General features: G+C 71.8%; 88 protein-coding genes and 1 pseudogene. 36 read left to right on the top strand and 53 right to left on the bottom strand.

Annotated elements, in window-relative coordinates:
- The first annotated feature begins 187 nt into the window (after positions 1 to 187).
- Positions 188 to 1,297, top strand: a complete 1,110-nt coding sequence (locus tag ACFVFQ_RS30265; protein WP_383422106.1) for a DUF5937 family protein — start codon at positions 188 to 190, stop codon at positions 1,295 to 1,297.
- 81 nt (positions 1,298 to 1,378) lie between these two features.
- On the opposite strand, the gene ACFVFQ_RS30260 is transcribed toward ACFVFQ_RS30265, so the two are convergent.
- From ACFVFQ_RS30260 to ACFVFQ_RS30250, 3 genes are all read right to left on the bottom strand, one after another.
- Positions 1,379 to 2,089 (bottom strand): glycoside hydrolase family 75 protein, encoded by a 711-nt coding sequence (locus ACFVFQ_RS30260; RefSeq protein ID WP_383422104.1) that lies wholly within the window; start codon positions 2,087 to 2,089, stop codon positions 1,379 to 1,381.
- Between the two features lie 93 nt (positions 2,090 to 2,182).
- Positions 2,183 to 2,866 carry a response regulator gene (locus tag ACFVFQ_RS30255; RefSeq protein WP_383422100.1) on the bottom strand — a complete coding sequence of 228 codons (684 nt, stop codon included), beginning with the start codon at positions 2,864 to 2,866 and terminating at the stop codon, positions 2,183 to 2,185.
- 316 nt (positions 2,867 to 3,182) lie between these two features.
- Positions 3,183 to 4,388 (bottom strand): sensor histidine kinase, encoded by a 1,206-nt coding sequence (locus ACFVFQ_RS30250; RefSeq protein WP_383422098.1) that lies wholly within the window; start codon positions 4,386 to 4,388, stop codon positions 3,183 to 3,185.
- Positions 4,389 to 4,832: 444 nt separating this feature from the next.
- Here ACFVFQ_RS30250 and ACFVFQ_RS30245 point away from each other — a divergent pair, with 444 nt between their 5' ends.
- Both ACFVFQ_RS30245 and ACFVFQ_RS30240 read left to right on the top strand, forming a co-directional pair.
- On the top strand, positions 4,833 to 5,903 hold the full coding sequence (locus tag ACFVFQ_RS30245) for an SAM-dependent methyltransferase (protein ID WP_383422122.1): 1,071 nt from the start codon (positions 4,833 to 4,835) through the stop codon (positions 5,901 to 5,903).
- A 125-nt stretch (positions 5,904 to 6,028) separates the two neighbouring features.
- Positions 6,029 to 7,171, top strand: a complete 1,143-nt coding sequence (locus ACFVFQ_RS30240; protein WP_383422096.1) for an NADH-quinone oxidoreductase subunit D — start codon at positions 6,029 to 6,031, stop codon at positions 7,169 to 7,171.
- Positions 7,172 to 7,331: 160 nt separating this feature from the next.
- Here the strand turns inward: ACFVFQ_RS30240 and ACFVFQ_RS30235 are convergent, their stop codons facing one another.
- The 4 genes from ACFVFQ_RS30235 to ACFVFQ_RS30220 all read right to left on the bottom strand — a co-directional run bounded on the left by ACFVFQ_RS30235 (position 7,332) and on the right by ACFVFQ_RS30220 (position 11,123).
- The gene (locus ACFVFQ_RS30235; protein ID WP_383422120.1) at positions 7,332 to 8,477 is read right to left on the bottom strand and encodes a hypothetical protein; all 1,146 of its coding nucleotides are present in this window, start codon (positions 8,475 to 8,477) and stop codon (positions 7,332 to 7,334) included.
- A gap of 190 nt (positions 8,478 to 8,667) precedes the next feature.
- A complete protein-coding gene (locus tag ACFVFQ_RS30230) occupies positions 8,668 to 9,636 on the bottom strand; it encodes an ABC transporter substrate-binding protein (protein ID WP_383422094.1) in 969 nt (322 codons plus the stop codon).
- 24 nt (positions 9,637 to 9,660) lie between these two features.
- Positions 9,661 to 10,392 carry an ABC transporter permease gene (locus ACFVFQ_RS30225; RefSeq protein WP_383422118.1) on the bottom strand — a complete coding sequence of 244 codons (732 nt, stop codon included), beginning with the start codon at positions 10,390 to 10,392 and terminating at the stop codon, positions 9,661 to 9,663.
- Positions 10,393 to 10,394: 2 nt separating this feature from the next.
- Positions 10,395 to 11,123, bottom strand: a complete 729-nt coding sequence (locus ACFVFQ_RS30220; RefSeq protein ID WP_383422115.1) for an ABC transporter permease — start codon at positions 11,121 to 11,123, stop codon at positions 10,395 to 10,397.
- A gap of 222 nt (positions 11,124 to 11,345) precedes the next feature.
- Between ACFVFQ_RS30220 and ACFVFQ_RS30215 the strand changes: the two genes are divergently transcribed.
- Entirely contained in the window at positions 11,346 to 12,515 is a 1,170-nt protein-coding gene (locus tag ACFVFQ_RS30215) for an ABC transporter ATP-binding protein (RefSeq protein WP_383422092.1), read from the top strand.
- Between the two features lie 46 nt (positions 12,516 to 12,561).
- Here the strand turns inward: ACFVFQ_RS30215 and ACFVFQ_RS30210 are convergent, their stop codons facing one another.
- The 6 genes from ACFVFQ_RS30210 to ACFVFQ_RS30185 form a co-directional block, all read right to left on the bottom strand.
- Positions 12,562 to 13,050 (bottom strand): DUF3180 domain-containing protein, encoded by a 489-nt coding sequence (locus tag ACFVFQ_RS30210; RefSeq protein WP_383422090.1) that lies wholly within the window; start codon positions 13,048 to 13,050, stop codon positions 12,562 to 12,564.
- Between the two features lie 216 nt (positions 13,051 to 13,266).
- On the bottom strand, positions 13,267 to 13,908 hold the full coding sequence (gene folK, locus ACFVFQ_RS30205; RefSeq protein WP_383422088.1) for a 2-amino-4-hydroxy-6-hydroxymethyldihydropteridine diphosphokinase: 642 nt from the start codon (positions 13,906 to 13,908) through the stop codon (positions 13,267 to 13,269).
- Complete coding sequence (folB, locus tag ACFVFQ_RS30200; protein ID WP_016574864.1) at positions 13,905 to 14,264, bottom strand: dihydroneopterin aldolase; 360 nt, start codon at positions 14,262 to 14,264, stop codon at positions 13,905 to 13,907. Before folB ends, folK begins: the two co-directional genes overlap by 4 nt.
- 416 nt (positions 14,265 to 14,680) lie before the next feature.
- On the bottom strand, positions 14,681 to 15,157 hold the full coding sequence (locus ACFVFQ_RS30195) for a nuclear transport factor 2 family protein (protein WP_383422113.1): 477 nt from the start codon (positions 15,155 to 15,157) through the stop codon (positions 14,681 to 14,683).
- Between the two features lie 5 nt (positions 15,158 to 15,162).
- Positions 15,163 to 16,059: a dihydropteroate synthase gene (gene folP / locus ACFVFQ_RS30190; protein WP_383422083.1), complete on the bottom strand. Its 897-nt coding sequence runs from the start codon at positions 16,057 to 16,059 to the stop codon at positions 15,163 to 15,165.
- A gap of 121 nt (positions 16,060 to 16,180) precedes the next feature.
- Positions 16,181 to 18,022 (bottom strand): phosphatidylglycerol lysyltransferase domain-containing protein, encoded by a 1,842-nt coding sequence (locus ACFVFQ_RS30185; protein WP_383422080.1) that lies wholly within the window; start codon positions 18,020 to 18,022, stop codon positions 16,181 to 16,183.
- A gap of 141 nt (positions 18,023 to 18,163) precedes the next feature.
- Between ACFVFQ_RS30185 and ACFVFQ_RS30180 the strand changes: the two genes are divergently transcribed.
- On the top strand, positions 18,164 to 19,279 hold the full coding sequence (locus ACFVFQ_RS30180) for an alpha/beta hydrolase (RefSeq protein WP_383422078.1): 1,116 nt from the start codon (positions 18,164 to 18,166) through the stop codon (positions 19,277 to 19,279).
- A 130-nt stretch (positions 19,280 to 19,409) separates the two neighbouring features.
- Here ACFVFQ_RS30180 and folE read toward each other — a convergent pair whose 3' ends face one another.
- From folE to dacB, 6 genes are all read right to left on the bottom strand, one after another.
- Complete coding sequence (folE, locus tag ACFVFQ_RS30175; protein WP_383422076.1) at positions 19,410 to 20,015, bottom strand: GTP cyclohydrolase I FolE; 606 nt, start codon at positions 20,013 to 20,015, stop codon at positions 19,410 to 19,412.
- A gap of 106 nt (positions 20,016 to 20,121) precedes the next feature.
- Entirely contained in the window at positions 20,122 to 22,140 is a 2,019-nt protein-coding gene (ftsH, locus tag ACFVFQ_RS30170; protein ID WP_383422074.1) for an ATP-dependent zinc metalloprotease FtsH, read from the bottom strand.
- A 283-nt stretch (positions 22,141 to 22,423) separates the two neighbouring features.
- Complete coding sequence (gene hpt / locus ACFVFQ_RS30165; RefSeq protein WP_037812418.1) at positions 22,424 to 22,963, bottom strand: hypoxanthine phosphoribosyltransferase; 540 nt, start codon at positions 22,961 to 22,963, stop codon at positions 22,424 to 22,426.
- Between the two features lie 116 nt (positions 22,964 to 23,079).
- On the bottom strand, positions 23,080 to 24,087 hold the full coding sequence (gene tilS / locus ACFVFQ_RS30160; RefSeq protein ID WP_383422072.1) for a tRNA lysidine(34) synthetase TilS: 1,008 nt from the start codon (positions 24,085 to 24,087) through the stop codon (positions 23,080 to 23,082).
- Positions 24,088 to 24,284: 197 nt separating this feature from the next.
- Positions 24,285 to 25,457, bottom strand: a complete 1,173-nt coding sequence (locus ACFVFQ_RS30155) for a zinc-dependent metalloprotease (RefSeq protein ID WP_383422069.1) — start codon at positions 25,455 to 25,457, stop codon at positions 24,285 to 24,287.
- A 180-nt stretch (positions 25,458 to 25,637) separates the two neighbouring features.
- Entirely contained in the window at positions 25,638 to 27,236 is a 1,599-nt protein-coding gene (gene dacB, locus ACFVFQ_RS30150; RefSeq protein ID WP_383422110.1) for a D-alanyl-D-alanine carboxypeptidase/D-alanyl-D-alanine-endopeptidase, read from the bottom strand.
- Between the two features lie 101 nt (positions 27,237 to 27,337).
- On the opposite strand from dacB, the gene ACFVFQ_RS30145 reads away from it, so the two are divergent.
- Positions 27,338 to 27,829, top strand: coding sequence for an inorganic diphosphatase (locus ACFVFQ_RS30145; protein ID WP_016570635.1), 492 nt, complete (start codon positions 27,338 to 27,340; stop codon positions 27,827 to 27,829).
- Between the two features lie 110 nt (positions 27,830 to 27,939).
- Here the strand turns inward: ACFVFQ_RS30145 and ACFVFQ_RS30140 are convergent, their stop codons facing one another.
- Together ACFVFQ_RS30140 and ACFVFQ_RS30135 are read right to left on the bottom strand one after the other, a co-directional pair.
- Positions 27,940 to 29,625: a threonine/serine exporter ThrE family protein gene (locus ACFVFQ_RS30140; RefSeq protein ID WP_383422067.1), complete on the bottom strand. Its 1,686-nt coding sequence runs from the start codon at positions 29,623 to 29,625 to the stop codon at positions 27,940 to 27,942.
- A gap of 617 nt (positions 29,626 to 30,242) precedes the next feature.
- The gene (locus ACFVFQ_RS30135; protein ID WP_383422065.1) at positions 30,243 to 30,944 is read right to left on the bottom strand and encodes a DedA family protein; all 702 of its coding nucleotides are present in this window, start codon (positions 30,942 to 30,944) and stop codon (positions 30,243 to 30,245) included.
- A 283-nt stretch (positions 30,945 to 31,227) separates the two neighbouring features.
- Between ACFVFQ_RS30135 and ACFVFQ_RS30130 the strand changes: the two genes are divergently transcribed.
- Positions 31,228 to 31,596 (top strand): YbjQ family protein, encoded by a 369-nt coding sequence (locus ACFVFQ_RS30130; RefSeq protein WP_274914223.1) that lies wholly within the window; start codon positions 31,228 to 31,230, stop codon positions 31,594 to 31,596.
- A 74-nt stretch (positions 31,597 to 31,670) separates the two neighbouring features.
- On the opposite strand, the gene ACFVFQ_RS30125 is transcribed toward ACFVFQ_RS30130, so the two are convergent.
- A complete protein-coding gene (locus tag ACFVFQ_RS30125; protein WP_383422063.1) occupies positions 31,671 to 32,429 on the bottom strand; it encodes a MerR family transcriptional regulator in 759 nt (252 codons plus the stop codon).
- Positions 32,430 to 32,550: 121 nt separating this feature from the next.
- On the opposite strand from ACFVFQ_RS30125, the gene leuE reads away from it, so the two are divergent.
- The 3 genes from leuE to ACFVFQ_RS30110 all read left to right on the top strand — a co-directional run bounded on the left by leuE (position 32,551) and on the right by ACFVFQ_RS30110 (position 35,419).
- Positions 32,551 to 33,237 carry a leucine efflux protein LeuE gene (gene leuE, locus ACFVFQ_RS30120; protein WP_383422061.1) on the top strand — a complete coding sequence of 229 codons (687 nt, stop codon included), beginning with the start codon at positions 32,551 to 32,553 and terminating at the stop codon, positions 33,235 to 33,237.
- A gap of 129 nt (positions 33,238 to 33,366) precedes the next feature.
- A complete protein-coding gene (gene wrbA, locus ACFVFQ_RS30115) occupies positions 33,367 to 33,990 on the top strand; it encodes an NAD(P)H:quinone oxidoreductase (protein WP_383422059.1) in 624 nt (207 codons plus the stop codon).
- Between the two features lie 16 nt (positions 33,991 to 34,006).
- Complete coding sequence (locus ACFVFQ_RS30110) at positions 34,007 to 35,419, top strand: glutamate decarboxylase (protein ID WP_383422057.1); 1,413 nt, start codon at positions 34,007 to 34,009, stop codon at positions 35,417 to 35,419.
- A gap of 24 nt (positions 35,420 to 35,443) precedes the next feature.
- Here ACFVFQ_RS30110 and ACFVFQ_RS30105 read toward each other — a convergent pair whose 3' ends face one another.
- The 4 genes from ACFVFQ_RS30105 to ACFVFQ_RS30090 form a co-directional block, all read right to left on the bottom strand.
- A complete protein-coding gene (locus tag ACFVFQ_RS30105; RefSeq protein WP_383422055.1) occupies positions 35,444 to 36,076 on the bottom strand; it encodes a PadR family transcriptional regulator in 633 nt (210 codons plus the stop codon).
- A 75-nt stretch (positions 36,077 to 36,151) separates the two neighbouring features.
- Positions 36,152 to 36,700 (bottom strand): DinB family protein, encoded by a 549-nt coding sequence (locus ACFVFQ_RS30100; protein WP_383422053.1) that lies wholly within the window; start codon positions 36,698 to 36,700, stop codon positions 36,152 to 36,154.
- 149 nt (positions 36,701 to 36,849) lie between these two features.
- On the bottom strand, positions 36,850 to 38,307 hold the full coding sequence (locus ACFVFQ_RS30095; protein ID WP_383422050.1) for an aldehyde dehydrogenase family protein: 1,458 nt from the start codon (positions 38,305 to 38,307) through the stop codon (positions 36,850 to 36,852).
- Between the two features lie 67 nt (positions 38,308 to 38,374).
- Positions 38,375 to 39,238 (bottom strand): helix-turn-helix domain-containing protein, encoded by an 864-nt coding sequence (locus ACFVFQ_RS30090; RefSeq protein WP_383422048.1) that lies wholly within the window; start codon positions 39,236 to 39,238, stop codon positions 38,375 to 38,377.
- A 316-nt stretch (positions 39,239 to 39,554) separates the two neighbouring features.
- On the opposite strand from ACFVFQ_RS30090, the gene ACFVFQ_RS30085 reads away from it, so the two are divergent.
- Positions 39,555 to 40,064, top strand: coding sequence for an ATP-binding protein (locus ACFVFQ_RS30085; RefSeq protein ID WP_383422046.1), 510 nt, complete (start codon positions 39,555 to 39,557; stop codon positions 40,062 to 40,064).
- Positions 40,065 to 40,140: 76 nt separating this feature from the next.
- On the opposite strand, the gene ACFVFQ_RS30080 is transcribed toward ACFVFQ_RS30085, so the two are convergent.
- The 7 genes from ACFVFQ_RS30080 to rpmG form a co-directional block, all read right to left on the bottom strand.
- A complete protein-coding gene (locus ACFVFQ_RS30080) occupies positions 40,141 to 40,380 on the bottom strand; it encodes a DUF397 domain-containing protein (protein WP_366332451.1) in 240 nt (79 codons plus the stop codon).
- Positions 40,381 to 40,496: 116 nt separating this feature from the next.
- Positions 40,497 to 40,979 (bottom strand): SRPBCC domain-containing protein, encoded by a 483-nt coding sequence (locus ACFVFQ_RS30075; protein ID WP_383422044.1) that lies wholly within the window; start codon positions 40,977 to 40,979, stop codon positions 40,497 to 40,499.
- Positions 40,976 to 41,347: a metalloregulator ArsR/SmtB family transcription factor gene (locus ACFVFQ_RS30070; protein ID WP_383422041.1), complete on the bottom strand. Its 372-nt coding sequence runs from the start codon at positions 41,345 to 41,347 to the stop codon at positions 40,976 to 40,978. The genes ACFVFQ_RS30075 and ACFVFQ_RS30070 overlap by 4 nt, the downstream gene beginning before the upstream one ends.
- Positions 41,348 to 41,455: 108 nt before the next feature.
- The gene (gene rpsR / locus ACFVFQ_RS30065) at positions 41,456 to 41,692 is read right to left on the bottom strand and encodes a 30S ribosomal protein S18 (protein WP_383422039.1); all 237 of its coding nucleotides are present in this window, start codon (positions 41,690 to 41,692) and stop codon (positions 41,456 to 41,458) included.
- A 129-nt stretch (positions 41,693 to 41,821) separates the two neighbouring features.
- Entirely contained in the window at positions 41,822 to 42,970 is a 1,149-nt protein-coding gene (locus tag ACFVFQ_RS30060) for a CobW family GTP-binding protein (protein WP_383422037.1), read from the bottom strand.
- Complete coding sequence (locus ACFVFQ_RS30055) at positions 42,970 to 43,224, bottom strand: type B 50S ribosomal protein L31 (RefSeq protein WP_274914241.1); 255 nt, start codon at positions 43,222 to 43,224, stop codon at positions 42,970 to 42,972. Before ACFVFQ_RS30055 ends, ACFVFQ_RS30060 begins: the two co-directional genes overlap by 1 nt.
- Positions 43,225 to 43,230: 6 nt before the next feature.
- On the bottom strand, positions 43,231 to 43,395 hold the full coding sequence (gene rpmG, locus ACFVFQ_RS30050) for a 50S ribosomal protein L33 (protein ID WP_383422034.1): 165 nt from the start codon (positions 43,393 to 43,395) through the stop codon (positions 43,231 to 43,233).
- A 74-nt stretch (positions 43,396 to 43,469) separates the two neighbouring features.
- Between rpmG and rpmB the strand changes: the two genes are divergently transcribed.
- The 3 genes from rpmB (at position 43,470) to tatA (ending at position 44,343) form a co-directional block, all read left to right on the top strand.
- Positions 43,470 to 43,706: a 50S ribosomal protein L28 gene (gene rpmB, locus ACFVFQ_RS30045; protein WP_383422032.1), complete on the top strand. Its 237-nt coding sequence runs from the start codon at positions 43,470 to 43,472 to the stop codon at positions 43,704 to 43,706.
- A complete protein-coding gene (gene rpsN / locus ACFVFQ_RS30040; protein WP_383422030.1) occupies positions 43,706 to 44,011 on the top strand; it encodes a 30S ribosomal protein S14 in 306 nt (101 codons plus the stop codon). The genes rpmB and rpsN overlap by 1 nt, the downstream gene beginning before the upstream one ends.
- A 110-nt stretch (positions 44,012 to 44,121) precedes the next feature.
- Positions 44,122 to 44,343, top strand: coding sequence for a Sec-independent protein translocase subunit TatA (tatA, locus tag ACFVFQ_RS30035; protein ID WP_383422028.1), 222 nt, complete (start codon positions 44,122 to 44,124; stop codon positions 44,341 to 44,343).
- A gap of 19 nt (positions 44,344 to 44,362) precedes the next feature.
- Here tatA and ACFVFQ_RS30030 read toward each other — a convergent pair whose 3' ends face one another.
- From ACFVFQ_RS30030 to ACFVFQ_RS29995, 8 genes are all read right to left on the bottom strand, one after another.
- Positions 44,363 to 45,208, bottom strand: a complete 846-nt coding sequence (locus tag ACFVFQ_RS30030) for a nitrilase-related carbon-nitrogen hydrolase (protein ID WP_383422026.1) — start codon at positions 45,206 to 45,208, stop codon at positions 44,363 to 44,365.
- Positions 45,209 to 45,542: 334 nt separating this feature from the next.
- Positions 45,543 to 46,106, bottom strand: a complete 564-nt coding sequence (locus tag ACFVFQ_RS30025) for a chaplin (protein ID WP_383422024.1) — start codon at positions 46,104 to 46,106, stop codon at positions 45,543 to 45,545.
- A gap of 140 nt (positions 46,107 to 46,246) precedes the next feature.
- Positions 46,247 to 46,654, bottom strand: a complete 408-nt coding sequence (locus tag ACFVFQ_RS30020) for a rodlin (RefSeq protein WP_383422022.1) — start codon at positions 46,652 to 46,654, stop codon at positions 46,247 to 46,249.
- Positions 46,655 to 47,042: 388 nt separating this feature from the next.
- Positions 47,043 to 47,453: a rodlin gene (locus ACFVFQ_RS30015; RefSeq protein ID WP_383422020.1), complete on the bottom strand. Its 411-nt coding sequence runs from the start codon at positions 47,451 to 47,453 to the stop codon at positions 47,043 to 47,045.
- A gap of 291 nt (positions 47,454 to 47,744) precedes the next feature.
- Entirely contained in the window at positions 47,745 to 48,044 is a 300-nt protein-coding gene (locus ACFVFQ_RS30010) for a hypothetical protein (protein WP_383422018.1), read from the bottom strand.
- Between the two features lie 271 nt (positions 48,045 to 48,315).
- Positions 48,316 to 48,549, bottom strand: a complete 234-nt coding sequence (locus tag ACFVFQ_RS30005) for a chaplin (RefSeq protein ID WP_383422016.1) — start codon at positions 48,547 to 48,549, stop codon at positions 48,316 to 48,318.
- Between the two features lie 361 nt (positions 48,550 to 48,910).
- Positions 48,911 to 49,321, bottom strand: coding sequence for a rodlin (locus ACFVFQ_RS30000; protein WP_383422014.1), 411 nt, complete (start codon positions 49,319 to 49,321; stop codon positions 48,911 to 48,913).
- A 250-nt stretch (positions 49,322 to 49,571) separates the two neighbouring features.
- Positions 49,572 to 49,823 carry a chaplin gene (locus ACFVFQ_RS29995; RefSeq protein WP_383422012.1) on the bottom strand — a complete coding sequence of 84 codons (252 nt, stop codon included), beginning with the start codon at positions 49,821 to 49,823 and terminating at the stop codon, positions 49,572 to 49,574.
- A 337-nt stretch (positions 49,824 to 50,160) separates the two neighbouring features.
- On the opposite strand from ACFVFQ_RS29995, the gene ACFVFQ_RS29990 reads away from it, so the two are divergent.
- From ACFVFQ_RS29990 to ACFVFQ_RS29975, 4 genes are all read left to right on the top strand, one after another.
- The gene (locus tag ACFVFQ_RS29990; protein ID WP_383422010.1) at positions 50,161 to 51,840 is read left to right on the top strand and encodes a bifunctional 3'-5' exonuclease/DNA polymerase; all 1,680 of its coding nucleotides are present in this window, start codon (positions 50,161 to 50,163) and stop codon (positions 51,838 to 51,840) included.
- 7 nt (positions 51,841 to 51,847) lie between these two features.
- Complete coding sequence (locus ACFVFQ_RS29985) at positions 51,848 to 52,276, top strand: alpha/beta hydrolase (protein ID WP_383422008.1); 429 nt, start codon at positions 51,848 to 51,850, stop codon at positions 52,274 to 52,276.
- Positions 52,277 to 52,347: 71 nt separating this feature from the next.
- A complete protein-coding gene (locus tag ACFVFQ_RS29980) occupies positions 52,348 to 53,184 on the top strand; it encodes a DeoR/GlpR family DNA-binding transcription regulator (RefSeq protein WP_383422006.1) in 837 nt (278 codons plus the stop codon).
- The gene (locus ACFVFQ_RS29975; RefSeq protein ID WP_383422004.1) at positions 53,181 to 53,636 is read left to right on the top strand and encodes a RidA family protein; all 456 of its coding nucleotides are present in this window, start codon (positions 53,181 to 53,183) and stop codon (positions 53,634 to 53,636) included. The genes ACFVFQ_RS29980 and ACFVFQ_RS29975 overlap by 4 nt, the downstream gene beginning before the upstream one ends.
- A 32-nt stretch (positions 53,637 to 53,668) precedes the next feature.
- On the opposite strand, the gene ACFVFQ_RS29970 is transcribed toward ACFVFQ_RS29975, so the two are convergent.
- The 5 genes from ACFVFQ_RS29970 to ACFVFQ_RS29950 form a co-directional block, all read right to left on the bottom strand.
- On the bottom strand, positions 53,669 to 54,496 hold the full coding sequence (locus ACFVFQ_RS29970; protein ID WP_383422002.1) for an arylamine N-acetyltransferase: 828 nt from the start codon (positions 54,494 to 54,496) through the stop codon (positions 53,669 to 53,671).
- Between the two features lie 172 nt (positions 54,497 to 54,668).
- The gene (locus tag ACFVFQ_RS29965; protein WP_383422000.1) at positions 54,669 to 55,916 is read right to left on the bottom strand and encodes an acyltransferase family protein; all 1,248 of its coding nucleotides are present in this window, start codon (positions 55,914 to 55,916) and stop codon (positions 54,669 to 54,671) included.
- A gap of 340 nt (positions 55,917 to 56,256) precedes the next feature.
- Positions 56,257 to 57,165: a glycerophosphodiester phosphodiesterase gene (locus ACFVFQ_RS29960; protein ID WP_383421998.1), complete on the bottom strand. Its 909-nt coding sequence runs from the start codon at positions 57,163 to 57,165 to the stop codon at positions 56,257 to 56,259.
- A gap of 219 nt (positions 57,166 to 57,384) precedes the next feature.
- A complete protein-coding gene (locus tag ACFVFQ_RS29955; RefSeq protein ID WP_383421996.1) occupies positions 57,385 to 58,026 on the bottom strand; it encodes an LmbU family transcriptional regulator in 642 nt (213 codons plus the stop codon).
- 171 nt (positions 58,027 to 58,197) lie between these two features.
- Complete coding sequence (locus ACFVFQ_RS29950) at positions 58,198 to 58,899, bottom strand: response regulator (protein ID WP_383421994.1); 702 nt, start codon at positions 58,897 to 58,899, stop codon at positions 58,198 to 58,200.
- Between the two features lie 163 nt (positions 58,900 to 59,062).
- Here ACFVFQ_RS29950 and ACFVFQ_RS29945 point away from each other — a divergent pair, with 163 nt between their 5' ends.
- On the top strand, positions 59,063 to 59,299 hold the full coding sequence (locus ACFVFQ_RS29945) for a hypothetical protein (protein WP_383421993.1): 237 nt from the start codon (positions 59,063 to 59,065) through the stop codon (positions 59,297 to 59,299).
- Here ACFVFQ_RS29945 and ACFVFQ_RS29940 read toward each other — a convergent pair.
- A complete protein-coding gene (locus ACFVFQ_RS29940; RefSeq protein ID WP_383421992.1) occupies positions 59,212 to 61,119 on the bottom strand; it encodes a BTAD domain-containing putative transcriptional regulator in 1,908 nt (635 codons plus the stop codon). The two genes, ACFVFQ_RS29945 and ACFVFQ_RS29940, sit on opposite strands and share 88 nt — an antisense overlap.
- A 409-nt stretch (positions 61,120 to 61,528) precedes the next feature.
- On the opposite strand from ACFVFQ_RS29940, the gene ACFVFQ_RS29935 reads away from it, so the two are divergent.
- The 13 genes from ACFVFQ_RS29935 (at position 61,529) to ACFVFQ_RS29875 (ending at position 76,327) form a co-directional block, all read left to right on the top strand.
- Entirely contained in the window at positions 61,529 to 62,071 is a 543-nt protein-coding gene (locus tag ACFVFQ_RS29935; protein WP_383422108.1) for an LmbU family transcriptional regulator, read from the top strand.
- A gap of 61 nt (positions 62,072 to 62,132) precedes the next feature.
- On the top strand, positions 62,133 to 62,666 hold the full coding sequence (locus tag ACFVFQ_RS29930) for a PH domain-containing protein (RefSeq protein WP_383421990.1): 534 nt from the start codon (positions 62,133 to 62,135) through the stop codon (positions 62,664 to 62,666).
- Positions 62,663 to 64,237: a PH domain-containing protein gene (locus tag ACFVFQ_RS29925; protein ID WP_383421988.1), complete on the top strand. Its 1,575-nt coding sequence runs from the start codon at positions 62,663 to 62,665 to the stop codon at positions 64,235 to 64,237. The genes ACFVFQ_RS29930 and ACFVFQ_RS29925 overlap by 4 nt, the downstream gene beginning before the upstream one ends.
- 212 nt (positions 64,238 to 64,449) lie before the next feature.
- Positions 64,450 to 65,466 (top strand): aldo/keto reductase, encoded by a 1,017-nt coding sequence (locus tag ACFVFQ_RS29920; RefSeq protein ID WP_383421986.1) that lies wholly within the window; start codon positions 64,450 to 64,452, stop codon positions 65,464 to 65,466.
- Between the two features lie 30 nt (positions 65,467 to 65,496).
- Entirely contained in the window at positions 65,497 to 66,075 is a 579-nt protein-coding gene (locus ACFVFQ_RS29915) for a GNAT family N-acetyltransferase (protein WP_383421984.1), read from the top strand.
- A gap of 74 nt (positions 66,076 to 66,149) precedes the next feature.
- On the top strand, positions 66,150 to 67,157 hold the full coding sequence (locus ACFVFQ_RS29910) for an NAD-dependent epimerase/dehydratase family protein (protein WP_383421981.1): 1,008 nt from the start codon (positions 66,150 to 66,152) through the stop codon (positions 67,155 to 67,157).
- A gap of 21 nt (positions 67,158 to 67,178) precedes the next feature.
- Complete coding sequence (locus ACFVFQ_RS29905) at positions 67,179 to 68,468, top strand: activator-dependent family glycosyltransferase (RefSeq protein ID WP_383421979.1); 1,290 nt, start codon at positions 67,179 to 67,181, stop codon at positions 68,466 to 68,468.
- Between the two features lie 10 nt (positions 68,469 to 68,478).
- A complete protein-coding gene (locus ACFVFQ_RS29900; RefSeq protein WP_383421977.1) occupies positions 68,479 to 69,756 on the top strand; it encodes an activator-dependent family glycosyltransferase in 1,278 nt (425 codons plus the stop codon).
- Between the two features lie 50 nt (positions 69,757 to 69,806).
- Entirely contained in the window at positions 69,807 to 71,111 is a 1,305-nt protein-coding gene (locus ACFVFQ_RS29895; protein ID WP_383421975.1) for an activator-dependent family glycosyltransferase, read from the top strand.
- 4 nt (positions 71,112 to 71,115) lie between these two features.
- Positions 71,116 to 72,411 carry an activator-dependent family glycosyltransferase gene (locus ACFVFQ_RS29890; RefSeq protein WP_383421973.1) on the top strand — a complete coding sequence of 432 codons (1,296 nt, stop codon included), beginning with the start codon at positions 71,116 to 71,118 and terminating at the stop codon, positions 72,409 to 72,411.
- 10 nt (positions 72,412 to 72,421) lie between these two features.
- Positions 72,422 to 73,702 carry an activator-dependent family glycosyltransferase gene (locus ACFVFQ_RS29885; protein ID WP_383421971.1) on the top strand — a complete coding sequence of 427 codons (1,281 nt, stop codon included), beginning with the start codon at positions 72,422 to 72,424 and terminating at the stop codon, positions 73,700 to 73,702.
- A 22-nt stretch (positions 73,703 to 73,724) separates the two neighbouring features.
- Positions 73,725 to 75,014: an activator-dependent family glycosyltransferase gene (locus ACFVFQ_RS29880; RefSeq protein WP_383421967.1), complete on the top strand. Its 1,290-nt coding sequence runs from the start codon at positions 73,725 to 73,727 to the stop codon at positions 75,012 to 75,014.
- 41 nt (positions 75,015 to 75,055) lie between these two features.
- Entirely contained in the window at positions 75,056 to 76,327 is a 1,272-nt protein-coding gene (locus ACFVFQ_RS29875; RefSeq protein ID WP_383421964.1) for an activator-dependent family glycosyltransferase, read from the top strand.
- A gap of 37 nt (positions 76,328 to 76,364) precedes the next feature.
- Here the strand turns inward: ACFVFQ_RS29875 and ACFVFQ_RS29870 are convergent, their stop codons facing one another.
- Entirely contained in the window at positions 76,365 to 77,069 is a 705-nt protein-coding gene (locus ACFVFQ_RS29870; protein ID WP_383421962.1) for a hypothetical protein, read from the bottom strand.
- A 144-nt stretch (positions 77,070 to 77,213) separates the two neighbouring features.
- The gene (locus tag ACFVFQ_RS29865; protein WP_383421960.1) at positions 77,214 to 78,365 is read right to left on the bottom strand and encodes a sensor histidine kinase; all 1,152 of its coding nucleotides are present in this window, start codon (positions 78,363 to 78,365) and stop codon (positions 77,214 to 77,216) included.
- A gap of 419 nt (positions 78,366 to 78,784) precedes the next feature.
- On the opposite strand from ACFVFQ_RS29865, the gene ACFVFQ_RS29860 reads away from it, so the two are divergent.
- Genes ACFVFQ_RS29860 through sbnB form a run of 3 tightly spaced genes read left to right on the top strand, consistent with a single transcriptional unit; the run spans position 78,785 to position 82,312 of the window.
- Positions 78,785 to 80,296, top strand: a complete 1,512-nt coding sequence (locus tag ACFVFQ_RS29860) for a 4-hydroxyphenylacetate 3-hydroxylase N-terminal domain-containing protein (RefSeq protein WP_383421958.1) — start codon at positions 78,785 to 78,787, stop codon at positions 80,294 to 80,296.
- 4 nt (positions 80,297 to 80,300) lie between these two features.
- Complete coding sequence (gene sbnA / locus ACFVFQ_RS29855; RefSeq protein WP_383421956.1) at positions 80,301 to 81,329, top strand: 2,3-diaminopropionate biosynthesis protein SbnA; 1,029 nt, start codon at positions 80,301 to 80,303, stop codon at positions 81,327 to 81,329.
- Complete coding sequence (sbnB, locus tag ACFVFQ_RS29850) at positions 81,323 to 82,312, top strand: 2,3-diaminopropionate biosynthesis protein SbnB (RefSeq protein WP_383421954.1); 990 nt, start codon at positions 81,323 to 81,325, stop codon at positions 82,310 to 82,312. The genes sbnA and sbnB overlap by 7 nt, the downstream gene beginning before the upstream one ends.
- A gap of 104 nt (positions 82,313 to 82,416) precedes the next feature.
- Here the strand turns inward: sbnB and ACFVFQ_RS29845 are convergent, their stop codons facing one another.
- The 4 genes from ACFVFQ_RS29845 to ACFVFQ_RS29830 form a co-directional block, all read right to left on the bottom strand.
- Complete coding sequence (locus tag ACFVFQ_RS29845) at positions 82,417 to 83,409, bottom strand: Gfo/Idh/MocA family protein (RefSeq protein WP_383421952.1); 993 nt, start codon at positions 83,407 to 83,409, stop codon at positions 82,417 to 82,419.
- 57 nt (positions 83,410 to 83,466) lie between these two features.
- Positions 83,467 to 84,054 (bottom strand): dTDP-4-dehydrorhamnose 3,5-epimerase family protein, encoded by a 588-nt coding sequence (locus ACFVFQ_RS29840; RefSeq protein ID WP_383421950.1) that lies wholly within the window; start codon positions 84,052 to 84,054, stop codon positions 83,467 to 83,469.
- Positions 84,055 to 84,145: 91 nt separating this feature from the next.
- The gene (locus ACFVFQ_RS29835; protein WP_383421948.1) at positions 84,146 to 85,519 is read right to left on the bottom strand and encodes an NDP-hexose 2,3-dehydratase family protein; all 1,374 of its coding nucleotides are present in this window, start codon (positions 85,517 to 85,519) and stop codon (positions 84,146 to 84,148) included.
- Between the two features lie 5 nt (positions 85,520 to 85,524).
- Positions 85,525 to 86,634: a DegT/DnrJ/EryC1/StrS family aminotransferase gene (locus ACFVFQ_RS29830; protein WP_383421946.1), complete on the bottom strand. Its 1,110-nt coding sequence runs from the start codon at positions 86,632 to 86,634 to the stop codon at positions 85,525 to 85,527.
- Between the two features lie 182 nt (positions 86,635 to 86,816).
- Between ACFVFQ_RS29830 and ACFVFQ_RS29825 the strand changes: the two are divergent.
- Positions 86,817 to 87,082 (top strand): annotated as a pseudogene (locus ACFVFQ_RS29825) (RNA-guided endonuclease TnpB family protein); the annotation flags it as partial.

Raw genomic sequence — 87,082 nt, 5'->3', positions numbered from 1 at the left:
TTGGGACGTGAGACATCCCGCTCAACAGTCCGAGAGCCTCGCCTGTTACGGGCCACCAACCATCCCCCGATCAGTGGCCGAGTTGAAGAAGTTCACTGTGAGACGGCCGGGCCGACCCTGGCGCGCCGATTGACAGGAGCCGTCAATCGATGACACCGCAGGTCACGAGGGAGCGCATGATGGCACCATGTCCAACGTCATCGACATCACCGGACTGCCGCCGGAGCGCGTGGTATTCGCGCCCTCTCCGCTGGCGGAGCTGAGCGCGGCGCTGCACGTGCTGTCCGAGCCGGGGCACCACCCCGGGTTGCACGGCTGGGTCACCGCGACCAACGCCGCCCTGAAGACCGACCTGGCCGACCGGCTGTGCGAGGCGGACTTCCTGTGGCGGTCCGCCCGCTCGGACATCCTGCTGCCCGCCCACCCCGGCGCGACGCTCGCCGAGGAACTGGACGAGCTGGACAAGATCGACGACGAGCGGTTCGTGGCCGCCGCCTTCGAGATCAGTTGCTCACCGCGGTACACCCGCCGGACGCCGTCGCCCCTGGTCGACGCGGACGAGCGGGCCCGCGTGCGGGAGATGGCGGCGGCCCGCGGCCCGCGACAGGCGGCGTTCACCGACCGGATGCTGACCGACCCCGACGGCCTGCGGGTGTGGCTGCGCCGCCTGTTCGAGGACTGCGAGGACGCGTTCTTCGGCGACATCTGGCGACGGGTGGGCATCCAACTGGCCGCCGACGCCCGGCACAAGACCGAGCTGCTGCGCCACAAGGGCCTGGCCGAGACGTTGACCGCGACCTCGCGGGCGCTGACCTTGGAGGAGGCCCAGGACGGCAGCGGCAGCGCCCGGATCCTGGTCGACAAGCTGGCCAGTGGCCGCACCACGGCGTTCTCCGACCCCGCCGACCCCGGCATCACCTTCCTCCCGACGTCGTTCGGCTGGCCGCATCTGCTGTTCAGCCATGCGCCCGGCTGGCGCCCGGTGCTGCAATACCCGGTCGCCAGCCCCGAGTTGCCGGCCCCGGCCACGCTGGAACTCGTCCAGCAACGACTGGAGGCGCTCGGCCACCCCATGCGCATGCAGCTGTGTCGCACCCTGTCGCGCGGGCCGCACACCACGGGCGAGCTGGCGACCACGTTCGGCATCACGGCACCGGAAGTGTCGCGGCACATCGCGGTGTTGAAGAAGGCGGGGCTGCTCCAGACCCGGCGCCGCGGGCGGTATGTGCTGCACCAGTTGGACCTCCAGGTGGTGGCCCGGCTAGGGAGCGACTTCCTTGAGGGCGTGCTGCGCTGAGTGGAGGTGAGGGGAGCGGAGGGGAGAGGCCACCGGCTGCGTCCCCTCGCCCCCTCTTCCCCTCTTCCCGCCCGCCGACGGTCAGTTCGCCTGAAGGAACTTCTTCGCCAGGGCGTCGCCCCGGCTCACCGCGTCGGCGTGGCTCTCGATCGGCGACGCCTGGGAGTTCTTGAACAGCACGTAGGTGACGCCGGAATCCGCGCCGCCGGTCTCCGGGTTGGGGTCGATGCCCAGCGCCTTGGCGGCCGCGTAGGACGCCTCACCAATGATCTTGTCGGGCCCGGTGTCCCCGACGACGGCGTACTCGACCTGGTTGTTGTAGATGACGGCCACCACTCCGCCGCCCTTGATCCCGGCGGACTCGTAGTTCCAGATGGTGCTGGCGCTCGGCACCACGACGTACGGCAACTTCGCGGCGCTCAGCGGCTTGTCGTCGGACTGGTGGAACCTGGTGTCGTCCTGGAACCAGGGGTCGGTGTCGGCATTGCACTGCGAGGTGATCTGCCCGTCGCAGTCGATGTCCATGTCGGCCTTCCAAAAGACGGCACCGTTCTTGCCACAGACCGGGACGGTGGCCGGGGTCCCCTCGTCGGTGCTGTATTTGCCGTTGGATATCTGCTTGCAGTCCTTGAGTTTGGCGAGCAGTTGGGACGCGGAGACCGAGCCCTCCTGAAGGGCGGCGTGCGGCGCGGCGGCCCGGTGGGCGGCCGGCTGGGCGGTGGCGGGAAGGGCCGCGGCGGCGAGGACGGCGGCGCCGGAGGCGGAGGCGAGGGCAAGCGTTCTTCTGCGCACGGGGAACCCTTCTGTTAGGAAAGTTTCCTTACGGCGCGTCAATCTGCTCTTGTTTACGTGTCCCCGTCAAGACGCGTATCGGCCAGCGCTCCGCTACGCCCCCGCGCCCCCGGCCCGCACCAGACCCGTCTCGTAGGCGAGCACCACCGCCTGGACCCGGTCCCGCAGGCTCAACTTCGTCAGGATCCGGCCCACATGCGTCTTCACGGTGGCCTCGGACAGCACCAGCCGCGCCGCGATCTCGCCGTTCGACAACCCCTGCGCGACGAGCAGCAGCACCTCCCGCTCGCGGTCGGTCAGCCGCTCCAACTCGGGCCGCGCGGGCTCGCCGGAAGTGGCGGGCAGCATGGGCGTGAATCGGTCCAGGAGACGGCGCGTGGTGGACGGCGCGACCACCGCGTCACCGCTGTGCACCGCGCGGATCGCGGCGAGGAGTTCACTCGGCGGCACGTCCTTGAGCATGAAGCCGCTGGCCCCGGCCTTCAGCGCGGAGAAGGCGTACTCGTCCAGGTCGAAGGTGGTCAGGATGAGGACCTTCGGGGCCCCCTCCGGCTGCCCGCCGCCGCAGATCCGGCGGGTGGCCTCGACCCCGTCGAGGGTGGGCATCCGGACGTCCATCAAGATCACGTCGACCTGGGTGGAGCGCAGCACTTCGAGGGCCTGTGCCCCGTCACCCGCCTCGGCGACGACCTCCATGTCGGGCTGCGCGGCGAGCACCATCCGGAAGCCGGTGCGCAACAACACCTGGTCGTCTACGAGCATCACTTTGATGGTCACGGCTGGGAGATCCCTTCACGGGTCAGGAGAGGCGGGCGGGACGGACGAGGCGGGCAGGGTGGCAGCGGGAACGGGCACAGGGGTGCCGCGGCGGACCCCGCCGCACGGAATCTAGCCGCACCGCCGCCCGACGGGGAAAGGCGCCCTGGGCGCACCCCGGACGACGGGCGGCCGCGGGCCCGGCCCCGCCAGCTGCTCGTGACCAGGGGGGACCGTCGCTGTGGAAGCCGGACCCGGCCCCCGGGTGGCCCGGCCCGATCGCCGAGCGACCGGGTCGAGTTCCCGCCCCCGGACCGCGCCCAAGAGCCCCCGCCGCTCACCGCTCGGCCTTGAGCGGGAGGACCGCGTTCACCCTGAAGCCTCCGCCCGGGCGCGGGCCGGCGTCGAGGATGCCGCCGACCATGCCGACCCGCTCGCGCATGCCGATCAGCCCGTGGCCGAGCCCGTCCGCACCGCCCTCGTCATAGAGCTCGCGCTGCGCGCCCCGGCCGTCGTCCTCGACGAGCAGATCGAGATCGTCGCCCCCGTAGGTGAGGCGGACGGTGGCGCTGGCGTCGGGGCCGCCGTGCTTGCGGGTGTTGGTCAGCGCCTCCTGGACGATGCGGTAGGCGGTCAGCTCGATGCTGCTCGGCAGCGGGCGCGACTCGCCGACCACCCGGAAGTCGACCGGCAGCCCGGCGCCCCGGACCTGGTCAATGAGGTCGGCGAGCTGCTCGACGCCGGGCTGGGGCACGTACTCCCCGCCCTCGGCCTGCTCGCCGGTGCGCAGCACGCCCAGCAGCCGACGCATCTCGGCGAGCGCCTGCCGGCCCGTGTCGGAGATCGTCTCCAGCGCCTGCCGGGCCTGATCGGGCGTGGCATCGAGGACGTAGGCGGCGCCGTCGGCCTGGACGACCATCACCGAGACGTTGTGCGCGACGACGTCGTGCAGCTCCCGGGCGATCCGGGCGCGCTCGGCCGCGACCGCGATCCGCGCCTGGGCCTCGCGCTCCTTCTCCAGCCGGGTGGCCTTCTCCTCCAGCTGCGCCCAGTAGGCCCGGCGGGTGCGCACCGAGTCGCCGAGCACCCAGGCCAACACGAACGGGACGGTGAGCAGCGCCATGAAGAACAGCACCGCCCACACCGGTATGTGGGCGGGGCTCTCCCGGAAGCGGAGTTGGGACAGGGCGGGGCCGATCAGGGCGGCGCCCAGTGCGAAGCGTGAGGCCCAACGGCGCGCGTTGGTCTCGGAGGCGACGGTGTAGATGATCACCAACATCGCGAAGTCGGCGACGTTGGGCGAGACGTTCAAGATCAGCTGGCCGACGCCCAGGGCGGTGGTCAGCAGCAGCATCTTGACTGGGTACTTCCGGCGCAGGGCGATGACCAGGCACAGGCCGATGCTGAAGAACAGGGCGATGGCCTTGCCCTGGACGCCGGGCCGGGACATGACCCACAACCCGCTGAACCCGAAGAGGAGGAAAGCCCAGAAGCTGTCCACTCCCGTCGGGTGCCTGCGGAAGAAGTCATAGAGGCGCTGCACGTAACCCAGCGTAGGCAGCCCCAACCGCCCCCGGAGTCAACCGGAGGAGCGATCCTCTTCCCCGAGGTCTACTCCCCTAGGTGGAGGCCGGATGCGCCAATTGTGTCGCCGCGGAGGTCGATCAATGAGCGCGCGATGGGCGCCGGCCCCTGCCATCCCCCGTGAATCGGCCACGACCAGCGGCTTCGCGCCGGCTCGGCCTCATACCGAGGGTCCACCGTCCCACCACGGGTCGACGCCCGACGCCGCGAAGCCGCCCTCGTGCGGCGCCCCCGTACGGTGGTCCGCGTGACGAGAGACGGACGCGCGGACGCGGCGCACGGGCAACGGGACGCCGAGCGGAATGCCGAGCGGGACGCCAAGCGGAATGCGAAGCGGAACGCCGAGCACAGCGACGCGCAGGGCGACCGACGGAGCGCCGGGCGCCCCACCGAGCCGACCACCGTGCCGGCCGCCGGGCCGAACGCCACCCCCACCTGGCGCCCCTGGCAAGCCGCCGCCGAGCAGGCGCTCTACGGCCCCGGCGGCTTCTACACCCGCCCCGAAGGCCGCGGCCCCGCCGGCCACTTCCGCACCTCCGTCCACGTCTCCCCGCAGTACGCCGGCGCCGTCGCCACCCTCCTCCGCCGCGTCGACGCCGCGCTCGGGCACCCGGACGAGCTGGCCCTGATCGATGTCGGCGCGGGCCGCGGCGAGTTGCTGTGCGGCGTGCTGGCCGCGCTGCCCGAAGAGGTGGTCGCGCGACTCCGCCCGTACGCCGTCGAGCGCGCCGCGCGCCCCCAGGGCCTGGACCCCCGCATCACCTGGTGCGCCGAGCTGCCCGCCCCGGGCTCGCTCACCGGGCTGCTCTTCGCCAACGAGTGGCTGGACAACGTCCCGTTGGACGTCGTCGAGACGGACGCCGACGGGGTCCCGCGCCGGGTTCTGGTGCGGGCCGACGGCACGGAACGGCTGGGCGCACCGGTCGACGGGCCGGACGCCCAGTGGCTCGCCCGTTGGTGGCCCCGGTCCGCACCGGGCGCCCCCGAGCCCGTCCCCGGGCTGCGCGCCGAGATCGGCCGCCCCCGGGACGCCGCCTGGGCGCGCGCCGTCCGCACCCTCGGCGCCGGGCTCGCGATCGCCGTCGACTACGCCCACCAGCGCGCCGATCGGCCGCCGTTCGGCACCCTCACCGGCTTCCGCGAGGGCCGCGAGGTGCCCCCCGTCCCGGACGGCAGCTGCGACCTCACCGCGCACGTCGCGCTGGACGCCTGCGCCGGCCCCGACGCCGAGCAACTGACCCAGCGCGCCGCGCTGCACGCGCTCGGCGTGACCGGCCGTCGCCCCCCGCTGTCCCTGGCCACCACCGACCCGGCCGGCTACGTACGGGCGCTCGGCGCGGCCGGGGACGCCGCGGAACTGACCGATCCCGCCGGCCTGGGCGGCTTCGGCTGGCTGCTGCAACCGGTCGGCGGCACCGCCTGCGCCGGCCTGCTCGCCACCGACGCCACGGACGCACCACCCGACCCGGCCTGACCGAACACCCCAGCCGGGGACGGCCCGCCCGCACGACCCGACGCCGCCGCCCGCCCCTTGGGCCGCCCCGGTCCACACCACGGACCGGCCCGTTCCGCCCCCCGCCGCCCTGCGACACTGTCCCCATGACGGAGACGACGGTCGGCATCGGCGGCGCGGCGGAGAGCACCGACATGGTGCTGAACATCGGCCCGCAGCACCCCTCCACGCACGGCGTGCTGCGGCTGCGCCTCGTTCTGGACGGCGAGCGCATCCGGCACGCCGAGCCGGTGATCGGGTACATGCACCGCGGCGCCGAGAAGCTCTTCGAGGCCCGCGACTACCGCCAGATCATCATGCTCGCCAACCGCCACGACTGGCTGTCGGCCTTCTCCAACGAGTTGGGCGTGGTGCTCGGCGTCGAGCGGATGCTCGGCATGGAGGTCCCCGAGCGCGCGGTGTGGACCCGCACGCTGCTCGCCGAGCTGAACCGCGTCCTGAACCACCTGATGTTCCTCGGCTCGTACCCGCTGGAGTTGGGCGGCATCACCCCCGTCTTCTACGCCTTCCGGGAGCGCGAGGAGCTCCAGACCGTCATGGAGGAGATCTCCGGCGGGCGGATGCACTACATGTTCAACCGGGTCGGCGGCCTCAAGGAGGACCTGCCGGCCGGCTGGCTCGGCCGGGCCCGGCAGGCGGTCGCCGACGTCCGCTCCCGTATGGGCGTCTTCGACGACCTGGTCCTGGGGAACGAGATCTTCCGCGGTCGCACCCGTGGGGTCGGCGTGCTGGCCCCCGAGGCGGTGCACGCCTACGGCGTCTCCGGGCCGATCGCCCGCGCGTCCGGCGTCGACTTCGACCTGCGGCGCGACGAGCCGTATCTCGCGTACGGCGACCTACAGGACACGCTCAAGGTCGTCACGCGGCAGGAGGGCGACTGCCTGGCCCGCTTCGAGTGCCTGCTGGAGCAGACCCACAACGCGCTCGCCCTCGCCGACGCCTGCCTGGACCGCATCGCGGAGCTGCCGCCCGGCCCGATCAACCAGCGGCTGCCCAAGGTCCTCAAGGCCCCCGAGGGCACGACCTACGCCTGGACCGAGAACCCGCTCGGCATCAACGGCTACTACCTGGTCTCCAAGGGCGAGAAGACGCCCTACCGCCTCAAGCTGCGCTCCGCGTCGTACAACAACATCCAGGCGCTGACCGAGCTGTTGCCGGGGACGCTGGTGGCCGACATGGTCGCCATCCTGGGGTCGATGTTCTTCGTGGTCGGGGACATCGACAAGTAGGCGGGGCCAAGTAGGCGGGGACGTCGACGCGTTGGGGAAGCAGCCCGACGGACGGGCGTCCGCACCCAGCACAACGGCGGGGCCTGGTGTCCACAGGTTGTGGACACCAGGCCCCGCCGTCTTGTGCCGCTCTCCGCCGGTTCGCCCGTCAACCCGCCCTCTAGGAAAGGGCGGTGCGGAGTTCGGCGAGGTCGAGCTGCTCGGTCTCGTCGTGCGCGGTCAGGTCGATGACCGCGCCGGCGCCGTGCGTGGTCTCCCCGTTGGCGGCCGGGCCGTCGGACGCCGCACCGTCGCCGCCGTCCGCACCGTCGCCCTCCGCGCCGGCCTCCGCCTCACCGGCGTCGGTACGCTCCGCCTCGCCGGCGTGCTTGCCCGCGCGCTCGCCCGCCACCGCGTCGGCCACCCGCGAAAGCGCCGTACGCCCCTCCGCAGGGGCCTCCCTGAGCGCCTCCACGCGGGCCTCCGCGCGCGCCGACTGTTCGGCGACCGCCTCGTCGCCGACGACGTCCGCGAGGTCCTCCTCCAACGGGGCGGCCAGTTCGCGGCGGGGGACGGTGGCGTTGCCGAAGAAGTCGAATCCGCCCAGGGTGCGGGGCACTGAGGGCCGGGTCGGGGCGATCGCGGCGGCGGCCGGCACCGGGCGGAGCGCGGGCCCGCCCATCCCCTCTGCAACGGCCGCCTCGGACTTCCCCTGGTCGTCGGCCTCAGGCTTCTCCTGAGGGGCGGCGCCCGCATGTTCCTGGGCGCCGCTGCCGTTCTTGCCGGCGTTCTGGTCCGCGCTGCCGTTCTCGGCGGCCGCGCGCTGCCGGGCGGCGTTACGGGCCAGCTCGCACAGCGCCCGGTCCGCCTGCGCGAACGTGGCGCCCGAACGGGCCGGCGCCGCACCGCTCTTGCCCTGGCCGCCCGCCGCGGAGCGGTCGCCGTCGGGCGCCGACTCGCGCTGGACCGGGACGAGTTCGCCGCCGCTCGACGGCCCTCCGGCCTCGATGGCGAGCAGCCGGCGGCCCTCCAGGGCGCTGGCCCGCTCGGTCTCGGCGGTGGCGTAGCGGCGCAGCAGAGCGGCGTGCTCGCTGCGCAGCCGGGCGAGTTCGGCGCGCTTGGCGCGGAGCTTGGTGTCCAGGGCGGCGCGGATCTCCCGCGCCTCCTCGACGTCCGTCTCCAGCTCCGCGATCCGCTCCTCGGTGCGCCACTCGTCGCGCGCCCGGGCCCGGGTCAGCTCGGCGACCCGCTTGCCGGCCTTGCGGTCCCAGACGCGCAGCAGAACGGCGCCGGTGACCGCGGCGGCCGCGGCACCGGTGGCGAGCACCCGTTGCACGAGGTCGTCGCCGACGAACCAGGCGCCCGCGGCACAGGCAATTGACGCACCGGCGACCGTCGAAGGAGGAAGCAGCCGGTGGAGGGGTGGGGAATGGCGGTGGCGTCCTCGTGGCATGGCCAGAAACTTACCGTGCGTGCGAGATCTATGGGGCCCCGCATACGCATCCGTTTCAGGCTGGTTACTTCTTGACCAGCCCCTTGGACTCCAAATACGCCTGCGCCACATCGGCGGGCTTCAACCGTTCGGCATCGACCTTGCGGTTCAAGTTGATCAAGTCCTCGGTGGTGAGCGCCTTCGTGATCTTGTTGAGGGCGGTCTCGATCTCCTTGTCACCGGCCTTCTTGGCATTCAGCACCGGCAGCACATTGTCGGCGTTCTGGAGCTTCTTGTCGTCACCGAGAAGCACCAGACCGAAGTTGTCGAGAGTGGCGTCCGTGGTCGTGGTGAGCACCAGTTGGTCGGTGCCGTCCTTGACCGCCTGCTTGGCCTGGGGGGTGCCCACGCCCTTGGGGTCGATGCTGGCGACGGAGATGCCGTAGGTCTGCTCCAGACCGGGCTTGCAGAACACCCTCGTCTCGCACTCCTCGCCCGCCGCAATTTTGATCTTCTGCTGCGAACGCCCCAGGTCCGAGAGGGTCTTCAGCTTGTGCTGGGCGGCGAATTCCTTGGTGACCGCGAAGGCGTTCTGGTCGGTGGCCGCGCCCGCCGGCAACACCTTCAGCCCGCGCGGCTCGGCCAGCTTCTTCAGCGCCGTCACCGTCTTGTCGATGTCGCTGGACGCCACCGGCTTCGCCTTGGCGCCGTTCTTCTTCCCGTTGAGGAATTCCGCGAGCGTGGAGGCATATTCCGGAACGACATCGATCTGGCCCTTCTCCAGGGCCGGTTCATACAGCTCGCGATTGGTCAGTGTCTGCACCCGCGGGTGGTAACCGGCATCGGCGAGCACCCGCGCATACATCTCGGCCAGCACCTTCGACTCGGTGAAGCCCGCCGAGCCGATGACGACCTCGCCCTTCCCGCCGCCCTTGCCGCCCTTCTCCTCCAGGGACTGCCCCCCGCACGCGGCCAGCCCGGCCGCCAGCGCCACCACCGTCCCGGCGGCGAAGGCGGTGCGTATCGTGCGCGCGGTGCGTGCTCTGCTGCTCATGGAAATCCACTCCGTCCGTTGGGATCAGGTCGGTTGAGACGTCTCGGGGCGGGGCCGGACCAGTGCCGGGCGCTTCTTGCGCGGCCCGCGCCGCCGCCCCCGCATCGGATCGAAGGCCCGGTCCAGCAGCACCAGTACCCCCTCGACCGCCAAGGCCAACAGCGCGACCACCACCGCCCCGGCGACCACCTGCGCGGTGTCGTAGTTGCCGAAGCCGGCGGTGATGATCCGCCCCAGGCCCCCGCCACCGGCCAGCGCGGCCAGCGTCGTGGTGGACACCACCTGGACCGCGGCCGAGCGCAGGCCCGTCATGATCAACGGGTAGGCGAGGGGTATCTCCACCCGCCGCAGCAACTGCGGCCCGGACATCCCCATCCCCCGGGCGGCCTCGACCACATCGCGGTCCGCCTCCCGTATGCCCAGATAGACGTTGGTCAACAGCGGCGGCACCGCGAACAGCACCAGCGCGATGATCGTCGGCCAGTCGCCGTACTTCCCCAACGGACTGAGCGTCAGCAGCACCAGGACCGCGAACGTCGGTACCGCGCGCCCCACGTTGGAGACATTGATCGCCAACGTCCCGCCCTTGCCGAGGTGACCCAGCCACAGCGCCACCGGCAGCGCTATCAGGCAGGACAGCAGCAGACAGAGCCCGCTCAGCCAGAGGTGCTCACCGAGACGGTGCCACACCCCCTTCTCCCCGGCCCAGTTGGCCGCCGTGGCCAGCCACTGCCAGGCCCCCGTGATCGCGTCCACGCTCACCCCACCGCCTTCGCCACGGCCGCCGTGCGCCGCATCCGGCGGCCCTTGGACCGCGCCCGCGTCCACGGCGTCAACAGCCGCTGCAGCCCCAGCAGGAGCAGATCCGCCACCAGCGCCAGCAGCACGCACAGCACCGACGCGGTCAGCACCTCCGCCTTGAAGAAGCCCTCCATGCCGCTGGCTATCAGATTGCCCAGCCCGCCGTACCCGACCACCGAGCCGATCGTCGTCATCGCCACCGTCGAGACCGTGGCGATCCGCACGCCGGCCACCAACGCCGGTATGGCGAGCGGGAGTTCCACCTCGAACAGCAGCCGGGCCGGCCCGTACCCCATCCCGCGGGCGGCCTCCCGCACCTCGGCGGGCACCGCGTCCAGACCGGCGAGGATGTTCCGCACCAGGATCGTCAGCGAATACAGCACCAGGCCCGTGACGACCACCGAGGGCGAGACCCCGAAGACCGGCGTCAGCAGGGCGAACATCGCCAGCGAGGGCACCGTGTAGAGCACCGTCGTCAGCCCCAGGACGGGGCCGGCCACGCTCCGCCGGCGCCGGGCCAACAGCGCCAGCGGAAAGGCGATCAGCACCCCCAGGAGCACCGACACCACCGTGATACCGATGTGCTGGAGCGTGGCGTCGACCAACTCCTGGCTCCGGGTGTGGAGATACTCCCCGCAGATCCAGTCGTTGCGCTCCAGGCAGCCGGAGCCGCCCCCCTGCGCCATGGTCTGGACGCCGGTCAACTGCGCGCTCGTCAGCAGCTCCGCCGCGCGCACCGGTGCCTCCACCGCCGTCACCTCCCCCGCTCGCCGATACCGTGGTGACTGTCTGCGACCCTAACCCCCACCACTGACAATCGTTCGACCCGGCATCCACTCGCAACACCGCGTTCACGGCACCCGTGCAGGACGCGTACACAATGGGGGCCGTCCACACAGGGGGATTCCATGATCCGCTTCGAGCACGTCACCAAGCGCTACGCCGACGGCACCACGGCCGTCGACGACCTCTCCTTCGAGGTCGCCAAGGGCGAACTCATCACCCTCGTCGGCCCGTCGGGCTGCGGCAAGACGACGACGATGAAGATGGTGAACCGGCTCATCGAGCCCACCAGCGGCCGCATCCTCCTCGACGGCGAGGACATCGCCGACGCCGACCCGGTCGAACTCCGCCGCCACATCGGCTACGTCATCCAACAGGTCGGCCTCTTCCCCCACAAGACCGTCCTGGACAACACCGCCACCGTCCCGCACCTGCTCGGCCGCCCGCGCAAGCAGGCCAGGGCCCGCGCCGCCGAACTCCTCGACCTGGTCGGCCTGGACCCGTCCGTCTACGGCGACCGCTACCCCGACCAGCTCTCCGGCGGCCAGCGCCAACGCGTCGGCGTGGCCCGCGCGCTCGCCGCCGACCCGCCGGTGCTGCTGATGGACGAGCCCTTCGGCGCGGTCGACCCGGTCGTCCGCGAGCACCTCCAAAACGAGTTCCTGCGGCTCCAGTCCACGCTCCACAAGACGGTGCTCTTCGTCACCCACGACATCGAGGAGGCGGTCCGACTCGGCGACCGCATCGCCGTCTACGGCCACGGCCGGATCGAGCAACTCGACGCCCCCGCAACGGTCTTGGGCGCCCCGGCCACCCCGTACACCGCGGAGTTCGTGGGCGCCGACCGCGGCCTGAAGCGGCTCGCGGTCACCCCCGTCGACTCCGCCGACCTCGAAGAGCCGCCCGTGGTCCGGCTGGACGACCCGGCCACCCGGGCCACCGAGGCGCTCGCCGACGCCCCCTGGGCCGTCGTCCTGGACGCCGACGGGGCGCCGTACGGCTGGGTGGCGGCCGACGCGCTCGGCGACCCCGACGGCCCCACCGCCGACGCCCCCACCGTCCGCGACCTGGCCCGCCCGATGCCCGCCACCGTGTCGCTCGGCGACCCGCTCCGGCAGGCACTCAGCACGCTGCTCCAGCACGACGCCGGCTGGCTCGCGGTCCTCGACGGCGACCGCTACCGGGGCGTCCTCACGCCCGCCGCACTGCACGGCGCGCTGCGCCGCGCGACCACCGCCGACGCGGCCAACCTGCCCCGCGACGAGGTCGCCCTGGACACCGTCCCGAGCGCCTGACGGGACCCCACAGGCCCGGCCGGACCGCTCCGGCCGGGCGGCGGCGTCACGCCCGCGTCGCCCCGGGCCCGTCTTCCCCGTCGTCGCCCTCGGGCAGCTTGCAGACCCGCTCCATGAAGATCGCCGCGGCGACCACTCCCGCACCGGCCAGCACCGAGAGCCCGGCGTACACCGCCTGCGCGCGGCGCGCCCCGTCCACCCCCGACGTCAGCAGGAACACCCCGACGCCGCCGTAGAGCCCGGCGACCAGCGCCGCCACCAGGGCGCTCGCCTGCCCGAAGACCACCGCGCGGGCGGCCACCAGCGGGTCGACGCCCTTGGCCTCGGCGAGCCGCTCGCGCTGTGCCTTCAACCGGGACCGCAGGGAGAGGGCGGTGGCAGCCAGCACCACGGCGATCAACGCCAGCACGATCGGCGCCGCCACCGGCACGCTGGGCAGGGTGCCGAACGAGTCCCACAACCGGGCGCCCGCCCAGGCCAGGATCCCGGCCACCACGAACAGCCCGCCCAGGACCTTGACCCGTAGCTGCTTCACCGAGCGATCGCCCCTCGCACCGTCTCGGTCACCCCTGCCGCGATGACCGCATCTGCTCTTGTGGCCGCACCGAGTGGCGCGGCCGCCGTGTGTCCGTCCGGGTCCGCCCGCGCACCCGTGGCTGCGCGGCCGACGACGTCCACGCGCCAGTACATCAGCGCGCGCGGCGTCCGCCGCGCATCGTCGCCGTGCACGACCGGCCCGCAACCCTAACGACTACTCGGGCAGCCGCAGTTCCAGATCCGTCCGAAGATTCACACCGTCGGTGCCGACCTCGGTCAGCAGGGAGGCCACGTCGCCCCGCCCCGGAACCTCTGCCTCCGGGTCCACGTCGTGCCACGGCACCAGGACGAACGCCCGCTCATGGGCGCGCGGGTGCGGCAGCGTCAGCCGCGGGTCGTCGGAGACCACATTCTGGTACGTGAGGATGTCGACGTCGATGGTGCGCGGGCCCCAGCGCTCGTCCCGCACCCGCTCGAACGCCTCCTCAATGGCGTGCCCGCGCTCCAGCAGGGACTCCGGCGGCAGCGTCGTCTTGATCAGCACCACGGCGTTGAAGTACGAGGGCTGGGAGCCCGCCTCGACGCCCCACGGCTCGGTCTCGTACACCGGGGAGACCGCCTTCACGCGGACGCCCGGGGTGTCCTCCAGCGCGTCCACGGCGCCCTGGAGCGTCTCCAGACGGTTGCCGAGATTGCTGCCCAGCGAGATCACCGCGCGCTTGGGGTTGGAGAGCGTGACGTCCGCCGCGTCCACCTGCTCCACCACGGAGACGGGCACCGGCTGGACGGTCGGGTCGTTGACGGGGTTGGCGTGGGAGGTGCGGGGGGCGGGGGCCGGCTGCTGGGTGGTTTTCATACTCGGCTCCGAGTGATGGTGATGGTCACGTCATCGAAGGGGACGGTGATCGGTGCGTCCGGCTTGTGGACCACCACTTCCACCTCCTGCACCCCCTCGTGCTTCAGGCACTGGTCGGCAATGCGCTCCGCCAGGGTCTCGATGAGGTCGACGGGCTCGCCTTCGACGACGGCCACCACCTCCTCGGCCACGATGCCGTAGTGGACGGTCTTCGCCAGATCGTCGGAGGCCGCCGCCGGGCGGGTGTCCAGGCCGAGGACCAGGTCCACGATGAAGGTCTGGCCTTCCTCGCGTTCCCGTGGGAACACCCCGTGGTGTCCTCGGGCCTTCAGCCCACGCAGCGCGACACGATCCACGCGAATCACTCCCACTGGTCCGGCGGCGCCTTAAGGGCGCCACTGTTCGTCGGATTCGGGCAGGCGCCTGAAGTCGGCCGGCGACACTGCCCCACTCGAATCTACCTGCGAGCACCGACAGCGCTCGCCCATGGGGGCTATGGACAAGGCCCCGTTCTGCTGCTAGGCAGCGTCGCGCGGGCAGCCTACAGAGCGCAGGAGATCGTCCGCGCGGCCTCTTACCCCCACGCGCCCCACCCACCCCTACCCAGGCCGCACTTGGCTCGAACGGGTGCGCCCCGCTCGGAAGGCTGACGCCGGGCGCACCGGCCCGCGCCCCTGCCTCCATGGGCGGCTTGTGAAGCCACTCACATGTCCGCGGACTGGGATGCGGGCGGAACGCGCACCGGGACACCGGCCGGGCCGCACACCGCGGTTCACACCCGGCCGGCCGGCCCGCCCTCCTCGTCCTCGTCGGCGTCGCCCTCGTCGTCCTCGCGGTCCGCGAGCACCGGCGAGCCGTGGTGCGACCAGACCCGCCAGCCGTCCTCGGTCCGCCTGAAGACATTGGTCGCCACGACCAACTGCCCGATCAACGGCCCCACGGAGCCGTCGTCCTCGGCCGGTCCCCCGCTGAGGATGTTCTCCGTGCACGTCACCAGCGCGGTGTCGCCGATGACGTCGATCTCCACGTCGGTCAGGAAGAACTGGATGTACTCGGTATTGGCCATGATCAACGCGTACGAGCGGAGCACCTCCCCGCGCCCGCGCAACACCGGCCACCCCGGGTGCACCACGCTCACCTGACCGTCCAACCACAGCTCGGACAGCGCCTCGTGGTCCCCGCGCTCGATGGTCTCGTACAGCGCCGTGTTCGCCTGCTCGACCAGCTCGATGTCCGTCCGCGGGCCCAAGCCGCTCACGTCGTCCCCGTCGTCGTCGCCGTCGCACCACTCGCCCGCGCCGCGCCCTCAACGGCACGGGCCACCCGCACCGCGTCCGCGCTCGCCCTGACCTCATGCACCCGCACCGCCCAGGCCCCCTCTCGCGCCACGATCGCCGATACCGCCGCCGTCGCGGCGTCCCGCTCCCGGGCCGGCGGTGGGGCAGCGCCCTCGCCCCCTGCCAGCACCCTGCCCAGGAACCGTTTCCTCGAAGCCGCCACGAGCAGCGGCCGGCCAAGCGCCCGCAACCGGGACAGGTGGGCGACCAGCTCCAGATCGTGCGTGGCGTCCTTGGCGAAGCCCAGCCCCGGGTCGATCACGATCCGCTCCGGATCCACCCCGCCGGCCACCGCCCGCTCCATGCTCAGCCGCAGCTCGTCGACCACCTCGCCGACGACGTCCGCGTAGACCGCCCGGTTGTTCATGTCGATGGACTGGCCGCGCCAGTGCATCACCACGAACGGGACGTGGTACTCGGCGACCACCGACACCATCGCCGGGTCGGCCAGGCCCCCGCTCACGTCGTTGACCAGCCGCGCCCCGGCCTCCACGGCCCGCTCGGCCACCGCGGCGCGCATGGTGTCGACGGACACCGCGACCCCCGCCGAGGCCAACTCCCGGACCACCGGGACGACCCGGCGCAACTCCTCGGCCTCGTCGACCCGGGCCGCGCCGGGGCGGGTGGACTCGCCGCCGACGTCCACCATGTCGGCGCCCTGGGCCACCAGGTCCAGACCGTGTTTGACGGCGAGTTCGGGGTCGAACCACTCGCCGCCGTCGGAGAACGAATCGGGCGTCACGTTCACGACGCCCATCACCGCGCAGCGGTCCCAGTCCGGCAGTCCGGCCACCCGGCCGCGCAAGGTACTCATGGCACCAGCGTAGGCCGTGCACCGACCGGTCGGATCGCCCCGCCGGCCACGCACGACGCCCGCCAACGGGCCGTCCACGCCCACCCCGAAAGGCACCCGGACCTGACCCATCGGACAGGCCCTAGGCCACCTTCTCCAGCGCCCCGGCCGCCAACACCGACTCCTCCAGGTGCTCGCACGGCCGCGGCTGCTCCGCCCGCCGGCGCCGCAGCACCCGCGGCAGCTCCAGGTACCCCTCGGCCTGCAACGTCGCCAACCCGATCCGCGGAATGTCCCGGCTGTTGCGGAAGACCACGAACCGCGGCTCCCAGCGTGGCCGGAACTTGTCGTTGAACTTGTAGAGCGACTCGATCTGGTACCAGCGCGACAGGAAGATCAACGTCGCCCGCCAGCCCCGCAACACCGGCCCCGCGCCCAGCTTCTCGCCGCGCTCCAGGGACGAGCGGAACACCGCGAAGTTCAGCGACACCTGCTTGATCGCCAGCTCCGGCGCCGCCTGCAGCGCCGCGACGATCAGCAGCTCGTTCATCCCCGGGTCGGCGCCCCGGTCCCGCCGCATCAGCTCCAACGAGATCCCGTCGCGCCCCCACGGGACGAAGTGCTGCATCGCCTTCAGGTCCCCGAACGGCCCGGGCTCCTCGCCCTCGGCCGGCGCCTGGTGCGCGGTGGCGATCACCGCGTCGCCGTCGGCCACCGCGTCGATCCGGCCCAGCGCCATGGAGAAGCCGCGCTCGGTGTCGGTGTCCCGCCAGGCGTCCGCCGCCTTCTGGATCCGCGCCAGCTCCTCCGGCTCCAGGTCGCGCACCCGCCGGACCCGGGTCGTGTAGCCGTTGCGCTCGATCCGCTTGACCATCTGCCGCACGTTGCGCATCGACCGCCCCGTCAGCGTGAAGTCGGCGACGTCCACGATCGCCTCGTCGCCCAGCTCCAGCGCGTCCATCCCGGTCTCCCGGGTCCAGACCTGGCCACCGGTCTCGCTGCACCCGGTCACCGCCGGGGTCCACGAGTGCGCCCGCGCCTCCTCCATGAAGCGCTCGATGGCGCCCGGCCACGCCTCGACGTCCCCTATCGGGTCGCCACTGGCCAGCATCACCCCGGAGATCACCCGGTAGCAGACCGCGGCCTTGCCGGACGGCGAGAACACCGCGCCCTTGTCCCGGCGCAGCGCGAAATAGCCCAGCGAGTCCCGGCTGCCGTGCTTGTCCAACAGCTCCCGCAGCCGCTGCTCGTCCTCGTCCGTCAGCCGGGCCGCGGGGTGCTCGGGGCGGAAGGCGAGGTACGCGGTGGTGGACACGGTCAGCAGGCCCAGCGCCCCGAGCGAGTAGCCCACGGTGTAGTCCACGCCGTGCGTGTAGGCCACCGGCCCCTCGAAGCCGAAGAGCCCCCACAGCACGTGCTCCGCGCGCTCCCCGAACGACGGCGAGCCGACGATCTTGTGCGGATGGGAGCTGACGATCACCATCCCGATCCCGAAGCTGACCCCGCCCAGAACGACGAGGTTGGCCACCGCCTTCCAGCGGCTCCGCGGATCGGGCAGCGCCGCGAACTCCCGCCGGTACCGGATCAGGCACCCCAGCAGTGCCAACGACAGCACGGCCCCGAAGATCGAGTGCCGGTAGACGAGTTGGGCGGCGATCCCCACCGGCAGCAGCGCCACCGCCGCGATCCAGGCCCGCCGCTTGCGCCGCTTGAGGCCGTGGGCCAGGAGCAGCAGCAGGATGCCGACGACGAGCGAGGCGGACGCCGCGAGCGGGCTGACCGCCCCCGGTAGCACCTCGGTCACCGCGTGCACCCGGCTGTGCCGGAAGCGCGGAAAGATCCCGGACATCAGGTTCAGCAGGCCGACGACGACTCCCGCCGTCCCCACCAGCCCCGGGACCGCCGTCGGCCGCGGGCCGCGGAGCCAGCGTGGCGCAGACCACGCAACCTTCCCCGACTTTTCCCCATCTAGCCTGTCAGACATCACTTTCCCGTCGCCCCGGTCGAGAGAACGTGCGAGCCTTAGTCGCAGCATCTGGACTTTTGCGCCCTGTATGACGGCGTCTCAGGGCTCGGGGTTCCACTTGCGGTCCGGATGGCCCGGCCGCCCGGAAGAAAGCACCACATGGGTCTCACCAGCAAGAAAGTGCTGCTTCTTACCGTGCTCGTCGCGGTGGCACTGTTCGTCCTCACCGTCTGGCTCTGGCCGCGCCTGTCGAAGGGCAACTGGCGCGCGGTCCTCGGCCGGATCGGACTGCTCTTCGCCACCCAGGTATCGCTCTTCGCAGCCATCGGTCTGTTCGCCAACAACACCTTCGGCTTCTACGCCTCCTGGGCCGACCTCTTCGGTCAGGAGCAGCAGCCGGGCGTGGTCACGACGTACAAGACCGGCCCGCACGGCACCAACCTGAAGATGCTGGGCACCGAGCGCCTGAGCATCCAGGGCGCCTCGGTCCCGGCGACGGCCGGCCGGCTGGACAAGGTCCTGATCCGCGGCGCGAAGTCCGACATCGCCAGCCCGGCGTACGTCTACCTGCCGCCGCAGTACTTCCAGAAGAAGTACGCGCACAAGAAGTTCCCCGCGGCCGTGGTGCTCACCGGCTACCCGGGCACCGCCGAGGCGCTCTTCAAGAAGCTGCACTACCCGCAGACGCAGTACAGCCTGCTGGAGCAGGGCCGCATCCAGCCGACCGTCCTGGTCATGATGCGCCCCACGGTCGCGCCGCCCCGCGACACCGAGTGCGTGGACATACCCCGCGGCCCGCAGACCGAGACGTTCTTCGCCCATGACCTGCGCCACGACATCAGCGGCCAGTACCGCGTGGGCCGGGACGCCAAGAGCTGGGGGATCATGGGCGACTCCACCGGCGGCTACTGCGCCCTGAAGCTGACCATGCGCAACCCGGAGTCGTACTCCACCGCGGTCTCGCTCTCCGGCGACTACAAGGCGCCGATCGACGCCACCACCGGCGACCTCTTCGGCGGCAGCGCCCAGCTCAAGCGCGAGAACGACCTGCTGTGGCGGCAGCGGAACCTGCCCGCCCCCAAGGTGAACCTGCTGGTCACCAGCAGCCGGCACGGCGAGGACAACTACAAGAACACCCTGAAGTTCATCGAGGGGACCAAGACGCCGTCCACCATCGCGTCGATCATCCTCGACAGCGGCGGCCACAACTTCAACACCTGGAGCCGGGAGATCCCGGCCGCGATGGAGTGGATGGGCGGCCACCTCCGGGCCTGACCCGCCCCACGCATCTCGGGCAAGCGGCCCGGGGCCCGGCACCATCTGCCAGGGCCCCGGGCCGCTTTCGACGTTCAAGAGCCCGGGCGCACCGCGGTGCCCGAGCCGGCGCGCGCCTTGCCTTGGTCAGCTAGCGCGCCAGTATCAGGCTCATCGCCTCGGCCCGCGTCGCGGGGTCACGCAGCTGCCCGCGCACCGCGGAGGTCGTCGTCTTCGCCCCCGGCTTGCGCACCCCACGCATCGTCATGCACATGTGCTCGCACTCGACGACCACGATGACGCCGCGCGGCTCCAGGATCTTCATCAGCGAGTCCGCGATCTGGGTGGTCATCCGCTCCTGGACCTGCGGGCGCCGGGCGAACACGTCGACCAGCCGGGCCAGCTTGGACAGCCCGGTGATCTTCCCGTCGGTGGACGGGATGTAGCCGACGTGGGCCACGCCGACGAACGGCACCAGGTGATGCTCGCAGTTCGAGACCACCTCGATGTCCTTGACCAGCACCATCTCGTCGTGACCGAGGTCGAAGGTGGTGGTCAGCACGTCCTCGGGCTTCTGCCACAGGCCGGCGAAGAGCTCCCGGTACGCCCGTGCCACCCGCGCCGGCGTCTCCAGCAGCCCCTCGCGGTCGGGGTCCTCGCCCACCGCGATGAGCAGCTCGCGCACGGCGTTCTCGGCACGCTTCTCGTCAAACGTGCCGATCACGCCCTCGACGTCCAGCGTCACAGGGTCCGTCATTGGTGCCTCGTTCCTTCCGGGCCCGCTCGGAAACGCGGAAAAGCCGCGCCCCCCAGGCTAGAACCTGGGGGGCGCGGCGGGTATTCCGGGGCCGAAGTGGCGCCCGTCAGCCCTCGGTGCGCGGATCCTCGGAGACGTCCGGCTTCTTCTCCGTGGAGACGGTGCCGGGCGCCGCCGTCACGGAGCCGTTGGCCGGGGCCAGCTCGCGCGGCGAGAGCACCGGCGGGCGGGTCGAGGGCGTACGACGCGAGGAGCCGGTCCACGCCGGGCGGGCCGGGCGCTTGACCACGTGCTTGAAGAGCTCGGCGATCTCCTCCTTGTTGAGCGTCTCCTTCTCCAGGAGCGTCAGCACGAGGTTGTCGAGCACATCGCGGTTCTCGACCAGGATCTCCCACGCCTCGTTGTGCGCGGTCTCGATCAGCTTCTTGACTTCCTCGTCGACCAGCGCGGCGACCTCTTCCGAGTAGTCGCGCTGGTGACCCATCTCACGGCCCAGGAACGGCTCGGAGTTGTCCGTGCCGAACTTGATCGCGCCGAGCCGCTCGGTCATGCCGTACTGCGTGACCATCGCGCGGGCCGTCGCGGTCGCCTTCTCGATGTCGTTCGCGGCGCCCGTGGTCGGGTCGTGGAAGACCAGCTCCTCCGCGGCGCGGCCGCCCAGCATGTACGCGAGCTGGTCGAGCATCTCGTTGCGGGTGGTGGAGTACTTGTCCTCGTCGGGCAGGACCATGGTGTAGCCCAGGGCCCGACCGCGGGACAGGATCGTGATCTTGTGCACCGGGTCGGAGTTCGGCGAAGCCGCCGCGACCAGGGCGTGTCCGCCCTCGTGGTACGCGGTGATCTTCTTCTCCTTCTCGGACATGATCCGGGTCCGCTTCTGCGGTCCGGCCACGACGCGGTCGATCGCCTCGTCCAGGAAGTGGTTGTTGATCAGCTTCTCGTCGCTCCGGGCCGTGAGCAGCGCGGCCTCGTTGAGGACGTTGGACAGATCGGCACCGGTGAAGCCGGGGGTGCGCTTGGCGACGGCCGAGAGGTCGACGTCCGGCGCGACCGGCTTGCCCTTCTGGTGGACCTTGAGGATCTCCAGCCGGCCCTGCAGGTCCGGACGGTCGACGGCGATCTGCCGGTCGAAACGGCCGGGGCGCAGCAGCGCCGGGTCGAGGATGTCCGGGCGGTTCGTGGCGGCGATCAGGATCACGCCGCCCTTCACGTCGAAGCCGTCCATCTCGACGAGCAGCTGGTTCAGCGTCTGCTCACGCTCGTCGTGACCACCGCCGAGGCCCGCACCACGGTGCCGGCCGACGGCGTCGATCTCGTCGACGAAGACGATCGCGGGTGCGTTCGCCTTGGCCTGCTCGAAGAGGTCACGGACCCGGGAGGCACCGACACCGACGAACATCTCGACGAAGTCGGAGCCGGAGATCGAGTAGAACGGCACGCCCGCCTCACCCGCAACGGCCCGCGCGAGCAGCGTCTTACCGGTACCGGGCGGGCCGTAGAGCAGCACACCCTTGGGAATCTTGGCGCCGACGGCCTGGAACTTCGCCGGCTCCTGGAGGAACTCCTTGATCTCGTGGAGCTCCTCGACGGCCTCATCGGCACCCGCGACGTCCACGAAGGTCGTCTTCGGGGTGTCCTTGGTGATCAGCTTCGCCTTCGACTTGCCGAAGTTCATCACCCGGGAGCCGCCGCCCTGCATCTGATTCATCAGGAACAGGAAGACGACCACGATGAGCACGAAAGGCAGCAGTGACAGCAGCACGCCGACGAACGGGTTCTGCTTCGACGGCGAGACGGTGTAGCCGTCCTTGATCTCGCCGGTCTGGTACTTGGCCTGCAGGTTCTTTGCCAGGTCAACGCCCTGGTCGCCGATGTAGCTGGCCTGGATCTTGTTGGAACCGGAGATCTTGTAGTCGCCGGTCAGCTCGATCTTGATCTTGTTCTCGTCGCCGGTCGTCAGCTCGGCGGACTTCACCTTGTTGTCAGCGATCGCCTTGACGACCTGACCGGTGTCCACCGTTTTGTAGCCGCCGGACGAGCCGACGACCTGCATCAACACGACCACGGCGAGGACGGCCAGCACGATCCACATGACTGGCCCACGGAAGTATCGCTTCACGTCCATCCACACGGAGCCGCCTAAGGCCCCGTCCCTCCTGCCACAGTGAGGCACAACGCCCTCGGGAGGGCTGGTCGTGCGTACGGTGTCGTATTACTCGCCCGAAAACAGATTGCCTTCGGACGGTACCCCAGCATTGTCACCCGGCGCCTGTGCCGACAGTGAACAACGAAGCCGGGGATTCCCCTCCCCCTGCTCCAACGGCGGGGAACCCCGAAGGGTTCCCGCCGGACGACAGGGGCCATCCGAGCGCTCGTCCGGCACGGTGGCCGGCGAGCGCGGGACGCTCTCAGCCGCCGTACACGTGGGGCGAGAGGGTACCGACGAACGGCAGATTGCGGTACTTCTCCGCAAAGTCCAGGCCATAGCCCACGACGAACTCGTTGGGGATGTCGAAGCCGATCCACTTCACGTCGATGGCGACCTTGGCCGCGTCGGGCTTGCGCAGCAGCGTGCACACCTCCAGCGAGGCGGGCTCGCGCGAGCCGAGGTTGGACAGCAGCCAGGACAGCGTCAGCCCCGAGTCGATGATGTCCTCGACGATCAGGACGTGCTTGCCCTTGATGTCGGTGTCCAGGTCCTTCAGGATGCGGACCACGCCAGAGGACTGGGTGCCCGCGCCGTAGGAGGACACGGCCATCCAGTCCATCGTGACGGGGGTGGACAGCGCACGCGCCAGGTCCGCCATCACCATCACCGCGCCCTTGAGGACGCCGACGATGAGCAGGTCCTTGCCCGCGTACTCCGCGTCGATCTTCGCAGCCAGCTCGGCCAGCTTGGCGTCGATCTCTTCCTTAGTGATGAGCACCGACTGAAGGTCGGCGCCCATGTCCTTGTCGTCCACCCGTGCCACTCTCGTTCGGTTCGGTATGCAGATCTGCCGCGTGAGCTCACGAAGCGGGAACCGGTCGCGAGATCACTGGGCAGGGCTCGATCTCCTGCGGCTCAGCCCTGCCGAATGACCAGTCTGCCACCCTGCCGTCGCACACCCACGCGCCCGGGGAGGTTGATGGCCCCCTGCCCCCGCCAAGCCGTGATCAGCCGGTCGACTTCCTCGATGTGCCGGGCGAAGAGCGAACCAGCCGGCGAACCGGCCGCGATGACCGCCCGGCGCAGCACCCGGCGACGCACCGCGGCGGGCAACGCGAAGAGCCCGGCGACGTCGAGGGTGCCGGCCTCGTCGAGCACCGCGGCCTCGGCCTCGGCGGCCCAGCCGTCCAGCGCGTCGGCGTCGTCACGGGAGAGCTGGGCGGTCCGCGCCAGGGCCTCGACGACGCCCTTGCCGAGGCACTTCTCCAGGGCGGGCAACCCTTCGTGCCGCAGTCGTGAACGGGTGTAGGCGGGGTCGGTGTTGTGGGGATCGTCCCAGACGGGCAGCGCCTGGATGAGGCATGCCGTACGGGCGGTCTGCCGGTCGACGTCCAGGAACGGGCGGCGGTAGCGGCCATCGGTCCCGGTGGTCGCGGCCATTCCGGAGAGCGAGCGGATCCCGGAGCCGCGGGCCAGCCCCAACAGGACGGTCTCCGCCTGGTCGTCGCGGGTGTGGCCGAGGAGGACCGCGCTGGCGCCGTGGCGGTCGGCGGCGGCGTCCAGGGCGGCGTAGCGGGCGTCCCGGGCGGCCGCCTCGGGGCCGCCGGTCCGGCCCACCTCGACGCCGACGACGTCGACGGGGTCCAGCTTGAGGGCTCGCAGTCGCAGGGCGACCTCGGCGGCACGGAGGGCGGAGCCTTCCTGGAGGCCGTGATCGATCGTCACGCCCCCGGCGCGGACGCCCAGTTTCGGGGCTTCGAAGGCGAGGGCGGAGGCCAGCGCCATGGAATCGGCGCCGCCGGAGCAGGCGACGAGCACGAGCGGCGTCTCGTGCCGGTCCTGCGCGCAGTGGTGGTTGAGCACGTCGTGGAGTACGCGGCGGACCGCCAGGCGTATCGCGGCGACCGCTGGATGGGGACCCATGTCCGTTTCCAATCGTTCAGCTGGGGGGGGCGAGCCTCGGGCCGTGGACGACACTTCGTCACACAGAGTGCCTAGATGGTGACAGAGGCGAGCAGTTCCCCGAGCATTGCACGCCTATCCATCGGTCACGGTCCCTCAGACGGGTGATTGAAGGGGCGCTCTTCTGCCGCGCGGCGTGCCCAGCTCGCGCCGTGCGCTTACGGTGCCCCGTCCGCCTTCCGGTGCACCCGCGCGACCCAGTCCGCCGGTTTGGCGATCTCCTGTTTGGTGGGGAGGGTGTTCGGCGACGTCCAGATGCGGTTGAAGCCGTCCATGCCGACCTCCTCGACGACCGAGCGCACGAAGCGCTCGCCGTCACGGTACTGCCGGAGTTTGGCATCGAGTCCCAGCAACCTGCGCAGCGCCTGGTCCAGCCGGCCCGCACCACTGGCCCGCCGCTTCTGGAACTTCTCCCGGATCTCCGCCACCGAGGGCACCACCTCCGGCCCCACCCCGTCCATGACGAAGTCGGCGTGCCCCTCCAGCAGCGACATCACTGCCGTCAGTCGGGCGAGGATCTCCCGCTGCGCGGGCGTCTGCACCAGGTCCACCAGCGACCGGCTCTCGTCGCCCGCCTCGCCCTCCGGCTTGGCGCCGGCCAGCGACTGGGCGGCCTCCCGCAGCCGCTCCAGCAGCGTCCCCGGGTCGATGTCGGTCTCCGCGAGGAAGGACTGGATCTCCCCCTCGATGTGGTCCCGCAGCCATGGCACGGCGCTGAACTGGGTCCGGTGGGTCTCCTCGTGCAGGCAGACCCACAGCCGGAAGTCGTGCGGCGCCACGTCGAGTTCGCGCTCCACGTGGACGATGTTCGGCGCCACCAGCAGCAGCCGGCCGCCCTGCGTACCGGCCGGCAGGTTGCGCGAGGCCGGGGCGAACGTCTCGTACTGCCCGAGCACCCGCGAGGCCAGGAACGACAGCAGCATGCCCAGCTCGACGCCGGTGACCTTGCCGCCGACCGCGCCGAGCACCGCGCCACCGGGCGTCGAGGATCGCCGGTCCTCCATCTTGGCGAGCAGCGGCTTCAGCACCGCCCGGAACCCGGCGACGTTGGCCCGGATCCAGCCGGGCCGGTCCACCACCAGGACCGGGGTGTCGTGCGGGGACGGCTCGGTCGTGGCCGCGTCGCCGTCCGGCGCCGCCTCCACCCCCGGCGGGGCCATCCGGGTGAAGCCGCGGACGTGTGCCTCGGACGACTTGGCGTGCCGACGTAGCTCGGCGACGATCGCCCGCGCCTCGTCCCGGCTGACGTCCGGCCCCGGCCGCACGAAGCGGGTCGCGGTCGCCACCGCGAGGTTCCAGTCGACCATCTCGGTTCCACCGATGCTCGTCATGGGTTCACCGTACGGGGGTGGGGGGCTGCGGGGTAGCCGGTCGCCTGCGGCGGGCGGCTTCCCACGTCGTCGGCGTGGCCGCCGTGGGGGTTGCTGTCCTTGCGCCTGCGGCGCGGGGGCCGCTGCGCGGGGCTGTCGGGGTGCGGGGACGGGCCTCCGGGCGGGATTCGGTGAACGGGCTTAGCGGCAGCCGCAGTTGGCGATGGTGGAGGCCATGCGGTCCAGGGCCTTCTGGGCGGACTGGGGGTCGGTGGTGCCGGTGGTCATGAAGGCGAAGGCAAGGAGGCGGCCGTCGGCGTCGACGACGGTGCCGGCGAGGGTGTTGACGCCGGTGAGGGTGCCGGTCTTGGCGCGTACGGTGCCGGCGCCGGCGGTGTCGCCGACGTAGCGGCCGCTGAGGGTGCCGGTGAAGGCGGCCACCGGGAGGCCGGTGACGACCGGGCGGAGCTCGGGCTTGGCGGGGGCGGCGGCGAGCAGCAGGAGGTGGGAGAGGAGGTTCGCGGAGACCTTGTCGTCGCGGTTCAGGCCACTGCCGTCCTCGAAGACCGCGCCGGCGAGCGGGAGATGCTGGGCGGCCAGCGCGTTGTGCACCGCCTTGGCCGCGCCGTCGAAGCTGGCGGGCTGGTGCGCGCCGAGCGCGGCCTGACGGGCCAGCGCCTCGGCGATGTCGTTGTCGCTGTAGGTCAGCATCCGCTCGACGAGGGCGGAGAGCGGGAGGGAGTGGACGGCGGCGATCCGGCCGGCGTTCTTGGGGGCCCGGGCCTCTTCGGGGTCGCCGCTGACGGTGATGCCGCGCTCCTTGAGGAGGTCCGCGAAGGTGTGGGCGGCGTCGGCGGCCGGGTCGGTGGAGCGCGGCGCGGGGCCGTGGTCGCTGTCGTCGAGCCGGGCCTCGTCGGTCATCAGGGCGGTGACCGGGGCGAGGTTCTCGTTGGGGCCGATGGGGTGCTGGACGGGGCCCGCGTAGGCGCCGGTGTCGTAGCCGAGGCCGACGGTGGTGAGCTTGCGCTGCTTGAGGGCGCGGGCGGTGGCGTCGGCGAGGTCGCGCAGGCTGGCCGGTCGCTCGCCGGGGCCGGGGCGGGACGGCCGGGCGGTGAGGGTCGGATCGCCGCCGCCGACCAGGACGATCCGGTCCCTGCCGGCCAACACCACGCCGGTGTCGATGCGGTGCTCGGCACCGCGCAGCGAGAGCGCGGCCACCGCGGTGGCCAGCTTGACCGTCGAGGCGGGGGTGGCCGGGGCGTCCGGCTGCTCGCCGAAGACCTGCCGGCCGGCCGCGACGTCCACGACGGACGCGGACCGCAGCGGGCCCAGCGCCGGGTCCGTCAGCAGCGGCGTCAGCGCGTCGGCCAGCCCCGCGTCGGTGGGCACCGGCGCCGCGCCGCGGCCCGCCGGGCCCCGCGCCGGCCCGCCGAGCGCGGTCAGCACGGCCGGCGCGCTGGGCGCCGGCCCGGGTGCCCGGCCGTCATCGTGATGCTCGCCACCTGTCGCCGGACCGGGGACCGCGGCCGCCCGCTCGGCCGTACGCTGACCGGAGTCCCACGGCCCGGCCGCCGCCACCGCGACGACCGCGACCGCCAGACCGGTGGCAGCGGACACCGCGGTCAGCTGCCAGGTCTGCCGCGTGTGCCGCGGTGCGGCCTGCCACGCCTGCCGGGCGGCGTCCGACGTCGCGTGCGCGGTGCGCTGTGCGGACCGCGCCGCGCTGCGCGCGCAGCCCCCGGCCCGGCGTGCCGCCAGCCGCGCGGAACGCTGCGCCGATTGCCATCTGACCTGCCACATTCGGGTCTCGGGCACTTCGGACCAGCCCCTTTCGCCACCACACACCTGCGTGGGGGACACTTAATCACCAGACGTATGTGTTGATCATGGAGGAGCCACCCGTGGAGTTCGACGTCACCATCGAGATCCCGAAGGGTTCGCGGAACAAGTACGAGGTGGACCACGAGACCGGTCGGATCCGCCTGGACCGTCGACTCTTCACCTCGACCAGCTACCCGGCCGACTACGGCTTCGTCGAGGACACCCTCGGCGAGGACGGCGACCCGCTGGACGCGCTGGTCATCCTGGACGAGCCGACCTTCCCCGGTTGCCTCATCAAGTGCCGCGCCATCGGCATGTTCCGCATGACGGACGAGGCCGGCGGCGACGACAAGCTGCTGTGCGTCCCCGCCTCGGACCCGCGCGTCGAGCACCTCCGCGACATCCACCACGTCTCGGAGTTCGACCGCCTGGAGATCCAGCACTTCTTCGAGGTCTACAAGGACCTGGAGCCCGGCAAGTCCGTCGAGGGCGCCAACTGGGTCGGCCGCACCGACGCCGAGGCCGAGATCGAGCGCTCCTACAAGCGCTTCGAGGCGCAGGGCGGGCACTGACCCGACCGGAGCCGATCCGGCGGGGCACACCCACCGGCGCGCTCTGATTTCCGTACGCGAACGGGCGGCCCCCATCTGGGGGCCGCCCGTCGTGCGTGTCGCGGGTCGGGCTAGAACCCTCGGGTCCGCTTGGCCGCGCGGCGCCCGCCGGCCGCCTCGGTGATCCCGGGCGCCCGCAGGAACAGCCGGGCGACCTCACCACCGAGGTTGACCCCGACGGCGATCGCCAGCGCCAGCGAGGCGGCCTTGATCAGCGACGAGAAGCCCTCCAGCAGGTTGCCCTGGGCGAAATTGAGCAGCCCGAAGTAGGTCGCGCTACCGGGGAGCAGCGGCCCGATCGCCGCCGTCACGTAGGGCAGCGCCGAGGCGTAGCGGTACCGGGAGAGCAACTGGCCGAAGAGGCCGACGAGTCCGGCGGCGATGGCGGTGGAGGGCACCGCGTTGAAGCCGGCCCGGAAGGTCAGCACCCCGTACACCACCCATGCGACCCCGCCGTTTATGGTCGCGAACGCCACGGTGTGGCGCTCCTGTTGGAGCAGCACGCAGAACGCCAGCGCCAGCAGCATCGACGCCACGATCTGCACCACCGGCTCGTTGTAGACCTGCAACGCCTGCTGCGGGTGGAGCCGTTGGAGGCCGGGGTCGGCCTGGAGTCCGACGTAGAGCACGGACAGCACGCCGACGACGATGCCGACGATCAGGTAGCCGACCTCCAGCAGTCGCGCGGAGGCGGTGATGTAGTAGCCGGTCAGCCCGTCCTGGACGCTGGCGACCAGCGCCCGCCCCGGGATCAGCGCGAACAGCCCACCGGTGATGACCGCGGAGAACTGCACGTTGGAGTGCGTCAGCCCGAAGGCCAGCCCGATCGCGGCCGGCGGCATCGCCGCGACCACGAACTGGTAGAACTCCGGCAGCCCGCGCCCCGACGCCAACCAGGCCAGCCGGTCGCCGAGCATCGAGCCGATCGCCGCCGCGACGAACACCAGCAGCCCACCGCCGACCAGCATGGACGCCGCGCCGGACAGCAGCCCCGAGGCCACCGTCAGCGCCCAGCTCGGATACGGGTGCCGATTACGGCGTATCTCCGCCAGCCCGCGGTACGCCTCCTCCAGGCTGATCCCTTCCGACGTGATCTCGTCGACCAGTCGGAAGACCGCCGAGAGCCGGGTGTAGTCCACCCCGCGCCGCCGCACCGTCCGGCTGGCGGTGAGCGGATCGTCGATCAGCGACGGCTGGTACGAGATCGACAGCAGGGTGAAGGTGACGGTCGGCTCGACCCGCTCCAGCCCGTAGGCGTGCGCGACGCCGAACATCGCCGCCTCGACGTCCTCGGCGCCCTCGCCGCCGGCCAGCAGAATCTCCCCGATACGCAGCGTCAGGTCCAGGACACGGGGGACGGCGGGGCCACCACCCTCCTCCTCGACCCGCTCGACGCGCTCGGGGACCGGCCGCTCGTGGATCGGCATCCGCAGCATGGTGCGCATCCGGTCCTGCCACGGCGCTTCCTTGGTCAGGCTGAGCACCGGGATGCCATGCGGCGGCGTGAACGCCGGCAACAGCGACTGCCCGGTGGTGCTCCCCGGCCGCGCGAACGCCGACCCCTCGGGCTCGGCCGGCGTCTCCGGCAGCAGCCCCTCCGGCAGTGCGAACTCCGAAGTGGGGTGCTCCTCCTCGGGCGGCGGTGGCAACGGAACGCCCAGCGGCGGGGTGAAGGCGCTGCGCACCTCGTCCGGTTGCGGCTTGCGCTCCTCCTCCGAGGTGCCGTTGCCGTTGCTGCGTGGTGAATCCGACGCCACGTCTCTCCGCTCCTCGTTCCTACGCCTCCCGCCGACGGGTCATGCACACGATGCCGCATCCCGGGACACCGCGCTCCCCCGGGGCCCCTCCCCCTTTCCGACTCCCCTGCAGAACCGCCCACCTGGGCCCCCGCAGCCGTCGCCCCGCCCAAAGTCCTTCTATCGATGGACACCCGCCGAACGGCCTCCGCGTACCCCCAGACGTACCGGACATGTAGCCGGAGTACGTACGAACTCGGCGGCCGGCCCACGGACGGCAAGCCGGCAACGACGCACGCCGACAGCCGGAGAGCCGGCGGACGGGACGGGCCGACAGCTATCTGACGGCTGGACCGACCCACCGGCGGAAAGTCGGCAACGGCGCGGGCCGGAGGGGATGTCCCGGGGTGCGCCCGCAGGATCTGGAGCAAAGCCCCGGGCATTCCTCATCTACAGACCAGAGGCGCCCGCACCGAGGACGTACCCCGGGACAGCCCCTCCGGCCCCACCCCGTAAGGGAACCCGCAAGGGGCCCGCCCCCACCAAGCCGCAGGCAAACAATCAAGCCAAACAAGCCACCCACGACGGGAAAGCCAAAAAGAAAGCCGGGCCCAAAAAATCACGGGCCCAGCGCAGCGTCACCGCTTGGCGTGCCGCCCCCGGCCCTGCGACCGTCCCGCGACCGCCGGCGCCTCGGCCACCGCACCCGCCGGCGCCTTCTTCGCCTTGCTCCGCGCCCGCAGAAACTCGATGACCACCGGCACCACGGAGATCAGCACGATCGCCACGAGGATCAGCTCGATGTTCTTGTGCACGAACTCGACGTTGCCCAGCGCGGCGCCCAGCAGCGTCACCCCGGCCCCCCACAACGTCCCCCCGATGACGTTGAAGGTGATGAAGGAGCGGTAGTTCATCCCGCTCACGCCCGCGATGATCGGCGTGAACGTCCGCACGATCGGCACGAAACGGGCCAGGATCAACGACTTGGGGCCGTGCTTCTCGAAGAAGGCGTGCGCCTTCTCGACGTTCTCCTGCTTGAACAGCCGGGAGTCCGGCCGCTTGAACAGCGACGGCCCGACCTTCCGCCCGAAGAGGTATCCGGCCTGGTCACCCAGCACGGCCGCCAGCACCACCAGCACGCACACCAGCCACAGCGGCTTGTCCAGCTTGTTCGCCGTCACCATCAGACCGGTGGTGAACAGCAGTGAGTCACCCGGCAGGAAGAAGCCGATCAGCAGCCCGGACTCCGCGAAGACGATGAGCAGGACGCCGATCAGGCCGAAATTCGCGATCAAGAAGTCCGAGTTCAGCCACTGGGGACCGAGCGCGAGAGTATTCACGGGGTGAAGGCTCCTGGGTCGAGGGCGCCCGGCTCGCGCGGTGCGACGAGCGGAAGCAAGGGGCAGGCGCAGTGTGCGGCCCAAAGCTATCAACGCACTATGACGCCTCGTGGTTCCAGCCGCGCACCCGGGCCACCCACCCCACGGCCCGGCCCCACACCGCCCCGGGCCACCCCGACCGCCCCCGACGCCCCGCACCGGCGCCCCACCCGACCGCCCCCGACCGCTGGCTGGCCCCGCCACCCCAGGTGATCCTGGCCGCAACGACAGGAAGGTACGGGTCATGGGCATCGAGGAGTACGGCGGCGGACAACTGGCGCAGTCGGACGTCCTGGTCGTGACGACCAACGACGTGCCGGGTTTTCACGTGAAGCAGGTGATCGGCGAGGTCTTCGGCCTCACCGTCCGTTCCCGACACCTCGGCAGCCAGATCGGCGCGGGCCTGAAGTCGATGATCGGTGGTGAGCTGCGCGGGCTCACCAAGACCCTCGTCCAGACCCGCAACCAGGCCATGGAGCGGCTGGTGGAACAGGCCCGCTCCCGCGGCGCCAACGCGGTCCTGATGTTCCGCTTCGACGTCACCGAGGCCGCGGACGTCGGCACCGAGGTCTGCGCCTACGGCACGGCCGTGGTCCTGGAACCCCAGGGCTGACGCCGGCCGTTCGGCCCGTCACACGCGCCCGCCGTCGCACACGCCCGCCGTCACGCGTTGCGCACCGCACACCATCACGCGTTCCGCACCGCGTTCGCCAGCATCGCGTCCCGCATGTAGACCGCCAGCCCCGGCCGGATCGCCTCGTAGGTGGCGGTGAACCGCTCGTCCGCGACGTACATCTCGCCGAGCCCGGTGTGGATCTCGTAGCTGCACTCGTAGTAGCCGCGGCCGATGAACCGCCGGTGTTCCTCGGCGACGTCCATCGCCGCCTCGGACTCGGCCGGTACGCCCCGCGCGAGCAGCCCCGCCATCTTCTGGTGGATGGCGTCGAACTCCTCCTTCAGCCGCTGCCAGTCCTCCTTGGTGTACGCCGCGGTCCGGCGCTGCGACTCCTTGTAGGGGTCGGTGCCGCCCCAGCGCCGCTCCGCCTCCGCGGCGTACGCGTCGGGGTCGAAGTCGCCGAAGACCTCGAACTTCTCCTCCGGAGTAAGCCGTACGTTCATCCTGCGTGCCTCCATTGCGTGTTCGACGGCGGCGGCCATCTTCCGGAGCTTCTCGATCCGCGTGCTCAGCAACTCGTGCTGGCGCCGCAGGTGTTCCTGCGGGTCCGCGGCCGGGTCGTCCAGGAGGGCCGCCACCTCGTCGAGCGGAAAGCCCAATTCCCGGTAGAACAGGATCTGTTGGAGCCGGTCCAGGTCGGCGTCGCCGTAGCGCCGGTGACCGGCGCGGCTGCGCTCGCCGGGGACCAACAGCCCGATCTCGTCGTAGTGGTGCAGGGTGCGCACCGTGACGTTGGCGACATCGGCGACCTGGCCTACCGAATAACTCACTTCCGCTCCCTCGTCGGTCGTCGGTACGCGCTTCACGATGGGTCCTCACGCCGCGTGAGGTGCAAGTCCGGATGGTGAAAAGCCGGTGAGGCGGCCGAGGGGCGGGTGAGATCCTCCGCGCATGCTCGGAATAACGGATCTGCCCACGTATCTGGCGGGCCTCGCCCTGATCATCCTGCTGCCGGGACCGAATTCGCTGTACGTCGTCTCGGTGGCCGCCCGGCGCGGCCGCCGGGTCGCGTACCGGGCCGCGGCGGGCGTGGTGTGCGGCGACACGGTGCTGATGACGCTGTCCGCGGGCGGGGTGGCCTCGCTGCTGAAGGCCAGTCCGGTGCTGTTCGGCGTCGTGAAGTTCGCCGGCGCGGGCTATCTGACGTGGCTGGCCGTCGGGATGCTGCGCGGCGCCTGGTCGCTGTGGCGCGGCGGTCGGGCGTCCCGCAGGGCCCTGCGGGAGCAGGCCACCGGGGCGACGGAGGGGGCGGACGGGGCGCCCAAGGCGGCCGCCGAACGGCCGTTCCGCCGGGCGCTGGTGGTCAGTCTGCTCAACCCGAAGGCGATCCTGTTCTTCATCTCCTTCTTCGTGCAGTTCGTCGACCCCTCTTATGCGCACCCGGTGCTGTCGTTCCTGGCGCTGGGCGCCTGGGCGCAGTTGTTCAGCCTCAGCTATCTGTCGCTGCTGATCTTCGGCGGGACGTACCTGGCGGCGACCTTCCGCCGCCGCAAGCGGCTGACGGCCGGGCTGTCCGCGGGCGCCGGCGCCGCCTTCCTCGGCTTCGCCGCGAAGCTGTCGCTGGCCAGCGCGGGCTGACGGCGAAGGAACGCAAAGCCCCGAGCGGGCCGGGTCCAAGGGGCCCGGCCCGCTCGCGCTTCCACTGGGCGAACCCTGGAGGCCGGCCACCCCCTATGCCCCTATTGTCGGGTTTCAGGAGGTGCGTCCATGCCCGTGCACGACGTCAACGTCGCCGTCATCTACTACTCAGCGACCGGCACCGTCGCCGAGTTGGCCCGGCTGCTCGCCGACGCCGCCGAGCACGCGGGCGCCGACGTGCGGCTGCGCCGGGTCGCCGAGCTCGCCCCGCAGTCCGCCATCGACACCAACCCCGCCTGGGCGGCCAACGTCACCGCCACCGCGGACATCCTGGAGGCCACCCACGACGACGTGCTCTGGGCCGACGCGGTGCTGCTCGGCTCCCCCACCCGCTTCGGCAACGTCGCCTCCCAGCTCAAGCAGTTCCTGGACACCCTGGGCGGCCTCTGGCAGCAGGGCCGGCTGGCCGACAAGGTCTACAGCGGCTTCACCGCCTCCGCCACCCAGCACGGCGGCCAGGAGTCCACCCTCCTGGCGCTCTACCACACCGTCCACCACTTCGGCGGCATCCTCATCGCCCCCGGTTACACGGACCCGGCGAAGTTCACCGACGGCAATCCGTACGGCACTTCGCACGTCGGCGGCCCGGACACCCCGCTCGACGCCCCCGCCCGCACCGCCGCCCGCGTCCAGGCGGAGCGCGTGGTGAAGTTCGCCAAGGCCATCAAGGCCGGCCTGCACGCCGCGAGTTGAGAGAGGGCCGCAGCAGATGACGCTCCACAAAGGCGCCTTGGACCGCGACCGCCGGCGCACCCACCCGGTCAACCCCTTCTACGGGGAGGCCGACCCGGTCGCCGGGATGGACACCGAGCCGCCGCGGCGCACCCTCCCCGACGGCCCGCTCGCGCCGCACGCCGCCTACCAGTTCGTCCACGACGAGCTGATGCTGGACGGCAACGCCCGGCTCAACCTCGCCACCTTCGTCACCACGTGGATGGAGCCGCAGGCCGACGTCCTGCTGGCGGAGTGCCGGGACAAGAACATGATCGACAAGGACGAGTACCCGCGCACCGCCGAACTGGAGCGGCGGTGCGTGGCGATGCTCGCCGACCTGTGGCACGCGCCCGACCCGAGCGCCACCATCGGCTGCTCCACCACCGGCTCCAGCGAGGCGTGCATGCTCGCCGGCCTGGCCCTCAAGCGCCGTTGGGCGGCCCGCAACCGCGACCGCTATCCCGCCGCCGCCCGCCCCAACCTCGTCATGGGCGCCAACGTCCAGGTCTGCTGGGAGAAGTTCTGCAACTTCTGGGAGGTCGAGGCTCGCCAAGTGCCCATGGACGGCGAGCGGTTCCACCTCGACGCGGAGCGGGCCGTCGCGCTCTGCGACGAGAACACCATTGGCGTCGTCGCCATCCTCGGGTCCACCTTCGACGGCTCCTACGAGCCGGTGGCACACATCTGCGGGGCGCTCGACGCGCTCCAGGAGCGCACCGGCCTGGACGTCCCGGTCCATGTGGACGGCGCGTCCGGCGCCATGATCGCCCCGTTCCTCGACCCGGACCTGGTGTGGGACTTCCGCCTGCCCCGGGTGGCCTCGATCAACACCTCCGGCCACAAGTACGGCCTGGTCTACCCCGGCGTCGGCTGGGCGCTGTGGCGCGACCAGGACGCGCTCCCCGAGGAGTTGATCTTCCGCGTCAACTATCTGGGCGGCGAGATGCCCACCTTCGCCCTCAACTTCTCCCGCCCCGGCGCCCAGGTCGCCGCCCAGTACTACACCTTCCTGCGGCTGGGCCGGGAGGGCTACCGCGCCGTCCAGCAGGCCACCCGCGACGTGGCCCGCTCGCTGGCCGAACGGATCGCGGCGCTGGGCGACTTCCGGCTGCTGACCCACGGCGACCAACTACCGGTCTTCGCCTTCACCACCGCCGACGGCGTCACCGCCTTCGACGTCTTCGACGTGTCCCGGCGGATGAAGGAGCGCGGCTGGTTGATCCCCGCCTACACCTTCCCGCCCGACCGCCAGGACCTCTCGGTGCTGCGGGTGGTCTGCCGCAACGGCTTCTCCATGGACCTCGCCGACCTCTTCATCGCCGACCTGGAGCAGCTGCTCACCGAACTCCGCCGCCAGCCAAGCCCGTTGGGCCGCCCGGAGAACGTCGCCACGGCCTTCCACCACTGACGCCCCGCGGGCCCCTCCCGCCCGTCAGTCCGCGTCCGCGTCCCCCGTCGCGTACGGGTTGCGCTCCCCCTCCGCGAGCACGCCGACGAACGGTTCCCCCTCGCCCGCGAAGACGTACGCCCCGCCCTCGATCCGCTCGATCAGCCCGCGCGTCCAGGCCGCGCCGCTGTCCGAGCCGTGCACCCACATCCGCATGATCTCGCCGATGTGGCCGAGCCGTTCGGGCCCCTCCTCGGGCAGGTAGGACGAGGTGACGGTGGCCCGCCACTCCGTCAGCGCCCGGACCCGCTCCTTGAGCAGCGCCACCGCCTCGTCCCGCGGCAGATCGACCATGAAGCCGATCCCGGCGCTCATCAGGTCGGTCCTCGGGTCGCGCTGGGAGAGCGCCGCCCGCAGCAGCGCGAAGTACTCCGCCTCGCCCTCGGGCGTCAGCTCGTACTCGGTGCGCGGCGGACCGCCGGCGGTGCTGGGCGCCACGTCGTGGGCGTGCAGCAGCCCCTGCTTCGCCAGTTGCTTCAGCGCGTGGTAGATCGACCCGGGCTTGGCGTTGGACCACTCGTGCGCGCCCCAGAAGTCCAGGTCGTTGCGGATCTGATAGCCGTGCGCCCGGCCGTGCTGCCGCACGGCCCCCAGCACCAGCAGCCGGATCGCCGACATCACCACCCCAATCCGGGAGCGCCTCGTGCACGCGCCCTGCCGCCAGCCTAGAGCGCCGGCCGCGGGGGCCGCCGGTCACCCCTCCCGGGCCGCCCGCTCCCGGTCCACCAGCTCGAAGGCCGTCGCGCCGTCCAGGGATTCCCGGACGACGTCGGCGTGGCCCGCGTGCCGGGCGGTCTCCTCGATCAGGTGCAGCAGCAGCCAACGCATCGACTGCCGGGCGCCCTTGGGGTACCACGGGGCCTCGGGCAGCGCGAAGGTGTCGTCGAGGCTCGCCACGGAGCGGATGAACTTCTCCGTGCCGACCGCGACCTCGTCCCAGAACGCCAGCATCCCCGCGACGGTCTCGCCGTCCTGGAGCTGGAAGCTCAGATGCCAGTTGCTCTGATCGCGCGGGATGACGGGTTCCTGTCCCTGCGCCATCCCCACCCAGCGCTGCTCGACCTCCGCGAGGTGCTTGATCAGCCCGCCCACCGACAACTCGCTGGCGCTGGGCCGCTGGTTGGCCTGCTCGTCGGTCAGCCCGAGGGCCGCCCGCCGCACCCCGCCGCGCTGCGCCTGAAGGAAGGCCAGCAGCGCGCCGCGCTCGTCACCGGGGGCCTCGGCAGGGACAAAAGTGGGCATGGGATCACCTTTCGTAGCGCCGGCCGCTCGGGCGTCGCGGTGGGCCGGTACCGAACCGCCCGGCCGCCTTCCGGCACTCCGCACGCTACGGACCGCCTAGGACGGGACGTGTCCTATATCCGGGCGGCCTGCTGTCCCGGGGCGGCCTGCTACAGCGGGAATACCGACCGCCCGTGCTGGATCGACACCCACTTCTGGGTCGTGAACGCCTCGACCGTGGACTCGCCGTTCAGCCGCCCGATCCCGGAGAACTTCTCGCCGCCGAAGGCCACTTGCGGCTCGTCGTGCACCGTCCCGTCGTTGACGTGGATCATCCCGGTCTCTATCCGCTGGGCGATCCGCGCCCCGCGCTCCACATCGGCGGTGTGCACCGCCCCGCTGAGCCCGTAGGGGGTGTCGTTGGCTATCCGCACCGCCTCGTCCTCGCCGTCGAACGGCACCAGCAGCGCCACCGGCCCGAACAGCTCCTGGCCGTGCAGGGCGGAGTCCGTCGGCAGTCCGGCCAGCACGGTCGGCTCGACGAGATTGCCCTCCGTACGGCCGCGCAGCAGCGCGGTGGCCCCCTCCGCGACGGCCCGGTCGACCAGCGAGGTCAGCGACTCCGCCTGGAAGGTGTTGATGAGCGGGCCGATCTGGGTGCGCGGATCGCGCGGGTCGCCGGTCCGCAGCGCCGCCACCTTGGCCACGAACTTCTCGGTGAACTCGGCCTCCACCGCACGGTCCAGCAGCACCTTGTTGGCGGCCATGCAGACCTGGCCCTGGTAGACGAAGCGGCTGAAGACCGCGGCGTCCACCGCGTAGTCGACATCGGCGTCGTCCATCACGATCAGCGCGCTGTTGCCGCTGAGTTCGAGGATCACCCGCTTGAAGTGCCCGGCGCTGACCGCCGCGACGTGCCGGCCGACCTTGTCCGACCCGGCGAACGAGATCACCCGGGGCACCGGGTGCTCGATCAGCGCGTCCCCGATCTCCGCGATGTCGGTGACCAGGACGTTGAGCAAACCGGCCGGCAGCCCCGCGTCCTGGAACAGCTTGGCGATCAACCCACCGCCGGTGATGGGGGTGTTCTGGTTGGGCTTGATGACCACGGCGTTGCCCAGCGCCAGCGCCGGCGCCACGGACTTCATCGAGATCAGGAACGGGAAGTTGAACGGGCTGATCACCCCGATCACCCCGGCCGGCCGGGTGTAGACGCGGTTCTCCTTGCCGTCCACCGGCGAGGGGAGGATCCGGCCCTGCGGCCGCAGCGCGAGCTGGATCGCCTCGCGGACGAACTCCTTGGCGAGCCGGACCTCGTACTGGGCCTTGATCCGGGTGCCGCCCAGCTCCAGGACGAGCGCGTCGGCGATCTCGTCCTCGTGCTCCTCGATCAGGCGCAGCAGCCGCTCGGTGACCTGCCGCCGCTCGTAGGGGTTGCGCAACGCCCAGTCCCGCTGCGCCCGTTCGGCAGCGCGGTAGGCCGCATCGACCTGGTCCACGCCGGCGACCGTGATCGACGCCAGCTTCTCCTGGTCGTAGGGGTTGAAATCGATGATGTCCCACGAGCCACTGCCGGCCCGCCACTCACCGTCGATGAACTGGTAGGCCAGGTCTGCGAAGAAGGACATGGCATCCCTACTCTGTGCGGCACTGCTCTGCGGGGGGGGGCTGATCCAGCGTCATCCTACTGCTGGGTCACGTGAGTTGGAGGAGTCCCCGCAGCAGATCCCGGGTCTCCGACGGGTTCGGACTGTCCTCCTGGAGCTGATCCATCGCCCGCTCGTACTGGGCGACCTCCTCCGCCTTGTCCACATAGAGGGCGCTGGTGAGCTGCTCCAGATAGACCACGTCGGATAGATCGGACTCCGGGAAGCGCAGCATGGTGAACGACCCGCTCTCCCCCGCATGCCCACCGAAGTTGAACGGCATCACCTGGAGCCGCACATTGGGCTGCTCCGAGATGTCGATCAGATGCTTCAACTGGCCCCGCATCACGGCCCGTCCGCCGTACGGGCGGCGCAGCGCGGCCTCGTCCAGGACGCAGTGCAGCTGGGGCGCCCGCTCCGATATCAGCAGCTTCTGCCGCTCCTGGCGCAGCGCCACCCGGCGCTGGATGTCGGCCGCCGACGCGCCCTGCATGCCGCGCGAGACCACCGCGTGCGCGTACTCCTCGGTCTGCAACAGCCCGTGGACGAACTGCACTTCGTAGACGCGGATGTGGGAGGCCGCCCCCTCCAGACCCACATACGTCTGGAACCATCCGGGGAGCACGTCGCTGTAACTGTGCCACCAGCCCGCGACGTTCGCCTCCTTGGCCAATGCGAGCAGCGCCTCGCGCTCCCGCTCGTCGCTCACGCCGTAGAGCGTGAGGAGATCTGCGACATCGCGTGCCTTGAAGCTCACCCTGCCCAACTCCATGCGGCTGATCTTCGATTCGGACGCACGGATCGAGTAGCCGGCCGCTTCACGGGTTATCCCGCGCGACTCACGCAGCCGACGGAGCTGGGATCCGAGCAGGATCCGCCGCACCACCGACCCGCCCGACTCACTTGCGGACACCTCTCTGACCCTCCTGTGACCCCACCCCGTCCAACAGTGGGGCGCAGTCTGCCATGTCCAGGCTTCATTCAGTGCTCATGTGGTTACTGATATGTGCGGCTCCCGCAAGCCCTCCACAAGAAAACACAGGAAGAATACGGCGCTTATGCGGCCAGCCCTACGCAATCACGTCAGCTGCACGTGCATCTGCCCTTGCATCTGTCCTACGCATTGGGAACCATGGGCGTCGCACGCATGCACGCTCGTGAAAGATCCGCCAGATCCCCCGGCTGACCGGCCTGGGTCATGACGTCCGCGAACGCCAGGAGTGCCTCGCATGGGGACCAAGGTTTCGACCATGCTCGATTTCGAGCCGTTATGGCAGGGCTTCCCTCCCGTCGACCCCTTGGCCGCCTCCGGTTCCGCGTCCTGCCCGCTCCCGCCGCACTACGAATCCGTCGGCGGCGCCCGGAAGTTCACCCGCGAGACACTCGCCGGCTGGGGCCTGGAGGACCTCTTCGACGGCGTCGGCCTGGTGGTCTCCGAGCTCGTCACCAACGCGCTGCGGCACGCGGTCCTCGCCGTCCCCGAACACCCGGACTTCGGCACCGACTTCGCGACGAACGGCCTGCCGGCCCGACTCCACCTGATGCGCTGGTCCTCCCGGCTCGTCTGCGCGGTGCGGGACCCCAGCGACGCCTCGCCGGAGGCCGGCGAGGCGGACTCCGCCGACGAATCGGGCCGCGGGCTCTATCTCGTGGACTCCTTCAGCGACAGCTGGGGTTGGCACCGGCTCCCCGGAGGCCGCCCCGGCAAGATCGTGTGGGCTCTCTTCCGGCTGCCGTGACGCCGGCCCGGCGCGGACCGCCGGCCCCTGGCACAACGGGCGCCCGCCATAAGGCGGGCGCCCGCTTTCGTGTGCGTCAGTCGCGCACCAGGTGGTCGAACTCCCCGTCCTTCACGCCCAACAGCATCGCCTCGACCTCGGCCGGCGTGTAGACCAGCGCCGGGCCGTCCGGGAAGCGGGAGTTGCGTACCGCTATGTCGCCCCCGGGCAGCTTCGCGAACTCCACGCAGGATCCCTGGGAGTTGCTGTGCCGACTCTTCTGCCAGCGCACGTCCCGGAGATCCGTTGCGGCCATGCCGTTGTATGCGTGGGGCACAGGGCTCTCCCGGTGGTGTACGCGGCGGTAACGGTGTCAACTGCCCGGGATCATAGCTGCGTTCACATGCCGATGCATGCGCAGATGCACGTGCACGACAGCCGGTGCCGGGTCGGTCACATTTTGTTGAGCACCTTCCCCAAAGCGTCCGTCACAATCGACCGCCAGCCGCCGCCCATGATGCGGTGCGCCTGCACCTGGTACGGGTCATCGGGGTCGAAGCCCTCGTGGACGAGGAAGAGACGCGTGCCGCGCCCTTCGGGTTCCAGGGTCCATGTGAGGGTCCAGTCGGCGCGGTTGCCCTGCCCCTCGTCGGCGTCCCGCCAGCGCAGCCGCAGCATCCGCTCGGCCTCGAAGGCGACGACCTCGGCGACGACCGTGCCGGAGAAGTTGCTGTTCGGCCGGGGCAGCGTCCGCATCTCGTAGAGGTGCCCGACCGCCAGCCGGAAATCGCCGGGCATCATCCACTGGGCGAGCAACTCCGGCTCGGTCAGCGCCCGCCAGACCTTGGCCGGCGGATGCGGCAGGAAGTGGTCGAGGCGGAGCGTCGTCGCGTCCGCCGGGTCGTCGTCGGGGGCCGGGAAACCGTGGGTGTTCATTGCGCCTCTTCGTGGGGGATGCGGTCGAGCAGCTCGGCCAGGCCCGCCAACTTCGCGCGCCAGAACCGCTCGTAGGGTCCGAGCCAGTCCTGCACCTCGCTCAGCGGCGCCGCCTCCAGGCGGTAGATCCGCTGCCGACCGGCCCGCTGCTCGCTCACCAGGCCGGCCTGGCGCAACACCTTCAGATGCTCGGACAGGCTCGGCCGGCTCATCGCGAAGTGCGCGGCCAGCCGCTGGACGGGCTGCGGTCCGTCGTCGCGCAGCAGGCGGAGCACCTCGCGCCGGGTGGCGTTGGCGAGCGCCGCGAAGACCCGGTCCTGGTCCGGTTCGGACGGGGCGGTGCGCGGCGGTACGGGAGCGGCGTTCACACCCGCAAAAATAGGTAGGAGTTTCCCTACGTGTCAAACGTAGGGAAACTCCTACCGGTCGCGAGGGGTGACGCCGGCTGCCGGGGGCGGTCCCTCGCGAGGCTCAGGTCACCGCGAGGAGTACGGCAGCAGCGCCATCTCCCGGGCGTTCTTGATCGCGCGGGCCAGCTGCCGCTGCTGCTGGGCGGAGACCCGGGTCACCCGGCGACTGCGGATCTTGCCGCGGTCCGAGATGAACTTCCGCAGCAGGTCGGTGTCCTTGTAATCGATGTAGGTGATGCCGGCCGCGTCCAGCGGGTTGGGACGCGGCCCGGCCTTGCGGCGCGGGTCGTGGCGACGGGGCATGACGGGGCTTCCTTCTACGGGCTACTGCGGGTTACTACGGGCGGAGGGTCCGGTTCCGGGCGGGAAATCGGCCGGTTCACGGGGGAGTTGACACGAAACGGCGTACGACGACCCAGGGGCGAGGGGGCGTCAGGACACGGGGTCGAGCAGTTCGTCGAAGGCGGGCGGCAGGCTCTTCCAGGCCGTCGGGCCGCCGGCGTACTCGGCGTCGGTGAGCAGGCAGGACTCCAACAGGTCGCGCAGCCCGTCGCGGTCCAGTCCGGGCGAGGTGAAGACCAGGTGCTGGCCGCGGTCCCCGTGCTCGGGGTGCCAGTCCAGCGCGGCGGCGGCACGGCGCATCGGCGGCACCATCTCCCAGGCCGCGTCCGGCAGCGCGGCCAGCCACGGCCCGGCGTTCTCCACGCACAGCGCCCCGCCCGCGGCGTCCCAGGACAGCAGCGTGTCCGGCCGGTCGGCCAGCCAGAAGCGGCCGCGGCTGCGCGCCGCCGCACAGCTCAGGTCCTCCAGGGCCGCGTAGAGCCGCCCGGGGTGGAAGGGCCGGTCGCCGCGCCAGACGTAGGTGGCCACGCCGGCCGCGTCGGCCTCCTGCGGCAGCAGCGCGCAGGCCGGGTGCTGCCGCAGCGCGGCCGCCTCCACGTCGAAGCCGGCCACCGCGGCGGCGGCCAACTCCGGGGAGTCCACGGCAACTTTGCGGGCCATCGGGTGCAGCTGCGCCAGCAGCGCGCGGTCGGCCTCGTCCGCGGCCTCCTCCCCCTCGGCCAGCGCCAGCACGGAGGGGTACTCCAGCTGGCGCGCCCAGGTGTCGGCGACCGTGCGCTGGTCGGAGGCGGCGGCCGCCAGGCCGGCCTCGGCCAGGTCGTCCCCGTTGGCGAGGTAGGGCAGCAGCAGCGCCGGGTCGACCGCCGTCAGCACCCCGGTCAGCGCCAGTCGCTCGCTGCCGCACGCCGTGACCACCTCGGCCATCGCCTTCGGCTCGACCGAGTCCCACAGCTCGACGATCGCCAGCCGGCAGGTCCGGCCCGCGGCCAGCCGCTCCAGCTCGGGCACGAGGTCCTCGCGCAGCGCACAGCAGGCGCAGTCGTTGACCAGCGGCGCCTCGCCGGCATCCAGCATGCCGCCGGCGTCCCGGACGGTGCGGCGCACCGTGCCGTCGGCCGCCGAGGCCAGGTCGTGGTGGAGGGCGACGCTGCCGGGGACGGTCCGCAGCAGCCGCTCGACGACGGCCCGCCGGGCGTCCGCGTGCAGCCCGCCCACCAGCACGACGCTCAGCCGCTCCATCAGCGGGCCCCGCGCTTGCCGTACCGGCGCTCGAACCGCTCGACCCGGCCGGCGGTGTCCAGCACCCGGGCGGTGCCCGTGTAGAAGGGGTGGCTCGCCGAGGAGATCTCGACGTCAACGACGGGGTAGGTGCGGCCGTCCTCCCACTCGATCGTCTTGTCGCTCGTCATCGTCGAGCGGGTCAGGAAGGCGAAGTCCCCGGCCCGGTCGCGGAAGACGACGGGCCCGTACGGGGGGTGGATTCCGTGCTGCATCGGACCTCAGCGCTCCTCTCGGAAGGTGACGTGCCGACCGACGACCGGGTCGTACTTGCGCAGGTGCAGGCGGTCGGGGTCGTTACGGCGGTTCTTGCGGGTCACGTAGGTGTAGCCGGTGCCGGCGGTGGACCGGAGCTTGACGACCGGGCGTAGTTCGTTGCGGGCCATGCCGGGTAGTATACGTAAATGGTTTCCATTTTCAATAAGGCCGCAGAGGCCCCGACCACCGGAGGCACCGCACCGTGTCCGCCCACTGCCAACTGACCGGCCGCAAGCCGGGCTTCGGCAAGACCGTCTCGCACTCGCACCGGCGCACCCCGCGCCGCTTCGACCCCAACGTCCACCGCAAGCGCTACTGGCTCCCGAGCGAGGGCCGCCACGTCCGGCTGACCCTGAGCACCAAGGGGATCAAGACCGTCGACGCGATCGGCATCGAGGCCGCCGTCGCCCGCATCCGCGCCCGAGGGGAAAAGGTCTGATGGCCAAGAAGAGCAAGATCGCCAAGAACGAGCAGCGCCGCGCCACGGTCGCCCGCTACGCCGCCCGCCGGGCCGTCCTCAAGGCCGTCATCCGCGACCCGCGCGCCTCCGACGAGGAGCGCCTCGCGGCCCAACAGGAGCTCGCCCGCCAGCCGCGGGACGCCAGCGCCACCCGGGTCCGCAACCGCGACAGCGTCGACGGCCGCCCGCGCGGCTACTTCCGCGCCTTCGGCCTCTCCCGGGTCAACCTGCGCGACCAGGCCCACAAGGGCTATCTGCCGGGCGTCACCAAGTCCAGCTGGTAGCCGTCGCCCGGCCGTCCGTCCCCGGGTGCGACCCCTGGGGCGGACGGCCGGGACGCTCGGGTCATACTGGACAGACCTCCGCAGGCACCCCGACGAAAGCGAGAGCGCCCATGCTGCGCAACGCCCTGGAGCCTTGGCACCTCATCCTGATCGTGGTCGCCCTCGTCCTGGTCTTCGGATCCAAGAAGCTCCCCGACATGGCGCGCGGCCTCGGCCGCTCGATGCGCATCCTCAAGTCGGAGGCCAAGGCCCTCAAGGACGAGCGCACCGCCGAGGCCACCACCCCGGCCGCCGCTCCCGCCGCCCCCAACGAGCAGCCCGCCGGCCGCTAACCGGGCCGGCCCCGGCCGCTCAGCTGTCGCCGCCCTCGTCGATCAGCCGCCGCACCTCGCGGTCGACCAGCCCCAGCTGAGCCTCCGCGACCAGCGGCACCGCGCGCCGCTGCCGCCGCGCCTCGGACGGATCGATCTCCACGGTGACCAGCGCCGGCTCCCACTTGGGCGCCTGCGCCACCACCGCACCCCGCGGGTCCACCACCCGCGAGCCGCCCCAGAACGCGGCGCCGTGCTCGTTGCCGACCCGGTTGACGAAGACCACCCAGCACTGCAACATCCGCGCCGTATAGGACAGCAGGGTGTCCCAGTACAGCCCGGTGTCCATCGCCTCCGGGTCCAGGCTCGCCGCGCTGTTGGTCGGCACGAACAGCACCTCGGCCCCGTCCTGCACCGCCAGCCACGGCAGCACCGGCTGCCAGGCGTCGTTGCACACCAGCGTCGCCCCCCGCCCCCTGTTCGGCGACTTCGCCAGGTCGTACGCGCGCAGCGACTGCCCCGGGCTGACGTGCTTGCGCTCCTCCCAGGCCAGGTAGTTGGGCAGGTAGAGCTTGCGGTGCGCATGCAACAGCGCACCGTCCCCGTAGTACGCCGAGGTGTTGTACGCGCGCAGACTGGTGTGCTCGTGGAAGCCGACCAGCACGTCCGGCCCCAAGGTGCTCAGCTCCCGCAACCGGGGATCGCTCACCTCGACGGACTCGTCCCGCTTCAACGCCCCCAAGTGGTAGCCGTGCAGGCTGAGTTCGGGGAAGACCACGAGATCCGCGCCGTGCGCCGCAGCCTGCTCGATCTGCTCCCGAGCGATCCGGAGGTTCTCCGGCACGTCCCCCAGCACGCAGTCCGTCTGCGCCAGCGCGATGAGCATGGCCCCACTCCCCCTAGATTAATTACGTCTCATAGGCTTTACGGCCTTTCTCCGGATTCTTCCCCAAAGATCCCGTTAAGACGCATCCCACCAACGAGCGAAAGAACGATCCTTCCCGTGCCGAGCGCCGATATCACGCGTTGATCCGCTCGATCCGTCGTGCCCCCGGGCGGCTTCCAGCCGCAGCGTCGCCCGGCAGCGCCGCGCGACGGCCACGGTCGGGCCACCGGCGCGCACGGCGCCGCCCTGACCGGGAAGCCGGTCGAGCGGCCCACCGCATCCGCTCGGCCGGCCACCGGCCCCCAAGGACACCGTCGGCCCCTGGGGCCGTCGCTCACACCCGACGCTTACGGGCCCGGCGCAGCAGCATCGCCCCGCCGAGCAGCAGCCCGCCGCCCGCACCGGCCGCCAGCCCCAGCCGCTCCGCCCCGCTGGACGCCAGCAGCGCCTCCCCCGCCGACTTCCCGGCCCGCGCCACCTCGCCCACCCGCGGGTCGTGCCCGGGACGGGCCTGCGCGGCCTGCTGGGCGCCCCGCGCGGGCGGGGCCGGCCGGGGCTTGTGGTGCGGCTCCGGAGCGGTCCGGTGCGGCGCCGCAGGGGCCCCGTGCGCCGCGACCGGCGCCGGTGGCGGCGGGGCGGCCATCGGCGGCCGGGGCGCCGAACCGTTCCCGCACCCGTTGCCCATGGCGGGGTTCAACAACCCCACCCCGTCAACCGAGTTGCCGCACGCGTTCACCGGCGCGTTCAGCTCCACCTTGACGCTGTTCCCGGACAGCACGCCGGGCGAGTCCGCGGCACCCCCCGCCGCGCCGGTGTCCGCGAACACCGGACCGGCGCCCGCCCCCAGCACCGTTGATGCCGCCGCAACGAGCACGCATGTCTTCAGGCTCTGTCGCATGTCTCCTCACTCCGCAGTCCTCAGCGGCGGGCGTCGCGCCCGCACCCCCCGTGGTGCTCGCACGACCGGGCGGCCGGCAGCGCACGCGCCCGCCGACCGCCCGGTACCGCAAGCGGTGCATCGGCCGAGGCCGATGGCCGTCAGTGGTTCTTGACCCCGTTGGCCGAGAGGACCGGGATGTCGTCCAGGATGTGCGACAGCGGCTCGTCACCCTTGGCCTGCGTCGAGTTCTCGGCGCACTGCTGGTTCTGCGGCGCCGACAGGATCGGGATGTCCTGTACGCCGACGTTGACCAGAGCGATCAGGGACTGGACGTCAGCCTTGATCGGAATGCCGAGGCAGAGGTCGTTCAGGGTGCCGCTGACCAGCCCGAGCTGGGTGCTGAGCTTGCCGTGCGTCGTCGAGTTGCCGTAGATGGACTTCGACCCGTTGCCGTTGACCGTGGAGGTGCCGTCCTGGTTGCCGACCGCCAGGGCCTCTGGAGCCGCCGCGGCCGAAATTCCGACGAGCGACGCCGCGATCGTCGCGGCCGCCATCATCTTCTTCATCGCGCTAAACCCTTCAGGAGAAGGAACTCCCGGATACGGGAGCCCTGTTTGAACAACAGGCCACAGGCGCCCGAGTTCTGCACCATCACCCGAATAGATGGCGATCCGATCCAGAAAGGGCCCACAGCACACCACGGGGTCCGGGAAACCATGAGAAGGCTTCCCGGACCCTGTGCTCATTTCCGGCCGCCATGCCAATGCCCTGGCAACCCCATCAATCTCGCAAGGGCATTGGCATGCGTCCCTCCACACACCATTCCTAACGATTAGCCGGGGTCGACAGCGGTCACGGGCGAATAACAATTCCCGGGCCGGGCGGGCGGTAAAAATGAAAAACCCGGGCCGTCCGGAAAGGAATTCCGGACGGCCCGGGGCGCCACTGGTCGGGTCAGTGGTTCTTGACTCCGTTGCCCGAGAGGATCGGGATGTCGTCCAGGATGTGCGACAGCGGCTCGTCGCCCTTGGCCTGGGTGGAGTTCTCGGTGCACTGCTGGTTCTGCGGCGCCGACAGGATCGGGATGTCCTGGATGCCGACGTTGACCAGAGCCAGGATGGACTGGATGTCCGCCTTGACCGGCAGGCCGATGCAGGGCTTGTTGAGCGAGCCCTGGATCAGGCCGATCTGCGGGCTCATGTAACCGTAGGTGGTGGAGTTCCCGTAGATCTGCTTGGCACCATTTCCGTTGACGGACGACGTGCCGTGCTGGTTACCCGTGGCCATCGCCTGGGGAGCGGCGGCTGCGGCTACCCCGACAATGGACGCAGCCGCGGCTGCGGTTGCCAGAGCCTTCTTGATCATTGTCGATCCTTCGTGTTTCGGGATGCCCTTGGGCCGGGCAATCTGACCAACTCACAAGGGCGCATTTGGTTGTGCTCATTCACTCAAATGAGCTGGCGTCCTGACCTTTTCTTGTCCGATCAGGTACCCCGTCCGGAAAACGCACGGCCGTGATCCACCATCCGGACCGCCCAACCAACCGTCGATAACGGTTAGTTGGCACGTTTACGGTCCGGCGGCTGAGGCTTCACACGGCCGCGCCGAATTCCCCGGGCGATCCCGTGGGACAGAGAAATACGCTGCGCTGACCCGCTACTTGCCGAGCGGCAGACCGCCCAGCAGCGGGACCTCCTTGGTGGCCCCCGTGGCGCCACTAAGAAGCTGCTTGGGGTGCCCGACGGTCTTCTCCGCACCCCGGACGGTGTCGACCACCGGCGTGATCTGGCGGCTGTCCAACTGCTTGTTGCTCAACGCGTCCATCAGCCCACCGTTGAGGCTCATGTTCGGGGAGGCCATGTTGTGCGAACCGGCGTCGGCAGCGAAAGCGGGCACCGCCGCGCCCAGCGCCATGACGGAACCGGCAACAGCCGCGGCAGACTTCGCGTACTTCACTTCCAACTGTCCCTTCTGGTGCGGTGCTCGATGGGATCGCGACACCTCGTGCCGCGCGAGCAATCACTTCGCTGCTCGGATCACCGCTTTCCATCTGACTAACGAGCGCCGTCGCCCGGAGAAACTCATGTGTTCCGATTCCTCGGGTACCCCGACAGAAAACGGCCGGGCCGTCGGAGACGTGGCCACAAAGGGCCGGAAGTCGTCGGCCCCGACGCGCGGCGAAGGCGAGCCGGGGCCAGTCACAACGACACGGCTCGAATTTCTTCGGTCAGTGGTTGAGGCAGTTGTTGCCGAACGCCGGGTTCAGCAGACCGATGATGTCGATGGTGTTGCCGCACAGGTTGATCGGGAGGTGGATCGGGACCTGGATGGCGTTGCCCGAGATGACACCCGGGGAGCCCTTGGCACCGCCCGCGGCACCCGCGTCGGCGAATGCCGGCGCAGCGGCGCCCACCGCCATGAGCGTGCCGGCAGTGACGGCTGCGACCTTTGCGTACTTCACTTTCAGCCCTTCCTGCAGCGGGGTCCGAAGCGCACACGACCGTCGTGTCGCACGGGCGCGGATCTGCCGCCCGTAACTCCGCCGCCGATATTGGTAACGATTTCTCCTCGCCGACGAAACTCTCACGGAGAAGTTTTCGGAGGAATCGCCCGAATGCCGCAGTGGCATTCCTTGGAACCTCCCGCGCATACAACGCGGAAACAACACCGCCGTTCGAACGGACGAGGCACCCGCCGAATACGAATTCCTACCGATAAGGGAAACGCGAATTACCGGCCCTGCGATTCGTAACGCGGTGCCGCAGGCCCGAGGCTGTCCGGGCGCGATGGCCGGCGGTCCGGGCCTGCGACGGGTGGTCGGCTCAGTGGTTGCCGACGCCGTTGGCCGAGAGGACCGGGATGTCGTCCAGGATGTGCGACAGCGGCTCGTCACCCTTGGCCTGGGTGGAGTTCTCGGTGCACTGCTGGTTCTGCGGCGCCGACAGGATCGGGATGTCCTGTACGCCGACGTTGACCAGAGCGATCAGGGACTGGACGTCAGCCTTGATCGGAATGCCGAGGCAGAGCTTGTTCAGCGTCCCGGAGATGAGCTCCAGTTGCGGGCTCATCTTGCCGCGCGTGGTGGAGTTGCCAAACGCGCTCGTGGAGCCGTTGCCGTTGACCGTGGAGGTGCCGTGGTGGTTACCCGTGGCCATCGCCGGGGGGGCGACCGTCGCGGAGATGCCGACCATGGAAGCGGCTACTGTCGTTGTGGCCAGGATCTTCTTGAACACTGTTGACCCTTCTGGAAGCGGAGTGCCCGTATCCGGAGCGCACTGGTCAACTCGCTTCTGAGGATGCGGTTTCGCGGATTCACCCTAATGCCGCGCAACCATAGACACATATCACTGCATTAGGGCGGCAACGGCCGTGCGCGACAAGGGTTGTGGTGCACAGGATTTCGCAAGTCCCCTGCGCGGTACGGGAATTAGGCATATGAAAGGCCCGCCCCTGTCGGGACGGGCCTCAAGTGCCATTCGGCACTTACTTGTTGATGCAGGTGTTGCCGAAGGCCGGGTTGAGCAGGCCGATGATGTTGATGGAGTTGCCGCACACGTTGACCGGGAGGTGGATCGGCACCTGGATGACGTTGCCGGAGATCACACCGGGCGAACCCACGGAACCACCAGCGGCGTTGGCACCCCCGTGGTCGTGGGCGCTGGCCATACCGGCCCCTCCCACGACGGCGATGCCCGCGGCGGCGGACAGGACGACGGCCTTGGAGACAAACTTCACGGTGAACCTCTTCACTGAGCAGCATTCAGGTTTCTGTGCGCGCCGCCTGGAGCGACAAGCAGTTCAACGCAACAAAGCGGGCAAAAGTAGCGGGCCAAACGGGTGATGGTTGATCACAACTGCCGTACGGGAAGCCCGTGGTGGCCGCGGCGGGGTTCGTGGGGTGCGGGGCGGCCGGCCGTTGGGGGGGCGGCGGTCCTCGTCCCGCCATCGTGGCACGTCGGGGCTCGTTTGCCGGCGATTGTCCGTGTCCGGGTGCGCACGGAGCGTCGTGCGGGGCGGGAGGCGGGGGCGCGGGGCGGGGGCGTTGTCAGACCCTCCTGGGAGACTCGGGGGCATGAGATGGGCGGTAGCGGAGACGGGCGACGGGGGTGCGCGTCTCTGCCCGCTCGCCCAGGACGGGCGGCCGGCGGGGCCGGTGGTGCGGGAGCCCTCGCTGGCCGAGGCGGTGCGGTCGCGGCCCGAGGTCGAGCGGTGGGTGTGGCGGTCCACGGGCGAGATCTACCGGCGGCTGCTGGCGGCCGGCGTCCGGGTCGAGCGGTGCTACGACGTGGAGGCCGCCGAGGCGCTGTTGATCGGCCACGAGGAGGGGCAGTCGGGTCAGCCGCGCTCGCTGGCGGCCGCCTGGGCGCGGCTGCACGGCCTGCCGGTGCCGGCGGACGCGCCCGCGCGGGCCGCGGAGACCCAGCCCTCGCTCTTCGAGCCCGGTCCGGTGCCGCTGCCGTCCGGCACCGACGAGTTCGGCGCGCTACTGGAGGTCTACGCCGGCCAGTTGGCCCGTACGGCGCGGGCCGAGCACCCGGACCGGATGCGGCTGCTGCTGGCCTCCGAGTCGGCGGGGATGCTGGTCGCCACCGAGATGTCCCGGACCGGGATCCCCTGGCGGGCGGACGTGCACCGCGCGCTGCTGGACGACCTGCTCGGCGAGCGGTTTCCCGGCGGGCTGGAGCCGCGCCGCATGGCGGAGCTGGCCGACGAGGTGTCGCGAGCCTTCGGGGATGGCGTGCGGGTCCGGCCCGACCTGGCGGGCGACATCATCCGCGCCTTCGCCGGCGCCGGGATCGCGCTGTCGTCGACCCGGAAGTGGGAGCTCCAACGGATCGACCACCCGGCCGTGGCCCCGTTGCTGGCGTACAAGACGCTCTACCGCCTCTACACCGCCCACGGCTGGTCCTGGCTCCAACAGTGGGTGCACGACGGCCGGTTCCGCCCCGAGTACCTCCCCGGTGGCACGGTCTCCGGGCGCTGGACGACCAACGGCGGCGGCGCCCTCCAGATCCCCAAGGTGGTCCGGCGGGCGGTGCGCGCCGACCCGGGGTGGCGCCTGGTGGTCGCCGACGTGGACCAGATGGAGCCGCGGGTGCTGGCCGCGGTCTCCCGCGACCGGGGCCTGATGGAGGTCGCCGGCACCGGCGCGGACCTCTACGCGGATCTGGCCGCCCGCGCCTTCGGCGGCGACCGCGAGCAGGCCAAGTTGGCGCTGCTGGGCGCCATTTACGGCCAGACGTCCGGCGACGCCCTGACGCACCTGGCCGATCTGCGCCGTCGCTACCCGGCCGCGGTGGCCTACGTCGACGAGGCGGCCCGGGCCGGCGAGGAGGGCCGCCTGGTGCGCACCTGGCTGGGCCGCACCTGCCCGCCCGTCTCGATGGCGCCGCCCGACGAGGCCGGCCTGCCCCAGGAGGAGGAGCGGCCCGGCGGCCACGGCGGCACCTCGGCGACCCGCGCCCGCGGCCGCTTCACCCGCAACTTCGTGGTGCAGGGCAGCGCCGCCGACTGGGCGCTGCTGGTGCTGGGCGCGCTGCGCCACGCGATGGCCCGCGCGAACCTCCGGGCCGAACTGGTGTTCTTTCAGCACGACGAGGTGATCGTGCACTGCCCCGAGGACGAGGCCGCCACGGTCGCCGAGGCCATCGCGACGGCGGCCGCCACCGCGGGCCGGATCGCCTTCGGGCCGACGCCGGTACGGTTCCCGTTCACCACGGCGGTGGTGGAGTGCTATGCGGATGCCAAGTGAGGGGCATGTGGCGCCTGTTGTCGAGTGTTGTGTCCGTCTGGCGTGGCGGCACTACCTCCCCGAGGGCGCGTTCCCCGAGGACGGGTCCGCCGAGCGGGCCGCGCCACAGGCGTACGCCGCACCGGCCCGGGCCACCGACCTGTCCGGCCTGCCGCCGGCGTACGTCCTGGTGTGCGACCTGGACCCGCTCCGCGAGGCGGGGCTGGCGTACGCGGGGCGCCTGATGGGCGCCGGGGTGCCGGTCACGGTCCGCAAGGTGCCCGGTGCCTGGTACGGCTTCGCGCTCCACGCCCCCGAGACGCGGCTCGCGGCGGAGGTGACGGCCCACTGGGCGGGGCATCTGCGGGCGGCGCTGCACGGGCACTTCCAGGGTCTGTCCGATGGGTCGGGGTCGGGCAGGCCGGGGAGCCGGGACCGCGGTCGCCAGGGCCGGTGACGCCCTAAACTCGCCGGGTAGGGAGCCGTCCGCAGGCGGACGGCCGCCATCCGAGCCGCGAAGGGACAGCGTTGACCGACACCGAAGGGGCCGACGCCCCGGTCGCGAGCGAGGCGCCGGTCACCAAGCTGAGCCCCAAGGACCGCCGCAAGCGGATCACCGACCGGGTGCTGGCCGAGGGCCAGGTGACCATCGAGGACCTGGTCCAGGAGCTCGGCGTCAGCCAGATGACGGTGCACCGCGATCTGGACGCGCTGGAGCACCAGGGTTGGCTGCGCAAGGTGCGCGGCGGGGCCACGGCCACCCCCAGCGCGCTCTTCGAGTCCACCGCGCGCTGGCGCGGCAACGAGCAGGTGGCGGCGAAGGAGGCGATCTGCGCGGCCGCGCTGGCGATGGCCGAACCGGGCCAGGCGGTGATCATCGACGACTCCAGTACGGCGCTGCCGCTGGCCCGTTCGCTCTCCGCGCGCGGCGCGTTCACCGTGATCACCAACTCCCTCCAGGTCATCAACGAGCTGGCGGAGGAGCCGGACATCCGGGTCATCGCGCTGGGCGGCGAGTACCACGCGGCGTTCAACGCCTTCCTGGGTATGTCCACCGCCGACATCGCCCGCAGCTTCCGCGCGGACATCGCCTTCCTGTCCACCTCGGCGGTCGACAACGGCCACTGCTACCACCAGGCGCAGGAGAACGTCCTGGTCAAGCGCGCGCTGATGGCCGCCGCCCGGCGCAAGGTGCTGCTCGTGGACCACTCCAAGTTCGGCCGTCAGGCGCTCTACGAGCTGGCGCCGCTGGCCGACTTCGATCTCGTCATCTCCGATGAACACCTTCCCCAGGAGGAGCGGGACGCGCTTCAATCCCTGGGAGTGCGATACGAGTTGGCGACGGAGGGGAGTCGGCGGGGATGAGCGCGGACGAGGGGCGGGGCACCGCCGAGGGGCCCGGGGGCGCGGGGAGCGCCGACCTGGCGCGGATCAATCCGCCGCACCTCGCGCCACCGACCGGATTCAGCCACGCGGTCCGTGTCGCCGCCCCGGGCACCCTGGTCTTCCTCGCCGGGCAGACCGCCCTCGACGGCGCCGGCCGGATCGTCGGGGACGGCATCGTCGAGCAGTTCGAGCGGGCGCTGGGCAACCTCCTCGACGCGGCGGCCGCCGCCGGGGCCGGCCCGTCCGACCTGGTCAAGCTCACCGTCTTCGCGGTGGACGTGGCCGACTACCGCCGGCACGTCAAGGAGCTCGGCCGGGTGTGGAAGCGCCTGGTCGGCACGGACTTCCCGGCCATGGCCGTGATCGGCGCCAGCCGGCTGTGGGACGAGCCGGCCCTGGTGGAGATCGAGGGCATCGCGGTGGTGCGCTAGGGCGCTTCTGACGGCTCGCGGCCCGGTCCCGTTCACTGCTGGTACGTCGCCACCAGGGCCTTGGCGTCCGCCGGGGCGAGCGTGATCCCGAAGTCGCTGGCCAGCAGGGCCGGGATCTCCTCGGGGGCGACCTCGCGCGCCTCGCGCGACCCGTCGGCGCCGACCCGGGTCAGCTCCCGGCCGACCAGCGTCCGACGCTGGTCGAGCCCCGGCTTCTGCACCACGATCTTGCCGGTGAACGGGGACCGCGGGTGGGTCGAGATGTAGTGGTTGAAGACGGCGTAGTCGACCGCGAAGCGCTGCTCGGTCCCGAAGGAGTACAGGTCAAACCAGCCGTCCTCGTGGCGCGAGCGCAGCACCCAGGACGCGGTCTCCTTCTCGTAGGCCAGGCCGAAGGTCCAGGCGCCCTGCCGCTCCTCGACACCGTCCCGCAGCGGGAGCGGCGCGAGCAGCGCCTCGCCGCCGAAGCCGACGTCGGTGATCCAGTCCTCGCCGTCCAGCTCCACCCGCAGCAGGGCGTGGGTGACCGGCCGCACGATGTCCTCGCCCATCCGGACCCGGGCGCCGAGCCCGGACACCCGGAAGCCGAGCCGCTCCAGCGCGGCCGCGTAGAGGAGGTTCTGCTCGTAGCAGTAGCCGCCGCGGCGCTGCCGGACCATCTTGGCCTGGAGGGAGTCCAGGTCGAGCAGGATCGGGCGGCCCAGCACGATCTCCAGGTTCTCGAAACCGATGGCGGCGCTGTGCGCGGCGTGCAGCTGCCGCAGCGTCGTCAGGTTCGGCCGGCGGTCGCCGTCGTAGCCGATGCGCGCCAGGTAGGCGTCCAGATCGAGCTGCTCACTGCCCCAGGTGGTGGCGGTCATGGTGCGCTCCCCGTTCGTCGTGGCCTGCCGGTGCAGGGCCGTCAAGGAGCATAGGAGGCGGCCCCGGCGGGGCGGATCGGCCGTCGGTACCAGGCCCGGCGGCGCGGGGACTAGGACCCGCGACCGACCAACCCGGGGCCGGCGGCGCGCCGCGGGCCGGTCCCGGCGTCCGTCACCGCCGCCCGCGCGCCCCGTCCGCCGGATCGGGCTTGAACGCCCAGTTCATCTTGGGCTCCATGGCGAACCGGAAGACCCGCCGCACCGGTGGGGTGCACAGCAGCGTGACGACCGTGCCCGCGAGCAGCGTCACCAGCAGCTGGCCCCACGGCGTGTGGATCCAGTGGTGGTGGTACCAGCCCCAAAAGCGCGACCCCTTGGCCAGGAAGCCGTGCAGCAGATAGCCGTAGAGGGTGCCGGCGCCCAGCACCGTGAACCACGTCCGGCGGCCCGGCACCCAGGCGAAGAAGCAGGCCACCAGCACCAGCGAGCAGCCAAACATGGCGAAGGTCATCACCGGGCCGCTCCACCAGGGGGCGCCCAACTCCTGTGCGCTGTCCCGGTGGTAGAACCAGGCGGCGTTCATCCGCGGCGCGGCCCAGTAGGCGAAGGCCAGCGCGGCGGCGGCGATCGGCAGCGCGGCGATCCGCACCGAGCGGCGGCGGACCAGCGCGAAGTGCTCCGGCCGCAGGTTGAGCCCCAGCACGAAGAACGGCAGGAACTGGAGCACCCGTTGGAGGTTGAGGTCGTCGCCGATCTCCGGCGAGAGGGACGCCAGGACCGCGAGGGTCAGCGCGAGCGGCAGCGGCCAGCGCACGATCCGCCACAGCGGGGTGGTCAGCCGCCAGATGAACAGCGCGACCAGGAACCACGTCAGGTACCAGGGCGACAGCAGGCTGATCGGGTATCCCGGATCGTCGTCCGCCCAGCGCTTGAAGAAGGTGTAGGCCACCTCGAAGAGCACGTACGGGACCGCGACGCCGGTGATCAGCCGCTGCAACCGGTCCTTGCGCAGGTCGAAACTGCGCGAGAAGTAGCCGGAGATGATGATGAACGCCGGCATGTGGAAGGCGTAGACGGTGAGGTAGAGCGCCGCCGCGGGCCGGCTGCCGTCGCGCAGCGGCTCCCAGGAGTGGCCCATCGCCACCAGCACGATGGCCAGGTACTTGGCGTTGTCGAAGAAGGCGTCGCGGGACAGGGCCCCGGCGCCGGCCGCCGCCTTGTCCGCGCGCCGCTCGGCCCGTCCACGGCCGCTTCCGTCCGTCGCCTCGGGGGACGCCCCGGTGGGCGGTGCGGCCACCGTGGGGAGGGTGGCCGTCGAGGTGACCGCGCCCTCCGCGCCCGGTGCGCGGTCCCCGTCCTTGGGCAGTTGGCGGGGCAGCGGGACCCGCCGCTCGCCGTACGCCGGAATCTCTTCGGTCAACGGTCCTCCCGGAACGCGTCTGCCCGGGGAACCGGACGCCGAGACGTGCCGGGCCCCGCAACGGAACCCAAAAGCCAAATCCGGCGTCTTAGTTGATTTACGGGGGTCGTGGCGTCGAACATCCCAGGCACCCTAGCCGCGGCGACGGAATCCCGTAAATCCCGCCCCGCCGTGCCCGCACTTCGCGCCGCGATACCGCATCACTCCGCCGTCGACCCGGGCAAAATGCCGCAAAATACGGGCGGGAGATTACACCCGCGGGACCGGGGCGAGCCGGCGCAACTCCGGCACGGAGGAAGGGATCCGGCAAGTCGCCGGCCGTGCGGTCCGCGCGCGGCGGTCAGTCGATGACGCCCTCGACGGCCCGGGTCCGGACCGCCCGCACGCTGGCGTCCGCGCCCACGTCCCAGGCGTAGATCTCCAACCGGCGGCCGTGCGGCCCGCGCAGCCGGTGCACGGCCCGCGCCCATCGCGAACTGACCTGGGACATCCGGGGGTTGATCTCGTCGGCGAAGCGGGCGTAGCGCCGCAGCTTGCCGATGGACGGCCGTCCCAGAATCCCCGTCCGCACCTGGGGCATCAGCTTGTGCACCCGCTTCACGCAGCGCACGCAGAAGCTCTGGATCACCAGCCGCTGACGGAGGTGGGCACCGTCCAGCCAGCCCCGCGCGCGCAGTTCACGCAGGGTCTGCGCCTCGATTCCCGGGTACTGCTCGGGCACCTTGAGCTCCAGCAACAGCCCCTGGTGATTGCGGTCGAGCCGGCGCAGGTAGTCGGTCAGCGTGGGCACCCGCACGCCGGCGAACCGCTTGCCGAACCACCTCCCGGCGTCCAGCCGCGCGATCTCGGCCGCGGTGAAGTCCCGCACCCGCCAGGGGGCGCGGTGCGGGAAGACCTTGGCGGCGTTGGTGGTGCGGTTCAGCGTGGTGTCGTGCATCACGATCAGGCGGCCGTCCTTGGTCCGCTGCACATCGTTCTCGACCCAGACCAGCCCCCGGCGGTGTGCCGCGTCGACGGCGGCGAGGGTGTTCTCCGGCGCGTACCGGGAGGCGCCCCGGTGGGCGATCACGAACGGGGTGCGGTGCCCGGCCCGGATGGTCACCACCGATCCGCCCCGGGTGGCCAGTTGTTGACGGCCCTCCGGCCCGGACGCCAGCGCGGACGACGCCATCGCCGCCGTCACCAGGAACGCCAGCGCGCCCGAGGCGAGCCGCCACCGCCGCCGGATACGCAACGCTCTGTGCACCACCGGGAGCCTCCTGTCGCTCGGCCACAGACGCCGCCACTGCCCTCTGCGTCAGCTATGCCCCCTCGGGCCGCTCGGAACAGCCCCGCCCACCGACCGTGCCCCCATCCGGGCGCCCCCGCCAGCGGAATCGGCCCCCGATGCCGCACGGCACCGCCCCCGTTCCGCCGTACGGGCAGATCAGGGACGGTGCCGTGGAGGTCGGTCGGGGCCGTGGCGGCGTTACTCCTTCAGGACCGCGGCGGCGGCGTAGTCGAGGATCGACATCGCCCAGCCCTGGAGGTCCTGGTCGGCGTCGGCCGCGGCCTGGGCCCAGCGCTGGCGCCGGTCCCGCGAGACGTTCACCTGGATTCGCAGGGTGATGCGCTCGGCGTCCTGGGCGACCAGGTCGTCGGGGCGGCCCTCGCGGGCGGCCTTGACGCGGGCGCGCAGGAAGTTCCTGGACCAGCTGAGCCGCTCCGCGCGATCCAGCCAGTAGTCCTGCTCGCTTTCCGGCAGGCTGGCGAGTTCGGCGTGGTGCTGGAAACTCAGTCCCGAACGGCGGCGCAGCGGCGAAAAGCGCCGGGCCACCCAGGCGTAGTTGCGCAGGGTCTGGTAATCGAGCTGGGTTTCCTCCACGGCCCGCTGGTAGCGGTCCGGATAGGCGGACCGGCCGTAGATGAGCCAGTCGCCGAGCCACCAGGCCGAGGAATCCGCGGCGACATAGAGCTGTTTGCCTATTCTTTGCCAATCGTCCAACGAAATGCCGGACGGCAATTCAAGCGTCGTGCGGCGCGCGGTGGCCTTCTCCGCGGACCTGGACAGCTTGCCCGCACCTTTCGGCGCGGCCGGCATCGTTGCACGGGAACGGGCCCGTACATGCATTTCCCCCATGATGAACTGCCTCTGTCGTGCTTGGTCAGTTGACGACTGATCGCAGGCACCACTATCCAGCCACGACCGGGCCCTGTCTATACCCGTTCTTTAACTTCCGGGGTTCCTTGACGCGTTCCGTAGAGCGCCTTCGCGACTTCCGTGCCAAGGGGCCCATTCCGCTCAGCGGTGGTCGTCCAGCTCGCCGGCGTCCTGCACCAACAGCGCCACCTGGACGCGGTTGTTGAGGCCGAGTTTGGTGAGGATGGCGGAGACATGCGTTTTGACCGTGGAAACGCCGAGGTAGAGAGCGGCGCCGATCTCCGCATTGGACTTTCCCTGGCCGACGCCGAGCGCCACCGCGCGCTCGCGGTCGTTGAGCAGCGCCAGGCGCTCGGCGGCCGCCCGGCGGCGCCGCGAGTGGTCCGGCGCCGAGACCACCTTCTCGATCAGCCGCTGGGTGACCGCCGGCGAGAGCACCGGCTGCCCCTGGGCCACCCGTCGGATGGCCGCGACGATCTCCGGCGGCGGGGTGTCCTTCAGCGCGAACCCCGCGGCGCCGGCGCGCAGCGCGCGCAGCACGTACTCATCGGCGTCGAACGTCGTCAGGACGAGGACCTCGGGGGCGTCGTCCAGGGCCCGCAGCGCCTCCGTGGCGGCCAGCCCGTCCATGACCGGCATCCGTACGTCCATCAGGACCACGTGCGGACGGTGCTGCCGGACCAGCCCGATCGCCTCGGCACCGTCGCCGGCCTCGGCGACGACGCGGAGGTCCGGGGCACCGCCCAGCATCACCGACAGGCCCGCGCGGACCAGCGGATCGTCATCGACGATCAGCACGTCGACCGTGGAGGAAGCCAGCGTGGCGGACTCGGCTGGGGTCATGCGGTCAGGGTAACCGGTGCCCCCTGCGCGGCCGGTCGGGACCGAAGTCGGTGGCCGGTGGGTACTTTGGTCGGCCGCGGTGCCCGGACGGCGGCACTTCGGTCGCCGCCCGGGGTACCGATGGCCGATCCGCCGGCCGGCCGCGGCCGCCTAGCGTGGCCGCATGGCAAAGCTGGTGCAGCTCCTCGGACTCTTCCTGGTCGTCGCCGGAATCAGCGGCACCGTCGACCAGTTGGCCACCCAACCCTTCCTGAGTCCGGTGCTCAACTTCGTCAACCGCTACGTCATCCCGCACATCGCGCCGCTCCAGGGCTACGAGATCATCTGCAACCTCTCGCTCTCGGTGCTCGGCTCGATCCTGGTGATCGTGGCTAATCGCGCGCAGACGGCGGTGCGTTGACGGGGAACCAGGCCCTTCGGCTTCCCCAGCCACTGCGCGTACGCGAGAATCAGGTTGTCCAAACGGAAGCGGTCGGCGGCCACTTCGTGCAGCAGGCCGGCGTCGACCAGGGCGCGCAGGCCGTACTGGCACTCCGCCCGGTCCAGGCCGCTGAGCGCGGTGGCCAGCGCCACCGTGACCAGGTGCGCGTCTTGCAGGCCGAGCGCCATGAGGACGTGCGCGGCCTCGGGCGGAAGCGCGGCGTAGGACCAGCCGATGACGGTGCTCAGCGAGGACTCCCGGTCGCCGGGCAGCTCCAGGAAGTCGACCGGGTCGCCGTCCTCGAAGCAGGCGAGCGCGTCGTCGGGCGAGGGCGCCACCTTGATCCGGGTCGCGGCGATGCGCAGCGCCAGCGGCATGCCGCCGCACGCGGCCACCAGCCGTTGCACGGCGGGGCGGTGGCGGGCGGTGAACGGCTCGCCCACGATCCGGCTGAACAGCCGCAGGCCGTCCTCCGCGCCGATCCCCTGGAGGGCGATCCGCCGCGCGCCGTCCCTGGCGATCAGCCCGGCGAGGCCGTTCCGGCTGGTGACGACCACCAGGGAGGACGGCGTGCCCGGGAGCAGTGCGCGGACCTGCTCGGCGCTGGCCGCGTTGTCCAGGACGATCAGCAGGCGGCGGTCGGCGACCAGGCTGCGGTAGGCCGCCCGGGCGTCGATGCTCTCGGACGGCGGGGGCTGGCCCATCGCCGCGACCAGGTGGCGGATGGCGGCCTCGGGCGTCTTCTGCTCCCGGGTGCCGACCGCGTGCAGATCGACGTGGAGTTGGCCGTCGGGGTAGCGGTGGGCGCTGGCGTGGGCGAAGCGGGTGGCCAGCGCGGTCTTGCCGACTCCGGGGCCGCCGGTGACCAACAGCAGGGTGGGCTCGGCGGCCGCCTCCTGTGCCAGCCGGTTGAGCCGCGCCAGCTCCGCGGTGCGACCGGTGAAACCCGGGACGTCCCGGACGAGTTGGGACAGCGCGCCCGGCGGGCGGCGGTCCGCGGCGGGCACCGGGGCCGGGGGCTCGGGCGCCGGCGCGGTGCCGGTCTCGCCGCGCAACACCTGCTCGTACAACGTCCGCAGTTGGGTGCCCGGCTCCATGCCCTGCTCCTCGACCAGCAGCTTGCGCAGGGCGTGGTACTCCCTGATCGCGTCGGCGTGCCAGCCGAGTTCGACGTAGGCGCGCATCAACAGGTAGCGCAGGCGCTCCCGTAGGGGGTGGTGGTGGACCAGCGCGGAGAGCTCGCCGACCAGGGCGACCGGGCGGCCCAGTTCCATCAGGAGCTCCGCGCGGTCCTCCAGCGCCAACAGCCGGACCTCGGCCAGCCGGGCGCGCTCGGCGTGCACGAAGGGGCCGATCGCGCCCTCGTACGGGGTGCCGCGCCACAGGGCCAACGCCCCCTCCAACTCCCGGACCGCCCGGGGCGCGGCCTGCTCGGCGCGCAGCGCCCGCGCGGTGGCGAGGGCGGTGCCGAACCGCTGGACGTCCACCCCCTCGGGCGCGACGCGCAGCGTGTAGCCGGAGCGGTCCGAGACCAGTAACTCCGGCTGGTCGCCGCCGTCCTTGGGCCGCAGGGAATTCCGCAGCCGCGAGACATAGGTGTAGACGCTGTTCACGGCCGTCGCCGGGGCGTTGTCGCCCCAGATCGCCTCCACCAACTCGTCACGGCTGACCGTGCGGTTGGCGTGCGTGGCGAGCACGGCGAAGATCGTCCGCTGGGTCGGCGACCCGAGCTCCAGATGGCTTCCGTCCCGTATCGCCCATACGGGGCCGAGCAGCGTTGCGGTCAGAGAGGCAGGCATGCGTTTCCCCCTCCTACTCCCCTCCGGCGTGATCATAGCCCAGCAATTAGCCGCGCTCCGGTGCACGCCCTTATCTACCGGCAGGACTTGGCACAAGCCGCGCGAATGGTGCGGGTTCGGTTCCTGATCCGGCCCGCGATCCGGTTTCCGTCCCGCCGGCGGGACGCCGAACTCCCCCGCCCCGCCCGCACCCGGCGCCGTCACAGCGGACTCAACCTGGGCGTTTGGAGGGCGTCCAGATCCCATCAAGGAGCCAGTGGTGGCCGCCGTGTTCTATTAACGCAATGCCACGCAGCGAGAGGCGGTGAGGGGAGTGCTCGATGGTGCTCTGCGTAAGTCGGTGAGCCCGGTCGTCGCGACCAAGGGGGACGACTCGCGAACCAACCTGACGGCGGCGCCGGGACGGGCGATGCGGAGGCGGACCGCCCTCTGCATCCCACGGGGGATGTCCCTCGATTCCTGGCGGAGCCTGGGCCGGCAGCTCCAGGAGATATCCAGTTCGTCCGCCTGGTGGCTCGGTGACTGGCTGCTCTACGGTCAGGCCGAATTCCCCAACCGCTACAAACACGCCATCGCGCAGACCTCGCTCGACTATCAGACGCTGCGCAACTACGCCTGGGTCGCCCGGCGTTTCGAACCGCACGAACGGCACGAGCGGTTGAGTTTCCAACACCACGCCGAGGTCGCCGGGTTGCCCCAGGAGGAGCGCGGGCAGTGGCTGGCCCGGGCCGCCGAACACGGCTGGTCCCGTAACGAACTGCGGCGCCAGGTAAGGGCCCAGAAGGAAATCACCGGCACCTCGCGCGCGGCCCAGTTGAAAATGAAGCCGGACGACGGTCAGCGCGAACTCTGGCAGGCCGCCGCGCTGCACACCGGAAAAGACCTGCTGACCTGGATCACCGCGGTTCTCGACGACGCCTCGAAATCCACCCCGGCCATCAACAGCGGCTGATACCGCGGTAATTCGCCCGACATCATCGCGTTTCCCGAGAAAGCCGGGGCACGATGGCGGCATGACTGGACTCAAGGTGCCGCCCCTGGCGCTTTCGGCCGGCGCCGGCGACCGTCAACTCCGCCCGCCCCGCCACCGCGTGGAGCGCCGGGCGGTGTGGTGGTGGACGATCCGGGTCGCCCTGTCGATGGTCGTGCTGGTCGGTGGCCTGGGGATCACCTACTGGCTGTGGGAGGCGTCCCGGACCTGGGTCGGTCCGGTGCTGGTCGCGGTGGCGGCCGCGCACGTGGTGACCGGCGCGGTGATGCCGAGTTGGCGTTACCGCGTGCACCGCTGGGAGTGCACCGACCTCGCCGTCTACGAGCTCAAGGGCTGGCTGGTGCGGGAGTGGCGGATCGTCCCGATCTCCCGCATCCAGAGCGTCGATGTGGCGCGCGGCCCGGTTCAGCAGTGGCTGGGCCTGGCCACCCTCCGGGTCGTCACCGCGTCGCACGAGGGCCACGTCAAGATCGTCGGCCTGGATGCGGACGTGGTGGCGGCCGCCGCCGCGGAGCTCACCGCGCTCACCCAGGCCACCCCGGGGGACGCGACATGACGACCGTGGACGCCCCGGAGCACGCCGCCCCCGCGCCCGGGCCGCCCGACTCCGAGGTGCCCTGGCAGCGCCTCAACGGCCGGCTGATCTGGGTCAATCTGGCGCGGCTGGTGCTCTCCACGCTGCCGACCGTGCTCTCGATGGTCTTCTTCGGCACCGGGCGGCACCTGTCGGACCTGTGGCCGGCGATGGTGGCGACCGGCATCGGCATGTTCCTCAGCGTCGCCGACGTGGTGCGGTGGCTGCGCACCCGTTACCGCATCACCGACGAGCTGGTGGAGATCAAGACGGGCCGGCTGGTGCGGGTCTACCGCCAGGTCCCGCGCGAGCGGATCCGGGCGGTGGACCACAAGGCCAAGCTGCGGCACCGGCTCGCCGGGCTGCGGGTGGTCGTCATCAGTTCCGGGCGGACCCGGCCCGCGCTCCGACTCGACGCCGTTTCCACGGACATGGCGGGCGCGCTGCGCCGCGAGCTGATGCCCGGCGGCGCGCCGGACGAGGCCGGGGACGAGGCCCAAGAGGGCGCGGCGCAGGAGACCGTGCTGGCCCGGGCGCGCTGGTACTGGATCTTCTACAACGTCATCAACATCTGGGGGATGCTCGTCGGCGGGCTGCTGTTGTGGAGCCTGGACGGGCTGCTGGACCTGGTCAACGTCGACCTCACCGGCGCCCTCGGGCACCTCATCGACCGCCTCGCCACCGGCCGCGCCGGCCGCTGGGCGCTGTGGGCCGCGGTGGTCGCCGTGCTCGGCTTCGCCGCCCTGGCCAGCGGCTTCGTCAAGGACAACTGGCACTTCCAACTCGTCCGCCGGGCAAAGGAGGACGGCACCTCGCTGGTCACCCGGCAGGGGCTGCTGTCGACCCGGGAGGTGCACCGCGACGACCGGCGGCTGCGCGGCATCCACCTGAGCGAGCCGCTGTTCTGGCGCTGGATCGGGCTCACCGAGACGGCCGTGATCGCCACCGGCCTGGCGAGCTGGTCGCTCACCAGCGAGCCGGCCAGCAGCATCCTGCCGCGCGGCCCGATCGCCGAGGCCCGGCGGGTGGCCTCCCTCGTACTGCCGGGCCCGGTACGGCCGTTGGAGCAGCCGCTGCGCCGCCATCCGCGCGCCGCGCTGTACCGGCGGCTGCTGTGGGCGGCGGTCTGCTGCGCCGCGCTCAGCGGCCTGTTGGCCTGGCTCGGCGCCACACACGTGGTGCCCGGGTGGCTCTGGACGCTCCCACTGTGGGCCGCGCCGCTGGCGGCCGCGCTGGCGGTGGTCGGCTACCGGACGCTGGGGCACACCCGCGCCGGCCGCTACCTCGTGCTGCGACACGGTGTGCTGCGCCGGGAGACCGCGGCGCTGTCGCGGGAGGCCGTGCTGGGTTTGAAGGTCCGCCAGTCGCTGGTGCAGCGGTGGTGGGGGCTGGTGAGCCTGGGCGTGCCGACCGCGGCCGGGCTGCGCTTCTACCAGGCACCGGACATGACGGTGAAACAGTTCATGACGCTCGCCGACGAGACCGCCCCGGAGCTGCTCGCCGAGTTTCTCCGGCCGGCGCCCGGACGCAATTCCACCGGGCCCGTCGAGTAATTCCCCGGCGACAACTCCCGTATCGCCGGGCGGATACGGAAAGATGCCAGGCGGCGTGGCTATCCCGGACCTCATTCGATGTGCGCCCTCTCGATGCGCGCCCGCTCGATGCGCGCCCGCTCGATGTGCGCCCTCTCGATGTGCGCCGCGGAAATCCCTCGGTTTCCCGGCCGCCCGAATCGTCGACACCGGATATTTGGAGTACGCAAAAGATGTGGGAGATCAAACTGGCGGACGGGTTTTCCGTGAGCGCCCTCGGCCTCGGCTGCAGTTCGATGTCCTACGGCTATGAGACCGGCCCGCGGGACGACGACGAATCCGTCCGGGTCATCCACCGGGCGCTGGATCTGGGCGTCACCCTCTTCGACACCGCCGATGTCTACGGACCGTTCACCAACGAGGAGTTGATCGGACGGGCGCTGCACGGGCGACGGGACCGGGCGGTGGTGGCGACCAAGTGCGGGATGGTCACCCGGCCCGACGGCCGGTTCCGGCGCGACGGCCGGCCGGAGCATCTGCGGCGGGCCTGCGACGCCTCGCTGCGGCGGCTGCGGACCGACACCATCGACCTGTACCAACTGCACCGCGTGGACCCGGCGGTGCCGCTCGCGGAGACCTGGGGCGCGCTGGGCGAACTGGTCACCGCGGGCAAGGTCCGGGCGCTGGGCATCTCGCACGCCACCCGCGCCGAACTGGACGAGATCCACGCGGTGTTCCCGCTCACCACGGTGCAGTACGAGCTGTCGGTGTGGGCGCCGGGGAGCAGGCGGGAGATCCTGCCGTGGTGTCGGCGCAACGGCGTGGGCTTCCTCGCCTTCGCGCCGATAGGGCGCGGGTTCCTCTCCGGCCGGGTCTCCCCCGAGCGTCTTGACGCGGGCGACTCCCGGGTCCGGGACCCGCGGTTCGGGGCGGAGGCGATGCGCGCCAACGAGGCGATCCTGGACGGCCTGCGCGAGATCGCCGCCCGCCACGACGCCACGCCCTCCCAAGTGGCCATCGCCTGGGCCCTCGCGCAGGGCCCGGACGTCGTCCCGATCCCCGGCACCCGGCACCTGCACTGGCTGGAGGAGAACGTGGCCGCGGCCCAACTGCGGCTCACCGCCGAGGAGCTGCACCGGCTCGACACCCTGCCGACGGCCGTCGGCGAGATGCACTGGGACCGCCTCCGGGAGGACCACCCGGGCCCCGCCGACGCCCCGGACGCCACCGACGCCCGGCCGGCGAACTAGGCCCCCACCGCAGAAGATTGGACGACCACCGTGCTCTTCCCGCACACCACGTCCCGCCGCCTCGCCTTCCGCCCGGCCTCCGCCGCGGACCACGCGGACCTGATCCGCACCATGCTGCGGACCGGGATCGAGAGCGTCAGCCCCAGCGGGCGCGCGGGCAACCGCGACCTGTCCGCGTGTGACGCGGCCTTCCTCGTCACTCGGCGGGGCAGCGGCGACCTGTTGGGCTTCAGCACGCTGCACGGGCTCGACCAGGCCGGGCACGTCAAGGCCGGGGTCTATCTGGACCCCGAGCGCGCCCGGCTCGGCGTCGGTTCCGAGGCGATCTACCTGACGATCAACTACGCCTTCGCGATGTTCGCCATCGACAAGGTGATCGCCCAGACCACCGCGGCCACGTTCGGCTCGGTCGGCATCGCGCCCGAGGACGACACCGCCACCGCGGTGCTGAGCGACTTCCTCTATTTCCGCGGGCGCCACTGGGACCTGCACACCTTCCAGCTCGAACGGGCCGAGTGGGAGCGGCACGTCGACGGCGACCTCGACGACGTCCTGGGTCCCGGCCGGAGTTGGCGCACCGACCCGAACCGCCCGCCCGCCGCCGCGTGACCCCGACCGCCCCACCGTCCGGTGCCCGCCGCGCGGCGCCGCCACCCACCGCAACAGGACTTCAAGGAGAACCAGTGCCAGGTCACGGAACGGGACCGCTGATCACCGTCCTCGGGGCCTCGGGCCTGCTCGGTACGGCCGTCAGCCGGGAGTTGGCGAGCCGGCCGGTCCGTCTCCGGCTCGTCGGCCGCCGCCCGGTGACCCTGCCGCCGCACCCCGCCGCCCGGATCGAGCAGCGCCGGGTCGACCTCACCGAGCCCGGCGCGGTCGCCGACGCGATCGCCGACGCGGACGTCGTGGTGCACCTCGTCGCGCACATCTCCGGCTCCGGCACCTGGCGGGTGGCCGACGGCGACAAGCTGGCCGAGCGGGTCAACCTCGGCCTGGTACATGACGTGTTGGACGCCGTCCGGGCCCGGCGCCCGGCGCGCCCGCCGGCCCTGCTGTTCTCCGGTTCGCTCTCCCAGTCCGCGCAGGTGCCCGCGGCCCTGGCCGCCGCCGGCGTCCGGCCCGAGGAGCTGCTGACCGCCTACGACCGGCACAAGTTGGCCGCGGAGCGGGCGATCGCCGACGCCACCGCCGAGGGCCTGGTGCGCGGCAGCACCTTGCGGCTGTCCACCCTCTACAGCCTCGGCACCGACCCCGCCGACCTCGACCGCGGGGTGGTCGCCAGCATGACCCGGCGCGCCGTCGAGGGCCGGCCGCTCACCGTCTGGCACGGCGGCACCGCCAAGCGCGACCTGCTCGGCATCGACGACGCGGCCCGGGCGTTCACCGCGGCCCTGGACGCACTGGACGCGGTCGCGGGCCGGGCCTGGGAGATCGGCACCGGTGAACAGACCAGCGTCGCCGAGCTGTTCGCGGCGATCGCGCACGCGGTGTCCCGGCAGACCGGCCGGCCGCCGGTGCCCGTCGTGGAGAGCGCCCCGGCCGCGTACGCCATGCCGACGGACCGGATCGACTTCGTCCTGCGCTCCCCCGCGTTCCGGGACGTCACCGGCTGGGCCCCGCGCGTGCCGCTCCACGAGGGGCTGGACCGGATCGCCGCCGCCGTCGCGCAGCAGCAGCGCACCCCCGCCTGATCGCCACCGACGAGGGACACCATGCGAGTACTGTTCACCACCACCCCGGACAAGAGCCTGTTCCAGCAGATGGTGCCGCTGGCGTGGGCGCTGCGCACCGCGGGCCACGAGGTCCGCGTCGCCGCCCCGCCGAAGTTCGCACCCGTCATCACCCAGGCCGGGCTCACCGCCGTCCCGGTGGGCAGCGACCGCCCGATCTGGCGGCTGCCGCAGCTCAACCCGGAGCGGATGGAGGCCGAGCGCAAGGGCCTGCCCGCCCCCTACAGCGCCGCCGAGACGCCGCTTGAGGCGCTCGACTGGCCGACGCTGAAGGCCGGTTACCAGCAGGTCGTCGGCCACTGGCACAAGACCGACAACTTCCCCATGACCGCCGACCTGGTGGAGTTCGCCCGCCACTGGCAGCCGGACCTGGTCCTGTGGGAGCCGCTGACCTACGCCGGCGCGCTCGCCGCCCAGGCCGTCGGCGCCGCCCACGCCCGGCTGTTGTGGAGCATCGACGTGCTGGGCCTGACCCGCAGCCGCTTCCTGGCCCTCAAGGCGCAGCAGCCGCCGGCCGAGCAGGCCGACCCGCTCGCCGACTGGCTGGGCGGCTACGCCCGCAAGTACGGCGGCGAGTTCACCGAGGAGTTGGCCACCGGCCACTTCTCCCTGGACCAGTTCCCGCCCTCGCTGCGGATGGTCGCGGACGGCGTGCGCTACGTGCCGATGCGGTACGTGCCCTACGGCGGGCCCGCGCAGGTCCCCAAGTGGCTGTGGCGCGAGCCCGAGCGGCCCCGGGTGGCGCTCACCCTGGGCATCGCCGCCACCAGCCGCTTCGCCGGCCACATCGCCGACGTCGGGGACATCCTGGAGGCGCTGGACGGCCTGGACATCGAGGTGGTCGCCACCCTCGCCGAGTCCGAGCAGCGCAAGTTGCGGCGGATCCCGGACAACGCCCGGGTGGTGTCGTACGTGCCGCTGCACGCCCTGCTGCCGACCTGTAGCGCGGTGATCAACCACGCCGGCCCGGGGACCTTCCTGACCACGACCCTCAACCCGATCCCCCAGGTCGCCGTGCCCTGGGACTTCGACGAGCCGGAACTGGCCCGGCGGGCGGCCGCCCAGGGCGCGGTGCTGACCGTCCGCGCCGACCGGGCCACCGGCCAGGCGGTGCGGGACAGCCTGCTGCGGGTGCTGGGCGAGCCGGGCTTCCGCCAGGCGGCCACGGAGCTGCGCGACCAGTTCCGCGCGCTGCCGACGCCGAACGCGCTGGTGCCCGAACTGGAGCGGCTGACCGCCGAGTTCCGCTCCCCCGCCCGACGAACCCAGTGAGGCCCACGCCATGCGCGTCCTGTTCGCCACCAACCCGCACAAGAGCATCTTCCAGTACATGGCACCACTGGCCTGGGCCCTGCGCACCGCAGGACACGAGGTCCGCTTCGCCAGCCAACCCGCCTTCTGCCCCACCATCACCCAGGCCGGCCTGACCGCCGTCCCCGTCGGGCGCGACCACGCCAAGCTGTGGGCGGCCCGCGCGAGTAGGAACGGGTTCGACGCGGGCCGGGCGGGCATCGAGGAGCCCTACGACGCGTTCACCGACCCGGGGAAGGACACCTGGGAGTACCTGGCGCCCGGCATGGCGCGCGCGGTGGCCGATCGGCACCGCCAGACCGCCTTCCCGATGATCGCCGGCCTGGTGGAGTTCGCCCGGCACTGGCGGCCGGACCTGGTGATCTGGGACCCGCTGACCTTCGCCGGCCCGATCGCGGCCACCGCGGTCGGCGCCGCCCACGCCCGGCTGCTCTTCGGCATCGACGTGCACGGCGGCGTCCGCCGGCAGTTCCTGCGGCTGAAGGCGCAGCAGCCGGCGGCCGAGCAGGTCGATCCGCTGGCCGACTGGCTGGGCGGCTACGCCCGCAAGTACGGCGCCGAGTTCACCGAATCCATGGTCACCGGCCACTTCACCCTCGACCAGTTCCCCCGCAGCCTCCAGATCGAGGCGCCCCAACTCGACTACGTCCGCACCCAGTTCATCCCCTACGGCGGCCCCGCGACCGTCCCCCAGTGGCTCTGGAAGCAGCCGGCCAAGCCCCGCGTCGCGCTCACCATGGGCCTGAGCGCCACCGACATCTACGACGGCTACACCGTCAACACCCAAGAGGTGCTGGACTCCCTGGCCGACCTCGACATCGAACTCGTCGCCACCATCGCCGACGAGGAGAAGGCCAAGTTGCGCCGCGTCCCGGACAACGCCCGCCTGGTCCCCTACGTCCCGATCCACCACCTCGCCCCCACCTGCTCCGCCTTCATCCACCACGCCGGAGCCGCCACCCTCGCCACCGTCGCCCGCCACCCCGTCCCCCACCTCTCCCTGCACTACCACTACGACCAGCCGATCCTGGCCCGCAAGCTCACCACCCACGGCGCCGGCCTCGACCTGCACACCAGTCGCGCCACCGGGCAGGCCGTCCGCACCGCCGTCCAACGGCTGCTCACCGAGCCCCGGTTCGCGGGCCGGGCCGCCGCACTGCGCGACGAGACCCTCGCCCTGCCCACCCCCAACCAGCTCGTCCCCCGCCTCGAAGAGCTCACCGCCCGCCACCGCACCACCCCCGCCTGACCACCCGCCCGAACCGCCGCACCCCACCGGAAGACCCTGGAAGGCCACCCATGCGAGTCCTGTTCACCGCCTATCCGGAGCGCACGCACTTCCTGCTCATGGCGCCCCTGGCCTGGGCGCTGCGCACCGCCGGCCACGAGGTCCGCTTCGCCAGCCAGCCGAAGTTCACCGGGGAGATCACCCAGGCCGGACTCACCGCCGTCCCCGTGGGCCGGGACCGGGACCTGTGGCAACTCCTTGCCCGCGACCCGAGTTGGCTGGGCCAGTCCGACCGGGGCGGCATGCCGCTGCCGTACGACGTGGCCGACCGGCCGGCCGAGGAGATCACCTGGGAGTACCTCAGCCAGGGCTACGCCGCGCAGGTCGAGCGCTGGCACAAGACCAGCAACGTGCCGATGATCGCCGACCTGGTGGAGTTCGCCCGGCACTGGCAGCCGGACCTGGTCCTGTGGGAGCCGCTGACCTACGCCGGCGCGCTCGCCGCCCAGGCCGTCGGCGCCGCCCACGCCCGGCTCCTCTTCGGCATCGACATGTACGGCGTGGCCCGCGAGCACTTCCTGCGGCTGCGCGAACAACAGCCGCAGGACCAGCGCACCGACCCGATGGCCGACTGGCTGGGCGGCTACGCCCGCAAGTACGGCGGACAGTTCGGCGAGGAGCTGATCACCGGTCAGGCCACCGTGGACCTGGTCCCGCAGTGCCTCCAGCGCCGCGCCGGCGGCCTGACCTACCTGCCGCTGCGGTACGTGCCCTACGGCGGCCCCGCCACCGTCCCCGCCTGGCTGCAGCGCCCACCCGAGCGGCCGCGGGTGGCGCTCACCCTGGGGCTGAGTACCACCGGTCACGGCGGGGAGTACGCGGTGGGCGTGCAGGACGTCCTGGACGCGCTCGGCGACCTGGACATCGAGCTGGTCGCCACCCTCGCCGAGGCCGAGCAGCGCAAGCTGACCCGCGTCCCGGACAACACCACGGTGGCGTCCTTCCTGCCGCTGGACGCGCTCGCCGCCACCTGCGACGCGGTCATCCACCACGCCGGCTTCGGCACCCTCGCCACCACCGCGCTGCGCGGCCTGCCCCAACTGACCCTGCCCTGGGACAACGACGGCCCGGCGCTCGCCGAGGGCGTCACCCGGGTCGGTGCCGGGCTGCGGCTCAACCCCAAGGAGGCCACCGGCGCGGACGTCCGGGAGGCGGTGCTCGCGCTGCTGTCCGACCCGGGCATCCGGCAGGGCGCGGCCGGGCTGCGGGACGCGATGCTCGCCCAGCCCACCCCCAACGCCATGGTGCCCACGCTGGAGCACTTCGTCGCCGAGCGGCGGGAACCCGCCGCGACCGCCACCGTGAACGGGGGCTGACGCCGTGCGGGTCCTGTTCGTCGCCAACCCCGAGAAGGCGCACGTGCTGCCGCTGCTGCCGCTGGCGTGGGCGCTGCGCACCGCGGGCCACGAGGTGCGGGTCGCCGGCACCCCCTGGTTCACCGACGTGATCACCCAGGCCGGGCTGACCGCCGTGCCGGTCGGCCGGGACTACGACCTGTGGGAGCTGCTGCGCCGCCAGATGCACACGCTCCCCAACTGGTCCTACCGCCCGGAGTTCGGCCTGCCCGCGCCCTACGACGCCGCGCACGACCCCGGGCGGGCCACCTGGTCCCATCTGACCGCCGGCTACGAGGAGATCGTGCGCCTGTGGCACAAGCCGGCCAGCTTCCCGATGATCGCCGACCTGGTCCGCTTCGCCCGCGCCTGGCAGCCCGACCTCGTCCTGTGGGAGCCGCTGGCGATGGCCGCCCCGATCGCCGCGGCGGCGTGCGGGGCCGCGCACGGCCGGCTGTTGTGGAGCGTGGACGCCTTCGGCGTCACCCGCGACCACTTCCTGCGGCTGCGCGCGCAGCAGCCGTCGGCCGAGCGCACCGACCCGCTCGCCGACTGGCTGGGCGGCTACGCCCGGCTGCACGGCGGGGAGTTCACCGAGTCCCTGGTCACCGGCCACTTCACCGTCGACCAGCTCCCGGCGTCGCTGCGGCTGGCGAGCTCGCTGCGCACCCTGCCGATGCGGTTCGTCCCCTACGGCGGGCCGGCGACGCTGCCCCGGTGGCTGTGGGCCCCGCCTAAGCGGCCCCGGGTGGCGCTGACCATGGGCGTGAGCGCCACCGACCACGGCGCCGGCTACGAGTTCAGCGTCCAGGACGTGCTCGCCTCACTGGCCGACCTCGACATCGAGGTGGTCGCCACCGTCCCCGAGGCCGAACAGCGCAAGCTGACGCGCGTCCCGGACAACGCCCGCCTGGTGCCCTACATCCCGCTGCACGCCCTCGCCCCGACGTGCAGCCTGGCCATCCACCACGCCGGCTTCGGCACGCTGCTGACGATGGCCCAACACCCCGTGCCGCAGCTGCTGTTGCCCTGGGACTTCGACGGGCCCACGCTGGCCCGGCAGGCCGCGGCCCAGGGGGGCTCGCTGGTGATCGGGGCCGACCGGGCGACCCCCGCGGCGGTGCGCGAGGCGGTGCTGCGGCTGCTGGGCGAGCCCGGCTTCCGCGAGCGGGCGGCCGCCCTGCGGGACGAGCTGGCCGCGCTGCCGACGCCGAACGCGCTGGTGCCCGAACTGGAGCGGCTGACCGCCGAGTTCCGCTCCCCCGCCCGACGAACCCAGTGAGGCCCACGCCATGCGCGTCCTGTTCGCCACCAACCCGCACAAGAGCATCTTCCAGTACATGGCACCACTGGCCTGGGCCCTGCGCACCGCAGGACACGAGGTCCGCTTCGCCAGCCAACCCGCCTTCTGCCCCACCATCACCCAGGCCGGGCTCACCGCCGTCCCCGTCGGACGGCCGCGCCGGAACCCGTTCCGGATGCTGGACTTCGTCGACCCCGAGCTGATCGCCGCGGCCCGGGTCGGGCTGCCGGCCCCCTGGGACGTCGCGGCGGATCCGGCGCGGGCGACCTGGGACCACCTGCGGGAGGGCTACGAGCTGGCCGTGAGCTCGCTGCGGGAGGACAACTTCCCGATGATCGCGGACCTGGTGGAGTTCGCCCGGCACTGGCGGCCGGACCTGGTGATCTGGGAACCGTTCGCCTACGCGGGCGCGATCGCGGCCACCGCGGTCGGCGCCGCGCACGCCCGACTCCTCTTCGGCATCGACGTGTTCGGCGTGGCCCGGGAGCACTTCCTGCGCCGCCAGGCGGAGCGGCCGGCCGGCGAGCGCACCGATCCGCTGGCCGACTGGCTGGGCGGCTACGCCCGCAAGTACGGCGGACAGTTCACCGAATCCATGGTCACCGGCCACTTCACCCTCGACCAGTTCCCCCGCAGCCTCCAGATCGAGGCGCCCCAACTCGACTACGTCCGCACCCAGTTCATCCCCTACGGCGGCCCCGCGACCGTCCCCCAGTGGCTCTGGAAGCAGCCGGAGCGCCCCCGGGTGGCCCTCACCATGGGGCTGACCGCCACCGACGTCTACGACAGCTACACCGTCCACACCCAGGAGGTGCTGGACGCGCTGGCCGACCTGGACATCGAGCTGGTCGCCACCGTCGCCGACGCCGAGCAGGCCAAGCTGCGCCGCGTCCCGGACAACGCCCGCCTGGTCCCCTACGTCCCGATCCACCACCTCGCCCCCACCTGCGCGGCGTTCATCCACCACGCCGGAGCCGCCACCCTCGCCACCGTCGCCCGCCACCCCGTCCCCCACCTGTCCCTGCACTACCACTGGGACCAGCCGATCCTGGCCGACAAGCTCACCGCCCACGGCGCCGGCCTCGACCTCCACACCAGCCAGGCGAGCGGCCGGGCGGTCCGCGAGGCCGTCCAACGCCTGCTGACCGAACCGCAATTCACCGCCCGCGCCGCCGCGCTCCGGGACGAGACGCTCGCCCTGCCCACCCCCAACCAGCTCGTCCCCCGCCTCGAAGAGCTCACCGCCCGCCACCGCACCACCCCCGCCTGAAGACCCCTGGAGGGCACCCACGATGCGCGTCCTGTTCACCGTCATCCCGGAAAAGACGATCTTTTTGAGCATGGTGCCGCTGGCCTGGGCGCTGCGCACCGCGGGCCACGAGGTCCGCTTCGCCTGCCAGCCCTCGTTCGCACCGGTCGTCACCCAGGCCGGGCTCACCGCCGTGCCGGTAGGCCGGGACAGCGACGTGTTCCGGATGGCGCGGCGGGACCCCGAGGAGCTCGAAGCGGCCCGGGTCGGGCTGCACGCCCCCTGGGACGCGGCCGAGGACCCGTTGAAGGCGCGCTGGGAGCCGATGCGCGACGGCTACTACGACGCGGTCGAGAAGGGCCACAAGCCGGAGAACTTCCCGATGATCGCCGGACTGGTGGAGTTCGCCCGGCACTGGCGGCCGGACCTGGTCCTGTGGGACCCGCTCACCTACGCCGGCCCGATCGCGGCCACCGCCACCGGCGCCGCACACGCCCGACTCCTCTTCGGCGCCGATGTGTTCGGCGTCGCCCGCGCGCACTTCCTGCGGCTGAAGGCCGAGCGGCCGGCCGACGAACGGGCCGACCACCTCGCGAACTGGCTGGGCGGCTACGCCCGCAAGTACGGCGGACAGTTCACCGAGGCCATGGTCACCGGCCACTTCACCGTCGACCAGTTCCCCCGCAGCCTCCAGATCGAGGCGCCCGAACTCGACTACCTGCGGATGCAGTTCGTCCCGTACAACGGTCCGGCGACGGTCCCGGGGTGGCTGTGGTCCCGGCCCGCCCGGCCGCGGGTGGCGCTGACCATGGGGCTCACCGCCACCGACCTCTTCGACGGCTACACCATCGGCGCCCAGGAGGTGCTCGACGCCCTGGGCGAGCTGGACGTCGAGGTCGTCGCCACCCTCGCCGACACCGTGCGGGCCACGCTGCGCCGCGTCCCGGACAACGCCCGGCTGCTCCCGTTCGTGCCGCTGCACGCGCTGGCGCCGACCTGCGCGGCCGTCATCCACCACGCCGGTCCCGGCACGCTGGGCACCGTCGCCCGCTACGGCGTCCCGCACCTGTCGATCCCGTACAGCTTCGACGAGCCGCTGCTGGCCCGGAAGGTGGCCGAGCACGGCGCCGGCCTGGAGCTCCCGCACACCGGGGCGACCGGGGTGGCGATCCGCGACGCGGTCCAACGCCTGCTGGCCGAACCGCGGTTCACCGCCCGCGCCGCCGCGCTCCGGGACGAGACGCTCGCCCTGCCCACCCCCAACCAGCTCGTCCCCCGCCTGGAAGAGCTCACCGCCCGGCACCGCACCGGCGCCCCGCACGACCACCGCTGACGGCGCCCGCGGCGCCGACGAGGAGACGGATCCGACCCACCATGCGCATTCTGTTCACCTGCTATCCCGAGCGCACCCACTTCCTGCTGATGGCACCGCTCGCCTGGGCGCTGCGCACCGCGGGCCACGACGTGCGGGTGGCCTGCCAACCGAAGCTGGCCCCGGCCGTCACCCAGGCCGGGCTCACCGCGGTGCCGGTCGGCAGCGACCGCGACCTGTGGCAGGTCGCCGGCCGGCTCAACGGCGCCGGTGCGCGGCTCGCCCCGGGCCTGGCCGAGCCGTACGACGCCGCGGAGCGCGCGCCCGAGGACATCACCCTGGACTGGCTGCGGGACGCCTACCGCGTCCGGGTCACCGCCGCGCACAAGATGACCAATGCGCCGCTGGCCGGCGCGCTCACCGAGTACGCCCGGCACTTCAAGCCCGACCTGGTGATCTGGGAGCCGCTGACCTTCGCGGGCGCCATCGCGGCCGAGGCGACCGGCGCCGCGCACGCCCGGATGCTGATCGGCGCGGACGTGTACGGGATCGCCCGGCAGCACTTCCTGCGGCTGTCCGGGCAGGGTGTGGGCGGGGGCGCCGACGACCCGCTGGGGTCCTGGCTGGCCGGCTACGCCCGTCGATACGGCGGGGAGTTCAGCGAGTCGCTGGTCACCGGCCAGTTCAGCATCGACCTGCTGCCGCCGTCGCTCCAGGTCCACGCGCCCGGGCTCGACTACCGCTCGCTGCGGTTCGCCCCCTACGGCGGGCCCGCGGTCGTCCCCCGCTGGCTGTGGGAGCCGCCGCAACGCCCGCGGGTGGCCCTGACGTTGGGGCTCACGGTCAGCGACCACGGCCTGCCCTACCCGGTCGACATCCAGGACGTCCTGGACTCCGTCGCCGACCTGGACATCGAGCTGGTGGCCACGGTCAGCGACGCGGCCCGGCAGCGCCTGGCCCGGGTCCCGGACAACGCCCGCCTGGTGCCGTACGTGCCGATGCAGGCGCTGCTGCCGACCTGCTCGGCGGTCATCCACCACGCCGGGGTCGGCACCCTCACCACGGCGGCGTTCTACGGCGTACCGCAGTTGGCGCTGCCCTGGGACGTGGACCAGCCGCTGCTGTCGGCGCGGCTGGCCGCGCACGGCGCCGGCCTCACCACGCACGCCACCCGGGCCACCGGGGCGGGCGTCCGGGCCGCCGTGCTCCGGCTGTTGGCGGACCCCGCCTTCCCGCAGCGGGCCCGGGAGCTGCGGGCCGAGCTGCTGGATGTGCCGCACGCCAACGCGGTGGCCGGGGAGTTGGCCGAGCGGGTGGCCGCGGCGCGCGGCTGAGGGGGCGCGGGGCGGCTTCGGTGCCGCCCCGCCGGCCTCAGCGCTGCGTCGCGCGCCAGTACTGCCGCTTGTCCTTGTCCCGCACGACCACGCCGGCCTGGGCGAGTTCCCCGCGCAGCTCCCGGAGTTGGTCGCCGGACCCGGGCTTCTTCAGCAGCTCCTCGCGGGCCCGGAACAGCGCGTGCGCCTGTGCGGGCAGCTTCCCGCTCTCCGGCACCCAGAGCTGGAACTCCTTCTTGTACGGGTCCTCCTCGGCCCACTTGTAGCCGTGCGCGGCGAACGCCACGGCCAGCCGGCGGCGGTCCTGGTCGCAGTCCTCCCGGGCCAGCTCCTCGGTGCGGTGACCGAGCAGCACCAGCTGCTTGCCGTCGAGGAAGGCCATCGCGACGTCGGCGCCGGCGTACTCCCGGGGCTCGCCCTTGCGCGTGAGGATGACGCGGTCGTCGTCGACGCTGACCGACAGCTCGCTGAACTTGATGATCGCCCCGCCGATCAGCCCGATGAGGCCGCCTGCGGCCACCACCCCGATGGTGAGCCCGGGTTCGGGGATCGAGGACAGCAGCTTCGCCGGTCCCTGCATGGGCGCCCAGGGCAGCGTCACCAGCCACTTCGCGACGACCTTGAGCAGCCAGCCGAGCCCGGCCCCGATCAGCCCGAACACCACGCAGACGAGCACCTGGCCCAGGATCGGTTCGGCGACCACCGTCGGCTGGTCGGTCTTCGGGTTCAGCTCTTTCGGCACAGCTAGATCACTCCCACTCGTTGCTCGGATTCCCCGCGCGGGGGCGCCCCTTGACAAAAGAAAAGTCCGTGCGCGTGCGGCGCGCGGCCCGTCCGTCCGCACGGCCCGGCCGGCTCCGGCCCGGCGGCGGCCGCCGGCCGCGCCCTACGCCTCCCGCGGCCACGGCAGCGCCGCCGTGACCTCCCAACCGCCGTCCGCGGCCGGGCCGTACTCCAGTCGTCCGCCGGCCAGCGCCACCCGCTCGGCCAGCCCCGCCAGCCCCTGCCCGGCGGCATCGCCCGCCGCCTGGCCGGTGGGCCGGCCGCCGTCCGCGGCGTTGGCCACCTCGACCCTGAGCCCCTCCCCCGCCTTGCCGGTCACCTCGACCCGCGCGCTCGCCCCGGGGGCGTGCTTGCGGACGTTGGTGAGCGCTTCCTGCACGACCCGGTAGGCCGTGCGGCCGACCAGGTCGGGGGCGGCCTCCGGGACCTCCTTGAGCAGCCGCACCCGCATTCCCGCCGCACACGACTCTGCGACAAGCCGGTGCACGTCGGCCAGGGTCGGCTGGGGCAGTTCACCGGCCGGGGCCCGCAGCACGCCCAGCACCTGGCGCAGGTCCTGGAGCGCCTGGTGCGCGCTCTCCCGGATCACCCCGGCGGCCCGGGCGACGTCCGCACTGGGGGCGTCGGGGCGGTATTCCAGGGCGCCGGCGTGCAGCGCCAGCAGCGACAGCCGGTGGCCCAGCACGTCGTGCATCTCCCGGGCCACCTCCTCCCGGGCCCGCAACTGGACCTGTTCGGCGCGCAGCGCGGCCTCCGCCGCGACCTGCACCAGCAGCTTCCGCCGGTGGTGGATGAAGAGCCCCCAACCGACCGCGCCGGCCTGCACGATGGTGCCGAAGAGGAAGAAGTGGAGGGCCGGCAGGGCCGCGTCGGGACGGATGAAGACATCGGAGACGACCGGCAGCAGGCTGGCCGTGTAGACCACCGCGGTGGTCCGCGGGGAGCGGTGCACGGCGACCGAGAACAGCGCGACCAGCATCGCGCCGGCGACCATCTCGAACAGCACCGAGAGGCCGATCAGCACGAAGGCGACCTCGACCGGCTTGCGCCGGCGCAGCCACAGCAGGACGCAGCCGAACACCCCGGCCAGCTGCTCGACGTACCACCAGTTGACGCCGAGCCCGAGGTCGGCCTGCCCCCGGCCCTTGGCGGTCAGGACGCCGTAGGCCACCGCAAGCAGGAAGAACGCGGTGTCCACGGTCCAGTCCCGTGGACTCCGCCGGACGGGCACGGAAGCGGTCACGGAGTCGGGCACGCTTCGGACTTTACCGGCGTGATCCCTTCCGAAGGACGGGTCGGGCGGTGGACGATACCTTGGTCGGACCGTCGGAGACTTTAGTCTCGGGCAGCTCCCCGGGGCGGCCTCGCGGGCGCCCGTCCCCGTCTCGCCGGCGGGACGGGCCGGCCTCGTGCCCAAGCGGCCCGGCGGGGGTTTCCGCTCTCGTTCCGCTCCCGGTTCCCGACCCGTGGCGCGCCCCACCAGGACCCCAAGTCCGGTGTGGCGGCCGGCCGTTGTGCGCCGACCGCCCGCCGCGGGTGCCGGCCGTCCGGATGCTCCCCCATGCCCCGCCGCCGAGGCAGCCGCCGCAGGCCGGCTGCCCTTTTCCGCGAGAGAAGGCCGAGTTGACCACAGCGCCAGGTCCTAATAAAGACGCACATAACGGTTCCCGTCCGATGACCGGTGCCAGCTACCTGGAGTCCCTGCGGGACGGGCGCGAGGTCTACCTCCACGGCGAACGGGTCGCGGACGTCACCACGCACCCCGCGTTCCGCAACAGCGCCCGCTCGCTCGCGCAGCTCTACGACGTGCTGCACGAGCCGGAGTCCCGCGGCGTGCTGAGCGTGCCCACCGACACCGGCAACGGCGGCTTCACCCACCCGTTCTTCAAGACCGCCAGGAGCGCCGAGGACCTGCTCGCCGCCCGCGACGCGATCGTCGCCTGGCAGCGCCTGGTGTACGGCTGGATGGGCCGCACCCCCGACTACAAGGCCGCGTTCTTCGGCACGTTGCAGGCCAACGCGGACTTCTACGGACCGTTCAAGGACAACGCCCTGGACTGGTACCGCCGGGCCCAGGAGCAGGTGCTCTTCTTCAACCACGCGATCGTCCACCCGCCGGTGGACCGCGACCGGCCCGCCGACCGGACCGCCGACGTCTGCGTGCACGTGGAGGAGGAGACCGACGCCGGGCTGGTGGTGTCCGGCGCCAAGGTCGTGGCGACGTCCTCGGCGCTGACCAACGCCAACCTCATCGCGCACATGGGCCTGCCGCTGCGGGACAAGCGGTTCGGCGCGATGTTCACCGTCCCGATGAACGCCCCCGGCCTGAAGCTGTTCTGCCGCACCTCCTACGAGATGCACGCCGCCCTGCTGGGCAGCCCCTTCGACTACCCGCTCTCCAGCCGGCTGGACGAGAACGACTCGATCATGGTCCTGGACCGGGTGCTGGTCCCCTGGGAGAACGTCTTCGCCTACGACGCGGTGTCGGCCAACGCCTTCGCCACCCGCTCCGGCTTCCTGGAGCGCTTCACCTTCCACGGCTGCACCCGGCTCGCGGTGAAGCTGGACTTCATCGCCGGGTGCCTGCTGAAGGCCGTCGAGGTCACCGGCACCTCCGGCTTCCGCGGCGTCCAGGCGCAGATCGGCGAGGTGCTCAACTGGCGCGACATGTTCTGGGGCATGTCGGACGCGATGGCGAAGTCGCCCACCCCGTGGCTGGGCGGCGCCGTCCAGCCCAACCTCAACTACGGCCTGGCGTACCGGACGTTCATGGGCATCGGCTACCCGCGGATCAAGGAGATCATCCAGCAGACCGTCGGCAGCGGCCTGATCTACCTCAACTCGCACTCCAGCGACTGGAAGAACCCGCAGATCCGCCCGTACCTGGACCGCTATCTGCGCGGCTCGCGCGGCGTCGAGGCGGTGGACCGGGTCAAGCTGCTGAAGCTGCTGTGGGACGCGGTCGGCACCGAGTTCGCCGGCCGGCACGAGCTGTACGAGCGGAACTACGGCGGCGACCACGAGGGCATCCGCGTGCAGACCCTGCTGAGCTACCAGGCGCGCGGCCAGGCCGACACCCTCAAGGGGTTCGCCGACCAGTGCCTGTCCGAGTACGACCTCGACGGCTGGACCCGGCCGGACCTGTTCGGCCCGGAGGAGCTGCCGCGCCTGGCCACCGGGGGCTGACGCGGTGACCGCGCAACCGCTCCAGGGCATCCTCGCCACGGTGGGCAGCACCCCGCTGGTGGAGCTCACCCAGTTCACCGCGGCGCACGACTTCCCGTTCCGGCTGTTCGCCAAGGTCGAGCGCTTCAACCCCGGCGGCAGCATCAAGGACCGCTCCGCGCTCAGCATGCTGCGCGAGGCCCTGCGCACCGGCGAGGTGGTGCCCGGCCGGACCACGGTGATCGAGTCCAGCTCCGGCAACCTCGCCATCGGCATCGCCCAGATCTGCTGCTACTACGGACTGCGGTTCATCTGCGTCGTGGACGCCCGCACCACCGAGCAGAACCTGGCGATCCTGCGCGCCTACCGCGCCGAGGTCGAGGTGGTGACCGAGCCCGACCCGGCGTCCGGCGAGTACCTGCCGCAACGGCTGCGCCGAGTGGCGCAGTTGGCCGCAGCGCTCCCCGACTCCTATGTGCCGGGCCAGTACGGCAACCCGTTCAACCCCCGGGCACACCTGGAGACCATGGGCGAGATCGACCGGGCCCTGGACGGCGCGGTGGACTACCTGTTCTGCGCGGCCGGCACCACCGGCACGCTGAAGGGCTGCGCCGCCTACGTGCGGCAGCACGCCCTGCCGACGACGGTGGTCGCGGTGGACGCGGTGGGCAGCCGGATCTTCGGCTCGCCGGTGGCCTGCCCACGACTCATCCCCGGGCACGGCGCCGCCGTGGTGCCGGCGCTCTTCGACCCCACGGCCGCCGACCGCGTGGTGCACGTCGGCGACCTGGACGCGGTGGTCGGCTGCCGCCAACTGGTGCGCCACGAGGCGCTGCTCGCCGGCGGCTCCTCCGGCGCCCTGGTCGCCGCGCTGACCAAGACCGCGCCGGACATCCCGCCCGGGGCCACCTGCGTGCTGGTGCTGCCGGACGGCGGCGACCGCTATCTCGACACCATCTACTCCGACGCCTGGGTGCGTCACCACTTCGGCGAGGTCTCGCACCTGTGGGCACAACCGGCCTCGCCCGACGCGAAGGAGACCGTCCCTTGCTGATCATCCGCCATGGCGAGGTCGCCGACCTGCTGCGGGGCCAGGAGCGGCAGGTGCTGTCCCTGGTGAACGAGACCTACCGGCTGCACGACGAGGGCCAAACCGCCCTGCCGCACTCGGTGTTCCTGCGCTTCCCGGACCGCCCCCGGGACCGGATCATCGGCCTGCCCGCCTACGTGGGCGGCGCCGACGCCGTCGCCGGGATGAAGTGGATCGCCAGCTTCCCCGGCAACGTTGCCGACGGTCGGGCCCGCGCCAGCGCCGCCATGCTGCTCAACTCGATGGCCGACGGCACCCCCGAGGCGCTGATCGAGGCGTCGCTGATCTCGGCCCAACGCACCGCGGCCTCCGCCGCGTTGGCCGCCTCCCACCTCGTCACCGACCCGGCGCCGCGCGGGATGGCCCTGATCGGCACCGGCCCGATCAACCACGAGGTGCTGCGCTTCACCAAGGCCCAACTCCCCTCCCTGCGCGAGGCGGTGGTCTTCGACCTGGACCCGAAGCGGGCCGCGGCCTTCGCAGACCGGGCCGGCCAGCTGGCGCCCGACCTCACCGTCACCGTCGCCGACCGGGCGGAACAGGCCCTCGCCAGCCACCCGTTGATCTCCCTCGCGACCTCCGCGGGCGAGCCCCACCTGGAGCTGGCCGCCTGCCAGCCGGGCGCCACCGTGCTGCACGTCTCGCTCCGCGACCTGACCGTGCAGGCGGTCCTCGACGCCCAGAACGTGGTCGACGACGCCGACCACGTGTGCCGCGAGCGCACCAGCCTCCACCTGGCCGAACTGGCCACCGGCAACCGGGACTTCATCGACGCCCCGCTGGGCGCCCTGCTGCGCGGCACCGTCCCGTTCCGCCGGGACCCGCAGCGGACCGCGGTCTTCTCCCCCTTCGGCCTGGGCATCCTCGACCTCGCCCTGGCCCGCTGGATCCGCGACCGGGCCCGGGCGGACGGCCTGGGCACCTCCATCGAGGGCTTCCTGCCGTAGGGTCGGTCCGCACCGCCCGCCGCAACGCCGACTGCCGTGCCCCCGTCCACGTCATGGGGGGCACGGCAGTCGGCGTTCGGGCCGGTGCGTCCCGGCCGCGGCGGTCAGATCTCCACCAGCAGCGCGTGGTGGCGGATCTCCTCGATCAGCGCGGCCTGCCGCAGCGAGCCCTCCTGCTGCTCGGTGATGTCCCGCTCGCCGAGGACCGCGCCGACGAAGGTGTCGATGACGTTGGCGAACTGGTGGTCGGCGGGCAGCACGAACTGCTCGGAGTGGTCCTGCCGTTCGATCCGCATCAGCGGCTGGTAGGTCTCCGGCGGCGTGAACGCCCGGTCCAGGGTGAGGCGGCCGGTGCTGCCAGAGAGGCTGTAGGTGTTGCGGTAGGAGTGCTCCATGCCGAACGTCAGGTGGGCCGGGACGCCCTCGGGCGTGTAGAGCAGCACGCTGCCGGACATCACCACGCCGCGCTCCCGGTCGTGCCGGAACACCGCGCCGGCCACCTTCAGTTCGCTGCCGAGGAAGAACTGCGCCGCCCGCACCGGGTAACCCCCGAAGTCCAGGAAGGCGCCGCCGCCGACATCGCGCTGGTAGCGGATGTCGCCCACCGGCTTCGGCGGGATGGTGAACGCGGAGGAGAAGCCGCGCAGTTCGCCGATGGCGTCCTCGGCCAGCGCCTTGTGCACGGCGGTGTGCTGGGAGTGGTAGAGGAACATGTAGTTCTCCAGCAGCACCAGGCCCCGCTCGCGGGCCCGGGCCAGCAGCCGACGGGTGTCCTCGTGGCCGGCCGTCAGCGGCTTCTCGACCAGGACGTGCTTGCCGGCGCCCAGGGCCCGTTCGACCCAGGCGGCGTGCAGCAGGCCGGGCAGCGGGATGTAGACGGCGTCGACGTCGTCCCGCTCCAGCAGGGCGTCGTAGCCTTCCAGCGGCGCGCCGCCGAACCGGTCGGTGAAGCGCGCCGCGGACCGCCGCTCCCGGCTGGCGACCGCCGTGATCCGCACCGCGCGGTTGCCCTCCATGGCCGGGAGGGTCCGCCGCCAGGCGATGTCCGCACACCCCATGACCCCGATGCGCAGTCGATCGCTCGTGCTCTTAAACATGTGGGAGAACTCCGCTCAGCGTGGGAAGCGTGGGATGGGAAGAAGGGGGGCGGCGCCCTAGCGCTTTCCCAGCGCCGCGTAGTGGGCCAGGCACTCCTCATAGGTGGGCAGCAGCCCCTGCGCGACCGCCTCGGCCAGGGTGGGCGCCGTGGCGTCCTTCTCCGACATGACCGGCGGTTCGGAAAGGCCCCAGGGGATGCCGATGTCCGGGTCCAGGGGGTTGACCTCGATCATCGTGCCGGGGACGTACGCCGTGGAACACAGGTAGTTCATGCAGGCGTTGTCGGTGAGGGTCAAGAAGGCGTGACCGATGCCGTCCGCCAGGTACACCGCGGTGCCCGACTCCTCGTCCTGCGGCGTCACGTCGTAGGCGCCGAAGGTGGGCGAGCCCACCCGCAGGTCCACCGCGACGTCCAGCACCGCACCGCGCACGCAGGTGACCAACTTGGCCTGGCCGGGCGGCAGGAAGGTGCTGTGGATGCCGCGCATGGTGTTGCGGCGGCTGACGGAGTAGTTCGCCTGCCCGACGGTGAACGGATAGCCGATGATCTCCGTGAGCGTCTCGGCGCGGAACGCCTCGAAGAACGAACCGCGCAGATCCGGGATCTTGTTGGGGACGATGCGGTACGCCCCCTTGATTGACATTTCGGTAACTCGTGCCGCATCAAACATGGCCCACCGCTCTCAAGGGGTCGCTAGGAGTCGAATCGCTACGCATCGCTCGGCCGCCGCCCGCTCACGCGAGGCTCAGCAGGCAGGTGAGCAGCGAGCGGGCCTCGATGTTGAGGTAGTGGCCGTGGCGCAGGAGGTCGGTCAGCTGCCGCGCCGTCATCCAGCACAGATGCGGCGGAGCGTCGAGCGGGAAGTCCTCGTCCACCTCGACGATCTGATAGCGGGTCAGCGCGTGGTGGAACCGCCCGCCCTCCTCGGAGAGGACCTGGTCGTAGCGGACGGTGCCGCCACCGGGCCGCAGGGCGTCCCGCAGGACGTCCTCCTGGACGGCGTCCAGGCCCTGACCGGGGTGCAGATGCACGGTCGGCGCCATCTCCACCTGGTCCATCAGCCCGTACTCGGGCCGGGCCCGCACCAGCAGATGGAGCACCCCGTCGATGGCGCGGGCCAGGAACACCGCCCGGCCCTCGCCCCGCGGGTACAGCAGCGGCTGCGTCCAGCGGGTGACCTCCCGGGTGCCGGCCGCGACCCGCACCGCGATGATGCGGAAGTTCTCCGCGCCCTCGTCGGTGATCTCCCAGTCGTCCCGCTTCCACCCGGCGACGTCCGCCAGCGGCACCAGCCGGGCGCTCCAGTCGCAGCGGGTCTTCGCCTCGGTGAACCAGCTCAGGATGGAGCCCGCGCTGTCCGGCACGAAGGGGCTCCGCGCCGCGCCCCGGTACTGGTACTGGTACTGGTACGAGCGCACCAGGGCGTCGTGGAACGCCTCGCCGCTTCGCCCCTCGGTCTCGTCCGGGAGCATGAACGGCAGGCAGGACAGCACCGTGCGGGCGTCCATGTTGACGAGGTTGTCCACCGCCATCAGCCCGCGGAGCTGGTCCATGGTGAGCCAGCAGAAGTCCTCGTGCAGCGGCACGTCCCCGGTCGCCAGCACCACCATGTTCCGGTTGCGCTTGCGCCAGAACCAGGCACCCTGCTCGGACTGGAGCACGTCCACCAGCACCTGGCCGCGCTGCGGCCCGGTGAAGTGCTCCAAGTACCGGGTGCCGGCGCCCTGGTGGACCTTCATGTAGTTGCTGCGGGTCGCCTGCACGGTCGGCGAGAGCTGGATCGTGTTGGCGTTCCCCGGCTCCATCTTGGCCTGCATCAGGCAGTGCAGGACGCCGTCGAACTCCTTGACCAGGATGCCGAGGATGCCGATCTCCGGCTGGTTGATGACCGGTTGGGACCACAGCTCCGGGCCGGCGTTGCCGCCGGCGCGGACCCGGAGCCCCTCGACGGTGAAGAACCGCCCGCTGGCATGGCCGAGATTGCCGGTCCCCGGGTCGAACTCCCAGGCGTCCAGCTCGTGGAAGGGGATGCGCTCCACCGAGAACCCGCCCGCCCGGCGGCGCTCGGCCCACCAGGCGTGGAACTCGGCGGTGGACAGAAGGCTCACCTCGGTCAGAGCCTTCCCATGACGTCGAACACCGCGTCGATGACCCGCTCCTGCTCCGCGTCGGTCAGCGACGGGTACATCGGCAGCGAGAAGATCTCCTCGGCGACCCGGCTGGTGACCGGCAGCGCGTCCTTGGCATACCCGAGGTGGGCGAAGCCTGACTGGGTGTGCACCGGCCACGGGTAGCTGATGTTCAGCGCGATGTCGTGGGCCTTGAGGCCCTCCAGGAGCTGGTCCCGGCGCGGGTGGCGGCAGACGTACACGTAGTAGACGTGGTCGTTGCCGGGCGCGGTCACCGGGGTGACCAGGTCGGTGCCGGCGAACGCCGCCGCGTACCGGTCGGCGATGGACCGGCGGCGGGCGACGTAGTCGTCGAGTCGGGTGAGCTTGCGGCGCAGGATCTCCGCCTGCACCTCGTCGAGGCGGGCGTTGTGGCCGGGCGTCTCGACGACGTAGTAGCGGTCCTCCATGCCGTAGAAGCGCAGCCGCCGCAGCCGGGCGTCGACCGCCGCGTCGTCGGTCACCGTGGCACCGGCGTCGCCGTACGCGCCGAGCACCTTGGTCGGGTAGAAGGAGAACGCCGCGGCGTCGCCCATCGTGCCGGCGAGCCGGCCGTGGTGGCGGGCGCCGTGCGCCTGCGCGCAGTCCTCCAGGACGACCAGCCCGTGCTTGGCCGCCAACTCCTTGAGCGGCGCCATGTCGACGCACTGGCCGTACAGGTGCACCGGGAGCAGGCAGCGGGTACGCGGGGTGAGGGCCGCGGCGACCTGGTCGACCTCCATCAGATAGGTGTCCGGGTCCACGTCGACGAAGACCGGGGTGGCGCCGACGGCGTCGATCGCGATGACGGTGGGCGCCGCGGTGTTGGAGACCGTGATCACCTCGTCCCCGGGGCCGACGCCCAGGGCGCGCAGGCCCAGGACGATGGCGTTGGTGCCGTTGTCGACACCGACGCAGTGGCCGAGGCCGTGGTAGTCGGCGAACTCCCGCTCGAAGCCCTTGACGCTCTTCCCCAGCACCAACTGCCCGGAGCCGAACACCGTGTCCACCGCGTCGAGAATGTCCGCGCGTTCCTTGTCGTACTCCGGCAGGTAACCCCACACATGCTGGGTCATCGGGTCCCCTTCGTGGATACCCCCACCTTGAGGTGGGGGAGGAATTGAAGCTCTCGCGTGAGCGGGGCAGGGATATTCGATTCGGCGTCAGGGCGGATCGGTGTCCACCCCATGAGGGCGTGAGGGCGTCTACAGGAGTCAGGTGCTCTCAACTGACAGTCCTCCCGGGTAGGTTCGGATGCATGACGACAGGAGCGATCAGCGGGGAAGCCGGGTATGCCCGGTACACCTTCCGTGTGCGCCTGTCGACGTCGGCCCGGCGCGCACTCGAAGCCGAGTGGGACCGGTGCCGCTGGGTCTGGAATGAGTGCGTCGCCAAGTCCAAGGCCGTCCATCAGCACAACAGGGCTACCGGCGAGAAGCGGACGTGCGGGCCGGTGCAGCTTGCGGCGATGCTGACCGAGGCACGGGCCCGTACGCCGTGGTTGCGTGCGGGTGCGTGTGTGCC

The sequence above is a fragment of the Streptomyces sp. NPDC057743 genome, assembly GCF_042798755.1.
Taxonomy (GTDB): Bacteria; Actinomycetota; Actinomycetes; order Streptomycetales; family Streptomycetaceae; genus Streptomyces.
The sequence above is the reverse complement of the archived record's forward strand: the minus strand, read 5'-3'. Positions and strand labels throughout refer to the sequence as shown.

What these genes read in the sequence shown, in the direction of transcription:
- ACFVFQ_RS30265 (WP_383422106.1), top strand. Translation starts at nt 188, where the DNA reads ATGTCCAACGTCATCGACATCACCGGACTGCCGCCGGAGCGCGTGGTA.
- ACFVFQ_RS30240 (WP_383422096.1), top strand. Translation starts at nt 6,029, where the DNA reads ATGACGGAGACGACGGTCGGCATCGGCGGCGCGGCGGAGAGCACCGAC.
- ACFVFQ_RS30230 (WP_383422094.1), bottom strand. Translation starts at nt 9,636, where the DNA reads ATGAGCAGCAGAGCACGCACCGCGCGCACGATACGCACCGCCTTCGCC.
- ACFVFQ_RS30220 (WP_383422115.1), bottom strand. Translation starts at nt 11,123, where the DNA reads ATGGCGCAGGGGGGCGGCTCCGGCTGCCTGGAGCGCAACGACTGGATC.
- ACFVFQ_RS30215 (WP_383422092.1), top strand. Translation starts at nt 11,346, where the DNA reads ATGATCCGCTTCGAGCACGTCACCAAGCGCTACGCCGACGGCACCACG.
- folK (WP_383422088.1), bottom strand. Translation starts at nt 13,908, where the DNA reads ATGAAAACCACCCAGCAGCCGGCCCCCGCCCCCCGCACCTCCCACGCC.
- folP (WP_383422083.1), bottom strand. Translation starts at nt 16,059, where the DNA reads ATGAGTACCTTGCGCGGCCGGGTGGCCGGACTGCCGGACTGGGACCGC.
- ACFVFQ_RS30185 (WP_383422080.1), bottom strand. Translation starts at nt 18,022, where the DNA reads ATGTCTGACAGGCTAGATGGGGAAAAGTCGGGGAAGGTTGCGTGGTCT.
- ACFVFQ_RS30180 (WP_383422078.1), top strand. Translation starts at nt 18,164, where the DNA reads ATGGGTCTCACCAGCAAGAAAGTGCTGCTTCTTACCGTGCTCGTCGCG.
- folE (WP_383422076.1), bottom strand. Translation starts at nt 20,015, where the DNA reads ATGACGGACCCTGTGACGCTGGACGTCGAGGGCGTGATCGGCACGTTT.
- ftsH (WP_383422074.1), bottom strand. Translation starts at nt 22,140, where the DNA reads ATGGACGTGAAGCGATACTTCCGTGGGCCAGTCATGTGGATCGTGCTG.
- hpt (WP_037812418.1), bottom strand. Translation starts at nt 22,963, where the DNA reads ATGGGCGCCGACCTTCAGTCGGTGCTCATCACTAAGGAAGAGATCGAC.
- tilS (WP_383422072.1), bottom strand. Translation starts at nt 24,087, where the DNA reads ATGGGTCCCCATCCAGCGGTCGCCGCGATACGCCTGGCGGTCCGCCGC.
- ACFVFQ_RS30155 (WP_383422069.1), bottom strand. Translation starts at nt 25,457, where the DNA reads ATGACGAGCATCGGTGGAACCGAGATGGTCGACTGGAACCTCGCGGTG.
- dacB (WP_383422110.1), bottom strand. Translation starts at nt 27,236, where the DNA reads ATGTGGCAGGTCAGATGGCAATCGGCGCAGCGTTCCGCGCGGCTGGCG.
- ACFVFQ_RS30130 (WP_274914223.1), top strand. Translation starts at nt 31,228, where the DNA reads ATGGGCATCGAGGAGTACGGCGGCGGACAACTGGCGCAGTCGGACGTC.
- leuE (WP_383422061.1), top strand. Translation starts at nt 32,551, where the DNA reads ATGCTCGGAATAACGGATCTGCCCACGTATCTGGCGGGCCTCGCCCTG.
- wrbA (WP_383422059.1), top strand. Translation starts at nt 33,367, where the DNA reads ATGCCCGTGCACGACGTCAACGTCGCCGTCATCTACTACTCAGCGACC.
- ACFVFQ_RS30110 (WP_383422057.1), top strand. Translation starts at nt 34,007, where the DNA reads ATGACGCTCCACAAAGGCGCCTTGGACCGCGACCGCCGGCGCACCCAC.
- ACFVFQ_RS30105 (WP_383422055.1), bottom strand. Translation starts at nt 36,076, where the DNA reads ATGTCGGCGATCCGGCTGCTGGTGCTGGGGGCCGTGCGGCAGCACGGC.
- ACFVFQ_RS30100 (WP_383422053.1), bottom strand. Translation starts at nt 36,700, where the DNA reads ATGCCCACTTTTGTCCCTGCCGAGGCCCCCGGTGACGAGCGCGGCGCG.
- ACFVFQ_RS30095 (WP_383422050.1), bottom strand. Translation starts at nt 38,307, where the DNA reads ATGTCCTTCTTCGCAGACCTGGCCTACCAGTTCATCGACGGTGAGTGG.
- ACFVFQ_RS30085 (WP_383422046.1), top strand. Translation starts at nt 39,555, where the DNA reads ATGGGGACCAAGGTTTCGACCATGCTCGATTTCGAGCCGTTATGGCAG.
- ACFVFQ_RS30075 (WP_383422044.1), bottom strand. Translation starts at nt 40,979, where the DNA reads ATGAACACCCACGGTTTCCCGGCCCCCGACGACGACCCGGCGGACGCG.
- rpsR (WP_383422039.1), bottom strand. Translation starts at nt 41,692, where the DNA reads ATGCCCCGTCGCCACGACCCGCGCCGCAAGGCCGGGCCGCGTCCCAAC.
- ACFVFQ_RS30060 (WP_383422037.1), bottom strand. Translation starts at nt 42,970, where the DNA reads ATGGAGCGGCTGAGCGTCGTGCTGGTGGGCGGGCTGCACGCGGACGCC.
- ACFVFQ_RS30055 (WP_274914241.1), bottom strand. Translation starts at nt 43,224, where the DNA reads ATGCAGCACGGAATCCACCCCCCGTACGGGCCCGTCGTCTTCCGCGAC.
- rpmG (WP_383422034.1), bottom strand. Translation starts at nt 43,395, where the DNA reads ATGGCCCGCAACGAACTACGCCCGGTCGTCAAGCTCCGGTCCACCGCC.
- rpsN (WP_383422030.1), top strand. Translation starts at nt 43,706, where the DNA reads ATGGCCAAGAAGAGCAAGATCGCCAAGAACGAGCAGCGCCGCGCCACG.
- tatA (WP_383422028.1), top strand. Translation starts at nt 44,122, where the DNA reads ATGCTGCGCAACGCCCTGGAGCCTTGGCACCTCATCCTGATCGTGGTC.
- ACFVFQ_RS30030 (WP_383422026.1), bottom strand. Translation starts at nt 45,208, where the DNA reads ATGCTCATCGCGCTGGCGCAGACGGACTGCGTGCTGGGGGACGTGCCG.
- ACFVFQ_RS30025 (WP_383422024.1), bottom strand. Translation starts at nt 46,106, where the DNA reads ATGCGACAGAGCCTGAAGACATGCGTGCTCGTTGCGGCGGCATCAACG.
- ACFVFQ_RS30020 (WP_383422022.1), bottom strand. Translation starts at nt 46,654, where the DNA reads ATGAAGAAGATGATGGCGGCCGCGACGATCGCGGCGTCGCTCGTCGGA.
- ACFVFQ_RS30015 (WP_383422020.1), bottom strand. Translation starts at nt 47,453, where the DNA reads ATGATCAAGAAGGCTCTGGCAACCGCAGCCGCGGCTGCGTCCATTGTC.
- ACFVFQ_RS29990 (WP_383422010.1), top strand. Translation starts at nt 50,161, where the DNA reads ATGAGATGGGCGGTAGCGGAGACGGGCGACGGGGGTGCGCGTCTCTGC.
- ACFVFQ_RS29975 (WP_383422004.1), top strand. Translation starts at nt 53,181, where the DNA reads ATGAGCGCGGACGAGGGGCGGGGCACCGCCGAGGGGCCCGGGGGCGCG.
- ACFVFQ_RS29970 (WP_383422002.1), bottom strand. Translation starts at nt 54,496, where the DNA reads ATGACCGCCACCACCTGGGGCAGTGAGCAGCTCGATCTGGACGCCTAC.
- ACFVFQ_RS29955 (WP_383421996.1), bottom strand. Translation starts at nt 58,026, where the DNA reads ATGCATGTACGGGCCCGTTCCCGTGCAACGATGCCGGCCGCGCCGAAA.
- ACFVFQ_RS29950 (WP_383421994.1), bottom strand. Translation starts at nt 58,899, where the DNA reads ATGACCCCAGCCGAGTCCGCCACGCTGGCTTCCTCCACGGTCGACGTG.
- ACFVFQ_RS29945 (WP_383421993.1), top strand. Translation starts at nt 59,063, where the DNA reads ATGGCAAAGCTGGTGCAGCTCCTCGGACTCTTCCTGGTCGTCGCCGGA.
- ACFVFQ_RS29940 (WP_383421992.1), bottom strand. Translation starts at nt 61,119, where the DNA reads ATGCCTGCCTCTCTGACCGCAACGCTGCTCGGCCCCGTATGGGCGATA.
- ACFVFQ_RS29935 (WP_383422108.1), top strand. Translation starts at nt 61,529, where the DNA reads ATGCGGAGGCGGACCGCCCTCTGCATCCCACGGGGGATGTCCCTCGAT.
- ACFVFQ_RS29930 (WP_383421990.1), top strand. Translation starts at nt 62,133, where the DNA reads ATGACTGGACTCAAGGTGCCGCCCCTGGCGCTTTCGGCCGGCGCCGGC.
- ACFVFQ_RS29925 (WP_383421988.1), top strand. Translation starts at nt 62,663, where the DNA reads ATGACGACCGTGGACGCCCCGGAGCACGCCGCCCCCGCGCCCGGGCCG.
- ACFVFQ_RS29920 (WP_383421986.1), top strand. Translation starts at nt 64,450, where the DNA reads ATGTGGGAGATCAAACTGGCGGACGGGTTTTCCGTGAGCGCCCTCGGC.
- ACFVFQ_RS29905 (WP_383421979.1), top strand. Translation starts at nt 67,179, where the DNA reads ATGCGAGTACTGTTCACCACCACCCCGGACAAGAGCCTGTTCCAGCAG.
- ACFVFQ_RS29900 (WP_383421977.1), top strand. Translation starts at nt 68,479, where the DNA reads ATGCGCGTCCTGTTCGCCACCAACCCGCACAAGAGCATCTTCCAGTAC.
- ACFVFQ_RS29895 (WP_383421975.1), top strand. Translation starts at nt 69,807, where the DNA reads ATGCGAGTCCTGTTCACCGCCTATCCGGAGCGCACGCACTTCCTGCTC.
- ACFVFQ_RS29885 (WP_383421971.1), top strand. Translation starts at nt 72,422, where the DNA reads ATGCGCGTCCTGTTCGCCACCAACCCGCACAAGAGCATCTTCCAGTAC.
- ACFVFQ_RS29880 (WP_383421967.1), top strand. Translation starts at nt 73,725, where the DNA reads ATGCGCGTCCTGTTCACCGTCATCCCGGAAAAGACGATCTTTTTGAGC.
- ACFVFQ_RS29875 (WP_383421964.1), top strand. Translation starts at nt 75,056, where the DNA reads ATGCGCATTCTGTTCACCTGCTATCCCGAGCGCACCCACTTCCTGCTG.
- ACFVFQ_RS29860 (WP_383421958.1), top strand. Translation starts at nt 78,785, where the DNA reads ATGACCGGTGCCAGCTACCTGGAGTCCCTGCGGGACGGGCGCGAGGTC.
- ACFVFQ_RS29845 (WP_383421952.1), bottom strand. Translation starts at nt 83,409, where the DNA reads ATGTTTAAGAGCACGAGCGATCGACTGCGCATCGGGGTCATGGGGTGT.
- ACFVFQ_RS29840 (WP_383421950.1), bottom strand. Translation starts at nt 84,054, where the DNA reads ATGTCAATCAAGGGGGCGTACCGCATCGTCCCCAACAAGATCCCGGAT.
- ACFVFQ_RS29830 (WP_383421946.1), bottom strand. Translation starts at nt 86,634, where the DNA reads ATGACCCAGCATGTGTGGGGTTACCTGCCGGAGTACGACAAGGAACGC.